Origin of the sequence: Knoellia sp. 3-2P3 (assembly GCF_029223115.1) — a bacterium.
Classification (GTDB): Bacteria; Actinomycetota; Actinomycetes; order Actinomycetales; family Dermatophilaceae; genus Pedococcus_A.
In genome coordinates this window covers 1-112218 of record NZ_JARGZE010000001.1, presented here as the reverse complement: position 1 = coordinate 112218, position 112218 = coordinate 1, and the positions used below count along the sequence as shown (strand labels likewise).

Genomic DNA, 112218 nt, shown 5'->3' with positions numbered 1-112218 from the left:
GCTCAAGCTGGCCGCGGCTGCCGCCGCCCCCGTGGAGCAGGCTGCGACGGGCGGGCCCGAGCCGGTGCGGCACATCGCGCCCGAGCGCCCGGCCCTCGACGAGGACGTCGACATCCCCGTGGCCGGCACGGCGCTCCCGGGCCATGTCACCCTCCCGGCCGGGGCGGGCGCCATCGTCCTGTTCGCCCACGGCAGCGGCAGCAGCAGGCACAGCCCGCGCAACCGCTACGTCGCCACGGTGCTGCAGGAGGGTGGGCTCGGAACGCTGCTGTTCGACCTGCTCACACCAGCCGAGGAGGCGCACCGCTCCAACGTCTTCGACATCGACCTGCTCGCCGAGCGGCTGGTGACGGTCACCGACTGGGTGGTGCGCCAGCCCTGGGGAGCTCCGCTGCAGGTGGGCTATTTCGGCGCCAGCACGGGAGCGGCCGCCGCGCTTGCCGCGGCAGCCGTCCGGACCCGGCAGATCGCGGCGGTGGTCTCACGCGGGGGCCGCCCCGACCTGGCGATCCCGGTGCTCGACCGGGTCACCGCGCCGACGCTGCTGATCGTCGGCAGCCACGACGAGATGGTCCTGGAGCTCAACCGCAGGGCCCAGCGGCACCTGACGTGCGAGTGCGACCTGGCCGTGGTGCCCGGCGCGACCCACCTGTTCGAGGAGCCGGGCACGCTGGCCCAGGCGGCCCGGCTGGCCCGCGACTGGTTCCTGGGCCACCTCGCGGTACGGGGGTCCATGACGGCGTGAGCCGCGGCGTGGCTCACGGACCGAGCGGTGGCAACGCCCCCGGCTCCCGTGCGCGACAATTGAAGGGTGAATGACCCCACCCGCCGCACGCACCCCCTGGGCGGGCGGCGGGCCTGGTCGGTGTACGTCGCGGCGGTGGCGGTCTACGTCCTCGCGGTGTTCCACCGCAGCTCCCTCGGGGTCGCGGGGCTGCTGGCGGCCGACCGCTTCGAGATCGCCGCCACCGAGCTGTCGATCTTCACGATGGTGCAGCTGTTCGTCTACGCGGCGATGCAGATCCCCGTCGGCGCCCTGCTCGACCGGTTCGGGCCCAAGCGGCTCCTCATGACGGGCGTGGCGACGATGACGGTCGCCCAGTTCGCCTTCGCGTTCGCCGACACCTTCGGCATGGGCATCCTCGCCAGGGTGGCGGTGGGGGTCGGCGACGCGATGGTCTTCGTGCCGCTGCTGCGCCTGGTCGCCCTGTGGTTCCCGCCGGTGCGCATCCCCATGGTCACCCAGCTCACCGGGTTGCTCGGCCAGATGGGCGCCCTCGTGGCCGCCTCCCCGCTCGTGGCTGCGCTGCACCACTGGGGGTGGACCCCGTCGTTCGCCAGGGCGGCGGCGGTCGGGGTGCTGCTCGGCATCCTCCTCGTGCTGGTCGTGCGCGACTCGCCCCACCCCGACCACGAGCTCGACCAGATCAAGGTGCGCGCCCTGGCCCGTGCCCTGCGCGCGGCCTGGTCGACCCCCGGCACCCGGCTGGGCCTGTGGTCGCACTTCACGGTGCAGTTCGGCGCCACCGTGTTCGCGCTGCTGTGGGGCTACCCGTTCCTCGTGGCGGGGCAGGGCCTGGAGCCGGGCGCTGCCGGGTTCCTGCTCATCCTCATGACGCTCACCGCCGTGGTCTGCGGCCCTGCCATCGGCACCTTCGTCACGCGCTACCCGTTCTCGCGGTCCACCCTCATGCTGGGCATCGTCGGCGCCATCGCCGGCGTCTGGGCGATTGTGCTGCTCTGGCCGGGTCGGGCGCCCCTGTGGCTGCTCGTGGTGCTGGTCGTCGTCACCGCGGTGGGCGGCCCCGGGTCGATGGTCGGCTTCGACCTGGCCCGCACCTTCAACCCTCCGACCCGGGTCGGCAGTGCCACCGGGATCGTCAACGTCGGCGGGTTCGTGGCCTCGCTGTCCACGGTGATGCTGATCGGCGCCGTGCTCGACCGGGTGGCCCCTGGTGGGCCGGCGACCTACACCGTCGACTCGTTCCGGGTCGCCATGTCGGTGCAGTACCTCGTCTGGGTGGTCGGCGTCGTGCAGATCCTCCGCTACCGCCGGCTGGTGCGCCGCGACCTGCGCGAGAACCGGCCCGAAGTGTATGCCGCGCTGCGCGCCGGCGAGGTGCGGCTCCCCTCCTGAGGTGGCGCCTTCTGTGGCAACTGTGAATCTGTGACCGATTCGCAACCTTTCCCGCCCCCTGGTGCCCCGCGGATCCCCTACCTGCTGAAAGACATTCGTGTCATTCACGAAGGCCGCGGATGTCGTCTTGCGTCGGGGCTCGGTGACGGCCGAAATGCTGTGACGGCTGGGGTCCCTGTGAAAACCCGGCTCTACGCTCGTGCGGCTGACACCGACCTGGAGGTCCCGCCGTGCCGAGCACCCGACCTGCCCGCCGCGCCCTGCGGCTGGTCGTCACGACGTCGCTGTGCGCCTCGCTCTCCCTGGCCACCGCCGTGGCGGCCGCGGGGGAGCCCGAGCCCGTGTACCCCTCCAAGGAGCAGGTCGACGCCGCGAGGGCGGCCACCAGCAGCACCGCCGCGAAGGTGGCCTCGCTCGACGCCCGGTTCGCCGCCGCCTCGGCCCGACTGGCGCAGGTGCGGGTTCGCGCCGCTGCCGCCGCCGAGGCCTGGAACGGTGCGCGACTGGAGCTGCAGCGCAGGCAGAGGGAGGCCGAGGCGGCCCGCAGTCGCGCAGCCTCGGCCCAGGAGCAGGCCGACTCCGCCTCCCTGGCCGTGCGGCGCTACGCCGCCGCCGTCTACCAGCAGGGCGGCAGCCTCGGTGACCTCGAGGCCTTCCTCAGCAGCCGGGGGCCCCAGGACCTGCTCGACCGGGCCGCGGCGCTCGAGGCCGTGGGCGCGGCGCGCAACCGCACCCTGCAGCGCGCCTCGGCCACCTCGGTGGTGGCAAACACCATGCGCCGCCAGGCCGCGCAGGCGCAGGCCCAGCAGCTCGCCGCGGCGCAGCGTGCCGAAGACGCACGCGCAGCCGCGCAGGCGCAGGCCGACGCGGCCGTGGAGACCGCTGCGCAGATCCAGCGCGACCAGCAGGCGATGGCCACCGAGCTGGCCGAGCTGAGGAACACCTCCGTGGCGCTCGAGCGCCGGCGCCAGGACGGACTGCGCGCCGCGGCAGAGGCGCGCGCCGCCGCAGCGGCCGCGGCCGAGCAGGCCCGCCTCGCCGCGGCCCGGGCCCAGGCCGCGCGCGACGCCGCTGCCAGGAAGGCTGCGGAGCGGGCCGCCCAACGCGCCCGCGAGGAGGCCGCCCGCCAGGCCGCCGCCGCGCGCGCTGCAGAGGACGCAGCGCGAAGGGCTGCTGAGGAGCGCGCTGCCGAGGATCGCGAGGAGGCGGCCCCGCAGCAGCCGGCCCCCGAACCTGCCCCGCGCCCCACCCCCCGGCCCCCGGACCAGCGCGGAGGGGTCTCGGCGGTGCTCGCCTACGCCCGGGCCCAGATCGGCAAGCCCTACCAGTGGGGCGGGGAGGGACCGGACAGTTTCGACTGCTCGGGGCTGACCATGATGGCGTGGCGACAGGCCGGGGTGCCGCTCTCGCACTACACCGGCGCGCAGTGGCGCGAGACCGCCCGCGTCGCGATCAGCGACCTGCGCCCGGGGGACCTCGTGTTCTTCGGTTCCTCGGGTGAGACCAGCCACCACATGGGTCTCTACCTCGGCGGAGGCCGGATGATCGAGGCCCCCTACACCGGCGCCCACGTCCGCGAGGCCACCATCTACCGCTCCGACCTGCTGCCGTACGGCGGCCGGGTGGGCTGACCGCTCCCGCAGGTCACACGTCGTGGAGCGGCCTCTCCTTGGTCGCCAGCTCCTCGGACGCCTTGGCGCTCGCGCGCTGGGTCTCCTGCTCGGTGTGCGCGACCGGCGGCTTGGCCTCGTGCTGGTTGGCCAGGGTCCAGCGGGCGGTGGTCATCCCCGCGTCCTTGGCGCGCTGCAGCGCCTCGGTGACGCACTGCTCGGCCTCGGTGCGACCGACCCAGTGGGCGCCCTCGACGGACTTGCCCGGCTCGAGGTCCTTGTAGGTCTCGAAGAAGTGCTGGATCTCGAGGCGGTCGAACTCGCTGATGTCGTCGAGCTCCTTGATGTGCGCCTGGCGCGGGTCGCCGGCCGGGATGCACAGGATCTTGTCGTCGCCACCGGCCTCGTCGCGCATGTGGAACATGCCGATCGGGCGAGCGCGCACGATGCAGCCCGGGAAGGTCGGCTCCTGCAGCAGCACGAGCGCGTCGAGCGGGTCGCCGTCCTCGCCGAGGCTGTCCTCGACGTAGCCGTAGTCGGACGGGTAGCTCATCGCCGTGAAGAGCAGCCGGTCGAGGCGGATGCGTCCCGTCTCGTGGTCGACCTCGTACTTGTTGCGGTGACCCTTGGGGATCTCGATGGTGACGTCGAACTCCACGACGGCTGCCCCTTACTCTCGGTGGTGCACTGGTGTCTCTAGGTGGTGCGTGACCTAGGCTCGCGGGCAAGTGTCCCGTATCCACGGTCGATGAGCATGAGGGGGTCGTGTGCGCCGACTGGTCGCGGCCCTGCTCGCCCTCGTGCTGCTGCTGGTCGGATACGGCGCCCTCGACGTCCTCGACCTCGCCCCGGGCATCCTCACGCGCGATGCCGCGACCGGCCCGCTGCCGGAGCCGGAACCGACGGGGACCCAGACCGCCGGGCCGGCGCCCACCCTCCCGCGGCCCGACGACACGGCGACCCCGCTCCAGGCGGCTGCGCTCTCGGCGCCGGTGCCCGCCCCCACCGTGCTGCGCCGCGAGCTCGCCGACGAGCTGGCCGCTCCGGCCCTCGGTCCCTCCATCGGGGTGACGGTGCGCGACGCGTTCACCGGCGACCACCTCCTCGACATCGACGCCGAGCGGCCGCGCGTGCCGGCCTCGACCGCCAAGATCCTCACCGCGCTCGCGGTCGGGGTGACCCTGGACCCGGCCACCACCCTGCCCACCCGGGTCGTGCACGGCCGCAGCCCCTCCGAGATCGTGCTCGTCGCGGGCGGCGACTCGCTCCTGGCACGGGGGAAGGGGAGCGCCACGGGGGTCGCCGGCCGCGCCGGCCTCGGCGACCTGGCGGGCCAGGTGGCCACCGCCCTGCAGGCCGCAGGGACCGGGGCGGTGACGGTGCGGCTCGACATGACGTATGCCGCCGGGCCCCGGTACGCGCCGGGCTGGACCGCCGCTGACGTGGACGCCGGCTTCACCCAGGGCGTCTCCATGCTGGGGCTGGCGTCGCAGCGGCCACGCCCCGGCAGGCCATCGCCGTCGGTCTCGGAGGACGCCGTGCTGGAGGCGTTCCTCGCGGCCCTCGGCAAGGCGGGCATCACGGCCAAGGCCGCCCCCGACGGCACTCGCGCCCTGGCCGCGGCAGCCGACGCCGCCGAGCTCGGTCGGGTGGAGTCTGCACCGGTCGGCGACATCCTCGCCCTGGCCCTCGACGACAGCGACAACGCCCTGACCGAGTCGCTGGCCCGGCAGGCCAGCGTGCAGGCCGGGGGCGGAGCCAGCTTCGAGGCCGCGACAGCCCTGGTGCGGCGCACCGTCGCCGGTCTCGGGGTCGACCTCACCGGCGTGCGCCTGAAGGACACCAGCGGCCTCACCTCCGGCCAGACGATCCCGGCACGGGTGCTCGGCGACGTGCTCGCCCTCGGCGCCAGCGGCACGGTGCCGGCCATGCGCGACACGCTGTCCCAGCTGCCCGTCGCGGGCCTCGACGGCACTCTGTACGACCGTTTCGACGAGCCGGGCAGCCGCTCCGCCGCTGGCCTCGCCCGGGCCAAGACCGGCACCCTGACCGGCGCCAGCAGCCTGGCGGGCACGGTGGTCGACCGCGACGGCCGGGTGCTGACCTTCGCCGTCGTCGCCGACCGGGTGCCCGGGGGCTTCCCGGGCACCGTCGCCGCGCGGGCGGCGCTGGACCGGTTCGTGGCGGCCCTCGCGTCCTGCGGCTGCCGCTGACCTACGGTGGGGAGATGAGCATGAGCGACACGAGCGACCCCGGCCCCGCCGGGGCGGGTCCCGGTCCCGTCGACTGGGAGTTCGCCAAGCAGGCGGGGGCGCGCATCGTGCCGGCCGGCCCCAAGGTGAGCGCCGACGAGGCGGCCGGGGTGGTGGCGTCCATCCACCGGGCCGCCGCCCGGGCCCAGCAGCCGGTGGCCGAGACCGCCCGGCTGCACGCCCCGGGGGAGGCTCCGGCGCCCCTGGTCGTCGACCGGCCGACCTGGATCGGCCTCAACGCCGACTCCATGTCCGCGATGGTCGACCCGGTGTTCGCCCAGATCGTCGGGCGCCGCAAGCAGCAGCCCTCTGCGGCCGTGGCCGCGGTCGGCGGCAAGGTGACCGGCGGCGAGGCGGGGGCGCTGCTGGCCTTCATGGCGAGCAAGGTGCTGGGGCAGTACGACCTCGCACCGGGTGGCACCCCGCGCCTGCTGCTCGTGGCCCCCAATGTGGTCCACGTCGAGCGCGAGCTCGGCGTCGACCCCGACGACTTCCGCCTGTGGGTCTGCATGCACGAGGAGACCCACCGGGTGCAGTTCACCGCGGTGCCGTGGCTGCGGGAGCACATGATCGAGCGGGCCCGCTCCCTCGCCAGCGAGATGGCCCCCGACCCGGACAAGCTCCAGGACGTCCTCAGCCGCCTGTCCCGCCAGCTGCCGGAGGCCTTCAAGAGCGGCGGCACCGGCATCACCGAGCTCATCGCGACACCCGAGCAGCGCGAGCGCCTCGCCCAGATGACGGCCGTCATGTCCCTGCTCGAGGGGCACGCCGACGTGGTGATGGACGAGGTCGGCCCCCAGGTGATCCCGTCGGTCGCCGAGATCCGGGCCAAGTTCAACGAGCGGCGCAAGGGCGTGGGCGCCTTCGACCGCCTGCTGCGCCGGTTGCTGGGCCTCGAGGCCAAGATGCGCCAGTACCGCGACGGCGCGGTCTTCGTGCGCTCGGTCATCGACGAGGTGGGCGTGGACGGCTTCAACCGTGTGTGGACCTCCCCGGAGACGCTGCCGCTGCCCCGGGAGATCGAGGAGCCGTCGGCGTGGGTGGCCCGCGTCCACGGGTGACGTCGCGGTGACCCCGTGACCGGCCCGCACCCGGTGGTGGCGGCGGTGCGCCTCGCCGTCCGCTCCCTGCTCTGCGACCTCGATCCCGGCTCCACGGTCCTGGTGGCCTGCAGCGGTGGGGCCGACTCGCTGGCGCTGGCCTCGGCGGTGGCCTTCGAGGCGCCCAAGCTGGCCGTCCGGGCCGGCGCCGTGGTGGTCGACCACGGGCTCCAGGCCGGCTCGGCCGACATCGCCCGGCGCGCCTCGCAGCAGTGCCGTGCCCTGGGCCTCGACCCGGTCGAGGTGGTGCCCGTGTCGGTCGACCCCGGCGTGGGCGGACCGGAGGCGGCGGCCCGGTCCGCTCGCTACGCCGCCCTCGACGAGGCCGCCGGGCGGCTCGGGGCCGAGCTGGTGCTGCTGGGCCACACCCGCGACGACCAGGCCGAGCAGGTGCTCCTGGGCCTGGCGCGCGGCTCCGGCGCCCGCTCCCTGTCCGGTATGCCGGCGCGGCGCGGCCGCTACGCCCGTCCCCTCCTTCACCTCTCCCGCGCGCAGACGGCCGCCGCGTGCGCGGCGAGCGGGCTGGAAGCCTGGGAGGACCCGCACAACGCCGACCCGGCATACGCGCGGGTCCGCGCCCGGTCGGTGATGCCGGCGCTCGAGGCGGCGCTCGGGCCGGGGGTCGCCGCCGCCCTGGCCCGCACGGCGGACCGGCTGCGCGAGGACGCCGATCACCTCGATGCGCTGGCCGGGGCGGCAGCCACAGCCCTGGGCGAGGGACCGTTCGCGGTGTCCGACCTCCACGCGGTGCCGCGGGCGGTGCGCACCCGTGCCTGGCGCCTGCTCCTCGTCGCCGCGGGGGCTCCCGCCGGCCAGCTCGCGTTCTCGCACGTCGAGGCGTGCGACGCCCTGCTGACCCGCTGGCACGGCCAGGGGCCGATCAGCGTCCCCGGCCCGGTCGCGGTCACCCGCTCGGGCGGCCGGGTGTCCATCGCCGCCCGCTCTCGGGTTGAATAGGCAGGGCCGACCGGCCCGACACTTCAGGAGTTGAACGTGGACGCTGCCCACATGGGAGCCGATCTCGAGAAGGTGCTCATCACCGAGGAGGAGATCCTCGCCAAGCTGGAGGAGCTCGCCAAGGAGATCTGGGCCGAGTACGAGGGCAAGGACCTGCTCCTGGTCGGCGTGCTCAAGGGCGCCGTGATGGTCATGGCCGACCTGTCCCGCGCCCTGCCCGGCACGGCCCCCGTCGACTGGATGGCGGTGTCGTCCTACGGGTCGGGCACCAAGTCCTCCGGCGTCGTGCGCATCCTCAAGGACCTCGACACCGACATCACCGGCAAGCACGTGCTGATCGTCGAGGACATCGTCGACTCCGGCCTGACCCTGTCGTGGATCAAGGCCAACCTCGAGTCGCGCTCGCCGGCGTCGGTCGAGATCTGCACGCTGCTTCGCAAGCCCGAGGCGGCCAAGGTCGACATCGAAGTGCGCTGGGTCGGCTTCGACATCCCCAACGAGTTCGTCGTCGGCTACGGCCTCGACTACGCCGAGCGCTACCGCAACCTGCGGGTCGTGGGAACCCTCGCGCCGCACGTCTACTCCTAGGGCCCCACCCGAAGGGATCCAACCCGTCGGTTTCGGTGGCGGAACACCCGTGCGGGCTGCATCGTTGACCCCCACAGGCGGCGGTCACGCCGGTGTACCGTCGTCACTACGTCGTGTCCCGTCGGGGCGTCGGCGCGTTCGCTGATCGAGCAGGAGGCACGGGGTGGCAGCACCCCGCACACACATGGATTTCAAGCGCATTCTCCGGACCCCGCTGTTCTGGGTCATCGTGGTGGTCGCCACCACCCTCATGGTGTTCTCCTTCAGCGACAGCGGCGGCTACACGCGCATCGACACCTCGGCGGCCGAGCAGCTGATCGCCGACAAGAAGGTCGAGCGCATCCAGATCACCAACAACGAGGTCGTCGACCTCGACCTCAAGTCCGGTGAGAAGTACTCCGACGGCGAGAACATCAAGGACGCCACCAAGGTCCGCACGCAGTACGTCGAGGCGGCCGGGCCCGAGTTCGTGAAGCTGGTGCAGGCCAACGAGCCTCCCGGTGGCTACAACATGGAGGTCAAGGACACCAACCCGCTGCTGGCCCTGCTCGGGTCGCTGCTGCCGATCATCATCCTGCTCGGCCTCTTCTGGTTCCTCATGTCGCAGATGCAGGGCGGCGGCTCGCGCGTCATGCAGTTCGGCAAGTCCAAGGCCAAGCTCGCCACCAAGGACACCCCGAAGGTCACCTTCGCCGACGTCGCCGGTGCTGACGAGGCGGTCGAGGAGCTCCACGAGATCAAGGAGTTCCTGGCCGAGCCCGCGAAGTTCCTCGCGGTCGGCGCCAAGATCCCCAAGGGCGTGCTGCTCTACGGCCCTCCCGGCACCGGCAAGACCCTGCTCGCGCGCTCCGTCGCGGGCGAGGCGGGAGTGCCGTTCTACTCGATCTCCGGTTCGGACTTCGTCGAGATGTTCGTCGGTGTCGGCGCCTCGCGCGTGCGTGACCTGTTCGAGCAGGCCAAGGCCAACGCCCCGGCGATCATCTTCGTCGACGAGATCGACGCGGTCGGCCGCCACCGCGGCGCCGGCCTCGGCGGCGGTCACGACGAGCGCGAGCAGACGCTGAACCAGCTGCTCGTCGAGATGGACGGCTTCGACGTCAAGACCAACGTCATCCTCATCGCGGCCACCAACCGCCCCGACATCCTCGACCCGGCGCTGCTGCGCCCGGGCCGCTTCGACCGCCAGATCGCCGTCGAGGCCCCCGACATGATCGGCCGCCACCGCATCCTCGAGGTGCACTCCCAGGGCAAGCCGATGGCCACCGGCGTCGACCTGCTCGCCGTGGCGCGTCGCACCCCGGGCTTCACCGGCGCCGACCTGGCCAACGTGCTCAACGAGGCCGCCCTGCTCACGGCGCGTGGCGACCAGAAGCTCATCGACAACGCGGCCCTGGACGAGGCCATCGACCGCGTCATCGCCGGCCCGCAGAAGCGCACCCGGATCATGTCTGCCAAGGAGCGCAAGATCACGGCCTACCACGAGGGCGGCCACGCCCTGGTGGCGGCGGCCATGAACCACACCGACCCGGTCACCAAGGTGACCATCCTGCCGCGCGGCCGGGCCCTCGGCTACACGATGGTCATGCCGACCGACGACAAGTACTCGACCACGCGCAACGAGATCCTCGACCAGCTCTCCTACGCCCTCGGCGGCCGCGTCGCGGAGGAGGTCGTCTTCCACGACCCCACCACCGGCGCCGCCAACGACATCGAGAAGGCCACCGCGATGGCCCGCAAGATGGTCACCGAGTACGGCATGAGCGAGCGGGTCGGCGCGATCAAGCTCGGCCAGAGCCAGGGCGAGGTCTTCCTCGGCCGCGACATGGGCCACCAGCGCGACTACAGCGAGGACGTCGCCAGCGTCGTCGACGAGGAGGTCCGCCGCCTCATCGACGCCGCCCACGACGAGGCCTGGCACGTCATCAACGACAACCGTGCGGTGCTCGACCACCTCGTGCTCGAGCTGCTCGAGAAGGAGACCCTCAACGCGGCCGAGCTCGCGGAGATCTTCTCGTCGGTCAAGAAGCGCCCCCTGCGCCCCACCTGGCTCTCGAGCGAGACCCGTCTGCTGTCCGACCAGCCGCCCGTGCTGACTCCGGCCGAGCGGGCCGCCCAGAACGGTGGCCAGAACGGGACCGCCCAGAGCGCCGACGGCTCACAGTCCACGGCCGACGCCATCGACGAGGCGGCCCAGGCGGGGGCCTACCCGCACAAGGAAGAGCACCCCCCGGCGAAGGTCATCGAGGTCCCCGAGGGCGGCCATGTCGACCCCAACTCGCACTGAGGCCGAGGGCGACGCCGTCGGGGCGCGCAACGCGATCGACTTCGAGCGGGCCGAGGCCGCCGTCCGTGAGCTGCTCATCGCGGTCGGGGAGGACCCCGACCGCGAGGGCCTGCTCGAGACCCCCGCCCGGGTGGCCCGCGCCTACGCCGAGACCTTCGCCGGCCTGCGGATGACGCCGGAGGAGGTGCTGTCGGCGACCTTCTCGATCGAGCACGAGGAGATGATCATCGTGCGCGACATCGAGGTCTACAGCACCTGCGAGCACCACCTCGTGCCCTTCCACGGTGTCGCGCACGTCGGCTACATCCCGGCCCGTGACGGCCGGGTCACCGGGCTGTCGAAGATCGCCCGGCTCGTCGAGGTCTTCGCCCGCCGGCCGCAGGTGCAGGAGCGGATGACCACGCAGATCGCCGACGCCCTCGTCGAGCACCTCGGCGCCCAGGGCGTGATCGTCGTCGTGGAGTGCGAGCACCTGTGCATGTCGATGCGCGGGGTCCGCAAGCCGGGCTCGCGCACGATCACCTCGGCGGTTCGCGGCCAGCTCCGCGACCCGGCGACCCGCGCCGAGGCGATGGCGCTGCTGCAGGGCGGCCAGCGCTGACATGATCCCTCAGCGCCCCAGCGGGATGCCGCTGGTGATGGGCGTCGTCAACGTCACGCCCGACTCCTTCAGCGACGGCGGGCAGTGGTTCGAGCCCGAGGCGGCCGTGGCGCACGGGCGCGACCTGCTCGCCCAGGGCGCCGACCTCCTCGACGTGGGCGGTGAGTCCACCCGTCCGGGGGCCGAGCGGCCCTCGCTGGAGGAGGAGCTGCGACGCGTGCTCCCGGTGGTGGCCGAGCTCGCCGGGCTCGGTGCGACCGTCTCCGTCGACACCATGCGCGCCGAGGTCGCCGCCCGCGCGGTGGAGGCCGGCGCCGCGATCATCAACGACGTCAGCGGCGGCCTCGCCGACCCCGAGATGGCGTCGGTGGCTGCGTCGGCAGCGGTGCCGTTCATCGCGATGCACTGGCGCGGGCACAGCCGCGACATGCAGGACAAGGCCGTGTATGCCGACGTGGCCGCCGAGGTCTGCGCCGAGCTGACCGTGCGCGCCGAGCAGCTGCGCGGGCATGGCATCGCCGAGGAGAACCTCGTGCTCGACCCGGGCTTCGGCTTCTCCAAGCTGGCTGCCCACAACTGGAGCCTGCTGCGCCACCTCGACCAGGTCGTCGGCCTTGGGTACCCCGTCCTGGTGGGCACCTCCCGCAAGACCTTCCTCGGCCGGCTCGGCGTGCCGGGAGGTGGCCAGCCGAGGCCCCCGCTGGATCGCGACGCGGCCACCGCGGCGACGTCGCTGGTCGCGGCCCGGGCCGGGGTCTGGTGCGTGCGGGTGCACGACGTCCCGTCCACCCTCGACGCCCTGCGCGTCGCCGCCGCCCTGGAGGAGGCGCCGTGACCGACCAGATCATCCTGAAGGGCATCTCCGCCAAGGGTTTCCACGGCGTCCTGGACTTCGAGAAGCGCGACGGCCAGACCTTCGTCGTCGACGTCGTCATGGACGTCGACCTCGCCCCGGCGGGAGCCAGTGACGACCTCGCCGACACGGTCAACTACGCCGAGGTGGCGGGCGACGTGGTCGGGATCATCGAGGGTGAGCCGCTCGACCTCATCGAGGCCGTCGCCGAGCGCATCGCCACCGCCGTGCTGACCCGACCGCTGGTCGAGGCCGTCGAGGTGGTCGTGCACAAGCCGGAGGCGCCGGTCGGCCACCAGTTCACCGACGTGCAGGTGCGGCTGCGCCGCGAGCGCGAGACCCCGGTGGTGATCGCCCTCGGATCCAACGTCGGCGAGTCGCTCGAGACGCTGCGCGACGCCGTGGTCGCTCTGCTTGGGGCGGTCGACGTCGACGGGGTGTCCCCCGTCGTGGAGACCGACCCCGTCGGCGGACCGGACCAGCCGGCATACCTCAACGCGGTGGTGGTGGGCACCACCTCGGCCTCGCCGCGAGCGCTGCTGCGCTTCCTGCACGACGTCGAGCGCGCACACGGCCGCACCCGTGAGGTGCGGTGGGGGCCGCGCACGCTCGACCTCGACCTCATCCAGTACGGCGACCCGGCGTTCAACACCGACGTGCAGCTCGACGACCCGGCGCTGACGCTGCCGCACCCCCGGGCGCACGAGCGGGCCTTCGTGCTGGTGCCCTGGCTGCAGGCCGACCCCGAGGCCACCCTGCGGGTCGAGGGAGCGGCGCGACGGGTGGCCGACCTCGTCGCGGCGATGGACACCTCCGGGGTGCGGCCGGGCCCGGAGGGCGACCTGCTGGACGACCCATGGTGAACGAGGGACGTGGGCTGAGGGTCTCGCACCTGGTCGGGGTCGCCCTCGTCGTGGGCGCGCTGTCGTGGATGGGCTGGAGCGTCTACCTCTCCCGGGGCAACCTGCTGCCGCCGTCGACGTGGATCTCGTCGATCATCCTGGTCGTCACCGCGGCGCTGGTCTTCGCGGCCGGGCTGCCGGTGCGGCGCTTCCTCCAGGGACGGGCCACCCGCCCGCTCAGCCCGCTCCGCGCCGCACGCACCCTCGTGCTCGCCCAGGCGGCTGCGCTCACGGGCGCCGGCGTCCTCGGCTTCTACGCCGCCCAAGTGGTGCTGCTCGTGCCCGACATCGACCTGCTGTCCTACCGCACGCTGTTCTGGCGGCTGCTCGCGCTGTGCGCCGGTGCGCTGCTGCTGGCGGCCGCCGGCATGGCGACCCAGCGGATGTGCCGGATCGAGCCCAGCGACGAGGACCGTGAGGGGTGGGACGAGGACAACGGTCGCCAGGACGAGCACAGGCACTGATCGACAGAGTCGCCGATCGACGGGCTACTTGTCGACGTCGCCGACGACGAAGAACATCGAGCCGAGGATGGCGACCATGTCGGCGATGAGGTTGCCCGGCAGCACCTCGCCGAGCACCGCGATGTTGTTGAACGACGCCGAGCGCAGCTTGAGCCGCCACGGCGTCTTCTCGCCGCGCGAGACGAGGTAGTAGCCGTTGAGCCCCAACGGGTTCTCGGTCGCGGTGTAGAGTTCGCCCTCGGGCACCTTGAGCACCTTCGGCAGCCGCACGTTGACCGGGCCCTGCGGCAGCGAGCGCAGTCGGTCGAGGCAGGCGTCGGCGAGGTCGAGGCTGACGTGCACCTGCTCGAGCAGCACCTCGAGGCGGGCGAGGCAGTCGCCGGCCGTGCGGGTCACGACGCGGCCGGGTCCGCCCGCCGCGAACAGCTCGGCGTAGGCGAGGTAGGGCTCGTCACGCCTGAGGTCGAGGTCGACGCCGGAGGCCCTGGCGATCGGACCCGAAACCCCATACGCCGCAATCATCTCCGGTGCCAGGACGCCCACGCCGCGCGTGCGCGCCTCGAGGATCTCGTTGCCCACGATCAGTGACTCGAGCTCGGGCAGCCGCGTGCGGACGGCACGCACGGCATACGAGACGCGCTCGAGCCAGCCCGCCGGGAGGTCCTCCTTGAGGCCGCCGACCCGGTTGAACATGTAGTGCATCCGGCCGCCGGAGGCCTCCTCCATCACCGCCTGGAGCTCCTCGCGCTCGCGGAACGCGTAGAACACCGGCGTGATGGCACCGAGCTCGAGCGGGTAGGAGCCCAGGAACATCAGGTGGTTGAGCACCCGGTTGAGCTCGGCGAGCAGGGTGCGCGCCCACACCGCCCGCTCGGGCACCTCCATGCCGAGCATCCGCTCGACGCCGAGCACCACCCCGAGCTCGTTGGAGAACGCCGAGAGCCAGTCGTGCCGGTTGGCCAACACGATGATCTGCCGGTAGTCGCGCACCTCGAAGAGCTTCTCGGCGCCGCGGTGCATGTAGCCGACAATCGGTTCGGCCGAGACGATGCGCTCGCCGTCGACGACGATCCGCAGCCGGAGCACGCCGTGGGTGGCTGGGTGCTGCGGCCCGATGTTGAGCACCATGTCGGCGGTGGCGAGGCCGCCGGCGCCCATGCCGACGGTGAGCTCCCGCTGTCCGGCCGACGAGGTCATGGCGGCCAGTCTGCCCCATCCGGTGGTGAGGGCGCGGGTATGCCGCGTGGCCGGCTCAGGCGGGGCAGCCGGGCAGGTTGTCGACCGCGACCGCGCGGCCCCGGTCGTCGAGGCGCACCAGCACGAGGTTCTCGCCCTCGGCGAGGTCGGCCATCTCCTTCACCGTGGCCGACCTGGTCTGCTGCGGCTCACCCGCCTTCACGCAGTGGTGGTAGAGCACCCGCGCGTCCTCGGCCACCGGGATGTCGTAGGTGAGCCGGTCGTTCTGGTTCGTGTAGGGCCTGCCCTTGAACGGAGCGAGGGGCACCCCGGCGCGGGCCAGCTTCGCGTCGTCGAGCCCCTTCCAGGTCCAGCGGTCGAGCGTGAGCACATGCGTGCCGGCCACCGTCCTCAGCCTCGTCACGGTGCCGAAGTCGTAGCCGCGGCCCACGACGTCGCTCTTGGGCGGTGCGGGTGCGGCGGTGCTCGTCTTCTTCGGCGCCGCCTTGGGGGAGGCGGTCACGGTCGGGGTGACCGTCACGGTCACGGGGCCGCCGGCGCTGCCGCCCGAGTCGCCGCACGCCACGGGGAGGAGCGCCAGCGGCACGGCGGGGAGGGCTCGGCGCCAGGTCTGCGTTCTCATGCGGGCGGGTCCTTTCCGAGGTGCGGCGGCCGTCCAGTCTGCCGGTGCGGGCGAGCTGCGACAAAACCAGCGCGGGTGCGGCAGGCTGCCCCTGTGGCCCCAGCAGCCCTCGACGCCGCCGATGTCCTCGACCTGACCGACCCGTCGGTCGTCGCCGACCCCTACCCGCACCTGGCGCGGCTGCGCGCGCTCGCCCCGGTGGCCTGGCACAGCGGCCTCGGCACCTGGCTCGCGACGAGCCACGAGGCCTGCGGTGCCGTGCTGCGCGACCGCCGGCTGGGGCGGGTGTTCCGTCCCAGGACGCCGGAGCCGGCGTGGGAGACATTCAACTGGCTGCACGCCGACTCGATCCTCGACAGCGAGCCGCCCAAGCACACCCGCCTGCGCAGGCTCGTCTCCGGCGCCTTCGGCCGCGGCCACGTGGCCCGCCTGGCGCCGCGCATCGAGGAGCTGGCCGGCCAGCTGCTCGACGAGGCGGCGCCGGCGGGGAGCAGCGAGTCCTTCGACGTCCTCGCCGGCTACGCCGAGCCGCTGCCGGTGCTGGTGATCGCCGAGCTGCTCGGGGTGCCCGGGCCCGACCGTGAGCTGTTGCGCCCGTGGTCGCAGGCGATCGTGAGGATGTACGAGGTCGACCGCACCGCCGAGCAGGAGGCCGAGGCACGCCGGGCCAGCGCCGAGTTCTCCGGCTACGTCGAGCAGCTCGCCGCCGACCGCGCCCGGCACCCGGGCGACGACCTGCTCACCGACCTCGTGCAGGCGCGCGACGGCAGCGACCGGCTCTCGGCCCACGAGCTGGTGGCCACCGCCGTGCTGCTGCTCAACGCCGGCCACGAGGCCAGCGTCAACGGGTTCGGCAACGGCTTGCACTCCCTCCTCACCGCGCAGCCGCGGCCCGAGTTGGACGTCGACGACCCCGCCGCGGTCGAGCGGCTGGCGGAGGAGTTCCTGCGCCACGACTCGCCGCTGCACCTGTTCGAGCGCACCGCCAAGGAGCCCGCCGACGTGGCCGGCATCCACCTCGAGCCGGGCCAGAAGGTCGCGGCCCTCCTCGGTGCCGCCAACCGCGACCCCGCCGTCTTCGCCGACCCCGACCGGTTCGACCCCACCCGCGACCCCAACCCGCACCTGGCCTTCGGCGCCGGCATCCACTTCTGCATCGGCGCACCACTGGCCCGGCTCGAGCTGCAGGTCTCGCTGCGCGCCCTGCTGCGCCGCTTCCCACGCCTGGAGGTGGTCGAGGCCGAGCGCCGACCCACCTTCGTGCTGCGCGGGTTCGAGCGGCTGGTGCTCAGCCCACGCGCTTGACGGCCCACCAGAAGTCGCCGAAGCCGCCCCTCGCGGTCAGAGACGCCGCGGCTGACGCGTACGAGAGTGCCCGCAGGTAGGCCGCAGGGTCGTCGGCGGCGAGCTGGCGCGGCGGCGGGGCGCCCTGCACGCCGAGCCCCCGCAGCGCCGTGCGCTGGTCGACGAGCTCGTCGTGGTCGAGGCTGTCCATGGCCACGTGAGCGGTCAGGTCGCAGGTGCCGTCCGGCACCGGGTCGACGACCGTGCCCTCCCGGTATGCCGTGAGGCTGCCCCCCGCGGGCCGCTCGCCGCCGCGGTGGCCGTAGTCCACCGCCACCGCGATACCCGAGCGCAGCCGGCGCGCGAGGTCGGACCAGGCGTCGTCACGGCTGGTGCCGATCTCCACCCGGTCGCCGGGCGCGGTGGGCGGCCAGTGGCTCTCGGCCCACTCCCGCTCGGCGTCGGTGACCTCGCCGCCGACCGACTCCTCACCCGTGGAGGGGTCGACCAGCACCTCGCGGAGCCTGCCGTCGCCGTCGACCTGGGCGATCGTGCAGGGCACGACGTCGAGCCACTCGTGGGCCACGACCAGGGTGGCCTCGAGCCCGTCGAGCGCGTCGGGAAGGGACGCGCCTCCCGGTGACACCAGCCAGCCGATGTCGCGGGCCAGGCCGGTCGGCCGCGACACGACGTCCACCCCGGTGAGCGCCACCCCGCCGTCGAGGTGGCGCAGCCGGGTGAGCAGCTCGCCCCGGCCGCACCCCACGTCGACGATGCGGTCGCAGCCCTCGTCGGCGGCGAGCTGCAGCAGCGCCCCGGCGAGCACCGGGCCGAGGGGGCCGTGGGTGGCGGTGGTGAAGTGCCCGACGGGTCCGGCAGTGGCGCGGTAGAAGCCCTCCGGGCCGTAGAGGGCACGCTGCCACGCCTCTCGCCACGGCACCCCCGCCGTCCTCGCGCCCACGGCGTCACCGTAGTCGGCGCGCGCAGGGCCGTGCACCCTCTGGGCGGCGCAGATCCGCGGCCCACGCGGGCGCGGTACGGTGCCGCCGTGACTTCCGCCGACGAGCGTCCCGCACGCCTGCAGGTCGGGGTCGTCGGGGCGGGCCGCGTCGGCGCGGTGCTCGGCGCCGCGCTGCAGCAGGCCGGTCACCACGTCGTCGCGGTGTCCGGCGTCAGCGACGCCTCCCGGCGCCGGGCCGCGGAGCTGCTGCCCGGCATACCCCTGCTGCCGGTCGAGGACGTGGTCGCGCGCGCCGAGCTGCTCGTGCTGGCGGTGCCCGACGACGCGCTTGCCGGCCTCGTCGCGGGGCTGAGCGCCACCCGGGCCTGGCAGGCGGGCCAGCTGGTGGCGCACACCTCGGGCCGGCACGGGCTCGCCGTCTTCGAGCCTGCCCTGCCGTTCCACGTGCTGGGGCTGGCGATCCACCCGGCGATGACGTTCACGGGCACCGCGATGGACCTGACCCGGCTGGCCGACTGCTGCTTCGGGGTCACCGCGCCCGAGCCGCTGCGACCCGTGGCCGAGGCGCTCGTGCTCGAGATCGGCGGCGAGCCGGTGTGGATCGAGGAGCAGCACCGGGCGCTCTACCACGCGGCCCTGGCGCACGGCGCCAACCACCTCGTCACGCTCATCGCCCAGTCGATGGAGGCGCTCGCGGCGGCCGGCGTGCCCGACCCGCACCGGATGCTCGAGCCCCTCGTCTCCGCAGCCCTCGACAACAGCCTGCGCGCGGGTGACGCCGCTCTCACCGGGCCCGTGGCGCGCGGCGACGTCGGTACCGTTGCCGAGCACCTGCGCCAGCTCGAGGCGCTCTCCCCGGACATCCGGCCCACCTACGTGGCCCTCGCCCGGGCCACGGCCGAGCGGGCGCTGGCGAGTGGGAGGCTGCGGCCGATGGCGGCCGAACCCCTGCTGGACATCCTTGCGAGCGATCAGGAGCGATAGGTGACCGACCTGAGCACGAGGACCCCTGTGGTGGCGCGCACCCGCGACGAGCTGCAGGTCGCCCGGGCCGCCCTCGGCGACGGTGACGTCGCGGTCGTCATGACCATGGGCGCCCTGCACGAGGGGCACGCGACGCTGATCCGCACCGCCCGCCGGCGGGCCCGGCACGTCGTCGTCACGATCTTCCTCAACCCGCTGCAGTTCGGGCCCCGCGAGGACCTGTCGCGCTACCCCCGGACCTTCGACGCCGACATGGAGATCTGCCGGAGCGCGGGGGTCGACCTCGTCTTCGCGCCGACCCCCGACGTCGTCTACCAGGACGGGGACCCGGGCGTGCGCATCTCCGCCGGGCCGCTCGGCGACGTGCTCGAGGGGCAGGCCCGACCCGGCCACTTCGACGGCATGCTCACCGTCGTGGCGAAGCTGCTGCACCTGACCCGGGCCGACAGCGCCTACTTCGGGCAGAAGGACGCCCAGCAGCTGCTGCTCATCCGTCGCATGGTGCGCGACCTCGACTTCCCGGTCGACGTGGTCTCCGTGCCGACCGTGCGCGAGGCCGACGGGCTCGCCATGAGCTCGCGCAACACCTATCTCACGCAGTCGGACCGCGAGGTGGCGCTGTGCCTCTCGCGGGCGCTGAAGGCCGGGGCCGAGGCAGCCCCCGAGGGCCCCTCGGCCATCCGGCGTGCGGCCCGGGGGGTGCTCGTCGCCGAGCCGCTGGCCCTCATCGACTACCTCGTGCTGGTGCACCCGACGACCCTTGAGGACGTCCCGGAGTGGTACCGCGGTGAGGCGCTGCTCGCGGTGGCCGGCCGCGTCGGCACGACCCGGCTCATCGACAACCTGCCCATCAGGGTCGGGCCCGGAGGTGGGGCGCTCGAGGTCTTCTCGGACGTGCACGCCGAGCCGCCGGCGCAGGACTGAGGCCGTCGTGCAGCGCTTCATGCTCTACGCCAAGATCCACCGCGCCACCGTCACCCAGGCCGACCTGCACTACGTCGGGTCGCTCACCGTCGACACCGACCTCCTCGACGCGGCCGGGCTGCTGCCGGGGGAGCAGGTCGACGTGGTCGACATCGACAACGGCAGCCGGCTCACGACGTACGTCATCGAGGGGGAGCGGGGGTCGGGGACCATCTGCATCAACGGCGCGGCCGCGCGCCTGGTCTCCCCGGGCGACAAGGTCATCATCATCGCGTATGCCGCGATGGACGACGCCGAGGCGAGGACGTTCGAGCCGCACGTGGTCTTCGTCGACGACGACAACCGCGTCGTCGAGGTCGGCCACGACGCCGGTGACGTGCCCGCCGGGTTCGGCCTGCGCACCTCCGCGGTCCGCCGCGGCCCGGTCGAGCACGACGAGGTGGGAGCAGCCCGTGGCTGACGACGCGTCCCACGCCTTCGGCCTGCCCCGCGAGCGGGCCCAGCGCCACGACCTGCGCCTGCCCGCGCGTCTCGTGGCGCCCGAGCCGGGCTGGACCGTCTCGGCCGACGCCATCGTCGTCGGGTCCGGCATCGCCGGACTGACCTGCGCCCTGCGGCTGCGCCAGCGCGTCGAACGCGTGCTCCTGGTGACCAAGACGGTGCTCAGCGCCGGCTCGACGCTGTGGGCGCAGGGCGGGATCGCGGCGGCGCTCGCGCCGGAGGACACCCCGGAGGAGCACCTGCGCGACACCCTCGTCGCCGGGGTCGGCATCTGCGACGTCGACGCGGTGACCGCGCTCGTCAACGAGGGCCCGCGCCGGGTGCGCGAGCTGGTCGGCATCGGCGCCGAGTTCGACCTCGACGCCGCGGGCGCCCTCAAGCTGACCCGCGAGGGCGGCCACGGCCGCGACCGCATCGCCCACGCCGGCGGGGACGCCACCGGCCGTGAGATCTCGAGGGCGCTCATCGCGGCGCTCGACGCCGTGCGGGAGGACCCCGGCATCGAGGTCATCGAGCACGCCCTGGTGGTCGACCTGCTCAAGGACGCCGACGGCCGTGTCTGCGGGACCACCCTGCACGTCATCGGCGAGGGCCAGATCGACGGGGTCGGTGCGGCCCACGCCCGGGCCGTGGTGCTGGCGACCGGTGGCCTCGGCCAGGTCTACTCCTCGACCACCAACCCCTCCGTCGCGACCGGCGACGGCATGGCGGCGGCTTTGCGGGCCGGTGCGCTCATGGCCGACCTCGAGTTCGTGCAGTTCCACCCGACGGTGCTGTGGCTCGGCGAGGGCAGCACCGGCCAGCAACCGCTCATCTCCGAGGCGGTGCGCGGCGAGGGCGCCTTCCTCGTCGACCGCGACGGCGTGCGGTTCATGGAGGGCCGCCACCCGATGGCCGACCTGGCGCCGCGCGACGTGGTGGCCCGCGCCATCGTCGACCGTATGCAGCTGACGGGGGAGGACCACGTCTTCCTCGACGCCCGGCATCTCGGCCGCGAGTTCCTCGAGCAGCGGTTCCCCTCGATCGTGGCGCGCTGCCGCGAGCTCGGCTTCGACCCGGCCACGGACCTGCTGCCCGTGGCGCCCGCCCAGCACTACGCCTCCGGCGGGATCCGCACCGACCTCGTGGGCCGCGCCTCGCTCCCCGGCCTCTACGCGTGCGGCGAGGTGGCCTGCAGCGGGGTGCACGGAGCCAACCGGCTGGCCTCGAACTCGCTGCTCGAGGGCCTGGTCTTCGCCAGCCGAATCGCCGACGACATCACCGACCGCATCGCGGCAGGGGAGCTGCCGCAGACCGCCCCGGTCGCTCCGTCCGGGCCGGCCGCGCTGCTCGACGCCTCCCAGCGGGTCGCGGTGCAGCACGCCATGACGGCAGGAGCGGGGGCGGTGCGGACCGCCGGGTCGCTCGCCTCCACGGCGCGCGCCCTGGCCGAGCTGGCCCTGTCCGCGCGGGCTGCCGTGCCGGGCCCAGAGGGCTGGGAGACCACCAACCTGCTGCACGTCGGGCAGCTGCTCACGCTGCTGGCCGCGCTGCGGGAGGAGACCCGCGGCGGACACGTGCGCGCCGACCTCCCCGACCGCGATGACGAGCACTGGCGCGGCCACAGCTGTGCCGAGCGCCAGGCCGACGGCAGCGTCACCACCGCGTTCCAGCCCGTGCCGGCCCAGGACCTGACATGAGCGACCTGCGCTTCCCGGAGCCCGCCGCCCTCGACCTCGTCCGGGGCGCCCTCGACGAGGACCTCGGGCCCGACAGCCTCGACGTGACGACCCTGGCGACGTTCGAGCCGGGTGCCACGTGCCGGGCGCAGGTCGTCGCCCGGGTCGACGGCGTGGTCGCCGGGCTGCCCGTGGTCGACCTCGTGTTCGCCGAGGTCTCCTTCCGGCTCGGCCTCCCGATCCCCCGGGTGGAGGTCGCGGCGCACGATGGCGACCAGGTCCGTCGCGGGCAGGTGCTGGCCACCGTCGACGGGTCCACGCAGGTCGTGCTCATCGGCGAACGGACCATGCTGAACATCCTGTCCCGGCTCTCGGGGGTGGCCACCCACACCCGGCGCTGGGCCGACGCCCTCGCGGGCACGGGCTGCACCGTGCTCGACACCCGCAAGACCACGCCCGGCATGCGCGCCCTCCAGAAGTACGCGGTCCGCGCCGGCGGCGGCACCAACAAGCGCATGGGCCTCTACGACACCGCCATGATCAAGGACAACCACAAGCTGGCCGCGGGCGGCCTCACGGCGGCATACCGAGCCATCCGCGAGCGCTTCCCCGACGTGCCCGTGCAGGTCGAGGTGACCACGGTGGCCGAGGCGCTGGAGGCCGTGCAGATGGGTGCGCGGTTCATCATGTGCGACAACATGCCGGTCGACCTGCTGCGCGCGACGGTGCAGGCCGTGCGCGGCACCGGTGAGCAGGTGGAGATCGAGGCCACCGGCGGCCTCACGCTCGACGTCGCCCGCGACTACGCCGACACCGGCATCGACTACCTCTCCGTCGGCGGACTCACCCACTCCTCGCCGATCGTCGACATCGCCCTCGACTTCGTTGGCTGAGCGACCTCAGTCGAGAACGAGGCAGCGGAGCCAGTCGGCGGAGTCCGGGTTGTCCGACAGGGGACCCACGCCGGAGAGGAGGCGCCAGATGCGCTCGCCGCGGTAGGCCGCGAGCGCTGCCAAGCCGGCCGCGGTGGCATGCGGGGTGAGGCGGGAGGAGTTCAGCAGCCATGCCGTACGAGCGCGCAGCTCCTCGTCGGGGCTGTCCATCGAGGGCAGGCGCATCCCGAGGACCGTGCCGCCGAGCTCCCACCTGCCCTCTATGAGGTCCGCGCGCCGCGTGTGGGCAACGACCTGCTCGAGGGTGAGTGACAGCCGCACCGCCGTGAGCAGAACATTGGTACCCCGCTCGGTCGGGGAGTCGAAACGCGCCAGCCCCAACGTGTTGATGTCCTCCACTTGGAGGTCGAGGCCGAGCTCCTCCCTCGCCTCACGTGCCAGAGCCCTCAACGGGTCAGGCAGCCCGAACTCATCCGCGTCCGCGCGGACACCCTGCCTGGGCTGCAGCTCCAGGTTGCCGTTGACGCCGGGCCCGAACAGTCCCTGATGCGACCCTGCAACAAGACCTCTCTCCGTGAACACCACGAAGTCATCGGCGGTGATGGGAAGCAGCGCCAAGGTCAGCACCCCCACCTGGGCTCCGCTCACCGGCTCCTGTCTCACGCCCTGCGCCTTGGGAGTTCTGCCAACCAGCGGCTGGGCCAGCTCTGCAAGCTGGCGCTCACCCGGATAGTGGTCGGTGACCACAGAGAAGTACGTGCAGCCCGCGAGCGAGAGGGCCAGGCGGGCTCGACCGCTGGAGTGGTCACGCACCGCCTGCGCGTGGGTCAACCGGGGCAGGACGCCGTCGAAGAAGTGGCCCTCGTCCCGCCGAGCCAACAGGGCCGACCGTTCCACCTCGGTGACTGGCAGGCTGCTGACCACGAAGTTCTCGTTGCTCCTCCACGGGGAGCCGTCGTAGTCGACGGCGCGGAGGTGATTGCGGTACGCAATGCTCAGGTCAAACGCCATGTGGCCCCTGAAAGACCCAGGGAACGCGAGGAACTGCCACTGCGTGGCGCGATGCGGGACGTCGAGCTCGAGGCTCGCGGCGGCCTCGCCGTTCCCGGTTGCGATGTGGTGCTCGATCGCGTGGGCCGTCACTGACGCGAGGTCCCGCTGTTGCGCGATCGCATCGACCCTCGAGGAGAGCAGAAGTCGTCCGTCCAGCTCCGCGGCGAGGCGTCGGTAGGCCCTGGCGGCTCCGTGCAGCTCTGCAGGACTGAGCTGCTGGGTCAGTGCGGCGTCATCGGGGCCGAGGAGCCCGGAACACAGCCAGTTCAGCTCGTCCGCAGCCGTCGCGCTCGCTGCTCCTGTGGTCAGGGCTCTCACCCGTGATGAGTGAAGTTTCCGAGCGATCCTGGGGGCGTGGGGCGACCGCCGAAAGGCCCGGCGCCTTGCGCGGACGAGGTTGCCCCTGACCCAGGGGCGGCGGGTCACCACGAACCCGGCCACGATCGCCACGGCGGTCAGGGCGTTGGCGAGAGGATCGATCGAGTCGATCATCGTCGTAGAGGCTGAAGCGATGCCTTCGATGAGAAGTTGCTCGAGCAGGTGGTCCGCACCCATCAGCGCGTGCGTTGGCGAGGCTGGGGTCACGGTGGGACTGTAGCGACCTGTGCTGCTCGCACCGGGGCTGACCGACCTCTGTCGGGTGGGCGGAACCTGCCCACACCAGGCGGTATGCCGCGCTGGGTACCCTTTGGGGGTGAGCGAGACCCCCACCCACCACCACGACCACGACCTTCCCGAGCAGATGCAGGTGCGCCACGAGAAGCGCCAGCGCCTGCTCGAGTCCGGCAGGCAGGCCTACCCGGTCGCGGTCGAGCGCACCCACACGCTGGAGCAGGTGCGCGAGCAGTGGGGCCACCTCGAGACCGGCGAGGAGACCCAGGACGTCGTCGGCGTCGCGGGTCGCGTGATCTTCATCCGCAACACCGGCAAGCTCTGCTTCGCCACCCTCCAGGAGGGCATCGGCACCCGCCTGCAGGTCATGCTCAGCCTGGCCGAGGTCGGCGAGGAGGCGCTCGCCGACTGGAAGGCGCACGTCGACCTCGGTGACCACGTGTTCGTGCGGGGTCGGGTGATCTCGTCCAAGCGCGGCGAGCTGTCGGTCATGGCGAGCGAGTGGCAGATGGCGTCGAAGGCGCTGCGCCCGCTGCCGGTGCTGCACAAGGAGCTCTCCGAGGAGTCGCGGGTGCGCCAGCGCTACGCCGACCTCATCGTGCGCCAGGAGGCCCGCGACATGGTGCGCACCCGCGCCGCCATCGTGAAGGCGGTGCGCACCACGCTCGAGGAGCGCGGCTACCTCGAGATCGAGACGCCCGTGCTGCAGCTCATCCACGGTGGCGCGACGGCCCGGCCGTTCCACACCCACATCAACGCGTTCGACCAGGCGATGACCCTGCGCATCGCGCTCGAGCTCAACCTGAAGAAGGCCGTCGTCGGTGGGGTCGAGAAGGTCTTCGAGATCGGCCGCATCTTCCGCAACGAGGGCGTCGACTCCACCCACAGCCCCGAGTTCACGATGCTCGAGGCCTATGAGGCCTACGGCGACCAGCACACCATGGCCGAGCTGATGCGCGAGATGTTCCTCGCCGCCGCCGATGCCGTCGGCACCCGGCAGATCGAGACCCCCAAGGGGGTCGTCGACCTCGACGGCGAGTGGCGCTGGCTGCCCGTCTACCAGGGCGTCAGCGAGGCGGTCGGCGAGGAGGTCACCCCCGAGACCGACGTCGAGACCCTGCGCGGCATCGCCAAGCGCCACGACGTCGAGGTCGACCCGAAGTGGGAGGCCTCCAAGATCGTCACCGAGCTGCTCGGTGAGCTCGTGGAGCCGCACCTGCTCCAGCCGACCTTCCTGTGCGACTACCCGCCGCACGCCCAGCCGCTGGCCCGCCCCCACCGCGAGGACCCCGACAACCTCATCGAGGCCTGGGACCTCATCATCGCCGGCGTCGAGCGCGGCACGGCCTTCTCCGAGCTCGTCGACCCGGTGATCCAGCGCCGCGTCCTCGAGGAGCAGTCCCTCAAGGCCGCCGGCGGCGACCCCGAGGCGATGCAGCTCGACGAGGACTTCCTGCGCGCGCTCGAGTACGGCGCCCCGCCGATGGGCGGCCTCGGGCTCGGCATCGACCGGCTCATCATGCTCTTCACCGGCGCCAACATCCGCGAGACGATCCTCTTCCCGCACCTGAAGCCCGAGGCGCATTCGTGAGCGACATCTGGCCCTACCTGGCGGCGATCATTCCTTCGGTCGGCGTCGGAATCCTTTTCTACATCGTCATCAAGAACATGATCGAGGGCGACCGAAAGGAAAGGCTCGCGCACTCCCAGTGGGAGGCCGAGGAGAAAAGGAAAGCGGAGGCCCAGAAGAAGCAGGACGGCAATTCCTGAAAGCGGCTTTCTCCTGACGTTGAATCGGTAGTACTTTGTGCGCGTCCAATTCAGCTGAAAGGGAAAACCCCATGGCGCAGCGCGTGAAGATCATTCTCGAGGACGACCTCGACGGCAGCCCTGCCGAGGAGACCGTGACCTTCGGCCTCGACGGCGTGACCTACGAGATCGACCTCAGCTCGGACAATGCCGCGAAGCTGCGCGACGAGCTCGCCCCTTGGGTCGGGCACGCCCGTCGTTCCGGCGGCCGGAAGACCTCTGGCGCGGGCCGCGGATCGGCGGCGGCGACCAAGCGCACCGACCTCGCGGCGGTCCGTGAGTGGGCGCGCAAGAACGGCTACGAGGTGAGCGACCGCGGCCGCATTTCGGCCGAGATCCAGGCCGCCTACGACAAGGCGCACTGACCTCACGATTTTCCCCCGAGGAGGGCGTATTTCCGGCATTTCACCGAAGACGGCCGGAAATGCGCCCTCCTTCGCATTCGGCGGGGCCGCCTCCCTCGCAGACCTGGTCGACCGCCACCTTCCCTGGCTCCGGGTGTCGGCTGCCGGCGGTGACGAGCCGCGCCTGACGTGGCGGTGGGACGAGCTGGCCGCGGCGCAGGCGGCGGGTGGCGACCCCACGGGTCCGTGGCGCGAGGCCTTGGCCGCGTCCACCGCCCGGCAGCACGGCCGGCCGGCGCCACCGGCCATGCCGGCCGCCTTCGTGCTCCAGTGGGTCCTCGAGGTGCCGGCCACCGTGGCCGCGTATGCCGTGGTGCTCGGCCCGTGGGACCCCGAGCTCTCGGGAGCGTCCCTCAGCTTCGACCTCTCGCCGCAGCTCTTCCCCGCCCACCTCCAGATCCGGGCCGCCCGGCCCGGATCGGGCGAAGGCGAGGCGCGGCTGGCCGCCGCCCGCTCGGCATACGAGGGGCTGGCCCGGCCGTTCGCCGCGACCTATGAGCCGGGCGTGCGGCTCGGGCCGCACCAGCGACAGGCGATGGTCGACGACGTCTGGGCGATGGCCCTGCACCGGGCGCACCAGGCAGTCGCCGAGCGCCCCGGGCGGCCGCCGCAGCGGCAGTCGTGCTGCTTCATCTACGCGCTGCCCGGCGCCCATGAGTGCACCGGCTGCCCCCGGCTCAGTCGCTGAGCAGTCCCTCGAGCAGGTCGCCGTCCTTGGCGACGCGCTCGAGCACCTCGTCGAACATCAGGTGCTGCAGCGCGTCGGGGTCCTGCGCGCCGGCCTCCACCTCGTCCCACGTCCGGGGCGCGGCACACGTGGGGGTCTCGCGCCCGCGCAGCGAGTAGGGGGCCACGGTCGTCTTGGCGGCGACGTTCTGGCTCCAGTCGAGGAAGACCTTGCCCGGGCGCAGCGACCTGGTCATCTTCCACAGGATGAGGTCGGGGTGCTTCTTCGTGAGCTCCTGCGCGAGCTGCTGCGCGAGGTCGCGCACCTGGTCGGAGGTGAGGTCGCCGCCGAGCGCGGCGTAGAGCTGCATCCCCTTGCTGCCGCTGGTCACCGGGTAGAGGTCGAGGCCGAGGGCGCCGAGCCGCTCGCGCACCATCAGCGCGACCGTCGCGCACTCGTGCAGCCCCGCGCCGGTGCCGGGGTCGAGGTCGATGACGAGCCGGTTCGGGTTCTGCGGCACGCCGGCGTCGTCGACCGTCCACTGCGGCACGTGGAACTCGATGGAGTTGAGGTTGACGAGGTAGGTCAGCGCCGCCAGGTCGTCGACCATCGGGTAGGTGACGTCGTCGACCCTGACGTGCGGCAGCCACGAGGGCGCCCCGCTGGGCAGGTTCTTCTCGAAGAAGCTCTGGTCGCCGACCCCGTGCGGCCAGCGCACCCGGGTGACCGGGCGGTGGGCGAGGTGCGGCAGCATCACGTCGGCCACCTGGGCGTAGTAGCTGAGCACCTCGCCCTTGGTGGTCTCGGTCGCGGGGTAGAGCAGCTTGTCGAGGCTGGTGAGCTTCAGCTTCCGCCCCGCCACGTGCACCGCCGTCGCCTCGGTCACGGCTCGCCTCCCTCCGCGTCGGCGAGCAGGTCCTCGGGGGTCACGTCCGTGCGCACCCCCAGGTATGCCGGCTGGCGCAGCCTGCCCTCGCGGGTCCACCCCAGCACGCGCGCCTCCACGACCACCTCGGGGCGCACCCAGGTGGCGCCGCGGGCGTCGAGGGCCGGCACGGCGTCGCAGAAGGGCGGGCCCTCTGAGCGCAGCGGTGCCAGCAGGTCGGTGAGCCTGCGCTGGGCCAGGCCGGCGATGCCGCTGCCCATCTTCCCGGCATACCGCCAGCCCTGCGGGCTCGGGACGCCGAGCAGCACGGCACCGAGGCGACCGGCGTCGTTGGTCTGCTCCGGCCGCCAGCCGCCGACGACGGCCGAGATGGTGCGGCGGTGGGGGACCTTCACCCAGTCGGCCGAGCGGCGTCCCGCGAGGTAGGCAGAGGTGCGGCGCTTGCTGACGACGCCCTCCAGCCCCTGGTCCCGCGTCGCCTGGAACAGCTCCTCACCGTCGTCGTAGACCGGTGGCACCTGCCAGTGCGGCCCCCTGAGGTCCAGGCTCTCGAGCAGCCCGCGGCGGGCCGCCAGCGGCTGGGCGGTCAGGTCCTGGCCGAAGAGGCGCAGCAGGTCGAACACCATGAACGTCACCGGGTTCGTGGCCGCGAGGCGCTCCGCCCGGCGCCGGTCCGACACGTGCATCCGCTCGGCGAGCGCAGCGAAGGAGGGCTTCCCGGCGTCGAACGCGACGACCTCGCCGTCGAGGAGCAGGTCGTCGTAGGTCTCCTTCAACCCGTCGAGCTCGGGGAAGCTCGCCGTGGCGTCGTTGCCGTTGCGCGAGGTGAGCGCCAGCCGGCCGTCGTGCACGTCCGCCAGCACCCGCATGCCGTCCCACTTGACCTCGTGCAGCCACTCCGCCCCCCGGGGCACGGAGGTGGTCGGCGAGGCCAGCATCGGGCGCATGGACCCATCCTGTCGCGACGGCGAGGTCGCTGCGCTGTTTATCTGTGGTCGGCGCCCGGCGGCGACCGTAGGCTCTAGGCGGGGCTCACGGCATACGAAAGGACTGGTCATGCGGGCGATCTGGAAGGGCGCGGTCTCCTTCGGTCTCGTGAACGTGCCGGTGCGGCTCTACTCCGCCACCGAGAACCACGACGTCTCGTTCCGCCAGGTGCACCGCGAGGACGGTGGGCGCATCAGGTACCAGCGGATCTGCAGCATCGACGGCGAGCCGGTGTCCTACGACGACATCGCCAAGGGCTACGAGACCGAGGACGGCGACATGGTCGTGCTCACCGACGAGGACTTCAAGGACCTCCCGGCGGCGAGCTCGAAGGAGATCGCCGTGCAGAAGTTCGTGCCGGCTGACCAGATCGACCCGATGCTGCTCGACCGCTCCTACTACCTCGAGCCCGACAAGGCGGCGACGAAGCCGTACATCCTGCTGCGCGACGCCCTCGAGCACGCCGACCGGATGGCGGTCGTCACCGTCTCGATCCGCACCCGCATGACCATGGCGGTGCTGCGGGTCAAGGACGGCGTCATCGTCATGCAGACCATGCTGTGGCCCGACGAGATCCGCGCCGCCGACTTCGCCACGCTCGACGAGGACGCGCACGCCACGGCCAAGGAGCTCGAGATGGCCAACATGCTCATCGAGTCCCTCGCCGGTGACTACGACCCGGACGAGTACGAGGACGACTACGCGATCGCGCTCGAGGCCCTGGTGAAGGCCAAGCTCGAGGGCGGCGAGGTGCGCCAGGCGCCCGAGCGCAAGGAGGAGGAGGGCGAGGTGGTCGACCTGCTCGCCGCCCTCGCCAAGAGCGTGGAGAAGGCCAAGGCGGCGCGCGGCGAGGCTCCCTCTGCGGCCGGGGGCGAGAAGCCGGTGAAGAAGGCGGCCGCGAAGAAGGCCACCGGCTCGGGCACGGCGAAGAAGGCCGCGGCGAAGGCCCCCGCCAAGAAGGCTCCGGCCAAGAAGACCGCTGCCAAGAAGACGGCCAAGAAGACCGCCGCCAAGAAGGCCAGCTGAGTGGCGCACCTGCCCACCGACGACGACCTCGCCGTCGTGCAGGACTGCGAACGCGCCCTGCTGACCGGGGCCGTACGCGGCGACCGCATGAGTGCCGGCCTGCTCATCCACCAGGACTTCCGGGAGGTCGGCGCCTCCGGGCGCGTCTGGGACCGCGAGAGCATCCTGACCATGATGGAGAAGGAGGCAGCGGCCGGGCCCTTCCGTGCCGACGCCACCGACATGGCCGCCGTGGGGTTGGCGCCCGACGTCGTGTTCGTGACCTATGAGACCCACAGCGAGGCGGGCCACGCGCGCCGCTCGTCGGTGTGGCTGCGCGAGCGCGGCAGGTGGCAGCTGCGCCATCACCAGGGCACTCCCGTGCCGAGCGGTGGGGCGGGGAGCGCCGGTGCCTGAGGGCCACACACTCCACGGCCTCGCCCGTGACCTGAACGCCGCGTTCGCCGGTGCCAACCCCCACGTGTCCAGCCCGCAGGGGAAGTTCGCCGAGGGTGCCGCACTGCTCGACGGACGCAAGGTGCTCGAGGCCTCCGCCTGGGGCAAGCACCTCTTCGTGGAGTTCGAGGCCGAGGCGTGGCTGCACGTGCACCTCGGGCTGATCGGCAAGTTCTCGATCCTGCCGCGGACCTCGGAGGCCGTGCCGCCGGTGCAGGGCCAGGTGCGCCTTCGGTTGCTCACCGACGACCACGTCGGCGACCTGCGCGGCCCCAACCTGTGCGCGGTCGTCACCCCCGAGCACGTCGAGGGCGTGACGGCCAGGCTGGGCCCCGACCCGCTGCGCCCCGACCCCGACGCGGAGACGGCCTGGCGGAAGGTCAGCCGCAGCAGCCGCAGCATCGCCGAGCTGCTCATGGACCAGTCGGTCGTCGCGGGAATCGGCAACGTCTACCGCTGCGAGCTGCTGTTCCGGCACCGGGTCGACCCGTTCCGCCCCGGTCGCGAGATCCGGCCCGCCACCTGGGACGCGATGTGGCAGGACATCTGCGAGCTCATGCCCCTGGGCCTGGCCGCCGGGCAGATCCTCACCATGCCCGACCAGGTCGAGGACGCGCGGGTGGCGCTGGCCGCGGGCGAGCCGGTGGTCCCGGGCGAGCGCCGTTACCTCGTCTACCGGCGGGCGCAGGAGCCGTGCCGGGTCTGCGGGTCGAAGGTGCGCACGCGGGTCGTCGCGGGACGAAACCTGTTCTGGTGCGGTCGCTGCCAGCGCCGCCGCTGAGGCAGGGGCCTAGGGAAAGACCCGCCACCGGGCCGAGAGCCCCACGGCGGCGAGCGCGGCGAACAGGCCGGCAGCGGTGAGCGCCGCGCTGAGCTCGACCTGGCGGCGCTGCTGCTGCACCGGTCTGGGCAGGTCCTCGAGCACGCCCTGGAGCTGGTCGGCGCTGCTCGCCCGGAAGTAGGCACCGCCCGTGGTCCGGGCGACCTGCTGGAGGGCCGGCTCGTCGATCACCAGGAAGTTGCGGCCGTCGCGTCCCCGCGTGCCGGGGCCTCCCCAGCGGGGCAGTCCCTGCTCGGTGCCACCGAGCTGCTCGCGGGTGCACACCAGGCTCACGGGCTGGGTCGTGCCGAAGCCGATGGGGTAGATGCGCACGCCACGGGCGGCCGCCGCCTCGGCCGCCTCCTCCGGGGTGACCCCGCGCGTGTTGGCGCCGTCGGTGAGCAGCACCACGATCTCCGGGGCGAATGCCGACCTCCCCGGCGCCGGGATGCCCGGAGTGGGTCCGGGCCCGGGGGCGTCGAAGCCGTCGGTCGAGGCGGGCGGCACGTCGGGGTTGATCTCGGCGATCGCGTCGATCGACTTCAGGATCGCCGCCCCGATCACCGTGCCCCGCCCGGTGGTGAGCGTGTCCACGGCGTCCAGGACCGCCCTCCGGTCGGTGGTCGGCGAGACGGACACCTGGGCGAAGCCGGAGAACAGCACGAGCCCGATGCGGGTGTCCTCGTCCTGGTTCGAGACGAACTCGCGCACGGCCTCCTGGGCGGCGCCGAGCCGGTTGGGGTCGACGTCGGTGGCGCACATCGAGCCCGACACGTCGACCGCCATGATGACCGCACCGGCGCGCACCGGCACCTGGGCCTCGACCTGCGGGCGGGTCGCGGCCAGCCCGAGGAACGACAGCGCGAGCAGCACGAGGGCGAAGGGCGCGTGCCGCCGCCACCGCCTCGACGGCGGCGCGGCAGCGCGCACCAGGGCGACGCTCGGGTGGCGCACCGCCTCCCGGCGGCGCCGCCGCAACTGCCAGAGGTATGCCGCCGCGAGGGCCGGCACGGCCAGCAGCGCCGGAAGGGCCCAGGGCCAGGCGAGGGACACGGCTACACCACCCGCCCCGAACGCCTGACCGACAGGAGCGAGGCCCCGAGGACCAGCAGCGCGGCACCGGCGGCGAACAGGGCGGTGACCTCGCGCCGCTGGGCCTGGACTGTCCACCCGGGCCGGATCGAGGCGTAGACCTCGTCCAGCGACCGCTCGTCACGAGCCGGGTAGTAGGTGCCGTCGGTCGTGTCGGCGACCGCCCGCAGCAGCTCCTCGTCCAGGGCCGTCGCGACCTGGAAGCCGTCCACCTCGAGCACCGCCCCCTCCGGGCTGCCGATGCCGACGGGGTGGATGCGCACCCCCGCCACGGACGCGAGCTCGGCCAGGGGGAGCGGGGCCAGGTCGGAGGTGTCCTCCCCGTCGGAGAGCAGGACGATGGCGGCCGACCCGAAGTAGCCGATGTCGGCGCCCTCGAGCGCGTCCTCGGTCGGGGACTCGTCGGCGAGCACGGGCCGGCCGGCGATCGCCGACAGCGAGGCGAGGATGCCGCGGCCCACGGCCGTGCCGCCCTGTGGCGCCAGCCGGTCCACGGCGGCCAGCACCTCCGCGCGGCTGGTCGTGGGTCGCTGGGCCACCACCCCGCTCTCGCCGAAGGCAACGACGCCGATGCGGATGGTGGACGGCTGCTTCTCCACGAAGCGTCGTGCGGCCGCCTTCGCTGCCTCCATGCGGGTGGGGCGCAGGTCGGTGGCAGCCATGCTCGTCGACACGTCGAAGGCGAGGATGACGGTCCCCTCGCGGCGCGGTTCGGCGACGGTGGCCTGCGGCCGGGCGAGCGAGACGAGCATCAGCGCGAGGGCGGCCAGGAGCAGGACCGGGGCCAGGTGGCGCGCCCGACCGGCCCGGTGGGCCCCGTCCCCCACGACCAGGCCGAGCGCGGCCAGCTCCTCGCGCCGGGTCGCCTGGCGCTCGGAGAGCCGCCGGTACCCCAGCACGAGGAGCACCAGCCCGGCCAGGGCCGGCAGGAGCATCCAGGGCCACATGAAGCTCATCGGCGGGCCCGGCGCCGCAGCTCGGAGATCCGTGCGAGCGCTCGAACGAGGTCCTCGTCGGTGCCCACCGTGTGCAGCTCGGTGCCCGCCGAGCGGACCGCTGCGGCCAGCTCCTCCTGGCGCTGCTGCACGACCTCGCGCATCCGGCGCTGGAAGCCGGGGTCGTCGGTGTCGACGAAGATCTGTTCGCCTGTCTCGGCGTCCTCGACGTAGACCATGCCGGCCGCGGGCAGCTCCGACTCCCGGGGGTCGAGCACCTGCACCGCCACGACGTCGTGCCGGCGGGCCAGCAGGGCGAGGGCGGGCGCCCAGCCCGGGACGCTGATGAAGTCGGAGAGCACGACCACGAGCGAGCGGCGCCGGGCCACCCCGGAGGCCGCCCGCAGCAGCACGGCGAGGTCGGTGGCGCCGTTGCCCCGGCGCGGCGGCTGGAGCAGGTGGTGGGCGATGCGCAGCACCTGCCGGCGGCCCTGCCCGGGCGGGACGGTCCGCTCGACCTCGTTGTCGAAGAGCAGCGCGCCCACCCGGTTGCCTCCCCGGGCGAGCACCTGCGCGAGGGTGAGGGCCACCTCGACCAGCACGAGGTCCTTCTGCCGGTCCACGGGGCCGAAGGCCATCGAGGCCGAGCGGTCGAGCAGCAGCCAGGCGGTCGCCTCGCGGTCCTCGGTGTACTGCCGCACGAAGGGGGTGTCCATGCGCGCCGTCACGTTCCAGTCGACGTGGCGCAGGTCGTCGCCGGGCTCGTACTCGCGCAGGTCGTGGAAGTCGACGCCCTCGCCGCGGAAGAGCGTGCGGTAGTCGCCCTGGAGGCGGCCGTCCAGCCTGCGGACGACGCGCCACTCCAGGCGGCGCAGGACCCGCTCCGCGGTCAGCGGGGGTGCGTGGTCCATGTCCGGTCAGGTCCGGGCTGCGCGCCGCCGGTGTGCTCGCGCAGCGGGACCTCGGGGAGGGGTACGGCGGAGAGGATCGGCTGCAGCAGCGCGTCGGCGCCGAGGCCGTCGGCGAGGGCCTCGTAGGAGAGCACCACCCGGTGCCGCAGCACATCCAGCGCCAGCTCGCGGGCGTCCTGGGGCAGCACGTAGTCCCGGCCGCGCAGGAAGGCCAGCGCCTTAGCCGCCCGGACGAGGTTGATCGAGGCGCGGGGGCTGGCCCCGAAGGACAGGTACCGGGCCAGGTCGGGGAGACCCGCCTCGGCCGGGGCGCGGGTGGCGCCGGCGAGCCGCACGGCGTACTCGATGACCGCCGGGTCGACGTAGACGGCGTCGGCCTGGCGCTGGAAGACCAGGAGCTCGTCGGTGGTCACGACCTGTTGGGGCGGGTCGAGCCGGCCCGTCATGCGCTCGACGACGACGAACTCCTCGCCCGGGCTGGGGTAGCCGACCAGCACCTTGAGCATGAACCGGTCGACCTGCGCCTCGGGGAGCTCGTAGGTCCCCTCCGACTCGATCGGGTTCTGGGTCGCCATGACGAGGAACGGGTCGGGTGCCGGGTAGGTCTCGCGGCCGATGGTCACCTGCCGCTCCTGCATCACCTCCAGGAGCGCGCTCTGCACCTTCGCCGGGGCCCGGTTGATCTCGTCGGCCAGCAGCAGGTTGGCGAAGACGGGCCCGAGGGACACCTGGAACTCGCCTTCCTGCTGGTTGTAGATGCGGGTTCCGACGACGTCGGCGGGCACGAGGTCGGGGGTGAATTGGATCCGCTGGAACTGGCCGCCCATGGCCTGCGCGAGCGTCTTGACCGCCATCGTCTTCGCCAGGCCGGGCACGCCCTCGACGAGCAGGTGCCCGCGGGCGAGGAGCGCCACGAGCATCCGCTCCAGCAGCTGGTCCTGCCCGACGATCGTCTTCTTGACCTGGTAGAGCAGCTGCTCCAGCGGGTGCTGGTCGGCCTCGCTGCCGGTGCGGTGTGGGTCCATGGCTCTCCTGCTTCGTTCTCGTGCGGTCGGCGGCTAGACGGGCGGCGCGCCCACGGCCCCACCCGCGGTCTGGATGGGCACCGCGAAGCCGATGCCGACGAAGAAGGCCTGGTCGGCGGGGTTGGCGAGGCCGGTGACGATGCCGATGACCTGGCCCGCCTCGTTGAGCAACGGGCCGCCGGAGTTGCCGGGGTTGACCGCGGCGTCGAACTGGATGAGGCCGTCCAGCTCCCCGCCGTCGTCCAGCCGCACCGAGCGGTCGAGCCCGGAGACCACGCCGGACGTGAGGGTGCGGCTCAGCCCGAAGGGATGCCCCACGGCGATGACGTCCTGCCCCACCTGGGCGCCGCCCCCGAGCACCGCCGGCACGACGACCTCCGGCAGCTGGTCCACCGCGAGGACGGCGATGTCGTCCTCGACGCGGCGCGTGCGGACCTCGGCGTCGGCGCGGGTGCCGTCCGAGAAGCGCACCTGCACGCCCTCGGCCCCGTCCACCACGTGCAAGGCCGTGAGAACCGCCCCGGAGGCGTTGACGACGACCCCCGCCCCGGTGCCGATCGAGGCACCCGAGGCGTCCTGCGTGACGACCTGCACCAGCGAGGGCAGGACGGCCTGGTAGACGACCGAGGCGACCGGTGGCGCGTTCTGCTGCTCCTCGAGGGCCTTGGAGACCCGCTCGTCCACGGCGCGGTCGACGTCGCGCTGGGTCGGTGCGGGTGTGCCCGGGCGGCTCTGGAGCAGCACCACGGCCGCAGCGACGACGACCACGAGGAGGGCCAGGAGCACCCACCGCCGGCGTCCCGCCCGCGCCGGCTCCGCCGGGGGGCCGGCATCCGCTTCCCCCGCGGCCCTCGGCGGCAAGATCCCGGCCACCTTTTCGAGGGTACGTCGCACCACGGCCGGAGGATAGGTTCGGCGACATGGACAACGTCGTCGACACCTCTCGGACCCCTTCGCTCCTCCGCCCGCCCTCGGTGCCGGCGGACCTCGAGTCGCTGCGCGCCCTGCAGCTCGACCGGCTGCGCTGGAGCCTCGGCCACGCCTACGAGAACGTGCCCCACTACCGGAAGGCGTTCGACGAGGCCGGTGTGCGGCCCGACGACCTGCGCGAGCTCGCCGACCTGGCCCGGTTCCCCTTCACCGCCAAGGCCGACCTGCGCGAGAACTACCCCTTCAAGATGTTCGCCGTCCCGCGCGAGCAGGTCGCCCGCATCCACGCCTCGAGCGGCACCACCGGGCGGCCCACCGTGGTCGGGTACACGAAGGGCGACATCGACACCTGGGCCGAGGTCATGGCCCGCTCCATCGCGGCGGCCGGGGGTCGCGCGGGCGACATGGTGCACGTCGCCTACGGCTACGGGTTGTTCACCGGCGGCATCGGGGCCCACTACGGCGCCGAGCGGCTCGGCTGCACCGTCGTCCCCGTCTCGGGCGGCATGACCGAGCGCCAGGTCCAGCTCATCGCGGACTTCCGGCCCCGGATCATCATGGTGACGCCCTCGTACTTCCTCGCCATCCTCGACGAGATGGAGGCTCAGGGGATCGACCCCAAGGAGACCTCCCTCGAGATCGGCATCTTCGGCGCCGAGCCGTGGACGGAGCAGATGCGCGAGGAGGTCCAGCGGCGCACCAACATCCGCGCCGTCGACATCTACGGCCTCTCCGAGGTGATGGGTCCGGGGGTCAGCCAGGAGGCGGGCGCGACCCAGGACGGCCTGCACATCTGGGAGGACCACTTCTACCCCGAGATCGTCGACCCCGTCACCGGCGAGGTGCTGCCGGACGGCGCGGAGGGGGAACTGGTCTTCACGTCGCTGACCAAGCAGGCGATGCCCGTGGTGCGCTACCGCACCCGCGACCTGACCACGTTGCTGCCGGGCACGGCATACCCGCAGTTCCGGCGGATGGCCAAGATCACGGGTCGCACCGACGACATGATGATCGTGCGGGGCGTGAACGTCTTCCCGTCGCAGGTGGAGGAGCTCATCCTCCGGGTGGAGGGGCTCGCACCGCACTACCTCTGCGTGCTCACCCGGCCCGGCCGGATGGACGAGCTGACCGTGCGGGTCGAGGCCTCCGCCGCGGACGTCGACGAGGCGCGGCGCACCGCCATGGCACGCGAGCTGCAGACCTTGGTGAAGCACCGGATCGGGGTCACCGTCGCCGTCGAGGTGGTGGAGCCCCACACCCTCGAGCGCTCGCTCGGCAAGGCCAGGAGGATCGACGACCAGCGGCACCTGCGCTGAGGGCGGCTACGCCGGCACGGCGAACACCACGACGTTGCGCTCGTAGTGCCCTGTGCGGCGGTCGAACTCGCCACCGCAGGTGACCAGCAGCAGGCGTGCCCGCACGTCCTGGCGGAAGAGGTCGCGCCACGGCAGGGTCGCCTTGGGGTAGGAGCGCCGGGCGACGACGCGATAGGTGGCCGAGCTGCCGCCGGCGCCGCGCACCGTGACGGTCGCGCCGACCGGCGTGCGGCTGAGGTCGACCAGGCTGCCGAGCCCCTCCTCGGCGGAGTCGACGTGGCCGGCCATGAGGATGGTCCCGTAGGGGGCGCCCGGTGCGGCGCCGCCGGACCACCAGCCCACCTCGCGCGGGCTCTCGGGCACCACCAGCGCGCCCGTTGCGTCCACGCGGGTCGACACGACGGGAGCGTCGACGTCGATCGCGGGCACTCGCAGGACGGTGGGCCTGAACGAGAGGTCGGGCGCCACCGTCAGGGACCCGCGGGTCGGGGGCGGCGACGCCGACGGGGCGGCCGGGCCGCCCGTAGAGGTCGTGGGGCGTTCTGCCACAACGGCCGCGGGCACGTCACCGGCGTCCGTTCCGGGCTGCGGTCCGACGCCGCGAACCGCCCCCACCCCGGCAGCGGCGAGCAGCAGGGCACCGGCGACCAGGTCCGTCATGCCTGGTCGCCGGTGCCTGCCGTCTCGCACGGGATGTGCCCTGGTGTTCCCGGTCAGCGCTTCGCGGACGCGCCGGCAAGGCGGCGCGACCCGGCCACGACGAGGGCAGCCCCGGCCAGGGCCGTGAGCACGACCAGCGGAGCGGAGGGGCCGCCGTCAGCCTGGCCACCGGTGCCGGCGTTGACGGTGCTCGGGGCGGCGCTGCCACCGCTGCCGTAGGCCTGGGTCACCGCGGTCAGGGTGTCGCCCTCGAGGCTGCCGATCGCGTAGACGACCAGGGTCTGGCCCGACTGCACGGGCAGGTCGACCGGCCCGATCACCGGGTCGGTCGTCCCGGCGGCGGCCACCGAGGCCGAGACGGTGCCCTCGGGCACCATCAGCATCTTCTCGTCGGGGTTGCTCAGGTCGCTGATGACCGCCTCCCCGCCGGCGAGCACGTCGACGGCCGGCGCAGCGGCGGTGTGGCGCACCACCAGGCGCCCCATGCCGTCCGGCACGGCCTCCGTGGGGTTGATGAACGGCTTGATCGCGGGCTCACCCTCGGCCGTCAGATGGGCCACCACGGTCGCGTTGGCTCCCGCGGGCAGGTCCGGCGACAGCTCGAGGATGGGGTCGGAGCTGGCGGCCGCCCCGGCGGGACGCACCTCGATCTCGTGCGACCCGGCCGGAAGGCTGATGGGGTCGGTGACGGTCTCGAACTCGAAGTTCGACAGCGCGCGGTTGCCGTCGACGTAGACGTCGACCGCGGTGTCGGGTATGCCGTGCACCACCGTGACCGTGGCGTCACCAGTGGCGGCCTGCGCCGGCAGCGCGGCCAGCCCAGCCGCGGCGAGCACGCCGGCAGCCGCGAGTGTGGCGCGCAGTCCGTGGGTTGTCTGATTCTTCATGGGTGTGCCCTTCTCGACCTGTGCGCCCCCTGGATGGGCGCCCTGACACCACCGGTTCGGTCCAGCGGGGGCGGCGGATGGGGAACTTCTTCATTTAGTTTCTCTGTTGCGCAAGTTCGCTGTGGGCTGACAGCGCGCTCTGGCGTCACCGCGATCCACTTGTAATCATGATTACATGACTACACGAACAACAACCGCAGAGGCGTGGCTGGCCGGCCGCCTCCCGGAGGACTGGTTCACCGGCCCGGTCGAGGTCCGCCGCGACCGCGACGAGATCATCGTCATCGGCACCCTGCGCGAGCCGCAGCTGCCCGAGGACGCGGATGACTCCGACCGCGAGGTCGCCGCCCGCGCCCGCATCAAGTCCTTCCGCGAGGAGACCCGCGAGCGGCGCATCGAGATCGCCCGCGAGCTCGAGCACCTGAGCGGCCGGAAGGTCTCCTGGGGTGTCCGGGTGGGCGACCGCGAGGCCCTGTTCACCCACCTCGCCGCCCCCGTGATGACGCGGCTGCGCCAACCGGAGCGACACGTGCTCGACACGCTCGTCGACGCCGGCGTGGCCCGGTCGCGGGCCGAGGCCCTGGCCTGGTGCGTGCGTCTGGTCGGCGAGCGGTCCGAGACCTGGCTCGCCGAGCTGCGCACCGCGATGGAGCAGGTCGAGGAGGTGCGCAGGAAGGGGCCGGACAGCTGATGTCCGCCCACGGCGAACAGGCAGGCCAGGGGGCCGAGAAGGGGAACACCCCGGCATACCGCCGCGTTTGCCCCCATGTATGAAGCCGTGCGAGGCGACACCACCGGTCCGCCGAACGGTCCCGATCCCGCATCGACCCCTTCGACCCGTTACCCGGGGTCGGTCCGCACGGATAGCATCGAGGTGATCTCGATTAGGCAGGAGCAGAGAGATGTTTGAACGGTTCACCGACCGTGCCCGCCGCGTGGTGGTGCTCGCGCAGGAAGAGGCGCGCATGCTCAACCACAACTACATCGGCACGGAGCACATCCTGCTCGGCCTCATCCACGAGGGTGAAGGCGTCGCCTCCAAGGCTCTGGAGAGCCTCGGCATCTCGCTGGAGTCGGTCCGCGAGCAGGTCCAGGAGATCATCGGCCAGGGTCAGCAGGCTCCCTCCGGCCACATCCCCTTCACGCCGCGTGCGAAGAAGGTGCTCGAGCTCAGCCTCCGCGAGGCCCTGCAGCTCGGCCACAACTACATCGGCACCGAGCACATCCTGCTCGGCCTGATCCGTGAGGGCGAGGGCGTCGCTGCGCAGGTCCTCGTCAAGCTCGGCGCCGACCTCAACCGGGTGCGCCAGCAGGTGATCCAGCTGATCTCCGGCTACCAGGGCAAGGAGGGTGCCGGAGCCGGTGTCGGCGCCGGCGTGCAGCAGGAGGGCACTCCCGCAGGCTCGCTCGTGCTCGACCAGTTCGGCCGCAACCTCACCCAGGCCGCCCGCGAGGGCAAGCTCGACCCGGTCATCGGGCGCGAGAAGGAGATCGAGCGGGTCATGCAGGTGCTGTCCCGCCGCACCAAGAACAACCCGGTCCTCATCGGTGAGCCCGGCGTCGGCAAGACCGCCGTCGTCGAGGGCCTGGCGCAGGACATCGTCAAGGGCGAGGTGCCCGAGACCCTCAAGGACAAGCAGCTCTACACCCTCGACCTCGGCGCGCTCGTCGCCGGCAGCCGCTACCGCGGTGACTTCGAGGAGCGGCTGAAGAAGGTCCTCAAGGAGATCCGCACCCGCGGCGACATCATCCTGTTCATCGACGAGATCCACACCCTCGTCGGTGCGGGCGCCGCCGAGGGCGCCATCGACGCGGCGAGCATCCTCAAGCCGATGCTGGCCCGCGGCGAGCTGCAGACCATCGGCGCGACCACGCTCGACGAGTACCGCAAGCACATCGAGAAGGACTCGGCCCTCGAGCGCCGGTTCCAGCCGATCCAGGTGGCCGAGCCGACGCTGTCGCACGCCATCGAGATCCTCAAGGGCCTGCGCGACCGCTACGAGGCGCACCACCGCGTCTCCATCACCGACGCGGCGCTGGTGGCGGCGGCCAACCTGGCCGACCGCTACATCAACGACCGGTTCCTCCCGGACAAGGCGATCGACCTCATCGACGAGGCCGGCGCGCGACTGCGCATCCGCCGCATGACCGCTCCGCCGGACCTGCGCGAGTTCGACGAGCGCATCGCCTCGGTGCGCCTCGAGAAGGAGTCGGCCATCGACGGCCAGGACTTCGAGAAGGCCGCCCGCCTGCGCGACGACGAGAAGAAGCTGCTGGCCCAGAAGGCCGAGCGCGAGTCGCAGTGGAAGTCCGGCGACATGGACGTCGTGGCCGAGGTCGACGAGGAGCTCATCGCCGAGGTCCTCGCCGCGAGCACCGGCATCCCCGTGTTCAAGCTGACCGAGGAGGAGTCCTCGCGGCTGCTGCACATGGAGGACGAGCTGCACAAGCGCATCGTCGGCATGGACGACGCCATCAAGGCGCTGTCCCAGGCGATCCGCCGCACCCGCGCTGGCCTGAAGGACCCGCGCCGCCCGGGTGGGTCGTTCATCTTCGCCGGCCCCACCGGCGTCGGCAAGACCGAGCTGGCCAAGACGCTGGCCGAGTTCCTCTTCGGCGACGAGGACAGCCTCATCCAGCTCGACATGTCGGAGTTCTCCGAGAAGCACACCGTCTCGCGGCTGTTCGGCTCGCCCCCCGGCTACGTCGGCTACGAGGAGGGCGGCCAGCTCACCGAGAAGGTGCGCCGCAAGCCGTTCTCGGTCGTGCTGTTCGACGAGGTCGAGAAGGCCCACCCGGACATCTTCAACAGCCTGCTGCAGGTGCTCGAGGACGGCCGCCTCACCGACTCCCAGGGTCGGATGGTCGACTTCAAGAACACCGTCATCATCATGACGACCAACCTCGGCACCCGTGACATCGCCAAGGGCGTCTCGCTCGGCTTCTCGGCCGGTCCGGACTCCCGCAGCGACTACGAGCGGATGAAGAACAAGGTCGTCGACGAGCTGAAGCAGCACTTCCGCCCCGAGTTCCTCAACCGTGTCGACGACACGATCGTCTTCCCGCAGCTCACGCAGGCGGAGATCGTCGCCATCGTCGACCTCGAGATCGCCAAGCTCGACAAGCGGCTCAAGGACAAGGACATGGGCCTCGAGCTCACCATGGAGGCCAAGGCGCTGCTGGCGAAGAAGGGCTACGACCCCGTGCTCGGCGCCCGGCCGCTGCGCCGGACGATCCAGCGCGAGATCGAGGACGTGCTGTCCGAGAAGATCCTCTACGGCGAGCTCAAGGCCGGCGAGATCGTCGCGGTCGGCACCGAGGGTGAAGGCAAGGCCGAGACCTTCACCTTCACCGGCAACCCGCACCCCAGTGCCCTCGACCTGCCGGTCGTGGAGACGGTGGGCGACACCAGCGACTGACACACACAGCCGCACAAGAAGAGGCCCGGGACCAGCTGGTCCCGGGCCTCCTCGTTCCCCCTCGCCCCCGCTAGGCGAGCCTGTCGAGCATCCGCTGCATGTGGTTGATCTGGGCGAGCTGGGTCACGTGGACCTCGTCGCCGAGCTGGGTGACGACCTCGTCGCGGCCGCTGCGGTGCTGGTCGAGAACCATCTCGAGCGCCCCCTGGTGGTGGGCGGTCATGAGCCGAAGCCACATCCGGTCGGCCTCGACCCCCCGGGCGGCGGCGAGCTGGTCGAGCTGCTGGGGCGTCGCCATGCCCGGCATCGCGCCGTGGCTGCCGTGGCTGCGCACCCCGAACAGGGGGTTCTCCGCCTGGGGCGGCACCTCCTGCCCACGTTCGCGCAGGAGCCGGGCCATGTAGTCGATCTCCGGTTCCTGCTCGTCGGCGATGCGGCTGGCGAGCGCCTTCACCTGGGCGTCGGTCAGGTGCTCCAGCGCGATGTCGACCATCACGACCGCCTGCGCATGGTGGACCACCATGTCCTGGAGGAACCGCACGTCGTCGGGGTCGACCGGCGCAGCGGGACGGGGAGCAGCGGCGGTCCCGGTGAGCGACACGTTCGGCTCGCCCGGCCGCCCCGGCTGGAGGACCGGCGCCGTCGGCGACGTGACCACCGGCGCGGTCGTGGTCAGCTCGGAGCGGGTCGTGCAGCCCGAGAGGAGCGCGGACGCCGCGGCGAGACCGACGGAGGCGGCGACGACTCGGGGGAGGACTCTCACGGCCCTGAGCCTAGGTGCAAGTTTTTACCCAATACAGAGGTCTTCGGTCTTGTTTGCGTAAAGCCTGCAGGGGAGGGTGAGCCCAACCTTCGAGACCGAGGAGATACCCGGATGAGAGTTCGTCGACTGGTCGCCAGCGTGTTCGCTGCGGCTGTGGCGGTGGGCGGCGTCAGCGCCGCCAGTGCCAGTGCAGGGGATGGCGTCGGCAAGTCGGGCACCGAGCTGGGGCCGTACGAGATCGGCCGCAGCGCCAACGTCGAGCACCTCAAGAACATCCCGCACTCGGGGCCGCTGGCCGGTGCCACCGGTTCGGACCTGGCCTTCCAGGACGGCAAGGCGTTCGTCGGCAACTACAACGGCTTCGTCATCTACGACGTGACGACCCCGTCGGAGCCGAAGATGCTCGCCCAGGTGAGCTGCCCGGGCGCGCAGAACGACATCAGCGTGTACGGCAACCTGCTGTTCCTCTCGACCGACGCGTCGCGCAGCAACGACTCGTGCTCGTCGATCGCGCAGTCGGCGGCGGTCAAGGAGTCGTGGGAGGGCATCAAGATCTTCGACATCTCCGACGCGACGAACCCGAGCTACCTCGCGTCCGTCGAGACCGCCTGCGGCTCGCACACCCACACCGTGGTGCCCGGCGGTGACAGCGTCTACCTCTACGTCTCGAGCTACTCGCCCCGCGCCGAGTTCCCGGACTGCCAGCCGCCGCACGACTCGATCTCCATCATCGACGTGCCGCTCGCGGACCCGCTCACGGCCAAGGTCGTGGCCACGCCCAACCTGTTCCCCGACGGCGGCTACACCAACACCAGCGGCTGCCACGACATCACCGCGTTCCCGGCCAAGAAGATCGCCGCGGGCGCCTGCATGGGCGACGGCATCATCATGGACATCTCCGACCCGGTCGCGCCCAAGGTCGTCGAGCGCGTGACCGACACCGTGAACTTCGCGTTCTGGCACTCGGCGACGTTCAACGCCAAGGGCACCAAGGTCGTCTTCACCGACGAGCTCGGTGGCGGCGGTGCGGCCACCTGCAACGCCAAGGTCGGCCCGACCCGCGGCGCCAACGGCATCTACGACCTGAGCGCGGACAACCAGCTGACCTTCCGGTCGTACTACAAGATCCCGCGCCACCAGAACGACACCGAGAACTGCGTCGCCCACAACGGGTCGCTGATCCCGGTGCAGGGCCGCGACGTCATGGTGCAGTCCTGGTACATGGGCGGCACGAGCTTCTGGGAGTTCACCGACTCGGACAACCCGCGTGAGATCGGCTACTTCGAGCGCGGGCCGGCCCCCTCGGGCGGCGGTGGCGGCACCTGGTCGTCGTACTTCTACCGCGGTCACGTGTACTCCTCCGACATCGGCCAGGGCTTCGACGTCCTCGACATCACCGACAAGAGCCTGATGAAGGCCGACCTGGTGCCGATGGACGAGCTCAACGTGCAGTCCCAGCCCGTCTACCAGCTGCGCTGAGGCGTGCCGGTGACGACGCGCTGACCAGTGCGATTACCAGATCCAGCCACGCGTCCCCTTACTGTGGGGCGCGTGGCTGATCTGCATGTCCCCCGCCGTTCCCTCGTGGCGTCCCTCCTCGCCGCTCCGTTCCTCGTCGCCTCGTGCTCCAAGGACGACAAGCCCGCGCCGCGGGCGAGCAGCACCACGACGACGACCACCACGACGACCACCGCCGCCCCGCCGAAGCCGAAGGTGACCGGCAAGGGCCTGCCTGCCGACCTGCTTGCCGTCACCCAGGCGCTCTACCTCGGGGGCAAGGTCCCTGCACTCGCGTCGGTGGGCAAGGTCCTCGGCAAGCGGAAGGTGCGCGCCAAGAGCATCGCGGTGGCCGGGTCGACCGGCGCCTGGAAGGGCACCCCGGTCGCCGTGGTCACCTACGGCAAGGACGTGACGCTCCTCGTCAAGGACAAGCGCTGGACGGTGGTGGGCGGCTGGTGGCCCTCGCTCGGCGTCGCGCGCGTGCCCATGAAGCCCATGCGCGTGCTGGCGATCGGCTCGGACGCGCGCAACCACCAGAGGGTGGAGGCCTGTCGGGCCGACGCCCTCCAGCTCATCGGCGTGGACAACCAGGGGGTCGGCGGCATCGTCGGAATCCCCAGGGACTCCTACGTGCCGATCTCCGGCGGGGGCACCGACAAGATCAACGCCGCGCTGGTGCTGCGGGGGGTGAGGGGCCAGGTGAGGACCGTCGAGCAGGCCACCGGCCTCACGGTCGACGGCTACGTGATGACGGGGTTCAAGGGTTTCCGCGCCATGGTCAAGGCCCTCGGGGGAATCACCTTCGTGGCGGCCTCCAGCCTGCGGTCGGTCGACAACTACCAGATCGTCAAGGCGGGCCGGAACACCCTGAACTCCAAGACGGCGCTCGGCCTCGCCCGCGAGCGCAAGCACCTCCCGAACGGTGACTTCGGACGGTCGACGAACCAGGGCCTGATCATCAAGGCCGGCATCGCCATGGCGCAGGCGCGCGGGCCCGCGCACCTGCCCAAGTACCTCACGGCCATGGGTCCCCACCTGCAGACGGACCTGAACGCGGCACAGGTGCTGACCCTGTGCTCCGCCGTGTACATCGGGAAGAAGGCGTCCTCGATCCGCACCGGAGCGGTCCCGGGCGGGGTCGGCATGCGGGCCGGGCAGTCGGTCGTGCTGCTCGGCAGCCGGGCGCGGAGCATCTTCGCGGACCTGCGGGACGGGCGGCTTGGCGCCTGACCCGGGCTCGGCCCGCTCGCCCCTGGTGCGCCGTGCGCGCACGGCCGACGTCAAGGCGATCCGGGCCATCGTCGCCCCCATGGCGCAGTCCCGGGTGCTCATCGCCAAGGAGGCGGTGACCTACTACGAGGCGGTGCAGCAGTTCCGCGTCGCCGAGGTGGGTGGCAGGGTCGTCGGCTGCGGTGCCCTGCACGTCATGTGGGAGGACCTCGCCGAGATCCGCACCCTGGCGGTGCTCCCGGAGGCCAAGGGCACCGGCGTCGGCTCGGCCCTGCTCGACTCCCTCGTGGAGGACGCCCGCGAGCTCGGCGTGCAGCGGCTGTTCTGCCTCACCTTCGAGGTGGACTTCTTCGCCCGGCACGGCTTCGAGCCCATCGAGGGCCGGGCTGTCGACCCCGAGGTCTACGCCGAGCTCTTGCGCTCCTACGACGAGGGTGTCGCCGAGTTCCTCGACCTGGAGCGGGTCAAGCCCAACACCTTGGGCAACACCCGGATGCTTCGTCAGCTCTGAGCCGGCCGGCTCGCCCGCACGCGCACCCGCACCGAGACGAGCAGGCACACCGCCAGCAGTCCGGCGGCGACGCCGAACCCGAGCTCGGGCACGAGCGGCAGCGCGATACCGACGGCCCCGCCCACGACCCACGCCATCTGCAGCGCCGTCTCGCACCACGCGAACGCCCGGGTGCGCATCGCGTCGGGGATGTCGCGCTGCACGATCGCGTCGGTGCCCAACCGCGCCAGCTGCACGCCCAGGCCGGTCACGAGCCCGAGGGCGACCAGGGTCCACAGCGAGTAGAACGCGGCGGTGAGCACGGCCAGGGCCAGGTCGGCGATGAGCGCTGCCGAGACGATCGCCTCCGGCCGGCGGGTGCTGAGGAAGCGACCGAGCAGGGTGGCCGCTGCGTTGCCGAGTCCGGCGGCGCCGAGCACCAGGCCCAGGACCAGGGTCTCGGGGACGCCGGGCAGCGGGTGCTCGCGCATGAGGAAGGTCAGGAACAGGGTGAGGAAGCCGACGAGCATCCTCGTGCCGACCGAGGCGACCAGCGCGGCACGCAGGGTGGCCGGCAGCGCGCCCACCTGGGCGCGCAGCCGCTGCCAGACCGTGCGGTCGCCTGCGGCCCCACCCCCGACGGGCAGCGGCACGGTGTCGTCGAGGTCCCGCTCGCCGACCGAGGAGTCCACCCGTGCGGGCAGCCGGATGGCCAGCACGGTGCCCACGACGTAGATGGCGAAGGCCATCCGCAGCGACCACTGCGGGCCGATCCTGGCCACGGCCCCTGCCAGGCCACCGCCGACCGCCATGCCCAGGACACCGGCGAAGGCGTTGCGCGAGTTGGCCTGCACCAACGTGTAGTGCGGCGGCAGCAGTCGCGGCACCGCAGACGCGCGGGTGATGCTGTAGGCCTTGGAGGCGACGAGGCAGCCGAGCGCCGCTGGGAACAGCCACGCCGAGTCGTCGACGACGGCGTCCGCGAGCACCCAGCAGAGGAAGGCGCGCGCCGCGAGCGTCGTGCCGATCGCCCACCGGCGGCCGTGGCGGAACCGGTCGAGCAGCGGCCCCACGAACGGCGCGAGCAGCACGAACGGCGCCAGGGTCAGGAGCAGGAACCTGGCGACCTCGCCACGGGCCTCGCCGGTCGGCATGGCGAAGACGGTCCCGGCGAGCGAGACCGTCACCGCCGCGTCTCCGGCGAGGTTGACGAAGTGCAGCTCGATGGCCTTTGACAGGCCGCTCTCCCCGGCGCCGCCCCACGTCGTCCAGGCCCGGGCCCTGCGCGCCCCGGAGGTGGTGGCGCGCCGCACCGCGTGACCCGCGCGCGAGGCCCCGCGTCTCACCGCGGGGGCGCGCCGACCGCGCTGCGGCTCACCCGGCATACCGCTCACTCGTCGTGCTGCCCGGCAGCCGGAACCGGCCGCGGGCCAGCGGTTCCACGAGGCCGTCGGCCACCAGGCCGTCGAGGCACCGCTCGCGGCGGGCCTGCTCGGGCACGGCGGCGGCCAGCGCGGCCCGGCCGACCGGTGCGTCGCTCTCGCGCAGCACCGCCAGGAGGGCGCCTCGTGCCTGGCGGTCGGTGCCGTGCCAGGACTGGCCGCGTCGCGGCGGTCCGTCGTGTGCCGGGTGGCCGGCCAGCCGCCAGGCGCACAGGGAGGCGATGGGGCACGACCCGCACCGGGGCGTCCGGGCCGTGCAGACGAGGGCCCCGAGCTCCATCACCGCGACGTTCCACGTGGCGGCGTCCTCGTGGTCCTCGGGCACGAGGGTGGCAGCCAGCTCGTACTCGGCACGGGTCAGCGCCGGCGCGGGGTACTGCTGCGCGCTCGAGACCCGGGCGAGCACCCGGCGGATGTTGGTGTCGACCACCGTCGTGCGCTCGCCGAAGGCGAACGCCGCGACTGCGGCAGCGGTGTAGACCCCCACCCCCGGCAGGGTGAGCAGCGCCGCCTCCGTGGCCGGCACCTCGCCGTCGTGCTCGTCGCGCATGGCGGTCGCCGCCGCGTGCAGGCGCAGCGCACGGCGGGGGTAGCCGAGGCGTCCCCAGGCCCGCACCGCCTCGCCCGGTGGCTCGGCCGCCAGGTCGGCGGGGGAGGGCCAGCGCCGCATCCACTCGTGCCAGACCGGCTCAACCCGGGCGACGGGCGTCTGCTGGAGCATGACCTCGGAGACGAAGACGCCCCAGGGGGAAGCCGCGCCGCGCCACGGCAGGTCACGGGCGGCCCCGGCATACCAGTCGAGGAGCCGGGCGTGCAGCTCCTGCTCCGGGGCCGAGGCGCTCACACGTAGCGTTCGAGGATGCTCGACTCGGCGAGGCGGGACAGGCCCTCGCGGACCGCCCGCGCCCGGCCCTCGCCGACGCCCTCGACGTCCATGAGCTCCTCGAGGTTGGCGGCGAGCAGCTTCTGCAGGCTGCCGAAGTGCTCGACGAGGCGGTCGACGATGGCGCCGGGCAGGCGAGGGACCTTGCTCAGCAGCCGGTAGCCGCACGGGCTCACAGCGGAGTCGAGGGCGTCGCCGACGATGGTGAAGCCGAGAGCCTTGGCGCCGGCCGACAGGTCGAGCAGCTCGGTGGAGGTCAGCTGCTCCAGCGCCGTCAGCGCCTCCTCGACCGACAGGCCACCGCGCGCCTCGGGGAGGTAGTCGCGGATGACGAGCTCGCGGTCGTTGCCCAGGCCGCCGGTGAGCTCTTCGAGCTGGAGGGTGAGCAGCCGGCCGTCGACGCCGAGCTCGACGACGTAGCCCGCGATCTCGTCGCTGATCCGCCGCACCATCTCGAGGCGCTGGAGCACGCTGGCCACGTCGCGCACGGTGACGAGGTCCTCGATCTCGAGGGCGGAGAGGGTGCCGGTCACCTCGTCGAGCCGGGACTTGTAGCGCTCGAGCGTCTGCAGGGCCTGGTTGGCGCGGGAGAGGATGGCGCTGGAGTCCTCGAGCACGTGCCGACGGCCGGCGACGTAGAGGGCGACGATGCGCATGGACTGGCTCACCGAGACCACGGGGTAGCCCGTCTGCTTGGCGACGCGCTCGGCGGTGCGGTGGCGGGTGCCGGACTCGCTGGTCTCGATCGAGGAGTCCGGCAGCAGCTGGGTGGCGGCCCGCAGGATGCGGGAGACCTCGCGGTCGACCACGATGGCGCCGTCCATCTTGGCGAGCTCGCGCAGGCGGGTGGCCGAGAACTCGACGTCGAGAGGGAAGCCGCCGGTCGAGATCTGCTCGACGAGCTTGTCGTGGCCGAGCACGATCAGGGCGCCGGTGCGACCGCGCAGGATGCGCTCGAGGCCGTCGCGCAGCTCGGTGCCGGGGGCCACGGCGGCCAGGGTGGCGAGCAGCAGCTCGTCATCGCGTTGTTCCACTCGCTGGACCCCTGTGTTCACTGCTCCCGGCACTGCCGCCGGCTGGTCTGGCCGAAGTCTATCCGCGAGCCGCCGGCAGTGCTGCCACCACGGCCCGACTGATGTCGGCGCACTCCACCACCTCGATGCCCTCCGGGGTGGGTCCGGAGCCCAGCACGCCGGGGGGTACGAACGCTCTCCGGAAGCCCAGGCGCGCAGCCTCGGCCAGACGCCGGGGGATGCCGGTCACCGGGCGCAGCTCGCCGGCGAGGCCGATCTCCCCGAACGCGATCGAGCCCGGCTCCAGCGGCTGCTCGCGGATGGCGCTGGCGACGGCCAGGGCCACCGCGAGGTCGGAGGCCGGCTCGCTCAGCCGCGCCCCACCGACGGTGGACAGGTAGACGTCGGCCTTGCCCAGCGGCGCCTTCGCCCGCCGGTCGAGCACGGCGAGAATCATGGCCACGCGCGAGGAGTCCAGCCCGCTGGTGGCCCGCCGTGGGGTGGGGATCTCCGTCTTCGCCACGAGCGCCTGCACCTCCGTCATCAGCGGCCGCTTGCCCTCGAGGGTTGCGGTGACGCAGGTGCCCGGCACCGTGACGGTGCCGTGCGAGAGGAAGAGCCCGCTGGGGTCGGGGAGGCCGACGATGCCGACGTCGGAGAGGTCGAAGCAGCCGACCTCGTCGGTGGGGCCGTAGCGGTTCTTCACCGCGCGCACCATGCGCAGGCGGGAGTGCCGGTCGCCCTCGAACTGCACCACCACGTCGACGAGGTGCTCGAGCACCCGGGGGCCGGCGATGGACCCGTCCTTGGTCACGTGGCCGACCACGAGCGTCGCCATGCCGCGCGACTTCGCGGCCTGGATCAGGGAGGCCGCGACCTCGCGCACCTGCGAGACGTTGCCCGCCGACCCCTCGACCTCGCCGCTGGAGATGGTCTGCACCGAGTCGACGACGAGCAGGTCGGGGCTGATCGCCTCGACCTGGCCCAGCACGGTGGCCAGGTCGGTCTCGGCGGCGAGGTAGAGGGACTTGGCCATCGCCTCGATGCGCTCGGCGCGCAGCCGCACCTGGGCCGCGGACTCCTCGCCGCTCACGTAGAGGACCGTGCGGCCCTCCCCGGAGCGGGCCGCCCGGGCAGCGACGTCGAGCAGCAGGGTGGACTTGCCGATGCCGGGCTCGCCGGCCACGAGGACCACCGCGCCGGGCACCAGGCCGCCGCCGAGCACGCGGTCGAACTCGCCCACGCCGGTGCTGCGGGCCTCGGCACGGCGGGCGTCGACCTCACCGATCGGCAGTGCCGGGCGCTCGACGCGACCCGCCGCCGTGGTGCGCACGGTGACCGCGCCGATCTCGCTGACGCTTCCCCAGGCCTGGCACTCGCCGCAGCGGCCGACCCACTTCACCGTGGACCAGCCGCACTCCGAGCAGCGGTAGCCGCTCGCCTTCGTCGATGCCTTCGAAGCCATGGCGCACAACCTACGGTGCGCCGCCGACAGCCAGGGTGCGGCAGGGCCGGGGGAGGCAGGTCAGCCCTGGAGCGGCCTCAGCGGCCAGAAGACGACGGTGCGGGTCTCCTCGGGTGGCGCCTCGGGGCCGCTCCAGTACTCCTCCCACATGACCCCGGACTCCTCGACCTGCCGACCCTGCGCGACGACGCCCTTCTGGAGGGCCTCGTAGGCCTCGCCGAGCCGCTCGTACGGGCCGATGTGGACGGTCGTGGCGACCTCGCAGGCGGGCAGCTGCAGGGGCTCCACCCCCTCGCCGGGCTCGAACGGAGCCTCCACGACGAAGCCCGCGGCGACGTGGAAGAGGTTGCCCTCCATCTCGTAGACGGAGATGGCGGGGCCCGCGACGGGCACCCCGATCCTGGCCAGGTAGCCCGCCACGCCGCCGAAGGCCGCTGACGACTTCTGCCCCATGTCGTCGACCTCCGGCCGCGCGTCGAACCGCTTCACCGCCAGGTGCCGGCCCTTCTCGGTGGTGGTGCTGACGTCGTAGCTCATGTCGTCCTCCTCGGCTGGTCTGTCCACGCTAGGAGCGTCGAGGCCGGGGTGACAGGGACCAATGGACCTTCAGAAGCGGCGCCACCAGAGGTTGACCGCGTAGTCGACGCCGGTGCCGGCGTGCTCGGCGAGGATGCCCTCGGCCACGGTCTCGGGGAACTCGATGCGCACGACCGACTCGAAGTCCTCGCGCGAGTCGAAGTCCCACCGGATCACGAGCCGCTCGCGTGACCAGCCCTGGCGGGCCCAGAACCGCTCGACGGCCAGCGGGTCGTACGCAGGGTGGGCGCGCCGGAACCAGCCGCCGAAGGTCGAGCGGGTGGCGTCGTTGTCGATGACGAAGGCCGTTCCGCCCGGGCGCAGCACCCGGGCGAGCTCGGTGAGGCCCGGCTCGCACCCGGCGCCGAAGAAGTACGCCCAGCGGGCGTGCGCCACGTCCATGGACGCGTCCGGCAGCGGCAGCGCCTGGGCCGTGCCGTCGAGGACCTGTATGCCGTGCTGGCCGGCCACCCGCGCCTGCGCCAGCTCCAGGAGCGGGGGGTGGGGCTCGACCCCGACGACGCTGCGGGCGCCGAGGTCGGCGAACCGGGGCAGGTGGAAGCCGCTGCCGCAGCCGATGTCGACCAGGTCGGCACCCTGGAGCGGGTGGATGCGGCTCATGGCCGCCTCGATGAGCCCGGCCCGGTCGACGCCCAGGTTCTCGACCTCGTAGACGTCGGGCGAGCCCCAGATGTTCGGGCTCGGCGTGGGGTGCGCGGGGTCACGAGGACCGGTGGGCATCAGGCTCGCCTGCGGGCGGCTGCCTCGGTCTGGGCGGCCAGCGTCGCGGGGTGGACCATCAGCGGCAGCAGCTTGTGCGAGCCGCTGGCCCGCACCGCCTTCACGCTGGCGAGGTGGGCCTCGCAGCGCACCTCGAGCTCGGCATACGCGGCCTCGCCCATGAGCTCGACCAGCTCGGCCCGGTTGCTGCGGAAGACCGGCTCGCGCCCCACGTGCGCCTCGGGGTTGGCCGAGCAGTACCAGTCGAGGTCGTGCCCGCCCGGTCCCCAGCCGCGCCGGTCGTACTCGGTGATGGTCGTCTCGAGCCAGGAGGTGCCGTCGGGCAGCTCGACGCGGCGGTAGGTGCGCCGGATGGGCAGCTGCCAGCAGACGTCGGGCTTGACCGTGTGCGGCTCCTTGCCAGTGAAGACCGCGTGCTGGTGCAGGGCGCAGCCGGCGCCGGCGGGGAAGCCCGGGCGGTTGAGGAAGATGCAGGCGCCGTCGACGACCCTGGTCTTCAGGGCGTCGTCCTCCTTCTCGGTCCAGGCGGAGAGACGCGTCGTGCCCGGGTGGTGTTGCCACTCGTCCTCGCCGAGCTCGCGCACCGCCTCCTTGACCCGCTGCACGTCGTCCTTGTCGGTGAAGTGCGCCCCGAGCGTGCAGCACCCATCGTCGGGCCGGTCGGCGTAGATGCCGTGGCAGCCGCTGCCGAAGATGCACGTCCAGCTCGACGTGAGCCAGGTCAGGTCGCAGCGGAAGCGCTGGTCGCTGTCGGCGGGATCGGTGAACTCGACCCAGAGGCGGGCGGTCTCGAGCGGGGTCTCAGCCACGCAGCCCACCCTACGTCCACCGCGTCAGCCGCTACGGTGAACGCCATGCGCCTAGGGGTCATCGACGTCGGCTCGAACACCGTGCACCTGCTCGTGGTCGACGCCCACCACGGCGCCCAGCCGCTGCCCGCCACCTCGCACAAGATCGAGCTGCGGCTGTCCGAGCACGTCACCGACGACGGCCACATCGACGACGCGGGCGCCGCCAACCTCGCGCGCTTCGTCCTCGAGTGCCTCGACGTCGCCGAGGACCAGGGTGTCGAGGACCTGATCGCCTTCGCCACCAGTGCGATTCGTGAGGCGCCCAACGGTGACGCGGTGCTCGCCATGGTGCGCGCCCGCACGGGCGTCGACCTGCAGGTGCTCAGCGGGGTGGACGAGGCGCGGCTCACCTTCCTCGCCGCACGACGCTGGTTCGGGTGGTCGAGCGGCACCCTCCTCGTCGTCGACATCGGTGGCGGCTCCCTCGAGCTGGCGGCCGGCATGGACGAGGAGCCCGATGCCGCGATCAGCCTGCCGCTGGGGGCCGGTCGCCTCACGCGCGACCTGCTGCCCGGTGACCCTCCTGACGTCGAGACGGTGCGCGCGGCCCGCAAGGCGATCCGGGCGCGGATCGCCGGCGACCTGCGGCCGCTCACCAAGGTCGGCCGGGTCGACCGTGCCGTGGGCACCTCCAAGACCATGCGCTCGCTGGCCCGCATCGCGGGCGCCGCCCCGAGCAGCGAGGGCCCGTATGCCGCGCGCAGCCTCGCGCGCTCCGACCTCGGTGACGTGGTGGCCCTGCTGGCGAGGACCACGGCGGCCCAGCGCGCCGAGCTGCCCGGGGTGTCGCCGTCGCGGGCCCGACAGCTGCTCGCCGGGGCCCTGGTCGGCGAGGCGGCGATGGACCTGCTCCAGGTCGAGCGGCTGGACATCTGTCCCTGGGCGCTGCGCGAGGGCATCATCCTCGGACGCCTCGACAGCATGGGCTGAGGCCCGAGCCCGCTCGATACGCTCGTGCCATGTCCGCCGCTGTCTCCATCCCCGGTGCGCAGGTCGCGCTGTCGACGGCATCGGTCTACCCGGAGAGCTGTGCGGCGGCCTTCGCCACCGCCCGGCGGCTCGGCTACGACGGGGTCGAGGTCATGGTCTGGACCGACCCGGTCTCCCAGGAGCCCGGCGCCATCAAGGCGCTCTCCGAGCTGCACGGCATACCGGTGCTGTCGGTGCACGCGCCCACCCTCCTCCTCACGCAGCGGGTGTGGAGCACCGACCCGTGGACGAAGGTCGACAAGTCCATCGAGCTCGCCCAGGAGGTCGGCGCGCAGACCGTGGTGCTCCACCCGCCCTTCCGCTGGCAGCGTGACTACGCCCGGGAGTTCCTCGACGGGGTGGCGCTGCGCGAGCACGAGACCGGCATCCGGCTCGCGGTGGAGAACATGTTCCCGTGGCGGGCGCGCAACCGTGAGTACCAGGCGTACCTGCCCGGCTGGGACCCGGTTCCGCTGCCCTACGACAACGTGACGGTCGACCTCTCGCACACGGCGACGGCTGGGTCGGACGCGCTGCAGATGGCCGCCGACCTCGGCTCGCGGCTGGCCCACGTGCATCTCGCCGACGGGACGGGCACGGCCCTCGACGAGCACCTGGTGCCGGGCAGGGGCACCCAGCCGTGTGCCGCGTTCCTGGAAGTCCTTGCGGAGCAAGGTTTCTCGGGTGCCGTCGTGGTCGAGGTGGGCACGCGCAAGCTCACCGAGGAGCAGCGCGAGCTCGACCTCAGCGAGGCGCTGGCGTTCGCCCGGCTGCACCTCGCCACCGCCTCCACCGTGAAGACCTCATGAGCCCGCGCGGGCGCCGGCCCGGGGGCGAGGACACCCGCGCGACCATCCTTCAGGCGGCGCGGTCGGAGTTCGCCGAGCAGGGCTACGACGCCACCTCCCTGCGCGGCATCGCGCGGCGGGCGGGCGTGGACCCTGCCCTGGTGCACCACTACTTCGAGGGCAAGCCGGCCCTCTTCGCCGAGGTCATGGACCTCCCCGTCGACCCCTCCGTGCTCATCGACAAGGTGATCGCCGGGCCGCGTGAACGGGTGGGCGCCGCGCTCGTCGAGACGTTCCTCGACGTCTGGGACTCGCCGGCGGGCCGCCAGCGCTTCCAGGCAGTGGTGCGCTCGGCGTCCTCGCACGACGAGGCGGGCCGGATGCTGCGCGAGTTCCTGACCCGCGAGATCTTCGGCCGTGTCGCGACCGAGCTGACGCCGGCCGCCGGCGTCGACGCGCTCGCGACCGCGCAGCTGCGGGCGGGCCTCGCCGCAGGCCAGATGCTGGGGATGGCGATGATGCGCTACGTCGTCCACTTCCCCGAGGTGGTGCAGGCCAGCCGCGAGGAGCTGGTCGCCCTCGTGGGGCCGTCGATCCAGCGCTACCTGGCGCCCTGAACACCCTTGTCGGGCGGCCCCGGTGGGCGTAGATTTCATCACATGATGAATCACGCTGTGGAGGTCGACGACCTCCGCGTGGTACGGGGAGGGCGCGAGGTGCTGCCAGGCCTGAGCATGCGCATCCCGAGCGGCACCCTCGTCGGACTGCTCGGCCCCAGCGGTGGCGGGAAGTCGACGCTGATGCGCGCGATCGTCGGTGTCCAGGTGGTGCACGGCGGCACGGTCACCGTGCTCGGCGAGCCGGCCGGGTCGCCGGTGCTGCGGGACCGCGTCGGCTACCTCACCCAGTCGCCGAGCATCTACGACGACCTCACGGTGCGCGAGAACGTGCGCTTCTTCGCCCGCATGCTGGGGGCGGGGCAGGACTCGGCCGAGCGGGCCATCGCCGCCGTCGACCTCGAGAGCCACGCCGGAGTGCTGGCCGGGCGGCTCTCCGGGGGCCAGCGGTCACGGGTGTCGCTCGCCTCGGCCCTCGTGGGCGAGCCCGAGCTGCTGGTGCTGGACGAGCCCACCGTCGGCCTCGACCCGGTGCTGCGGCGCGACCTGTGGCGGCTGTTCCACCAGCTCGCCGACGCGGGCACCTCGATGGTGGTGTCCAGCCACGTCATGGACGAGGCCACCCGGTGCGACCGGCTGCTGCTCCTGCGCGAGGGCAGGCTGCTCGCCGACGAGCCGCTGCCGGCGCTGCTCGAGCGCACCGGCACCACCGACGCCGAGACTGCCTTCCTCGCCCTCATCGACGCCGCCGAGGAGGTGGCGCCGTGAGCCCGCACCGCACGCTCGTGATGACCGGCCGCGTGCTGCGCCAGCTGCGCACCGACCACCGCACCATCGCCCTCATGCTGCTCGTGCCCTGCGTCCTGCTGGGGCTGCTGGCCTGGATCTACAACGGCACACCGGTGTTCGACAGGATCGGCCCGGCGCTGCTCGGTGTCTTCCCGTTCGTCGTCATGTTCATCGTGACCAGCGTGGCCACCCTGCGGGAGCGCACCTCCGGGACGCTCGAGCGCCTCATGACCACACCGATGGCCAAGACCGACCTCATGGTCGGCTACGCGCTGGCCTTCGGGCTGATGGCGGTGCTGCAGGCCCTGGTGGCCTCGACGTTCGCGATCTACGTGGCGGGCCTCGACCTCGTGGGCCCGGTCTGGGTGCTCGTCGTCGTGGCCGTCGCCGACGCCGTGCTCGGCACCGCGCTGGGCCTGCTCGCCAGCGGGTTCGCGCGCACGGAGTTCCAGGCGGTGCAGTTCATGCCCGCGTTCGTGCTGCCGCAGTTCCTCCTGTGCGGCCTGCTCGTCGCCCGCGACCAGCTCCCGCAGGCGCTGCAGCCCATCTCCGACGTGCTCCCGCTGTCGTATGCCGTGGACGCCATGAACGCGGTCGCCGCCACCGCCGAGCCGCTCTCCGAGGTGGCCCCGGACCTGCTCGTCATCGCGGCGTGGGTGCTCGCCTCGCTGCTCCTGGGGTCGCTCACCCTCCGCCGCCGCACCCCCTGACGGTCGGGGATAGCCTTGGCGGCGGTCGCGACAGCCGTGGCCGGACGTCGGAAGGACCCTTCGTGGACGCAGGTGACCTGCTGCGCGGCGCACTGCTGCAACTCTCCAAGAGCGACACGGTGCGACGGACCGTCGAGACGGCCCCCGTCAGCCGGCAGGTGGTGCGGCGCTTCGTCCCCGGGGCCACCACCGAGGACGCGGTCGCGGCCACGGCCGCGCTGCGCATGACCAACCGGCTCGCGACCATCGACTACCTCGGCGAGGACACCCTCGACCTCGCGCAGGCGATCCGCACCCGCGACGCCTACCTGCACCTGCTGCGCGAGCTCGAGCGCGCCGACCTGAGCCAGATGGGCATGGGCGAGGTGAGCCTCAAGCTCAGTGCCCTCGGCCAGGCCCTGCCGGGCGACGGGAAGAAGATCGCCCTCGAGCACGCGCGCGAGATCTGCGAGGCCGCGGCCGCCGCCGGCACGACCGTCACCCTCGACATGGAGGACCACACCACGACCGACGCCACCCTGGAGGCCCTGCGCGAGCTGCGCCAGGACTTCCCATGGGTCGGCGCGGTCATCCAGTCCTACCTGCGCCGCAGCGAGGCCGACTGCCGCGACCTCGCCCACGAGGGCAGCCGGGTGCGGCTGTGCAAGGGTGCCTACAAGGAGCCGGAGTCGGTGGCCTTCCAGTCCTCCGACGAGGTCGACACGGCCTACGTGCGGTGCCTGAAGATCCTCATGGCGGGCGACGGCTACCCCATGGTCGCCAGCCACGACCCGCGCCTGGTCGAGATCGCCGGCGCGCTCGCCGCCCACAACGGCCGCGACCCGCAGACCTACGAGTACCAGATGCTCTACGGCGTCAGGCCCGAGGAGCAGAAGCGGATCGCCGACCGCGGCAACCAGATGCGCGTCTACATCCCCTACGGCGAGGAGTGGTACGGCTACCTCATGCGCCGCATGGCCGAGCGCCCGGCCAACACCATGTTCTTCCTGCGCGGCCTGGCCACGCGGGGCTGAGAGAAGGAGGCACCGATGGGCACCGTGGCGATCTTCGGCGCCGGCGTGATGGGCGAGACCCTGCTCTCGGGACTCATCCGGGCCGGCCGCAGCGCGGACGACATCATCATCACCGACCGCCGCCCCGAGCACCTGGCCCAGCTGCACGACCGCTACGGCGTGCGCACCATGGCCAACGCCGAGGCAGCGTCCGCCGCCGACACCCTCGTCCTCGTGGTCAAGCCGCAGGACATGGACGCCCTGCTCGAGGAGATCAGCGACCACGTCGCCGAGCACAACCTCGTCGTCAGCCTGGCCGCCGGCATCACCACCGAGTTCCTCGAGTCCCGGCTGCCCGGCGGCAGCTCCGTCGTGCGGGTGATGCCCAACACCCCCGCCCTGGTCGACCAGGGCATGGCCGCGATCAGCGCCGGGAAGCACTGCGACGCCTCGCACCTCGCCGAGGCGGCCGACCTGATGCGCTCGTGCGGCAAGGTGCTCGAGGTGGCCGAGAAGCACCAGGACGCCGTCACCGCGATCTCCGGCTCCGGCCCGGCCTACATCTTCTACGTCGTGGAGGCCATGATCGAGGCCGGCGTCGTGCTCGGCCTGCCCCGCGCGACCGCGACCGAGCTGGTGGTCCAGACGCTCTTCGGGGCGGCGACCATGATCAAGGAGACGGGGCAGCACCCGACGGTCCTGCGCGAGCAGGTGACCTCGCCCGGCGGCACCACGGCCGCGGCGCTGCGCCAGCTCGACGACCACAAGGTGCGCGCCGCGTTCATCACCGCGATGGAGGCAGCGGCCGAGCGGTCGCACCAGCTCGCCTCCGGCAATGGCTGAGCAGCCGACCAGCCTCTGCCGCGTCGACGAGTCCAACTGGCGCACCTACCGCGACGTGCGGCTCGCCTCGTTGCTCGACACGCCCTCGGCCTTCGGCAGCACGTATGCCGCCGAGTCCGCCTTCACCGACGAGCGCTGGCTGGCGCGCGTGCACGGCGGGTCGTCCACGTGGCTGGCGATGTGGGGCGAGCTGCCCGTGGGCACCGCGACGTCGGTCCGGTTCCTCGAGCAGGGCGAGCACGAGACCTGCCTGGTGGGCATGTGGGTGGCCGGGCACGCGCGGGGCAGGGGAGTGGGCGAGGCCCTGGTCGGGCAGGTCATCGCAGACGCGCGCTCCCGGCGCCTCGCCAGGGTCACGCTCGATGTCGCCGAGACCAACCACCCCGCGCGAAACCTCTACGAACGCAGCGGCTTTCGCCCTACCGGCCGCCGCGGTGTGCTCCCTCACGACGAGCGGATCGTGGAGCTGGAGATGGCCCTGGAGCTGTGAACTCCGGGTGAACCCGGTGAGCCGGGCGGTCGCCACCGGACCCGCTCGTGCGACAGTGGGGACATGAGCGAGATCTCCGTGCGCGAGCTGACCGAGGACGAGTGGGAGACCTACCGCGAGGTGCGCCTGGCGGCGCTCGAGGAGTCGCCCGAGGCCTTCGTGGCCTCCCTCAGCGAGGAGCAGGCCTACGACGAGGCCTTCTGGCGCACGCGGATGCGGCGCTCGCGCCGGCTGCTCGCCGAGGTGGACGGCCGCTCGGTGGGCGTGGCCAGCGTCGGCGAGGCCGGACCGGACAACCCCACCGTGGCCGAGCTGTTCGGGCTCTGGGTCGCCCCCGACTTCCGCGGCGCCGGGGTGGCGACGCAGCTCGTCCAGGCGGGGGCCGACACGGCCCGCAGGCAGGGCCGCACGCACATCGCGTACTGGGTGGGCACCGACAACGGGCCGGCTGTCGCCTTCGCCAGCGGCTTCGGCTTCCGCCCCACCGACAGCCGGCGCCCCATGCGCGTGGCCTCCGGGGCCGGCGACGAGGAGATCGCCATGGTGCTCGCGCTCGGGCAGGACCGCGGCGTCCCGACGCTGTAGGAACTACGGGCGGGAGGCGAGCCGTTCGAGCAGGTCGGTCGGGCCGCTCACGATGAGCGTGTCGTGCGCGCTCACCTTGGTGTCGGCCTGGGCGTAGGTGAAGTCCTCGCCGGGCGACTTCACGCCCACGACCGTGACGCCGTACTTGCTGCGGACCTGGCTCTGCGCCAGCGTGAACCCGATGGTCTCCTGCGGCGGTCGCATCTTGACGATCGCGAAGCCGTCGTCGAACTCGATGTAGTCCATCAGCTTCCCGTTGACCAGGTGCGCGACCCGGCGGCCGGTCTCGGCCTCCGGGAAGATCACGTGGTGCACGCCGATGCGGGTGAGGATCCGGCCGTGCTCGGGGGAGAGGGCCTTGGCCCAGATCGAGGGGATGCCGGCGTCGACCAGGTTGAGCGCCGCCAGCACCGAGGCCTCCACCGAGGAGCCGATGCCGACCACGGCGAGCTGGAAGTCGCGTGCCTTGATCGCCGCGATGGCTGAGGGCTGGCTGGCGTCGGCCTGCACGATCTTGGTGATCTTGCCGAGGAAGGTCTCGGCGAGGGAGGCGTCCTGCTCGATGGCGACGACGTGGTGGCCGAGTCGCTGGAGCTCCAGCGCCGCGGCGCCGCCGAAGCGCCCGAGGCCGATGACCAGCACGTCCTCCTCGAAGAGCCGGTTCCTGGCCAAGGGATTCCTCCATGGTTGTGGTGAACGTGGGCCGTCCTGTCCACGGACAGTACCCGCCCGGTAGCGTGCACGACATGCCCACTCAGGCGCGCGTGATCTGGGACCCCAGCTTCACGGCATACAACTTCGGTCCGGGCCACCCGATGGCCCCCGTGCGCCTGGACCTGACTGCGCGCCTGTGCGAGGCCTTCGGGCTCTTCGAGCACGTCGACGTGGAGCTGTTCAACCCGGCCGTCGCCGACGACGCACTGCTCGCGACGGTGCACGACCCTGCCTACATCGAGGCCGTCAAGGCCGCCTCGCTGGACCCCTCGGGCGCCGACGGCAGCCACGGCCTGGGCACCGAGGACGACCCCGCGTTCGCGGGCATGCACGAGGCGAGCGCCCGCATCGCCGAGGGGACCCGGCAGGTGTGCGAGGACGTCTGGACGGGCAGGTCGAGCCACGGGGTCAACTTCTGCGGCGGCCTCCACCACGCCATGCCGGGCAACGCCTCCGGCTTCTGCATCTACAACGACATCGCCGTCGGCATCCAGTGGCTGCTCGACAACGGCGCGCAGCGGGTCGCCTACGTCGACGTCGACGTGCACCACGGCGACGGCGTCGAGCGGATCTTCTGGGACGACCCGCGCGTCCTGACCATCTCGCTGCACGAGTCGGGCCGGGCCCTCTTCCCCGGCACGGGCTGGCCCGGCGACACCGGCGGCCCCAACGCCCCGGGGTCGGCTGTCAACGTCGCGCTCCCGCCGGGCACGGGCGACTCCGCCTGGCTGCGGGCGCTGCACGCCACGGCCCTGCCGATCGTGCGTGCCTTCAAGCCCGAGGTCATGGTGACCCAGCACGGCTGCGACACCCACGCCCAGGACCCGCTCGCTCACCTGGCCCTGTCGGTCGACGCCCAGCGCGCGGCGACCGAGGCGCTGCACCGGCTGGCCCACGACGTGTGCGAGGGCCGCTGGGTCGCCCTCGGTGGCGGCGGCTACGAGCTCGTCGACGTGGTGCCGCGGGCCTGGACCCACCTGACCGGGATCGCCTCGCACCGGCCGATCCCGCTCACCGCGCCGGTGCCCGAGGGCTGGCTCGAGCACGTCCGCATGGAGCTCGGCCGCCAGGGCCCGCGCCGCATGGGCGACCTCGACCCGGCCGACGGGCCGATCTGGCACCAGCCGTGGGACATGGGCTACAATCCGCACTCCGAGGTCGACCGGGCCATCATGGCGACCCGACAGGCCACCTTCGAGCACTTCGGGCTCGACCTCTGGTTCGACTAGGTCCGGTTCGAGGTGATCGTCACTGCCCGGACGGCGTGTCGTCTGGACAGGCGGCGGTCGGACCACTTTCTTTTCCCCATCCGCTTCCCCAGTGGTCACATCAGCCCCTATCGTTGCGAAGAGCACGAGCGTAGGAGTCCGCCGGAGGGGAAGCCGGCGATGCGCACGTGGAGAAGATCGAGGTAGCTATGTCCAACGAGCGCCAGCTCGCCGAGGTGCGGTTCCTGACCGTTGCCGAGGTCGCCTCGATCATGCGCGTGTCGAAGATGACCGTGTACCGCATGGTGCACGCCGGAGAGCTCCCCGCCATCCGTGTGGGCCGCTCGTTCCGTGTTCCCGAGGACGCCGTGCACAAGTACCTGCGCACGTCCTACGTCGACACCGCGTGATTGGCCGCTGAGAAACAGGTGAGGGCGGGCCGGGGGATCTCCCCGGCCCGCCCTCTCTGTCGGTGCACCTGTCGGCCCCCGCCTCAGCGGTTGTCGACGGCCCGCACCTCGACCGCCACCTCGGCGCCGGTGTAGAGCTGGGTCACCAGGTAGACCGAGCCCGGCGGGATGACCGCCGACTCGTCCGCCGCCGAGGAGGCCGCGGCCCCGGTCAGCTGGCACTCGCTGTCGAGGAAGTACAGGTCGAGGTCGTGCCCGAGGCTGTCGTCCGCGTCGCTCGTGCCCTTCACCGTCACCGAGTGCAGCCCGTCGGAGAAGCCGAGCGGGAACTTGGTCACCCAGGCGTCCGCGCCCTGGGAGGCGGGCGGGAAGGTGCACGCCGTGTTCATCTCCGTGCCGGTCACGCCGAAGACGTTCGCCAGCCCGGTCGGGTCACCCGCGGCGGGGTTGGGGGCGGTGATGGTGCCGGCGTCGGTGTAGTCCGGGTCGGGCGTCACGGAGCCGTTGGCCACCGAGGCGCCCGAACCGAACACCTGGATGTCGGCCACCTGCGCGTAGGTCGTCGTGTCGCCCTGCACCGAGTCGACGAAGAAGCGCACGTACGAGGCCTGGACCGGCTTGTCGAGCGCGAAGGTGCGGTAGTTCAGGTCCGCCGCCGTGGGCCGCGGCGCCTCGTAGCCGAAGCCGCCCTTCTTCACCGTCGTCCAGGTGACGCCGTCGGTCGAGGTCTGGAAGGTGAAGTCCCGCAGCGCCGCGAAGCGCGAGGCGTTGGTGGCCTTGAAGGCGCTGACCCGCAGCGACGACACCGTGGCCGGCGCGGCCAGCTTGACCGTCACCCGCTGGTCGGGGCCGGCGTTGTAGGCCGCGTCCCCCGCCTTCGTCGACCACACCGACGCCGCCGTGTCGTCGAAGGCGAACTTCGCCGGCGACCCGTCGTCCTGGCTGGAGGCCGACACGATGCTCGCCCCCGCGGCCGTCGAGGCGAGGTTCGGGGCGAGGGAGACCGTCCGGGCCGCGTTCCTGCCGGCCGCCACGGAGAAGCCCTCGATCGTCTGGGTGCCGAAGCCGGGCGCCTGGATCGTCAGCGGGTAGGTGCCCGCCACCGCCTTGACCGAGTACCCGCCGGTCGACCCGGTCCTGCCCAGCGGGCTGACCCGGGCCTCGAAGCGGCCGAGGATGACCTTGGCGTTCGGGATCTTCTGGCCGGTGCTGGCGTTGACCAGGGTCAGCGCGACGGTGCCGTTCTTCGCCGCTGCGGGGTGGTCGAACGCCGGGGTCGGGTCGGTGTCGTCGCCGGTGGCCGAGACCGCTGAGGCGCCGGCGCCGCGCTTGGCGAACACCGACCACATCAGGTCGGTGTTGTCACCGTGGTAGCGGTCGAGGTCGGCGGTCAGCATGGCGTCGCGGGCGTCGAGGAAGGACGGGTCCGGGGCCATGAGCGGCATGGCGTCGGTGACGAGCCGCGCCGCGACCTCGGCACCCTCGGCCAGGCCGTGGCGCGCGACGAGGGCCTTGTGCAGGTCCCACAGGATCGCGGTCCAGATCTCGCCGTCCGCGTGCACCTCCGGGCCGGTCAGGTCGTAGCCCATGTCGCCGAAGGTGTTGGGGTTCTTGTTGAAGTCGTAGTTGCGGATGCCGCGGTTGTCGTTGCCCGTGGCGTACGCCCCGACGACCGCCCGCGTGAGCTCCAGGCCGGTCTTCTGGGCGTGGTTGAGGGCGTACCAGTCGCCCCAGCCCTCACCCATCGAGCCCGCCTGGTGCGAGCCGAGCGCGCTGCCGCCCGCGACGTAGCGGTTCGACAGGCCGTGGCTGTACTCGTGCTGGATGACGCTCATGTCCATGGAGCCGTCGCGGTGGGGCCCCTCGAAGGCGTCGTTGATCGGCTCCCACAGGAACATGCCGCTCCACGGCGGGATGCCGTCATCGAGGGTGAGCATGTAGGCGTTGTCGCGCCCGGTGTAGGTGGGCGAGCCGCCGGATGCTGCCCCCGCCTGCACGAGGCCCTTGATCGGGTCGCCGCCCAGACCGCCCTTGCCGCCGTTGTCGACCTGGAAGTTGCCGCCGGTCTCGGTGAAGCCGAGCGCGTAGTAGTCGTCGTGGATCCGGTTGTGCTGGAAGAAGAGGTTGGTCGCCGCCGGCTCGAGGTCCTCGGCGTAGGACGGCGGCACGGTGGCGCCCTCCTTCTGCTGCCAGGCGTCCTTGAAGACGTAGGAGAAGTTGCCGGTGGGCGAGACGGGCCGCGGCGCGCTGTCGACGGGGCCGATGAAGTTCGACCAGTTGGCGTGGGTGTCGGCGTTGTTGCCGAACGTCGTCACACCGGTGCCGACGATCCCGGTCGGGTCGACCCAGCCCTTCGGCGACTGCGCGGTCTGCCCGAAGGACTGCTGGCGGGGCGTGCCGCCCTTCGCCGCCCCCGGGTAGTTGTCGTACACGGTGCCCTGCGGGTCGTCCTCGTGCTGCACGACCGATGCCCGGTAGAGCACCCTGCCGGTGGTCCCGTCGAGGATGACCTCCCAGGCCTCCGTCGGGCTCTTGATGAAGTACACCCGGTATGCCGCGACCGCACCGGCCTTCGTCCCGAAGGTCACCTTCTTCGCGTACGACGGGCCACCGAAGGGTCCCTTGGCGAAGGTGGTGTAGCCGGCCTGCGTGCCGTCCGCCTTGGGCGCGTAGGCCACTCCGGGCGCCAGGGTTCCGGCGGCCTTGAGCACCGCCCCGGCCTCGCCGATCACCCAGCCGCCGGTGAGGCCGTCGCCGGGCGTCGGGTCACCGGCATACGACAGCACCCGGCCGTCCTTGGTGACGGCGACGTTGAGGCGCCCGCCCCGCGCGGCGGCGACGCCGCCGGCGGTCTGCACCAGGCTGACGACATGGGTCCCCGTGCCGGGCAGGGTGTGGTCACGGACCACCTTCAGCGCCCCGACCGACGTGGCGCCGAGCCCGAAGGCGGCGGCGTTGTCGGCGACCCAGGCGCGCGCGATGTCGGCTGCCGAGCCCTCCCGCGCCGCGGTCAGCGGAGCCGGGCCGCGCAGCGAGCGCAGCGTGCCGAACCGCTCGTCCCAGGTCGCCCGGGCTCCCTTGCCCGAGTCGGCGAGGAGGGACGTGAGCGCCTTCGTGGTGGCGGCGCTGGGGACGACCGCCTCCTCGACCGCCCTGGTGTCCAGCGTCCGGGCCAGCTCGGACACCGAGTCGCCGAGCCCGGCGAGCACCGGGTCTGCGTCCGGGGTGGCCGACGAGGCCGTGGCCGTGGCGACGGGGGTGGCCAGCAGTGCCCCCGAGAGCAGGCACACCCCCAGTGCGGTCAGCTGCGTGCGCGATCTGTTCACCGCTGCTCCTGTCGTGGTGCGGGCACCGTCGGCCCGATGCCCGGAAAACGACGTGGGCGGCCGTTGGTTATGCCTGCGGCGCCGGCCCGGTTTGGGCTGGGCGACGGGAGGCCGGTAGAGTGACCCGCACTGTTCGGCGTGGTGCGTAGCTCGTTGCCCCGTCCGGCAACACGACACCACACACACGCGAGGACGACTATGGGCTCTGTCATCAAGAAGCGCCGCAAGCGCATGGCGAAGAAGAAGCACCGCAAGCTCCTTCGCAAGACGCGCCACCAGCGTCGCAACAAGAAGTAGGACCTGAAGGTCCCGGCCAAGGCCCCCGCCCTCAACGGCGGGGGCCTTGTCGTCGTGCCCGTTGTCCTGGTGCCACCGTCGTCGCGGTGTGAGCCTGCCTACCTCTGGTGCCGCCACGGTGCTGGCCTCGCTAGGCTGGCACGGACCTGACCGGCAGTTCCGACCAACATGGCGAGAGGGGTGAGCGGTGGCCGATGTCGTCCTGGTGACCGGCGTCTCCCGCTACCTCGGCGGCCACTTCGCCCGACGCCTCACTGCCGACCCCTCGGTCAGCCGCGTCATCGGCGTCGACGTCATCCCGCCTCCCCACGACATCGGACGCGCGGAGTTCGTGCGCGCCGACATCCGCAACCCCATGATCGGCAAGATCATCGCCCAGGCCGAGGTCGACACCGTCGTGCACATGAACGTGATCGCGACGCCCACCCACGCCGGCGGCCGCAGCTCCCAGAAGGAGATCAACGTCATCGGCACCATGCAGCTGCTCGCTGCGTGCCAGAAGGCCCCCAGCGTGCGCCGGCTCGTGGTGAAGTCCTCCGCGGCCGTCTACGGGTCGAGCCCGCGAGACCCCGCGATGTTCACCGAGGACATGGGGCCGAAGTCCCTGCCCCGCGCGGGTTTCGGCAAGGACTCGGTGGAGGTGGAGGGCTACGTGCGCGGGTTCTCCCGGCGCCGGCCCGACACCGAGATCACGATGCTGCGCTTCGCCAACATCATCGGCCCCGGCATCCGCACGTCGCTCACCGACTACTTCAGCCTGCCGGTGATCCCCGTCCCGTTCGGCTACGACGCCCGGCTCCAGTTCGTGCACGAGGAGGACGCCATCAGCGCGCTGCTGCGCGCCACCACCGGCCCCAGCGTGGGCATCACCAACATCGCCGGAGACGGCGTCCTGACGGTCGCCCAGGCGGCCGGCATCGCCGGTAGGCCCCTCCTGCCCGTGCCGCGGCTGGCCGCAGGGATGCTGGGCAACACCCTCAAGCGCTCGGGGCTCGCCGACTTCTCGGCCGACCAGCTGCAGTTCCTCGCCTTCGGCCGGGGCCTCGACACCACGCGCATGCGCGAGGTGCTCGGCTTCGAGCCGCGCTTCACGACCCGGGCGGCCTTCGAGGACTTCGCGCGCGGGGTCGGGCCGGTGCTGCCGGGAGTCAGCGCGGTCGGCTCGCTGGTGGGGTCCGCGGTCACGGGCGTGGCGGGCACCGCCGTCCACGCGATCGGGCACGTGCGTGCCCCGGGGAGGAATGACTGATGGCGTCGACCGGCGGTGCCGGGGCCAAGCGCCCGGCCAGGAAGTCGGCGGTGAAGTCCGCGAAGTCCGCGAAAGCGGCGGGCGCGTCGGCCACGTCCCGCAAGGCCGCGGGTGGCGCCCTGGCAGCCGGGGCGGCGCGCGCCAGCGGCGAGCGGGCCAAGCGGCGCCGCACGCCGCTGCTGCCACCGGCGCCCGAGCGTCCGGCGCTCGGCGTCGTGCCGCCCGCTGCGGAGCCTGACCCGGCGGCACCGGCAGCGCCCGCCGCGAGGGCCCCGAAGGCATCACCCGCGGCGGCCCGGCAGCGCAAGCCGCACCGGCCGCATCCCGTGGCCAAGGCCGTGCCCAGCAAGAAGGCCGTGGCCAAGTCGGGTACCCGCACCGCGAGCTCGAAGCGAGGCAGCGCGGGCGGCCGGCGGCCGGGGACGCGTCCGGTCGCAGCGGTCCCGCCGACGCGCCCACCGCTGACGGCCGTGCCCGACGAGACGGTTCACCTCGAGACGCCGACGCCGCGCTCGAGCCATGTCGCGCTCGCCCCCGGCGTCGAGGAGCTCCTGCGGGCGGGTGTCGCCGCGATGCGGGTGGCTGCCGAGGCCACCGGCCTGTCGCCCGAGGACGTGGAGCGTCGCGTCGCCGAGACGCTGTCGTTCCTGCGTCGCCGCCTGACCGGCGACTACCGGGTCGACGAGTTCGGCTTCGACGAGGACTTCACCGAGCACGCCTACCTGCCCCTGCTGCGTCCGCTGTACCGGAAGTGGTTCCGGGTCGAGGTGCGCGGCATCGACAACATCCCGGCCGAGGGCGGCGCGCTGGTCGTCGCCAACCACTCGGGCACCGTCGCCATGGACTCGCTCATGACCCAGGTGGCGGTGCACGACGAGCACCCGGCCCACCGCCACCTGCGCATGCTGGGCGCCGACCTGGTGTTCCAGACCCCGGTGATCGGGCAGATGGCGCGCCGCTCGGGCTCCACCCTGGCCGCCAACCCCGATGCGGAGCGGCTGCTGTCGCAGGGGGAGCTGGCCGGCGTCTGGCCCGAGGGGTTCAAGGGCGTCGGCAAGCCGTTCAGCGAGCGCTACAAGCTCCAGCGCTTCGGCCGCGGCGGCTTCGTCTCGGCTGCCCTGCGCACCGGCGTGCCGATCATCCCCTGCTCGATCGTCGGCGCCGAGGAGATCTACCCGATCATCGGCAACATGAAGACCGTCGCCCGGCTCATCGGTGCCCCCTACGCCCCGGTCACCCCGACGTGGCCGCTGCTCGGCCCCCTCGGGCTCGTGCCGCTGCCGAGCAAGTGGATCATCGAGTTCGGCTCGCCTGTCGAGACCGCCGACCTCGGAGCGGCCGCCGCCGACGACCCCATGCTGGTGTTCGACCTCACCGACCAGGTCCGCGAGACGATCCAGCAGACCCTCTACTCGCTGCTCATGCAGCGCCGGTCGGTCTTCTTCTAGGTCCTCTTCTCGGCCGTCCGGCCGGGGGCGCCCTCGCGGCTCGTCGCGCCTAGGGGAGCGGCACGGTCGCGGTCAGCCCCGGCAGGGTCACGCTGCCCAGCGTGGTGTCGGGCACGGTCGCCCCGGCGCCGTCGCTGGTGACGCCGACCGAGGGGAGGGTCGCGCTCACGCCGGGCAGGCGCGTGGCGGAGGCGGACAGCGTCGGCCCGTTGATGCCGGCCCCATCCGTGGAGAGCGTGGCGCCGCCGCCGCCGTCACCGATGGTGACGCCATCCGACCCTGCTGTGACGCCCGGGGCCGGCTGGACGCCGTCGGGGTCGGCGGTGATCGCGGTGCCCGGCACGGTGATGCCGCCAACGACCCGCGAGGGCGTCGGCGACCCGATGGCCGGGGCGCCCAGCGAGGGCAGGTCGGAGGGGCTCACGCCGATCTCCTGGAGCGTCACGCAGGTGGGTGCGCAGGCCGCCAGTCGGCGCAGGGCGGCCTGCTCGGTGTCGGTCAGCAGGGACTCGAGCTCCCCGAGCACGGGAAGCGCCTCGGCGGGCACCTCGGGCCGCAGCGCCTCCACCTGCGGCTTGGCCCGGGAGGTGAAGTCGCGCAGCGCGATGAGCGCCTGCGGGTTGCCGGTCTCGTCGTATGCCCGGCCGAGCTCGCGCTGCGCGGCGCGGACGGCCAGCACGGCCTGCTGCAGCGCCTCGATGTAGGGGTCGGCGTCCTCGACGCGGCGGTCGGTGAGCTCGCGGGTGTCGGCGATGTGCTCCTCCGCCTGGGCCAGGTGGGTCCGGCCCCGGTCGAGCTCGGAGCCGGCCATCTGCACGGCCACCGAGTCGAGCCAGCCCTTGACGGGGTAGAGCGCCGAGCCGGGGATCGCGCTGCGGGAGGCCACGCCCACGACGGCGCCGACCACGAGCGCCGAGGCGGCAGCGCCGGCCAGGGCGCGGGGCAGCCCGCGCCCGACCACCACGACGACGGGTCCGCCGCGGCGGCCAGGGGACTCGGTGCGTCGCGCCCCGGTGGACCGGGCGGCGACCGGAAGCGTCGCGGCCTCGGCCATCAGGCGCTCCCGCAGCTGCTCGACGAACTCCGGCCGGGGGGCGCCCGCGCCCACGGGTACGGAGGCCAGGGCCTGCGCGGTGCGGGTCAGGCGGGCGGCCTCGGCATCGGTGGCCTGCCCGCCCTCGAGGGCGCGCTGGAGCCGGTCCGCCGCGCGACGGTTCACGAGCATGCCGATGTCTCCTCCCCCGGCTCTGTGGACGTGTGACGCCATGAGAACGACGCACCCGCACGGAGGTTACGCTCCGGCTCGTAGCGGAACCGGGCGGCGGTTCGGGCGCCCACGACCGGCCTAGAGGTCCACATCGGCGAGCTCCCGGTGCAGGGCGCGCACGGCGCGCAGCTGGAGCTGCTTGACGGCGCCCTCGGTCTTGTCGAGGACCTTCGCCGTCTCGGCCAGCGTCAGGCCCTGGAGGAAGCGCAGGACCACGCACTCGGCCTGCTCCGGCTTGAGGTTCTTGACCGCCTCGATGAGCCGGGTGTCGCGCAGGCGCTGGAGGACCTCGGACTCGGGGGCGTCGACCTGCTCGTCGGCGTCGAGCATGTCGGCGGTGGTGACCTCGAGGCGGAACCGGGCGGACTTGGCGTTGTCGGTGATGAGGTTGCGCGCGATGGTGATGAACCACGCCGCGATGTCACGTCCCTGCCAGGAGAAGGAGTCCATCCGGCGCAGCGCGCGCAGGAACGTCTCGGAGGTCAGGTCCTCGGCCAGGTGGGCGCTGCCCACGCGCACGTAGATGTAGCGGTAGACGACGTCGACGTAGCGCTCGTAGAGCAGTCCGAAGGCCTCGGCGTCACCGCCCTGGGCCAGCTCGACCAGCGCCGAGACCCGCTCGAAGTCCTGCGGGGCGGTGCCCGGTGCGAAGCCCGCACGGGAGGCGCCGTCGCCGGGACCGCGGCCGGCGCCGGCACCCTCGGCGACGCTGAGGAGCTGGCGCAGCGAGCCCAGCATCTGGGCAGTGGCCTCGGGCAGGCCGTGGCGGCTCCCACGGGGGCCGGCGGCAGGGCCGTAACCGAGGGGCGAAGGGATCGTTGACCCAGCAGGCAGGGGTGCCAGCGTCCCCAGGGCAGCACGGCATGCCGCGACAGCACTCGCGGCATGACGGCTCTTTGGCATGCGGATACGGCCCACCTCCGCCGGCCAGTTTCCACGAAATCTCCGGAAATGTCAGGAGACCCCGGTCACATCAGTGGCCGGCGCGGCGACGAGAGGCTGCGGCCGCGAGGGCGCCGGCCAGCGCGGTCGCCCCCGCTGCGGGGATGCCGACCTTCGCCGCCTTGCGACCGTTGCGGAAGTCGCGCACCTGCCAGCCGTGGGCCTTGGCGTGGTGCCGCAGCCGCGCGTCCGGGTTGACCGCGCACGGATGGCCCACCAGCGACAGCAGCGGGATGTCGTTGGCCGAGTCGGAGTAGGCCGAGCACTCGGACAGCTCGTAGCCGCGCTCGGCGGCCAGGGCACGGACGGCCACGGCCTTGGCGGGACCGTGCAGCGGCTCACCCACGAGGCGCCCGGTGTAGACGCCGTCGAGGCTCTCGGCCACCGTGCCGAGGGCCCCGGTGAGGCCGAGCTGGTCGGCGATGACGGTCGCCACCTCGACGGGGGTGGCCGTCACCAGCCAGACGTCGTGGCCGGACTCGACGTGGCGGTGGGCCAGGGCCCGGGTGCCCGGCCAGATCTTGTCGGCCATGACCTCGTCGTAGACCTCGCGGCCGATGCGCCCGATCTCCTCGACCGAGTGCCCGGCGATGAAGCCGAGGGCCTGCTCGCGGATCTGGGCCACGTGCGCGAGGTTCTCGCCGACGAGGGTGAAGCTGGCCTGCTTCCACAGCATCGCGGCGATGTCGCGGGTCGTGAAGAAGTCGCGCCGGTAGAGCCCCCGGGCGAGGTGGAAGATGCTCGCCCCCTGCAGGACGGTGTTGTCGAGGTCGAAGAAGGCGGCCGTGCTGGTGCGAGCCGGCAGGGAGGCGGGCGGCTCGGAGGGCACGGTGGCCGCCTCGGCCACCACCTCCCCGTCCGGGCCGTACTCGATCATGGGCACAACCCTAGGCCCCTGCTGCGCGGCATACAGTGCGGGTGTGGCAGCCAACGACGGACCCGCGCCCCGCGCGCGCATCACCCTCATCGGCAAACCCGGCTGCCACCTCTGCGACGAGGCCCGCTCGGTCATCGCCCGGGTGGCCGCGGATCTCGGTGTCGGCTGGGAGGAGCGGTCCATCACCGACGACCCGGCGCTCGCCGAGGAGTACTGGGAGCAGATCCCGGTCACGCTCGTCGACGGCCGCCAGCACGACTACTGGAGGGTGGACGAGACCCGGCTGAGGGCAGCCCTGGCCCGCCGCCAGTGACCTGGCTCACCCCGCTGGTGGCCGGGTGCTTGTGACTTTGTGCATCGGTTCACAACCGCGTAACCTGACGGTGCTCCCGTCCGCTCCAGCCAGGCGCGGGCTCTTTCGCATGAGAGGAGCCGGAGAACCCCCTTGTCTGCCGACCCCAGCGCCCGTCGCGGCATCCCTGACGCCACGGTTGCGCGGCTGCCCGAGTACCTCCGTGCACTGACCGGTCTCGCAGAGCGAGGCATCACCTCCGTCTCCTCCGAGGAGCTCGCGGCCGCCGCCGGGGTCCGCTCGGCCAAGCTCCGCAAGGACCTCTCCTACCTCGGCTCCTACGGTGTGCGCGGCGTCGGCTACGAGGTCGACCACCTCGCCTACCAGATCTCCCGCGAGCTCGGCCTCACCCAGGACTGGCCCGTGGCCATCATCGGCATGGGAAACCTCGGCCACGCGCTCGCGGCCTACAGCGGCTTCGCCACCCGGGGCTTCCGGGTCGTCGCGCTGCTCGACCAGGACCCCGGCATCGTCGGCCAGGAGATCGCCGGCCTCGTCGTGCAGCCCATGACGGAGCTCGGCGCCCTCGTGGCGGAGCAGGGCCTGGCCATCGGCGTCATCGCCACGCCGGCGGCCTCCGCCCAGGCCGTGTGCGACGCCCTCGTCGAGGCCGGGGTGCGCTCGATCCTCAACTTCGCGCCCTGCGTGCTCGTGGTGCCCGACGGTGTCGACGTGCGCAAGGTCGACCTGTCGACCGAGCTGCAGATCCTCGCCTTCCACGAGCAGCGCAAGGCGCTCGCCGAGCCCGCCGCCCTGCGCAAGGCGGTGGTCCCGTGAGCCTCGTCGTCCTCGGCCTCTCGCACCACACCGCGCCGCTGCCCCTCCTCGAGGCGGTCTCGCTCGGCGACTCCGCCCGCGCCGACCTCGCGTCGCGGATCGTGGGGCGCGACAACGTCTCGGAGGCCATCGTCGTCTCCACGTGCAACCGCACCGAGGTGTATGCCGAGGCGCACACCTTCCACGGCGCCGTCACCGACATCACCGACAGCCTCGTCGACGCCTGCGGCGTCGACCGCGAGGACCTGCGCGAGCACCTCTACGTGCACTACGAGGACCGCGCCATCGCCCACGCCTTCACGGTCGCCTGCGGCCTTGACTCCATGGCCGTCGGCGAGGCGCAGATCCTCGGGCAGATGCGCTCGGCCCTGCGGGCCGCCCAGCGGGCCGGGCACGCCGGCACCTCGCTCAACGGCCTGTTCCAGCAGGCGTTGCGGGTCGGCAAGCGCGCCCACGCCGAGACGGGCATCGACTCGGTGAGCGTCTCGCTGGTCGAGGCCGGCATCGCCCGCGTCGAGCGCGAGCTCGGGCCGCTGCCGGAGCAGCAGGTCCTCGTGGTGGGCGCCGGCGGCATGAGCTCGCTGGCGGCCACCACCGTGGCGCGCTACGGCTGCGCCGCCCTGGTGGTCACCAACCGCACTGCCAGCAAGGCGCAGCGGCTGGCCGAGCGCATCGGCGGCACGGCACGTCCCCTCTCGCAGCTGCGCGAGGCGGTCGCCGCCGCCGACGTCGTGATCTCCTGCACCGGCTCCACCGGAGTCGTGGTCGACCTCGGCCTGGCCGGCGACGCCCAGGTGGCCCGCGGCGGCCGTCCGCAGGTCTACATCGACCTCGCGCTGCCGCACGACGTGGCCCCCGAGGTCGACTCGCTCAGCAACGTCAGCGTCGCCGGGCTGGCCGTCCTCGGCGAGGAGCTCAGCGCCGGCGAGACCTCGCCGCAGGTGCAGGAGGTGGCCGACCTCGTCATCGCCGAGGTCGCGGCCTACCTCACCACCCGGGCTGGCGAGTCGGTCGCGCCGACCGTCGCCGCCCTGCGCTCTCGTGCCGCCGAGGTCGTCGAGCGAGAGCTCGGCCGCCTCGACCAGCGGCTGCCCGCGATGGACGACGCCACGCGCCACGAGGTGCAGCGCGCGGTGCACCGCATCGTCGAGAAGCTGCTGCACACGCCGACGGTGCGCATGAAGGAGCGTGCGACCCGCGGCCACGGCGACGACTACGCCCAGGCCCTGCGCGAGCTGTTCGACCTCGCCCCCCACGAGACGGCCGCCGTGTCGGTGCCGCCGCCCGAGCGAGGTGGCCTGCCGTGACCGCCCCCACGACGACGCGCACGCTGCGCCTCGGCACCCGTCGCAGCGCTCTCGCCACCACCCAGAGCGGGTGGGTGGCCGACCTCCTGCGCGCCCGGGGCCACCAGGTCGAGCTCGTCGAGATCGTCACCGAGGGCGACGTCAACGCCGCACCCCTGACGACCCTGGGCGGCACCGGTGTCTTCGCCGCCGCGATCCGCAAGGCCCTGCTGGCCGGCGAGGTCGACCTCGCCGTCCACTCGCTCAAGGACCTGCCCACCGCCCCGGAGCCCGGCCTCGTCGTGGTCGCGATCCCGCCGCGGGAGGACCCGCGCGACGCGCTGGTCGCCCGTGACGGCCTGACCCTGGGCGAGCTGCCCGCGGGCTCGGTGGTCGGCACCGGGTCGCCGCGCCGCGTGGCCCAGCTCGCGGCCCTCGGCCTGGGGCTGGAGTTCAAGGACGTCCGCGGCAACGTCGACACCCGGATCGGCCTGACGCGCTCGGGTGCCTGCGACGCCGTGGTGCTCGCCCGCGCTGGCCTGGCCCGGCTCGGTCGCCTCGACGTCGTCACCGAGACCCTCGACCCGCTGCAGATGCTGCCCGCCCCCGGGCAGGGTGCCCTGGCCGTGGAGTGCCGAGCCGACGACGACGCCCTGGTGGCGCTGCTCCGCGGCATCGACGACGCCGACACCCGGGCCTGCGTCACCGCCGAGCGCACCGTGCTGGCCGCACTCGAGGCAGGCTGCTCGGCCCCGGTGGGTGCGCTCGCCGAGGTCGTGGAGGGCGAGGACGGGCTGGAGCTGTCGCTCCGGGCGTTCGTCGGGTCGATCGACGGCGCCACCGAGCTGCGCCGCTCCCTCGTCGGGCCGGTCGAGGAGCCCGAGCGCCTCGGGACGAGGCTCGCGGCAGTCCTCCTCGAGGACGGCGCCGAACACCTGACAGGTCCCGAGGAGCGGCCCCCAGCGGCCACGCACAGCCACTGGGACCCAGACCCAGCCGAGGCGACCGGAGCCACACCTCCGCTCGCCGCCCCCGAAGACTCCCGTCCAGAACCAACCGCCACGGAGCGTGCAACGTGAGCCCCACGCGCTCGAAGTCCGCCACCACCACCCAGACCGCCAAGCCCGCCGGCCGCCAGCCGGGCCGGGTCGCCTTCGTCGGCGCGGGACCCGGCGACGCCGGGCTGATGACCGTGCGCGCGGTCGACTACCTCGCCGCCGCCGACGTCGTCGTCATCGACCAGCTCAGCCGCGAGGACGTCGTGGCCCGACACTGCCGCGCGGGTGTCGAGGTCGTCGACGCCGGCCACGGCGACCACGGCCAGCCGCTCACCCACGCGATGCGGGCCAAGCTCGTCGTCAAGGCCGCCAAGGCTGCCAAGGGTGGCCTCGTCGTCCGCCTGATGGACGGTGACCCAGCGACGTTCAACGGCCTGGCCGAGGAGGCCCTGGCCCTGCACAAGGCGGGCATCGGCTTCGACGTCGTGCCGGGCGTGAGCGCGGTGTCCGCTGTTCCGGCCTACGCGGGCGTGCCGCTGACCTCGAGCACGTCGCAGGCCGTGCACGTCATCGCGGCCAACGACCGCAAGGTCGACTGGGCGGCATCGGTGTCCGACCACGTCACCGTCGTCCTGCTGGGCGCCCCCGACGACCTGGCCGAGGCTCTCGGCAAGCTGCTCCACGCGGGCCGCGCGGCCGAGACGCCGGTGGCGCTCACCGAGCGCGGCACCACGATCCGCCAGGTCACGCACGCCACCACCCTCGGCGACGTCGCCACGGTCATGAAGAGCGTCGAGTTCCCGGCCCTCGCCGTCGTGGGGCCGACCGTGGCCCTGCGCGAGCAGCTGTCGTGGTTCGAGACCAAGCCGCTCTTCGGCTGGAACATCCTCGTGCCCCGCACCAAGGAGCAGTCGGGCTCGACCATCACGCGCCTGGCGTCCTACGGCGCCACCGCCGAGGTCGTGCCGACCATCAGCGTCGAGCCGCCGCGCACGCCGCAGCAGATGGAGCGGGCCGTGAAGGGCCTGGTGACGGGTCGCTACGAGTGGGTCGGGTTCACGTCCGTCAACGCGGTCAAGGCCGTGCGCGAGAAGTTCGCCGAGTTCGGCCTCGACGCCCGGGCCTTCGCCGGCCTGAAGATCGCCGCTGTGGGCGGCGTGACGGCGCGTGCGCTGCGCGAGTGGGGCCTCGAGCCCGACCTGGTGCCCACCGGCGAGCAGTCGGCCCAGGGCCTGCTCGAGGCGTGGCCGCCCTTCGACGAGGTGCTCGACCCGATCAACCGCGTCTTCCTGCCGCGGGCCGACATCGCCACCGACACCCTCGTCGCGGGCCTGCAGGACATGGGCTGGGAGGTCGACGACGTGACGGCCTACCGCACCGTGCGCGCCGCCCCGCCGCCCGCGCCCGTGCGCGAGGCCATCAAGGGCGGCCAGTTCGACGCGGTGGTCTTCACCTCGTCGTCCACCGTGCGCAACCTCGTCGGCATCGCCGGCAAGCCGCACCCCTCGACGGTCATCGCCTGCATCGGCCCGGCCACGGCCAAGACCGCCGAGGAGCACGGCCTGCGGGTCGACGTCCTCGCGCCGGAGGCCTCGGCCGAGTCGCTGGTCGACGCGCTCGCCGACTACGGCCTCGGCCTGGCGGCCGCGGCCGCCGAGGCGGGCGAGCCGGTCGTGCGCCCGAGCGCGAAGCGGGCCGCCTCGCGGCGCCGGGCCAAGTAGTGTCACCGCGCCCCGGCGTGCCCGGGCCGGTCGTCCGTCCGCGCAGGCTGCGCCAGTCGGCGGCGGTGCGGCGCCTGGTCGCCGAGACCCGGCTGCACCCGGCCGAGCTGGTGCTGCCCGTCTTCGTCAAGGAGGGGGCCCGCGAGCAGGTGGCCATCGGCGCCATGCCCGGGGTCGTCCAGCACTCCCTCGAGTCACTGGTCGACGTCGCGCGCGAGGTGGTCGAGGCCGGCATCGGCGGCATCATGCTCTTCGGCGTGCCCGAGGAGAAGGACGCCACGGGTTCCGGTGCCGACGATCCCGAGGGCATCCTCAACCTCGCCATCGAGGCCGTGGTCGAGGCGGTCGGTGACCAGACCGTCGTCATGGCCGACCTGTGCCTCGACGAGTTCACCGACCACGGCCACTGCGGCGTGCTCGACCGTGAGGGTCGCGTCGACAACGACGCGACGCTGGAGCGGTATGCCGCGATGGCCCTCGCGCAGGCCCGTGCCGGCGCGCACGTGCTCGGCCTCTCCGGGATGATGGACGGCCAGGTCGGCCACGTCCGCGAGGCGCTCGACGCCGCCGGCTTCACCGACACCATCGTCCTGGCGTATGCCGCGAAGTACACCTCGGGCCTGTACGGCCCGTTCCGCGAGGCCGTGGAGTCCTCCCTCGAGGGGGACCGCACGACCTACCAGCAGGACCCGGCCAACGCGACCGAGGCCGTCCGCGAGATCGAGCTCGACATCGCCGAGGGCGCCGACATCGTCATGGTGAAGCCGGCGACACCGCACCTCGACATCATCCGCACGGCCGCCGACATGTCGCCGGTTCCCGTCGCGGCGTACCAGATCTCGGGGGAGTACGCGCAGATCGAGGCGGCGGCGGCCAACGGCTGGATCGACCGCGAGCGGGCCATCCTGGAGTCGCTGCTCGGCATCAGGCGTGCGGGCGCGCAGATCATCCTCACCTACTACGCGCTCGAGGCGGCCGCGCTGCTCCGCTGAGCGGGCGGCATACCGGGTCTGCGCGTCAGCGCCGGAAGACCCTGTCGACCAAGGGAATCCGCGCGCGGTAACCGCGCAGCAGGTCTCGGGCGACGGTGACCGAGTCGACGAGCGGGTGGAGGGCGAAGGCCTGCACGGCGCGGCGCTCCGAGCCCGTTGTGGCCGCCTCGATGACGAGCCGGTCGACGGCCTTGACCTGCTGCACCAGCCCGAGGGGATGCCCCGTGAGCGGGCTGATCGGCAGCGGGCGGGGGCCGTCGGCGTCGACCGTGCACGGAACCTCCACCACGGCGTCGTCCGGCAGGCCCGGGACCGTGGAGCCGTTGCGCACGTTGAGGATGAGCGTGGCCGGTTCCCCGCGCGAGATGGCCGCCATGATGGCCAGGGCCACCCCCTCGTAGCCGCCGCCCTGGACGTCCTGCTCGTCGCGCTCCTCGCCCTCCGCGCGGGCCTCGCGCATGTAGGTCGCGTTGCGCTCCATGCGCACCCGGTCCCACTGGCGCAGGGCATCGGCGGGCCGCGTGGCGAGGGTGTCGTAGAACGCGTGCTGCTGCTCCACGAGGTACTCGCCACGGGTCTGCGGGCTGCCGCCGATCGAGGCGACCGCGTCGCGGGTGAAGTAGTAGTAGTAGAGGTACTCGTTGGGGAGGGCACCGAGCGTGCGCAGCCACTCGGCCCCGAAGAGCTGGCCCTCCTCGGTGGTGGCCAGGCGCCGGTCGTCCTCGAGCAGGGCCGGCACCAGGTTGCGGCCCTGGTGGTGAACCCCCCGCAGCCAGCCGAGGTGGTTGAGGCCGACGTAGTCGACCGTGGTCGCCGCCGGGTCGACGCCCATGGTCGTGGCCACCCGCCGGGCGGCCCCGATGGGGGAGTCGCAGATGCCGACCACCCGGTCGCCGAGCACCGACTGCATCGCCTCGGTGATCATCCCGGCCGGGTTGGTGAAGTTGATGACCCAGGCGTCGGGGGCGAGCGCGCGCACCCTGTCGGCCACGTGCAGCGCGACCGGCACCGTGCGCAGGCCGTAGGAGATCCCGCCCGGGCCGGTCGTCTCCTGGCCGAGCAGCCCGAGGTCGAGGGCCACCCGCTCGTCGGCCGTCCGTCCCTCGAGCCCACCCACCCGGATGGCGGAGAACACGAAGTCGCTGCCGGCGAGCGCCTCGTCGAGGTCGGTCGTCGTGTGGACGGCCGGGGCGTCGTCCGCACCGGCCGCCATCTCGGCGAGCACCCGGGCGATGGCGTCGAGCCGGGAGGCGTCGACGTCGTGGAGCCAGACCTCGCGGACCCGGCGGTCGTGCCGGTCGGTGAGGAGGGCGCCGTAGACGAGGGGCGTGCGGAACCCGCCGCCGCCCAGCATGGCCAGCCTCATGCGTACAGCACCTCCGTGCCCGCCTCCCGGCAGACGGTGATCGTGTCGGGGTCGGCGCCCCGGTTGGTGATGATGGTGTCGACCTCTCCGGCACCGCACACGCGCAGCGAGCCCGTGCCCGGGAACTTGTGCCGGTCGACGAGCAGGACCGAGCGGTCGGCCGCCCGCAACAGGGCGCGCTTCACCGGCACCTCGACCATGGTGGTGTCGAGCACGGTGCCGTCACCCCGCACGCCGCTGGCGCCGAGGAAGACGTGGCGGCCGCGCACCTGGCGCAGCGCGTCCTCGGTCAGCGCGCCGACGAGCGAGTGGTAGGTCCGGCGCACCATGCCGCCGAGGAGGACGAGCTCGACCGCGGGGTCGTCGCGCAGCACGTCGAGGACGGCCAGGCTCGCGGTGACCACCGTGACCGGGCGACCCCGGAGGGCGCTGGCCAGCATCATCGTCGTCGTGCCGATGTCGAGGATCACGCAGTCGCCGTCCTCGACGAGCGCGGCGGCGCGCGCGGCGACCGCCTGCTTGTCGACCGCGTCGCTTGCCGCCACCTCCGCGAAGCCGCGGGCGGTGTCGGCGTCGGGGCCGTCGACGGCGACGGCGCCCCCGTGCACGCGGCGCAGGGCGCCTGCGCGCTCGAGCTCGATGAGGTCGCGGCGCACCGTCGCCGCGCTGACCCCGCAGAGACCGGCCAGCTCCTCGGTGGTGGCCATCCCCTGCGAGGTGAGCCGGCCCAGGATGGACCGCTGCCGGGGTACCCGCATGGGAGGCAACCTAACGCGCAATCGTGCGCACTGCACGCACAATCTTGCGCATTTGTGTGCGCTTCTGCTTGTCAGGCGCGCGCCAGCGGTGCATTCTGGGCCCGCAGAGGCGTAACGACAGGGGAGACGAGTGGCCGAGCAGGTGTACGACCCGCTGGCGTCCCTGCGCGCCCCGGGTGAGCCTGACTTCGACGTCTTCGTGTGGGGCACCGTCTTCCTCGACATCATCTTCACCGGCCTCGAGCGGCTGCCCGAGGGCGGCGAGGAGATCTGGGCCGACGGGATGGGCTCCTGCCCCGGCGGGATCGCCAACCTGGCCGTGGCCGCCCGGCGGCTCGGCCTGCGCACGTCCCTTGCGGCCGCCTTCGGCGACGACGCCTACGGCGACTTCTGCTGGGAGACCCTGAGCGACTCCGAGCGCATCGACCTCAGCCGCTCCCGCCGCTTCGACGGCTGGCACTCGCCGGTGACCGTCTCGATGGCGGTGCACCGCGACCGGGGGATGGTCAGCCACGGGCACCCCGCCCCGATGGGGGCCACCGAGCTGATCGGCCGGCCCCCTCGTGCGCGTGCCGTCATGGCCTCCCTCGGGGAGCCCGACGGGCTGGTCGGCGACGACGAGCCGACCTGGGTGCAGATGGCGCGCGACGACGGGGCCCTGGTGTTCGCCGACGTCGGCTGGGACCCCACGGGCAGGTGGCCGCGCGAGGTGCTCGACCAGCTGCAGGTGTGCCACGCCTTCCTCCCGAACGCCGGGGAGGCCATGGCCTACACCCGCTCGGGCACCCCCACCGAGGCGCTCTACGCCCTGGCCGACCTGGTGCCGCTGGCCATCGTGACCAACGGCGAGAACGGCGCCATGGCGATCGACTCCTCGACGGGCGAGGAGGCCGTGGTGCCCGCCCTGCGGGTCTCGGCGCTCGACCCCACCGGCGCAGGCGACGTCTTCGGCGCCTCCATCGTGCTCGGGACCATCGCCGGCTGGCCCCTGCAGCAGCGCCTGGCCTTCGCCGCCCTCTGCTCCTCGCTGGCCGTCCAGCAGTTCGGCGGCTCGCTCGCCGCCCCGGGGTGGGGCGACCTCGCCGACTGGTGGGCCCAGCAGCGGGCCAGGGCCGACTCGAGCTCCTACCACCGGTCGATGCTGCGTCGCTACGCCTTCCTCGACGACCTCGTCCCGGCCGTCCCCCTGGGTGTGGGGCGACGGGCGAGTGCGACGATTGCCCGCCATGCTGACGTCGGGGAGACCTGATGAACGACACCTGCCTGTTGGACCGACCCGAGGAGCTGTCATGAGGAGCCGACCCACCACCCTGCTGGCCGCAGCCGGCCTGATCGGCGCCGTCGCGCTCGCCGCCTGCACGCCGGGCTCCGACTCCGACAGCGGCCAGTCCGCCGCGCCCACCGGCCAGGTCACCACCGACCCCGCGAAGCTGGGCGATGTGACCCTCACCGTTTGGGACCAGGAGATCCGCGGCGGGCAGAAGGCACAGATCGAGGAGCTGAACCAGCAGTTCCAGCAGAAGTACCCGAACATCAAGCTCAAGCGGGTCTCGCGCTCGACCGACGACCTCAACACGACTCTCAAGCTGGCCCTGTCGGGCAACGAGCCCCCGGACCTGTTCCAGGCCAACAACGGCCGCCCCCAGATGGGCTCGTTCGTCCAGGCCGGTCAGCTGCTCCCGCTCGACCGGTATGCCGACGCGTACGGCTGGAAGGACCGCTACCCCGAGTCGGTGCGCAAGTACTCGTCGTACTCCCCGGACGGCAAGACCTTCGGCACCGGAAGCCTGTACGGCCTGCCCCAGGTCGGGGAGGTCGTCGGCATCTTCGTCAACAAGGCCAAGCTCGAGAAGGCCGGCGTGACCATGCCGCAGACCTGGGACGAGTTCGAGAAGAGCCTGGCGACCCTCAAGGGCAAGGGCGAGCTGCCGCTGGTGCTGGGCAACCTCGACAAGTGGCCGGCCATCCACGTCTTCGGCACGGTGCAGGCGCAGAACGTGCAGCCGGACGCCATCCGCACCCTCGGCTTCGGCCAGAAGGGCGGCTCGTGGAAGAGCCCCGAGAACACCAAGGCCGCGCAGACCCTGGTCGACTGGGTCGACAAGGGCTACTTCTCCAAGGACGTCAACGGCCAGGGCTACGACCCGGCCTGGCAGGCGTTCTCGAAGGGCACCGGTGCCTACCTCATCGCCGGCACCTGGCTCCAGGCCGACCTGGGCAAGGCCATGGGTGACGACGTGACGTTCGTGCTTCCCCCGTCGGCCTCCGGCAGCCCGGCCGCGACCGGCGGTACCGGCATCCCGTGGGCGGTCTCGAGCAAGAGCAAGCACCCCGACGCCGCGGCGGCCTACATCAACTTCATCACGAGCCCTGATGCCATGGGGGTGCTGGCGAAGAACGACAACCTGCCCATCGCCGACACGGCGGAGCAGGAGGCGCCGAACGCGCTTGCCAAGGACGTCTTCGGCGCCTTCGGGACCGCCGTGGAGAAGGACGCCCTCGTGCCCTACCTCGACTACGCGACGCCGACGATGGCCGACACCATCGGGGCGGCGCTGCAGGACCTCCTCGCGAAGAAGGCCACGCCCGAAGAGTTCCTCGACACCCTCGAGAAGGACTACAGCGGGTTCGTGTCGTCGAACCAGTGAGCCGACCTGTGAGTGGCGCGCGGGCGAAGAGCACCGGGCCGCCGGGTGAGCCGCGCAGGATCGCCTACCTCTACCTGCTGCCGGCGTTCCTGGTGTACGCGGCGTTCCTGCTCTACCCGCTCGGCCGCGCGGTCCAGATCTCGTTCTACGACTGGAACGGCAACACGCTCGCCACCTGGGCGGGGCTGGACAACTACGCCGAGGTCGTCACCGACCCGGCGCTGCGGGCGGCCTTCGGCCACGCGCTGGTGCTCGTGTTCTTCTACGCCGTCCTGCCCCTGGTCGTCGGTCTCGGCCTGGCCTCCATCCTCAACCGGGCGCGGGTGCGCGGGCTGCCGTTCTTCCGCACGGTCGTCTTCCTGCCCCAGGTCGTCGCCATGGTGGTGGTCGGTGTGGCCTGGCGGCGGCTGTACGCCCCCGACGGCAGCGTCAACGACCTCTTGAGCGCGGTCGGCCTCGACTCCCTGGCCCGCGGCTGGCTCGGCGACTACACCGCGGCGCTGCCCGCCGTCGGGTTCATCGGCACGTGGTTCGAGATCGGCCTGGTGACCGTGCTGCTGCTCGCCGGGATGGGGCGCATCCCCGGCGAGCTCTACGAGGCGGCCCGGCTCGACGGCGCCGGTCCGGTGCGGGAGTTCCTCGCCGTCACCCTGCCCTCGGTGCGCGGCGAGATCGCGGTCGCCCTGACGCTGACGGTCATCGCCGCGCTGCGCACCTTCGACCTCGTCTACATCACCACCCGGGGCGGGCCGGGCACCTCCACGTCGGTGCCGTCCTTCGAGGTCTACAACCGGGCCTTCCAGCAGGGCCGGGTCGGGTCGGCTGCTGCCGTCGCGGTCGTGCTGACCCTGGTGATCTTCGCGATCTCCTTCGGGATCACCCGCATCGCCGAGCGGGAGCGCTGATGAGGGTCAGCAGGGGTGAGCGGCTCGCCAACTACGCCATCCTCATCGCTTTCGCCGTGTTCGCGCTCTACCCGATCCTCACGATCGTCGCGGCGGCCCTGGGCCCGGACGACGCGGCGGGCGGCCAGGTGGGACCGGGGGTCCTGGGGCTGCACCCGGAGAACTTCGCCAGGGCCTGGGAGGACGGCCGGTTCGGCTCCTACCTGCGCACGAGCCTGCTCGTCTCCTCGGTGGTCGTCGTGGTCAGCGTGACGCTGTCGATCCTGAGCGGCTTCGCGTTCGGCACCATGCGCTTCCCCGGCTCGGGCGTGCTGTTCTACGTCTTCCTGCTCGGGATCATGATGCCGAGCGAGGCGGTGGTCGTGCCGCTGTACTTCGACCTGCGCACCCTCGGCCTGACCGACACCCTGTGGGCCGTGGTGCTGCCACAGGTGGCCCAGTCGGTGGCCTTCGGCACGTTCTGGATGCGCGCCTACTTCCGCACCAGCAGCCGCTCGCTCGTCGAGGCGGCCCGGCTCGACGGCGCCTCGACCCGGCGCATCCTCTGGAGCGTCCTGGTGCCGCTGGCCCGACCCGCCATCGTGACCCTGACGGTGCTGGTCTTCATGTGGACGTGGAACGAGTTCCTCATCCCGCTGGTCATGGTCACCTCGGAGTCGCTGCGCACCGCGCCGCTCGGGCTCGCCTTCTTCCAGGGCCAGTACACCCAGGGGTTCACCCTGCTCGCCGCCGGCGCGTGCATCGTCGCCACGCCGGTCGTGCTGCTCTACCTGTTCCTGCAGCGGCACTTCATCGCCGGGATGCTCGAGGGGGCAGTCCGGGAGTAATCGCACCACCACACCACCACGGGAGGTCAACGATGATCCGGCTGGCACGTACGACTGAGAGGGGTCGACGCCTCGCCGTCGCGGCAGTGGCCGCGGCAGCGGCGCTCGGCCTCGCCGGGGCAGGGCAGGCAGCTGCCCACCCGGCAGCAGGGGGCTCAGGCGGTGGGGCCGCTCCGCCGGACGCCACGACCTCGGCGGGCACGCCGGTCGACCTCGGCGCCCTCTTCATCGGCGCCCACCCCGACGACGAGGCCGGCCTGCTGTCGGCCTTCGGCGAGTGGGGCGAGGAGAACGGCCTGCGCACCGGGGTGGTCACGGTCACCCGTGGCGAGGGCGGCGGCAACGCCGTCGGGCCGGAGGAGGGGCCCGCGCTCGGCCTGCTCCGGGAGAAGGAGGAGCGTGCTGCCGTCGCCAAGGCCGGCATCACCGACGTCTTCAACCTCGACAAGGTCGACTTCTACTACACCGTGAGCAACCCGCTCACCCAGCAGGTCTGGGACCACGAGGACACCCTCGCCAGGGTCGTGCGGGTCATCCGCCAGACCAGGCCCGAGGTGCTCACGACGATGAACCCGGCGCCGTCGCCGGGCAACCACGGCAACCACCAGGAGGCGGCCCGCCTCGCCGTCGAGGCCTATGCGGCGGCCGGTGACCCGGACCGCTTCCCGGAGCAGATCACGCAGGAGGGGCTGCGTCCCTGGGCGCCGGCGAAGGTGCTCATGCGCGGCTCGGCCGCGTCGGCGCCGACCGGCCCGTCGTGCTCCAGCGACTTCACCCGCCGTGACCCCACGGCCAACCTGTATGGCGTGTGGGCCGGTGACCGTGCCGAGTCCGGGCAGACCTGGGCGGCGGTCGAGCGGGAGGCCCAGCGCGTCTACGCCTCGCAGGGCTGGGCGGGGTTCCCGGACGTCCCGTCCGACCCGAATGCGATCGGCTGCGACTTCCTCCAGCAGATCGACGCCCGGGTGCCGTTCGCGGCGCCCGGCTCGCAGGCGGCGGCCGAGGCGTCGGCCTCGCTCGCGGGGGCGACCACCCGTCCTGCTGGAGCCGTCCCGCTCGGGACCGGGCTGCGGGTCAGCACGTCGGGGTTCGGCGTGCTGGGCGGCGAGCCGTTCACGGCGGTGGTGGAGGTCACCGCCCCGGAGGGCGAGTCCCTCACCGGCGTGGGGCTCGACGTCTCGGTGCCCAGCGGCTGGGCCGTCACGGGCAGCGGTGCGGTCGGCACGCTCGGGGAGGGTGACACGGTGCGCCGCACGTTCACCGTCACGCCGCCGGTCGGCGCCACCGTCGGCGACCGCGTCCGGGTCGCCGTCTCGCTCGCCACGGAGCAGGGCAGCGGCTACGCCGACCGGGCCGTCGAGGTCGTGGCTCCCGTCACGGCCAACCAGCAGCTGCTGCCGCAGGTCGCCGACTTCGAGGCCTGGGCGGCGAAGGCGGGTCAGCCCCAGCTCGGCGGGTCGGTCACGCCGGTGCTCACACTGGCCTCCGGCCAGAGCCGAGAGGTCCGGGTCGACCTGCGCAACAACGGCAGCGCCCCCCAGTCGGGTGCCGTCTCGCTGGAGCTCCCGGCGGGCTTCGCCGCGCAGCCGGCGTCCGCGGCATACGGGCCACTGGCCCCGGGGGCGAAGGGCGCGGTGACGTTCACGGTGACGAACACCGACGCGTCGCTGAAGACGTCGAACCAGGGCGGCACGCCGGGTGCGGCGGCCGGGGACTACGCCTACACGATCAGGACGACCTCGGCGTCGGGCACGTCGACCAGCAGGGCGGCCCTCGAGCTCGTGCCGCGCACCACCATCGAGCAGGCCGCTGCCGCCCCGACGGTCGACGGCGTCGACAGCGCGGGGGAGTACCCCGGTGAGGCGCTCGACATCTCGCGCCGATGGGAGGGCAGCGACTGCACCTCGGCGGCCGACTGCTCCGCCACGGCGAAGCTGGCGTGGCGCGACGACACCCTCTTCGTGCTCGTCAGCGTCACGGACGACACCCTCGGCACGAGGCTCGACGCCGCCGACTGCAAGCGGCACTGGAGGACCGACTCCGTGGAGCTCGCGTTCGACCCGCGCGGGGCGTCGGAGAACACCTCGACGACCTTCAAGGCCGCGATCCTGCCCGTGACGGCTGAGGGCGGGCCCTGCCACCTGCGCGACGCCGACAACCACCAGGGCCCGGGCGGGGAGACGGCGCCGGGGATGCGGATCGCCTCGAAGGTCACCGAGGGCGAGGGCTACACCGTGGAGACGGCGATCCCCATGGCCCTGCTGCCCGGCGCGGTCGACCCGCAGCGACTCGGGGTCAACCTGTTCGTCTACGACTCCGACACCCAGGACAAGACCGGCCAGACACGGATCGGCTGGTCGACGTGGGGCGGAGTCCAGGGCGACCCCTACCGCTGGGGACAGGCCGAGGTCGAGGGCTACACGCCCCCGGCCGGCCGGCCCACCACCGCGCCGGAGCCGGTGGTGCCGCTCTCGGGGCTCAGCTCGCTCGACTCGCCGCCCAGCCTCGAGCAGGCCGTGGACATCAACGTCTCGCTGGCCGGCGGACCGGCGAGCGAGCGTGGTGAAAGCGGCTGGGTGCGCCAGGCGATCGACCGCGACGGCGCGGTGAGCGTGCGGCTGCACGCCAACGCGGCCGGCACGGCCCACGTCTTCGTCGTCGACGAGGACGGCACCGCGGGGGCGCGGGAGGTCGCGGTCAGCAGCGGCACCGACGTCGTCTCGGTGCCACTCGAGCGTGCCCTGTCCGGCAGCGCCGAGGTGCTCGTCGGCTGGGAGGACGGCTCGGGCGGCACCCTCGCGTCGCGGGTCCCGCTGCGCTGACCTCGCGGCGACCACCGCACACACGCAGGGGGCGGTTCCCCACTCGGGGAACCGCCCCCTGGCGCTGTGCTGCCGGGCTCAGGCCGCCTTGAGCAGCTGCACGTCGAGCTTGATCTTGATCTTCTCGGAGACGAGCACGCCGCCACCCTCGAGGGCGACGTTCCACTCAAGGCCGAAGTCCTTGCGGTTGATCTCGGCCTCGGCCTCGAAGCCGGCCTTGGTGTTGCCCCACGGGTCGGTGGCGACGCCGCCGAACTCGAGGTCGAACACGACCGGGCGGGTGACGCCCTTGATGGTCAGGTCTCCCTTGAGGGTGTCCTCGGTGACCTCGGTGGAGACGAAGGTCATCTCCGGGTTGTTCTCCACGTCGAAGAAGTCGGCGCTCTTGAGGTGGGCGTCGCGGTCGGCGGAGCCGGTGTCGACGGAGGCGAGCTTGACGGCGGCGCGCACCGAGGAGGCGGAGAAGGGCTCGGCCACGGTGACGGTGCCCTCGACGTCGCTGAACGAGCCGCGGACCTTGCTGACCATGAGGTGGCGGGCGGTGAAGCCGACCTCGGTGTGCGAGGCGTCGACGGTCCAGGTGCCGGTGGGGAGCTGCGTGGTGATGGCGGTGGCGGTCATGGGGTTCTCCTGTGTTGAGAGGTCGTGGTGAAGGAGGGGCTCCTTCGCTGTCACGGGGTACAACATAGCAAGGGTCGTTTATATTTCAACTATGCGTTCGACATGGGATACTGACCTCATGGCCGACACCGTCGACTCCCCCGTGGCCGAGCTGGCCGAGCTGGCCGAGCCCCGCTGGCTCACCACCGAGGAGCAGCACGCCTGGCGTTCCTACCTGCGCGGGAGCCGCCTGCTCGAGGCGGCCCTCGACAAGGACCTGCAGTCCCACGGGGTGCAGCTGTCCGAGTACGAGATCATCTCGATGCTCTCCGAGGCGCCGGGGCGTCGGCTGCGGATGTCGGGCCTCGCCGACCTCGTCGTGCAGTCCCGCAGCCGGCTGACCCACACTGCGGCCCGCCTCGAACGACGCGGCTGGGTGCGCCGCGAGTCGTGCCTGGAGGACCGCCGCGGCGTCGAGCTCGTCCTCACCGACGAGGGCTGGGCCGCGGTCCAGGACATGGCCCGCGTGCACGTCGACAGCGTGCGCCGACACCTCGTCGACACCATGTCGCCCGAGCTGTTCGCCGCCCTCGGCGCCGCGATGGACGCCATCTCCTCGGCGATCCTCAGCAGCGGGGCAGCCCAGGAAGCGGACGGCGGCACCGTGGACTCGACGCTGCGCTGAGAGGCGCCTGAGGGCGCGGGCCGACCGCACAGGTGCGGCTGAGACAATGCCGGGCATGACGGCATACCCCATGGAGGCCCCTGCCTCGCAGGCACTGCTCGAGCGGGCGCTCGCGGTGACCCCCGGAGGCGTGAACTCCCCGGTGCGCGCCTTCCGCGCGGTCGGCGGCACCCCCCGCTTCATGGTCAGCGGCGAGGGCCCCTACCTGCGCGACGCGGACGGCCGCGAGTACGTCGACCTGGTCTGCTCGTGGGGCCCGATGATCCTCGGCCACGCCCACCCGGCCGTGCTCGAGGCCGTCACCGGCGCCGCGATGCGCGGGTTCTCGTTCGGCACCCCCAGCGAGAACGAGGTCGCCCTCGCCGAGGAGATCGTCGCCCGGGTCGAGCCCGTCGAGCAGGTGCGCCTGGTCTCCAGCGGCACCGAGGCCACCATGAGCGCCATCCGCCTCGCCCGCGGGTTCACCGGCCGCTCGGTCGTCGTGAAGTTCGCCGGTTGCTACCACGGGCACGTCGACTCGCTGCTCGCCTCAGCGGGGTCGGGCCTGGCCACCTTCGCGCTGCCCGACTCCGCGGGCGTGCCCAAGGAGATGGCCGCCGAGACCATCGTGCTGCCCTACAACGACCTCGCCGCGGTCGAGACGGCGTTCGCCGAGCGGGGCACCGAGATCGCCGCCGTCATCACGGAGGCCTCCCCGGGCAACATGGGCGTGGTGCCACCCACCCCCGGCTTCACCGAGGGCCTGCGCCGCATCACCGCCGCCCACGGCGCGCTGCTCATCTCCGACGAGGTCATGACCGGGTTCCGCTGCTCCGCGGCCGGGTGGTTCGGCCTCGAGGGCCCGTATGCCGCGGGGGCGCCCGACCTGTTCACCTTCGGCAAGGTCATGGGTGGTGGCTTCCCGGCCGCCGCCTTCGGCGGGCGCGCCGACGTCATGGCGATGCTCGCGCCGCTCGGCCCGGTCTACCAGGCCGGCACCCTGTCCGGGAACCCGGTGGCCACGGCCGCGGGACTCGCGACGCTGCAGAACTGCACCCCCGACGTCTACGACCGCCTCACCACTGTGGCCGACACCCTCACCGCCGCCGTGGGTGAGGAGCTCGGCAGGGCCGGCGTCCCGCACGTGATCCAGAGGGCCGGCAGCATGTTCAGCGTCTTCTTCCGCGAGGCACCGGTCGCGAACTACGACGACGCCAAGGACCAGCACGTGCCGGCCTTCGCGGCGTTCTTCCACTCGATGCTCAGCCAGGGCGTCCACCTGCCGCCCAGCGCGTTCGAGTCGTGGTTCCTCAGCGCCGCCCACGACGACCGGGCCGTCGACCGGGTGCTCGCCGCCCTTCCGGCGGCGGCGTCGGAGGCCGCCGCCGCGTTTGCGAGAATCGACGCATGAGCGAGCCCGTACGGACCGTCGTCCACCTCCTGCGCCACGGTGAGGTCCACAACCCTGCCGGCGTGCTCTACGGCCGCCTCGACGGCTACCCCCTCTCCGACCTCGGCCGGCAGATGGCCGAGATGGTCGCCAGCCACCTCGCCGACCACGACATCACGCTGGTGGTCGCGTCGTCGCTCACCCGGGCCCAGGAGACGGCCGCGCCCATCGCGTCCTCCCACGGCCTCGAGATCACCGTCGACGACCGGGTGCTCGAGGCGGAGAACCGCTTCGAGGGTGAGCAGGTCAACGCCGGACCGGCGGCCTTCACGCACCCGAAGCACTGGGGCAAGCTGCTCAACCCGTTCAAGCCGTCGTGGGGCGAGGCCTACACCGTCATCGCCTACCGGATGCTCGAGGCGATCGACGCCGCCCGCGAGGCCGCGGCCGGCCACGAGGCCGTCATCGTGTCTCACCAGCTGCCGATCTGGACGGCGCGGAACCGGCTCATGGGCCGCCGCCTGTGGCACGACCCGCGCAACCGGCAGTGCTCGCTGGCGTCGCTGACGACCCTGACCTACACCGGCGGCGAGCTCGAGTCGGTGACCTACAGCGAGCCGGCCGGCTCGCTGCTGCCCAAGGCCCACCAGGGGGCCGGCGCGTGAGGTCTGCCGCGCTGGTGCTCGCCGGTGCGCTCGCCCTGTCGGTGGCGGGCTGCTCCGACGACCCCAACAGCCTCGCCTCCCAGGCGAAGGCCGGCGACCGCAAGGGCTACGTCTCCGGCGACGGCAGCGTCGAGAAGATCGCCGCCGACAAGCGCCAGGGGCCGGTGGAGCTGAAGGGCACGACGCTCGACGGCAAGGACTGGGCGGTGGCCGACGCCAAGGGAGACGTCGTCGTCGTCAACGTCTGGGGCTCCTGGTGCGGGCCCTGCGTGGCCGAGGCCCCGGACCTGCAGAAAGCCTGGGACGGCCTGTCCAAGGCCGGCAAGCCCGTGCAGTTCATGGGCATCGACTTCCGCGAGGCGCCCGAGCGCGGCGCGGCCTTCGCCAAGGCCAACAACATCACCTACCCGTCGCTGAGCGACGAGTCCGGGGTGCTGATCCTCGCCCTGCAGGGCAAGGCGCCCACCGTGCCGACGACCCTGGTGCTCGACAAGACCGGGCGGATCGCGGCCCGGGTCAACGGCGAGGTCACGGCCTCGACCCTGACCGGGCTGGTCGACGACGTGCTGGCCGAGTCCTAGGCGGTCCCACCCAGCATGCTGCTCCTCCCCTCAGATGTCGTGGACACGGTCACCGCCGGCGCCCTGCCGGTGGCCGTCGCAGTGGCGCTCCTCGCCGGCCTGGTGTCCTTCGCCTCGCCGTGCGTCCTGCCGCTCGTGCCGGGGTTCCTCGGCTACGTCACCGGCCTGGGCGACGTGGCGCTCGCGAAGCGGGCCAGGGGGCGGATGGTGCTCGGGGCGCTGCTGTTCGTCGCCGGCTTCAGTGCGGTGTTCATCGCCACCACCGCCTTCCTCGCCTCCGTGGGTGCGGCGCTGGTCGAGCACCGCACCCTGCTCATGCGGGTCGGTGGCGTGCTGGTCATCCTCATGGCCCTGGTGTTCCTCGGGGCAGGCAGCCAGCGCGAGCTGAAGCTGAGGTTCAAGCCCGCCGCCGGGCTGGCCGGTGCACCGCTGCTCGGCGCCGTCTTCGGCATCGGGTGGGCGCCGTGCACGGGCCCGACGCTCGGCGCCGTGATGCTCCTCGCGACGACGACGGGGGACGAGCAGGCGGTGACCCGCGGCGTGGTGCTCGCGGCGGCATACTGCCTGGGTCTCGGCCTGCCGTTCCTGCTCATCGCCGCCGGCTTCCAGCGGTGGGGCCGGGTCTCGGCCGCGCTGCGGAAGCGGCAGCGGCTGATCCAGCTGCTCGGCGGCGCGATGCTCCTCGCGGTCGGGGTGCTGCTCGTCACGGGGGTCTGGGAGGACTGGACCCGCGCCCTGCAGACCCAGCTCGTCAACGGCTTCGTGACGGTGATCTGATGGCCACCGAGACCCCCCTGAGCACCCAGCCGGCCCCGCCCGACGAGCCGGTGAACCAGCCGCAGCTCGGCCTGCGCGGGTGGCTGCGCTTCGCCTGGCGCCAGCTGACGAGCATGCGCACGGCGCTGTTCCTGCTGCTCCTGCTCGCCGTCGGCGCGGTGCCGGGCTCGATCTGGCCGCAGCGCAGCATCGACGCCGCCCGCACGGCCGACTACATCGCCCAGCACCCGAAGCTGGGGCCGGTGCTCGACCGGCTCGGCTTCTTCGAGGTCTACGCCTCCCCGTGGTTCGCGGCGATCTACCTGCTGCTGTTCATCTCCCTCGTCGGCTGCGTCCTGCCGCGCACGAAGGTCCACTGGAAGGCGATGCGCTCGCGCCCGCCGCGCACGCCCAGCCGCCTCGAGCGCCTCGCGGCGCACGCGAGCGCAGAGGTCGAGGCGACGCCCGAGGAGGCGCTCGCGGCCGCCGAGGCCGAGCTGCGCCGGCGGCGCTTCCGGGTGCACCGGCACGACGGCGCCTCGGTCAGCTCCGAGCGCGGCTACCTCAAGGAGACCGGCAACCTCGTCTTCCACCTCGCGCTGATCCTGGTCATCATCGGCGTCGCCATCGGGCACCTGTTCGGGTGGAAGGGCGACGTGATCGTTCCCGTGGGACAGGGCTTCGCCAACACGCTCTCCCGCTACGACACCTACAGCCCGGGCCCGTGGGTGGACCCCGAGGACCTCTCGCCCTTCTCCCTCACCCTCGAGCGGCTCGACGCCACCTTCGAGGAGAACGTGACCGGCCGCGGCCAGTTCGGCCAGCCGCGCGACTTCACGGCCCACGTCTCCGTCACCGACGAGCCGGGCGCCACCCCGCGGGAGGAGACGATCAAGGTCAACCACCCGCTCGAGATGGACGGCGCCTCGGTCTTCCTCCTCGGCAACGGCTACGCCCCGGTCATCACGGTGCGCGACAAGGACGGCAACGTCACCTACCGTGACGCGACCCCGTTCCTCGCCCAGGACAACAACTACAAGTCGGTCGGCGCGGTGAAGGTCACCGGCGCGGCGCCGAAGCAGCTCGGCTTCTTCGGCCTGTTCCTGCCCACTGCCGTGATCACCGAGGAGAGCGGCCCGAGCTCGATCTTCCCCGACGCCAAGAAGCCGGCCCTCGCGCTCGGCCTCTACGAGGGCGAGCTGTTCCCGGAGGGGCGGCCGCAGTCGGTCTACACCCTCGACACGCAGAAGCTCACCCAGATCACGAACGACAAGGGCACCGACGCGCTGCGCATCTGGCTCGAGCCCGGCCAGACCTTCGAGCTGCCCGGCGACCGGGGCAGCATCACCTTCGAAGGGGTGCAGCGCTTCGCCGGCCTGTCGATCCGCTCCGACCCGGGCAAGTGGCTCACCCTCACCGCCTCGCTGCTCGCGTTGGGCGGGCTCATCGCCAGCCTGGTCGTGCGCCGGCGCCGGGTCTTCGTGCGGGTTTCCCCCGGTGGTGAGGCTGGACGTACCGTGGTCTCCGTCGGCGGCATGGCCAAGGACGACGACGACACACTCACCGAGGCGGTCGAGGAGATCCTCGACGCCGTGCAACGACGGATGGGCACCTCTCGATGACCAACCAGACCCTGGCCCAGTACTCCAACCTGAGCCTGTACTCCGCCATGGCCGTGCTGACCCTCGCCATGGTCGGCTACGCGCTCTACCTCGCCGGGCTCGTGCCGCACCGCGACCAGCGGGCCACCCGCGCGCGCGAGGAGGCGCTGGTGGGCTCGGGCAGCGGCACGGGGGCGGCGCAGGGTCCGGTCCCCGGCCCCGCAGCGTCGGGCTCCGACGACCTCGCCGCCGACGACGTGCCCCTGCGGGCGCGCAAGGCCGCAGGCATAGCCGGCACCATGACCTGGCTGGCCGGCTTCCTGCTGGTCGTGTCGGTCGTGCTGCGCGGGGCGTCGGTGCACCGCTGGCCGCTGGGCAACATGTTCGAGTTCGCGGTGTTCGGCGCCATGTGCACGGTCCTCGCCTACCTCGCGTGGTCGACCCGGCGTGACCTGCGCTGGCTCGGCCTGTTCGTCACCGCCCCCGTGCTGCTCACGCTGGGCCTGGCCATCACGGTCTGGTACACCGAGGCCGCCGAGCTGCTGCCCTCGCTGAAGAGCTACTGGCTCGTCATCCACGTCACCGTGGCCACCCTGTCCGTGGCCGTGTTCGCCATCGGGGCCTCTGCGTCGGGTCTCTACCTCGCCAAGGACGCGTTCCAGCGCGCCGGCAGGGCCTCGGTGCTCGACCGCTTCCCGCCGGCGAAGAGCATCGAGCGGCTGTCCTACGGCCTGCACGTCGTGGCCTTCCCGCTGTGGACGTTCACGCTGATCGCCGGCGCCATCTGGGCGCGCCAGGCGTGGGGCGCCTACTGGAACTGGGACCCCAAGGAGGTGTGGACCTTCGTCATCTGGGTGGTCTACGCGGCCTACCTCCACGCGCGCGCCACCAGCGGCTGGAGCCGCCAGGCCGCCAACTACATCGCGCTGGCCGGTTGGGCCTGCATCATCATCAACTACACGGTGGTCAACGTGTTCTTCGTCAGCCAGCACTCCTACTCGGGACTCTGAACCGATGGTCCGCTACTCGCTCCTGCGCATCCTGATCTTCTTCGGCGTCATGGCGGCCCTGTGGCTGCTCGGCCTGCGCGACCGCGACGAGCAGCTGCTGCTGCTCGTGCTGTCGGCGCTCATCTCCATGGCGATCTCGGTTGTGGTCCTCAAGCGCTTCCGTGAGGACTACAGCCAGCAGCTCGCCGAGCGGCTCGAGCGCCGGGCGCAGGCCAAGCAGGAGCAGCGCAGCGCCCGCCCCGTCGGCTCCGACGAGCAGGCCGAGGACGCCGAGGACGAGACCCACGACAACGGTCCCGTCGAGTACCGCTAGGCGAGAGCCAGCCCCGCGGCCAGCAGCACGGCATACGCGACCTCGAAGAGGCCGGTGGCCGCGAGCACGGCGACGAGGTCGCGGCCCGTGGCGCCCGAGCGCACGACCTGCAAGGGGCGCCACGCGAGGCCGAACGCCGGCAGCGCGATGAGCGCCAGCGGGTGGGTGAAGGCGATGCCCACCAGGGCCAGCAGCGCCACGAGGAGCAGCGCGGCATACAGGAGGCGGGTGCCACGGTCGCCGAGCCGGACTGCGAGGGTGTTCTTGCCGGTCGCGCGGTCGGTGGGGATGTCGCGCAGGTTGTTGGCCACGAGGATGGCCGAGGCGATGGCGCCCACCCCGACGGCGCCGAGCACGCCGACGCCGGTGACCTCGCCGGCCTGGGTGTAGAGGGTGCCGAGGGTGGCCATCAGCCCGAAGAACACGAAGACGTAGACCTCGCCGAGGCCGCGGTAGCCGTAGGGGTTGTCGCCACCGGTGTACTTCCACGCGGCGAGGATGGCCAGCGCGCCGAGCGGGATCATGATCCACGCGGCGCTCAGGGCGACCAGGGCGAGTCCGACCAGCGCGGCGAACCCGAAGAACGAGAACGCCATGAGCTTGACGTTCTCGGGGTCGGCCTTGTGCTGGCCGACCAGCCGCACCGGCCCGACGCGGTCGGCGTCGGTGCCGCGGATGCCGTCGGAGTAGTCGTTGGCGTAGTTGACCCCGACCTGGAGGCACACCGAGACGACGAGGGCCAGCAGGGCGAGGGCGAGATCGGCCTGGTCGACGGCGGCTGCGGCGCCGGTGCCGACGACGACGGGGGCGATGGCGGCGGGAAGGGTGCGGGGGCGGGCGCCCTCGATCCACTGGGCGATGGTGGCCATGGGTGTGCTGGTCTCACTCGGGTTGTGCGAAGGGTGGGCGACGCCACGACGCTGTGACGGGGGTGCCCTGCTGGTGGCAGGTGCTGGTTACAGGTTACGGAGGAAGTCGGGATCGTCGTCGGGGCCACGCGGGGCGGAGGGGCGCTGACCTGGCCCGCGGGTCGGCCGCTGCCGGCGAGGCCGGCCGGCGAGGAACCACGCGAGGGGCCCGGCGATCGCGAACAGCAGGATGAGGAAGACCCAGATGAGCTTGGGGAGGTTGCGCACGCGGCTCTCGTCGGTCTGGATGCAGTCGACCACCGCGTAGACCGTCAGGGCGATGCCGAGGAGCCAGGGCAGCACGCGCAGCATGAGCCAATCGTGTCACGAACCGCTGGCGAGCAGGGCACGCAGGGTGGACCTGTCCGGCTTGCCGGGACCACGCAGCGGCAGGGTGTCGACGACGGCCACACGTCGGGGCAGGGCGTGACCCGGCAGGACCTCGCGCACGCCGTCGCGGACCTCCTCCAGCGTCGGGGCCGCGGCGCCGTCGGCGAGCACCAGGGCGGCCGCGACGGCCTCACCCCACTCGGGGTCGGGCACCCCGACGACGGCGCACTCGGCCACTTCGGGCAGGTGCTCGACCAGCGCCTCCTCCACGAGCCGGGGGGCCACCTTGAGCCCGCCGGTGTTGACGAGGTCGTCGAGCCGGCCGTCGACGTGCCAGCGGCCGTCGCCGTCCTGGTGGCCGACGTCGTCGGTGGCGAACCAGCGGGTGCCGTCGGCGTCATGGGTGAAGGCGGCGGCCGTCAGGTCGGGGCGGCCCAGGTAGCCGACAGCGAGGGTCGTGCCGCCGAGGTGGAGACGGTCCTCGGCGTCGACGCGCACCCGGGTGCAGTCGAGGGGGTGCCCGTCGTAGACGCAGCCGCCGGCGGTCTCGCTCATCCCGTAGGTCGTGGTGACGCGTACCCCGGCCTCGGCCGCCCGGGCCAGGAGCGCTGGCGGACTGGCGGCGCCACCGAGCAGCACGGCGTCGAACCGCCGCAGGGCCTCGGACCCGTCCTCGTCGGCAAGGAGACGGACCAGCTGGGTCGGGACGAGCGAGGTGTAGCAGCGCTCGCCGTCGAGGGCCCTGGAGGCCTCGGCGAACGCCTGCGTGGTGAAGCCGTCGGCGAGGTCGACCGCCACCGGCGTCGTGCCCGCCACCAGTGACCGCACCAGCACCTGGAGGCCGGCCACGTGGTGGGCCGGCATGGGCAGCAGCCACTGGCCGGGTCCGCCCAGGCGCTCGTGGGTGGCGGTGGCGCTCGCGGCCAGGGCTGCGGACGTGAGCATCGCGAGCTTGGGGTTGCCGGTTGAGCCCGAGGTGCCGACGACCACGGCGAGTCCCTCGGGCAGGTCCCCAGCCTCGCCGGGCACGGCAGGCGGGCGGGTGCCCGCGGCATACGGCAGCACGGCAGGCCCAGCCGCCAGAGCCGCGCGCAGGGACGGCACCACCTGCAGCGCCGCGGTCCCGGAGGGCACCTCGAGCAGGTGCAGGCGCTTCACGGGGTCAGGGTATGCCGCAGAGCCGTGCATCTGGACGCCGCCCGGCGCGGGGGCCACCATGGGGTTCGTGGACCTGGAGTTCGCCGACTACCTCAAGCGGGTGCGGGCGCACCGCGCGGAGCTGCGGGACTCGGTGGCGGCCGTCGATGAGGCGCTCGCTGCCCCTGTCGCTCGGCAGGACGCGTGGCTCGACCGGGTGCGGACCGCGCTCGGTGAGCTCGCCCACGACTTCCGCGTCCACATCGACCTCACCGAGGGGGAGGGCGGACTCTACGCGGACGTGCGCCGCACGTCGCCACGCCTCTCCGGCCAGGTGCGACGGCTCACCGACGAGCACATGCGGTATGCCGCGCACCTCGACAGCCTCCTCGCGCGGCTCGACGGGGCCGGGCCGGTCGGAGACCTGCTCGCCTTCCGCGAGGAGGTCACGGCCCTGATGGGCCAGCTCGTGCGGCACCGGCAGGCGGGGGCCGATGTGGTGTTCGAGGCCTACGAGGTCGACATCGGCGGGTCCGAGTAGTGCGGGGCCGGGGGCTCAGGCCACCGCGAGCAACGCGGTGACCGCCACGGCGGCGGTCGCCACGATCTCGCCGATGCCGGCCTGCTTGGGGGACAGGCCGAACGCCGGGGCGACGGCGGCGCGCACCGTGAGCAGGGCGAAGACCGCGACCATGGCCCCTCCCACCGGGATGAGGGCGAGGGTGGCCAGTGAGTGGAAGCCCACCGACAGCCAGTAGTGCCGCTCGCTGCCGCGCTCGCGGATCAGGGTCTTGACGTAGAGGACGGTGCCCGCGAAGTAGCCCGCGAGGACGGCGGTGAGGAGCCAGGCCGCGGCCCAGTCGGTGCCACCGCCGGCGTCGTAGGCGACGAGCGTCATGAGGCACGAGCCGGTGGCGGTCGCCAGGCCGCTGATCAGGGCGCGCTCGTGACGGGTGGCGGAGGCGGTGAGCCCGATTCCCAGCGGCGGCACGAACAGCGGCGCCCAGAGCGCCAGGCCGGGGTCCATGACGAGCGCCAGTGCGCCGAGCAGGGCGCTCGCGACGCCGTAGACGCGCACCGGCGGCAGGTAGCGCCGCTTGCGCCGCGACTTCAGCCACAGGCCGGTGGCGAAGAAGGCGAAGTACCCGACGAACCAGAACGCCGTCAGGGGCAGGTGCACCCAGCGCGGCTCGCTGGCGATGATCCCGACCAGCAGTGGGGTGGCGAGCATCGCCCAGGCGCCGTGCTGGTTCGGCACCCAGCCCGGCGACCGCTTCCTGGGCCGGCGGGTCGGCCGGGCGGGTGCGCCGGTCCTGCCATCCGGCTGCCTCGTGGCTGCTCGAGGACTCACGGGGGAATATTAACCCGGGATTGACCGTGGAAAATCAGGCGGCCAGGTCGAGGAGGTGCTGGTACTCCGCCTCCAGCAGGCTGGCGGGCGGGCCGCTCGGCGCCCGGGCGAAGGTCTCGAGCACCGGTGGCGCCGAGTCGGAGTAGGCGTGGTCCGTCGGGGTGGTGACCCGGACGGTATGGGGATGTCGCTCCTCGGGCGGCGGGCCGGCTGCTGCGCTGCGCCAGCCCGGGCCTTCCTTGGTGAGGTTGCAGGCGGCGCACAGGCCCTGACCGTTCTCGGCGGAGGTGTCGCCGCCGGACGCGCTGGGCCGGACGTGGTCCGCGTGACGGATGGGCGCGCCGCACCAAGGGGTGCGGCAGGACTGGTCACGGTGGACCAGGAAGCGACGAAGCTGCCCGTCGAAGAGCCGACGGTGCGAGTCCATCGCGACCAGCGTCCCGTCGCAGGGAGGGCTGTAGAGCCGGCGGAGCCAGGTCTTCGCCCTGAGGGTGCACCCCTCTTCGGTGTCGCTGCGCAGGAGGTCTCGGGCGAACGCCGCTGGCACGACAGCTCCCGGCAGGCCAGGGGTGTGGAGGTGAGCGGGCGTGGAGGCGCCGGTGAGGAGCGCGGCGTCGGTCATGACGAGCCCGACCTCGATGCCGACGTCGTCGGGCCGGACCTGACCGGTCGGCCGCTCCACGAAGGTGTCGGCCCTGGCCTGGTCGCGCGAGCGCTCGTCCCCTGAGGCGTTCGCCTCACCCGCGGCAGCCTGCAGGGCCTGCCCACACCGCCACCCCCTGGGCCACGGGCACGAAGCCGGTGACCCGCGCCATCGCGTCCGGCGCCGGGCGGATGCTGACACGCCGGTCGCTCTCCGCGCCCCGGATCCGACGCAGGGGCGACTCGGGGTCGAGCTCGTAGGCCAGCGCTCGGGCCGCCTGCTCGACCTCTCGGTCGCCCATGGTGGGTAGCCGGTGGGCGAGGCGGGTGTCGACGGCGGACCGGTGCTCGGCCGACAGGGTGGCCGTCTCGCGGGCGAGGATGGTCGCGTGCCACTCGGTGGTCTCGCCGCGGGCCAACACCTCGAGCGCGTGCGGCATCTCGCACGAGTGCCTTCGCCAGGCCGAGGTGGCGACCTCCCCGCGCCGGGGAGTTCCGTCGGGCCAAGGCGATCTGCGCACCGACCCCTGCGTCCCGCTTGCGGGCCGGCGCCCCGGCCGCGGTCTGGGCCTCCCGCTGCGAGGCGTCGAAGTCGACGCTCACGCGCGCCCGGGCCGCTGCGGCCGCCCCCTTGAGTCGTTCGAGGACGGCGATCTGGCCGATGCGCCCGGTGTCGTCGACGTCGCGGTCCATGGCAGCGAGCCGCGAGACCCACGTCTCGACCTCCGCTGCCGTAACCGACGACTCCGACACTTCGAACATGTGTACGACACTAGCGCCGGGGTGCGATAGTCCTCCCGCGTCGTCCACAGCGCCGGCGGCCGCGAGCCGGGAGCGGGCCGCGCGGCATACGGGGTCCTCAGAAGTACCAGGGGAAGGGTGACCAGTTGGGGTCGCGCTTCTCGAGGAACTGGTCGCGGCCCTCGACGGCCTCGTCGGTCATGTAGGCGAGCCGGGTCGCCTCCCCGGCGAACACCTGCTGGCCCATGAGCCCGTCGTCGGTGAGGTTGAAGGCGAACTTCAGCATCCGCTGGGCCTGCGGGCTCTTGCCCATGATCTCGCGCGCGACCTGCAGCGCCTCGTCCTCGAGCGAGGCGTGGTCGGCGACGATGTTGACCGCGCCCATCCGGTGCATGTCCTCGGCCGAGTAGGTGCGGCCGAGGAAGAAGATCTCTCGGGCGAACTTCTGGCCGACCATCTTGGCGAGGTAGGCCGAGCCGTAGCCGCCGTCGAAGGAGCCCACGTCGGCGTCGGTCTGCTTGAACCGGGCGTGCTCGCGCGAGGCGATGGTCAGGTCGCAGACGACGTGCAGGCTGTGCCCGCCGCCGGCGGCCCAGCCGTTCACGACGGCGACGACGATCTTGGGCATCGTGCGGATGAGCCGCTGCACCTCGAGGATGTGCAGCCGTCCGCCCATCGCCTTCACCCGCGCCTGGTCCACCGTGTCGGCGGTCTCGCCGGAGGCGTACTGGTAGCCGGAGCGGCCCCGGATCCGCTGGTCGCCACCGGAGCAGAAGGCCCACTTGCCCTCCGACCCCGTGCCCGCCGGACCGGGGCCGTTGCCGGTGAGGAGGACGCAGCCGACGTCGGGCGTCATGCGGGCGTGGTCGAGGGCGCGGTAGAGCTCGTCGACGGTGTGCGGGCGGAACGCGTTGAGCACCTCGGGCCGGTTGAACGCGATGCGGACGGCGCCGACCTCCCGTGCACGGTGGTAGGTGATGTCGGTGAAGTCGAAGCCCGGCACCTGCTCCCACGCCGCCGGGTCGAACGTCTCGCTCACGCTGCTCTGCTCACTCACCCGCGCGAGCCTAGCCGGGCGCTGAGACGGGTATGCCGCGTGGCTGCGTCCCAGCCGCCCCTGCGAAACGAGACACCGCTGTGGATATCTCGGCGGCGAGGTCGGGCCCTCCTGTGACAGTTGGTTGGACCGAGCGACGAGGGCGTCGCCGAGGCGAGAGGGGTGGAGCTGATGGAGTACAGGGAGTCGCAGGGTGCTGGGGCGACGGGCCGTCCGGTGTCGCATCTGGCGGACTGGCGGGGCAGGCCGCCGCGGGAGATGGGCCACGACGACGAGGTTTTCTACGGCCGGCTCCACGGTGGCGACTACGACGACAGGTATGACGCCGAGTGCGACGACAGGTACGACGAGTACGGGCGGCGCGTCGGCACGAGCACCCTCGGAAGGATGACGGTGCTCGTGATGATGGACGACCAGGTCGTCGACGTCATGAAGCGCTCGGTGCAGGGCAGCGGTTACGAGTGCGCGGCGCTCGAGCTCGGGCGGGGGAAACCGGAGCCGGTCGAGGTTGCTCCACCGCCGCCGGAGCAGCCCCGCCACGAGCGCGAGCTGGGCTGGCTGGCGCGCCTGGTCGGAAGCCACGAGGTGTTGGACGGGCTGTCGGTCGAACCACTGCCCGGCGACGAACCGCTCGAGCTGTCGGCGGTGCCGGTCCGCCTTCGCGAACGGGTGCAGGTCATCAGCGAGCAGGTCGACGACGTGGCGGCGCGGCTGTTCGACGACGAGGTGCGCACGGCCTGCCGGCGACTGCTGGTGCGCGCCGTTGCGGCCGAGCCCGGCCTGCTCCGTGAACCGTCCCGCGACGAGGTGGTCCCCGCTGCAGTGCTCTGGGCGGTGGGCAAGGCCAACGACCTGCTTGGACCGGGCCGGGTGATGCCCGTCTCCGCCATCACTGCGTTGTGCGGGCTGAAGTCGGCGCCCACCGAGCGCGGCAAGGCGTTCGCCCACGCGGTCGCGGGCCCGCGAGGTGTGCGCTTCGGGCGGTACGGCTACGGGGCCGACCCGGACGTGCTCGAGCTCGGGTCCGCCGACCTGCTCGTCTCCCGTTTCCGCCGCCAGCTCGTGGGGCTGCGGGACCTCGCCCTCGCGGAGCAGCAACGACTGCGAGCGGGATGACCGACTGGGACGGCTGACCGGTGGCGGGTCTCACCGCGGCGTCATAGCGTCCGGTCATGGCTCTGCGCTGGTACTCCGTCGTCGTCGACTCCCACGACATCGCCGCTCAGGCTCGCTGGTGGGCGGAGGTGCTCGACTTCGTGATCGTCTACGAGGACGAGCACGAGGTCGCCGTCATCCCCAAGCACCTGAGCGTCGACCCCATCACCGACGCGAAGGAGTGGATGCACCAGCCGCAGGGCCTGGTCTTCGTGCCGGTGCCCGAGGGCAAGACGGTGAAGAACCGCCTGCACATCGACCTCGCGCCCCACACCAGCCAGGACCGCGACGCCGAGATCGCCCGGCTGCTCGAGATGGGCGCGACGAGGGTCGACGTGGGCCAGAGCGCCGACGTCACGTGGACGGTGCTCGCCGACCCGGAGGGCAACGAGTTCTGCGTGCTCTCCTCGCGCGACCGCTGACCCGGCAACGCGAGACCCGGCCACGCCGGACCCTGCCGCGCCCGACACAGGCGCCACACCCGGCCACAGCGGTCTCTGTGGTTGTGCCCGAGATGAGGGGTATGCCCCGAGTCGGTAGCGTGACCCGGAATGTCAGCGCCGACTGGAGGAGACCCAATGGCCACGCAGACCTCGACGCCTCAGGACGAGGCGACCAGACCCACCTGGAAGCTCGTCGGCCCCGGACTGGTGGTCGCGGCCACCGGTGTCGGCGCGGCCGACCTCGTGGCCACCCTCATCGCCGGCAGCAAGTTCGGCTACGCCCTGCTCTGGACGGTCGTCGTCGGCGTCGTCATGAAGATCGTGCTGGTCGAGGGTGCCGGGCGGTACTCGCTCGCCACGGGCGACACCATCTACGAGGGGTGGACCCGGCTCGGGAAGTGGACTCACTGGTACTTCGGTCCCTACATCGTCATCTGGGGCTTCGTCTACGGGGCCGCAGCGATGGCGGGCACCGGGTTGCCGCTGCACGCCCTGCTGCCCTTCCTCCCGGTCGAGGCCTGGGGCATCCTGTCCGGCCTCGTCGGCCTGGCGCTGGTGTGGTGGGGCCGCTACTCGCACTTCGAGATGGTCTGTGCCGCCCTGGTCGGTGTCATGTTCGTGACGATGGTCGGTGCCGCCCTGCTCACGCTGCCCAACCTCCCGGAGCTCCTCAAGGGGCTGGTGCCGATGATCCCGGACGGCGGCCTGGTCAACGTGCTGTCGCTGGCCGGCGGCGTCGGCGGCACCATCACGCTGGCGGCCTACGGCTACTGGATCCGTGAGAAGGGCTGGACCACCCCGGGCCACATGCGGGTGATGCGCATCGACAACACCGTCGCCTACGTCGTCACCGGCATCTTCGTGCTCGCCACCCTCATCGTCGGTGCCGAGCTGCTCTACTCCGCCAAGATCGCCGTGGCGACCGGCGACAAGGGCCTGCTCGACCTCGGCAACGTGCTCGGCGACCGCTACGGGGTCTGGGCCGGCAAGGTCTTCCTCGTCGGCTTCTGGGCCGCGGCGATGTCCTCGCTCGTCGGCGTCTGGAACGGCGTCTCGATGATGTTCGCCGACTTCGTCGGCCACATCCGCGGCCACGGCGCCGACCACCCCGACAGCCGGCTCGGCGGCAGGTACTACAAGGCCTACATCCTGTGGCTGACCTTCCCGCCGATGGTCATGATGTTCCTCGGCAAGCCGGTCTACCTGATCCTGGCCTACGGCGTGCTCGGCGCGTTCTTCATGCCGTTCCTGTCCGTCACGCTGCTGTGGCTGCTCAACAAGAAGCACGTGCCGGCGCAGTGGCGCAACAAGGTCGCGTCGAACGCCGTCATGGTGGTCATCGCCGCAGCCTTCATCGCCCTCGCCGTCAACGAGCTGCAGAAGGCCGTGCGCGGCGCCTGACGTGGTTGGCTGGCGCCCATGAGCACTGACCCGCAGCCCGGCCCGGACACCGTCGACCTCGACGCCGTCCTGGCCGGGCTGCGGGCTGTCGCCATCCCGATGCGGGTGCGCTTCCGCGGCGTCACGGTCCGCGAGGCCGCCCTGGTCCGGGGTCCGTTCGGCTGGGGCGAGTTCTCGCCCTTCCTCGAGTACGAGCCGCCGGAGGCCTCGCGCTGGCTCGCCTCCGCGGTCGAGTCCGCCTGGCACGGCTGGCCCGAGCCACGGCGCGACACCGTCCCGGTCAACGCGACGGTGCCCGCGGTACCGGCCGAGCAGGTGCCGACGGTGCTGGCCCGCTTCGACGGATGCCGCACCGCCAAGGTCAAGGTGGCAGAGCGCGGCCAGGTCCTGGCCGACGACGTGCGCCGCGTGGCCGCCGTGCGCGACACGATGGGGCTCGAGGCGCGTATCCGGGTGGACGCCAACGGCGCGTGGGACGTCGAGCAGGCCCGCGACGCGCTCGGCGCGCTCGCGGCATACGGCATCGAGTACGCCGAGCAGCCCTGTGCCACCGTGCCCGAGCTCAAACGGCTGCGGGTCGCCCTGGCCCGGGCAGGGATCGACGTGCCCGTCGCCGCGGACGAGTCGATCCGCAAGGCCGAGGACCCGCTGCTGGTGGCCCGCGAGGAGGCCGCCGACCTCGTCGTGGTCAAGGTCGCCCCGCTCGGCGGCGTGCGGCGGGCGCTCGAGGTCGTGCAGGAGTGCGGCCTACCCGCCGTGGTGTCGTCCGCGCTGGACACCTCGGTCGGAATGGCAGCAGGTCTCGCCCTCGCCGCCGCGCTTCCCGAGCTGCCCCACGCCTGCGGGCTCGGCACCGTCGCGCTGCTGGAGGGCGACGTCACCGCCGACCCGCTGACACCGCGCAGCGGGGAGCTGGCGGTGCGGCGCGTCGACGCCGACCCCGACCTGCTCGAGCGCTGGGCCGTCCCCGAGGACCGGCAGGTCTGGTGGCGTGATCGGGTGCGCGCCTGCTGGGCCGAGCTGCAGCGCTCCCGCGGAAGCGCGTGACGACAGGACGGGTCCGCCTCCCGGCAATACAGTCGGGGTCGTGAACATCGTCTTCGTCGAGCCCGGCTTCCCGGCGAACCAGCGACGCTTCGTGCACGCGCTCGCCTCGGTGGGAGCCAACGTCATCGGCGTCGGCGAGTCCGACGAGGGGGCGCTCGGCGACGAGCTGCGCGGTGCGATGGGCGGCTACTACAAGGTCGGCTCGGTCACCAACGTCGACGAGATGACCGAGGCCGTGCGCTTCATCCAGTCCCGTCTCTGGGTCGACCGGCTCGAGGCCACCGTCGAGGCGCACACGATGCCCGCCGCCCAGGTGCGCGAGGCCACCGGCATCCCCGGCACCAGCGTGCGCACGACCTGGCTCTGCCGCGACAAGCCCTCGATGAAGGAGGCGCTGCGCCAGGCCGGCGTGCCGACCGCGGCGTCGGCCGCCGTCGACTCGGCCGCACAGGCACACGACTTCGCCGAGCGGGTGGGCTACCCGCTGATCCTCAAGCCCCGGGCCGGCGCCGGCGCCCAGGGCACGACCCGCGTCGACTCGCCGCAGGAGCTCGACCAGGCCCTCGGCGTCTTCGGAGGGGAGGGGGCCGCCTCCATCGCGATCGAGGAGTTCGTCGAGGGCCACGAGGGCTTCTACGACACCATCGCCATCGACGGCCACGTCGCCCACGACTGGGTCACCCACTACTACCCCAACGTCCTCGAGGCGATGCGCCACCGCTGGATCTCGCCGCAGTTCGTCACCACCAACCGCATCGACGACTCGCCCTTCTACGGCGAGGTGCGCGCCCTCGGCCAGCGCGTCATCGAGGCGCTCGGCATCGGCACCTCCGCCACGCACATGGAGTGGTTCCACGGCCCCAAGGGGCTGCGCTTCTCCGAGATCGGCGCCCGCCCGCCCGGCGTCGGCTGCTGGGACCTGTACTCGGCGAGCAACGACGTCGACGTCTACCGCGAGTGGGCGCACGTCATCACCCACGGCACCACCGACCAGCCCATGCGGCGCCCCTACTCGGCCGGCATCGTCGCGCTGCGGCCGGACGCCGACGGGCAGATCCGCGGCTACAGCGGCATCGAGGAGATCCAGGCCCGCTACCGCGACTGGATCATCGACGGGCACTTCCCGCCCGAGGGGCACCCGACGCAGCCCGTCGAGGCCGGGTACATGGCCAACGCCTGGGTGCGGATGCGCCACCCCGACTACGACACGCTGAGGGGCATGCTCGACGACGCCGGCCGGACGATCCACGTCTACGCCGGCTGACCCTGTGGCGACCACCGTCCTGCTGGGCCCGCAGCGGTTCATGACGACCGCGGGCTCGACGCTGCGGGCGCTCGAGGTGCAGGGCCCCGTTGCCACCATCACGGCCGGCTGGGAGGAGCGCGAGGACCAGGACGACGAGCTGAACCAGGTGCTCAACGGCCGGAGCCGCAACCTGCGCCTCTACCACCGCATGTTCGACGTGCTCGGCAAGGACGAGCCGTTCGCGGCGGCCGCGCTGGCGTTCCGCGACCGCCACGACGAGCTCCAGTCCTTCTACCGGCTGCGCCTCGAGATCGCGATGCAGGGCGTGTATGCCGTGCAGCGCCGGACCTCCTCGCACGGCACCGGTGCGGTGGCGCTCGCCGACGCCGTCGAGGCGGTGCGCCGGCTCGACGAGTGGTACTCGGCACGGCTGAAGTACCTCTACCGGGAGCTCGACGCCCAGACGTCCGCCGCCGAGAGCGAGGTCATCTCCTGGCACCGGGGGGAGCTGGCCGGGATGCTCGCCGACTGCGCCGCGCTGGTCATCACCGGCGGGCACGTCGGCACCCTGTTGCGGGCGCTGCGGCTGTTCGCCCTGCCGATCGGCGAGGACCTGCCGGTCATCGCCTGGTCGGCCGGCGCGATGGCCCTCACCGACAGGGTGGTGCTCTTCCACGACCACGCACCGCAGGGTTCCCACGAGGCCGAGGTCTACGACCGGGGCCTGGGACGGGTGCCCGCGGTCATCGCGCTGCCGCACGCCCGCCGTCGCCTGCGGCTCGACGACCGCTCCCGCTGCGCGGTGCTGGCCAGGCGCTTCCCGCACCACCGGCTGGTGCTGCTCGACGACGGCACCTCGGTGGTCTTCGACGGCGGTGGGGCGGGCGCGGACGGCGGGCACGCGGCATACGGCCCCCTCCCGCACGGCGTGCGGGTGCTGACCGCCGACGGCGTGGTGCAGGAGGTGGTGGCGCCGTGAGCGAGCGGCGGATGGCGATCAACCGGCTGCGCGAGCGGCTGCCGGTCGACGGCGCGGCGGTCGACCGCTTCGTCAGCCGGCACGGCTCGCCCATCGTCGAGGGGGAGCGGGCGACGTTCCTCTTCCGCGGCGAGGTCGACGGCGTGTACGTGCGGCACCGCGTCGTCGGGCTGCCGGACCCGCTGGAGATGCGCCGGCTCGAGGGCACCGACCTGTGGGCGGCCAGCACCGTGCTGCCCGAGGGGTCGCGCGTGGAGTACCAGCTCGAGACCCGCCGTGGCGAGCACCACGAGCGCTTCAACGACCCGCTCAACCCTCGGGTGGCCCACAGCCCCATGGGGTCGAGCTCGGTGTGCGCCGCGGTCGGCTACGAGGTGCCCGAGTGGGTGCACCACGACCCCGAGGCCCGGCCGGGCGACCTGCACGAGGAGGTGCTGCGCAGCAAGGCGTTGCGCCGCGACCAGTCCGTGCACCTCTACCTGCCGGCGCGGTTCAACCGGGCGATGCGCTACCCGCTGCTGGTGGTGCACGACGGCACCGACTACCTGAACTTCGCGGCGATGAGGACGGTGCTCGACAACCTCATCCACCGGCTCGACATCGCGCCGATGGTGGTCGCGTTCGTGCCGCCGCGCGACCGGCTCAAGGAGTACCCCAACCACGCGCCGCACGCGCGCTTCATCGCCCGTGAGCTCGTGCCGCGGCTCACCGAGCAGCTCCCGCTGCTCGACGCCCCCGAGGGGCGGTGCCTCATGGGCAGCAGCTTCGGCGGGATCGCGTCGCTGTCGACGGCGGTGCGCTACCCGGGCCTGTTCGGCTCCCTGCTGCTGCAGTCGGCGTCGCTCGTCTTCACCGACATCGGCTTCGAGCACGGCGGCGGCCCCTACTTCGACCCGGTGGTCAAGTTCGTCAACCGCTACCGGGCCCGCCCGACCCGGCCGGTGGAGCGGATGTTCATGAGCTGCGGCACCTACGAGCCGCTCATCACGCCGAACCGCTCGATGGTGTCGGTGTTCCGCTCGGCGGGGGTCACCGTCAACTACACCGAGGCTCGCGACGGCCACAACTGGGAGAACTGGCGCGACCGGCTGCGGGACGGCCTGTCGTGGGTGTTCCCAGGACCGCAGAAGTACGTGTACGAGTAGTCAATGGCCCCTGCAGGAGGGAACGCACGTGAAGGTCACCGAGCGCTGGTACTCGCACCGCATGCACCGCGACATCACCCTGACGCGGTGGGGCCACTACGGCGTGCCGGTGCTGCTGTTCCCGACCGCAGGGGGCGACGCCGAGGAGGTCGAGCGCAACCAGCTGGTCGCCCACGTGTGGCCGCTGGTCGAGGCCGGCCGCGTGAAGGTCTACTCGTGTGACAGCGTCGCCGGCATGGCGCTGGTCCGCCGGGAGGGCTCGCCCGAGCACCGGATGTGGCTGTTCAACCAGTTCCACGACGCGGTGGCCCACGAGGTGGTGCCGGCGATCCACGCCGACGCACGCGGCCCGCACCCGATCGTCGCGGCCGGCTCCTCCATCGGCGCCTTCAACTCGCTCGCCATGATCTGCCGCTACCCGCACCTGTTCGGCGCCGCCGTCTGCATGAGCGGCACCTACCGGCTCGACGCCCTCATCGGGGGTCCCGTCACCGAGGACCTCTACTACGCCTCACCGCTGCACTTCCTGCCCGGCCTGGAAGGGCCACTGCTAGAGGAGCTGCAGCGCCGCTTCGTCGTGCTCGCCACCGGCACCGGCGAGTGGGAGGACATCGGGGAGTCGTGGGCGGTGGCGCACGTGCTCGGCTCCAAGCAGGTGCCCAACCGCGTCGACGACTGGGGACCGCAGTACCCGCACGACTGGCACACCTGGTGGCAGATGCTGCCGGTCTACCTCGACGAGCTGGTGCCGTGACGGCTGGCCCGGCCACCGACCTGCGCGAGCGGCTCGCCCACGCGGTGGACCACGGTATGCCGCGGGCGCGCGCCGACCTCGAGGACCTCGTCGCGTTCCGCTCGGTTGCCAACCCCGACATCGAGCCCGCCGACGAGTGCCACCACGCGGCAGCCCTCGTGGCCTCGCTGCTGGTGGAGGAGGGGTTCGACGAGGTCGACCAGCTGCCCGCGCCGGACGGCTCGACAGCGGTGGTGGCCCGCAGCCGGGGTCCTGAGGGTGCTCCCACTGTGCTGATGTACTCGCACTACGACGTCGTGCCCGCGGGGGATCTGGCCGCCTGGCACACCCCGCCGTGGGAGCTCACCGAGCGCGACGGGCGGTGGTACGCCCGGGGAGCCGCCGACTGCAAGGGCAACCTCGTCGCGAGCCTGCTCGCGCTGCGGGCGGTGGCGTCGGTCTGCGGCGAGTGGCCGGTGGGGGTGGCCGTGCTGTGCGAGGGCTCCGAGGAGCAGTCGAGCGGTGGCATGGAGGCGCTGGCGCGCGAGCGCCCCGAGCTGGTGCAGTGCGACGCGTTGCTGCTGGCCGACACCGGCAACGTCGAGCTCGGGGTGCCCACCGTCACGACGTCGCTGCGCGGCACGGGCAGCGTCCTGGTCACGGTGCGCACCATGGCCAGACCGGCCCACTCGGGCATGTACGGGGGAGCCGTGCCCGACGCGCTCCAGGCACTGCTCATGGCGCTCGCGAGCCTGCGCGACGAGACCGGTGAGACGACCGTCGACGGGCTCGTGCACGACGGCACGTGGCAGGGGGCGCCCCTCGACCCCGAGCGCCTGCGCGCCGACGCCGCACTGCTCGACGGGGTCGACCCCCTCACCGGTCGAGGCGCCACGGCTGCCGACCTGCTGTGGGCGCGGCCCGCCGCCACGGTGCTGGCCATCGACTGCCCGCCGGTGTCGCAGGTGACCGCCGCCGTGCAGGGCGAGGCGCGGGCCGTGGTGAACCTGCGGGTGCCGCCGGGCACCGACGCGGCGCACGCGCAACAGCTCCTCATCGACCACCTGGTGCGGCACACGCCGTTCGGGGCGCACGTCGACGTCCGTCCGGTCTCGCTCGGCCAGCCGTTCGCGGCACGCACCGACGGGCCGGCATACCGGGCCCTGGCTCGCTCGATGAAGGCGGCGTTCGGCCGTGACACGGTCACCACGGGTCAGGGCGGGTCCATCCCACTGGCCACGGCCCTCGCCGAGCTGGTGCCCGACACCGAGATCCTGCTGGTCGGGGTGGAGGAACCGGGCTGCCACATCCACGGCCCCAACGAGAGCGTCCACCCCGACGAGCTGCGGCGCACCGCCATCGCGCAGGCGCTGTTCCTCGCCGACCTCGGCGGGCTGCTGGAGGAGGGCGAGCGGTGAGCGTGCGGTGGGTGTGGCTCTTCCTCGACCTGCCCGAGCAGTGCTTCGAGACGGCGCTCGCCTTCTGGCAGCAGGTGGCCCGCAGCGGGCTGTCCCCCTGGCGCGGGGAGCACCGGGAGTTCGCCACGCTGCTCCCGGCCGACGGTGACCCGTGGCTGAAGTTGCAGCGGGTCGGCGGCGACGGCGGCATCCACCTCGACCTCGACGTCGAGCAACCGCTGCCGGAGGCCGCCGAGCGGGCAGTGGGCCTCGGCGCCGCTGTCGTCGGGGACTTCGGCGACGTCATCGTCTGCCGGTCGCCGGGCGGCTTCGTCTTCTGCCTCACCCGCTGGCCTGCGGAGGAGTCCGCGCGCGGCCAGGCCCGCGCCGGCGCCGAGAGCCTGATCGACCAGGTCTGCCTCGACGTGCCGTCGAGTGGGTATGCCGCCGAGCTCGCCTTCTGGTCGCAGCTCACCGGTTGGGCCGTTGACGACCCCGACCCCGACGACGAGTTCGCGCGGCTGGCCTGGCCGAGCGGCATGCCCGTGCGGTTCCTGCTCCAGCGGCTCGACGAGCCCCAGGGGACCGTGCGCGGGCACGTCGACCTCTGCGCCGTCGACCGTGCGGCCGAGGTCGAGCGCCACCGCGCGCTCGGGGCCCGGGTGGAGGGCGAGGGGCGCGGCTGGACGGTCATGCAGGGCCCGGCGGGACACCGGTACTGCGTCACCGACCGGGATCCGCGCCGGGGGCCGTGACGGGCTGCTGCGGACCAGCGGTGCCTGGGAGCCGTATGCCGTGCGCGCGAGCCGGACGCGGGACATGCCCGCGGCCTGAATCTGGACATGTCTGCGGCCCCGCCGGGGTTGGCGGGGTGTGGGGCGGGGTCACGCTGGCTCCTGCGCGGCGCATCTCGCGAGGAGCTCGTCGTAGGAGCCTCGGGTGAGGTCCCACTCGACCCGTTCGCCGTGCGCGTCGCGGACGACCCGGCCGGCGTAGCGGCGGGTGTGCACGATGGTGTGGTGCCGCTCGCACAGCAGGGCGGCGTTGCCCAGGTCCGAGGGGCCGAGGTCTGCCCAGTGGACAAGATGATGAGCGTCCGCCCACTGCGGCGGGGCATCGCAGCCGGGGTAGGTGCAGCCGCCGTCGCGGAGCCAGAGCCGTTTGGTCTGGGCGTCGGTGAAGTACCGCTTCTCCAGGCCCCAGTCCATGACCTCACCCTTGCCGTTCAGGACGATGGGGATGACGGAGCCGTCGCAGCACAGCCGCCGCACGGTCTCCGGGGCCAGGTGGGTGCCGGCGTCCAACCCGCCCAGGGTGGTGGCCGCCCCGAGCCCGTCGCGCAAGGACTCCCAG

The 112218-nt window shown here is 72.7% G+C and carries 113 protein-coding genes (1 of these 113 only partly in view); 75 read left to right on the top strand and 38 right to left on the bottom strand.

Annotated elements, in window-relative coordinates; all coding sequences use genetic code 11:
• The 3 genes from P0Y31_RS00565 to P0Y31_RS00555 form a co-directional block, all read left to right on the top strand.
• Positions 1–745, top strand: partial view of a phosphoribosyltransferase family protein gene (locus P0Y31_RS00565; protein ID WP_275866143.1) — the 3' portion only. Its footprint begins 611 nt before the window's first position; only the last 745 of its 1356 coding nucleotides appear in the window; its start codon lies beyond the left edge, outside the window; its stop codon occupies positions 743–745.
• Between the two features lie 66 nt (positions 746–811).
• Positions 812–2137, top strand: coding sequence for an MFS transporter (locus P0Y31_RS00560; protein ID WP_275866142.1), 1326 nt, complete (start codon positions 812–814; stop codon positions 2135–2137).
• A gap of 230 nt (positions 2138–2367) precedes the next feature.
• Entirely contained in the window at positions 2368–3768 is a 1401-nt protein-coding gene (locus P0Y31_RS00555; protein WP_275866141.1) for a C40 family peptidase, read from the top strand.
• Between the two features lie 13 nt (positions 3769–3781).
• Here P0Y31_RS00555 and P0Y31_RS00550 read toward each other — a convergent pair whose 3' ends face one another.
• Complete coding sequence (locus P0Y31_RS00550) at positions 3782–4405, bottom strand: inorganic diphosphatase (protein WP_275866140.1); 624 nt, start codon at positions 4403–4405, stop codon at positions 3782–3784.
• A gap of 109 nt (positions 4406–4514) precedes the next feature.
• Here P0Y31_RS00550 and P0Y31_RS00545 point away from each other — a divergent pair, with 109 nt between their 5' ends.
• The 9 genes from P0Y31_RS00545 (at position 4515) to P0Y31_RS00505 (ending at position 13748) form a co-directional block, all read left to right on the top strand.
• Positions 4515–5960 carry a D-alanyl-D-alanine carboxypeptidase gene (locus tag P0Y31_RS00545; protein ID WP_275866139.1) on the top strand — a complete coding sequence of 482 codons (1446 nt, stop codon included), beginning with the start codon at positions 4515–4517 and terminating at the stop codon, positions 5958–5960.
• A gap of 20 nt (positions 5961–5980) precedes the next feature.
• Positions 5981–7060 carry a zinc-dependent metalloprotease gene (locus P0Y31_RS00540; protein ID WP_275867046.1) on the top strand — a complete coding sequence of 360 codons (1080 nt, stop codon included), beginning with the start codon at positions 5981–5983 and terminating at the stop codon, positions 7058–7060.
• Between the two features lie 15 nt (positions 7061–7075).
• Positions 7076–8056: a tRNA lysidine(34) synthetase TilS gene (gene tilS / locus P0Y31_RS00535; RefSeq protein WP_275866138.1), complete on the top strand. Its 981-nt coding sequence runs from the start codon at positions 7076–7078 to the stop codon at positions 8054–8056.
• A gap of 36 nt (positions 8057–8092) precedes the next feature.
• On the top strand, positions 8093–8644 hold the full coding sequence (gene hpt / locus P0Y31_RS00530) for a hypoxanthine phosphoribosyltransferase (protein ID WP_275866137.1): 552 nt from the start codon (positions 8093–8095) through the stop codon (positions 8642–8644).
• 184 nt (positions 8645–8828) lie between these two features.
• Positions 8829–10928, top strand: coding sequence for an ATP-dependent zinc metalloprotease FtsH (ftsH, locus tag P0Y31_RS00525; RefSeq protein ID WP_275866136.1), 2100 nt, complete (start codon positions 8829–8831; stop codon positions 10926–10928).
• Positions 10906–11529, top strand: a complete 624-nt coding sequence (gene folE / locus P0Y31_RS00520) for a GTP cyclohydrolase I FolE (RefSeq protein WP_275866135.1) — start codon at positions 10906–10908, stop codon at positions 11527–11529. The genes ftsH and folE overlap by 23 nt, the downstream gene beginning before the upstream one ends.
• Before the next feature lies 1 nt (position 11530).
• Entirely contained in the window at positions 11531–12364 is an 834-nt protein-coding gene (gene folP / locus P0Y31_RS00515) for a dihydropteroate synthase (protein WP_275866134.1), read from the top strand.
• The gene (folK, locus tag P0Y31_RS00510; RefSeq protein WP_275866133.1) at positions 12361–13245 is read left to right on the top strand and encodes a 2-amino-4-hydroxy-6-hydroxymethyldihydropteridine diphosphokinase; all 885 of its coding nucleotides are present in this window, start codon (positions 12361–12363) and stop codon (positions 13243–13245) included. The genes folP and folK overlap by 4 nt, the downstream gene beginning before the upstream one ends.
• Positions 13242–13748, top strand: coding sequence for a DUF3180 domain-containing protein (locus P0Y31_RS00505; RefSeq protein WP_275866132.1), 507 nt, complete (start codon positions 13242–13244; stop codon positions 13746–13748). The genes folK and P0Y31_RS00505 overlap by 4 nt, the downstream gene beginning before the upstream one ends.
• Before the next feature lie 24 nt (positions 13749–13772).
• Here the strand turns inward: P0Y31_RS00505 and P0Y31_RS00500 are convergent, their stop codons facing one another.
• Complete coding sequence (locus P0Y31_RS00500) at positions 13773–14945, bottom strand: NADH-quinone oxidoreductase subunit D (RefSeq protein WP_275866131.1); 1173 nt, start codon at positions 14943–14945, stop codon at positions 13773–13775.
• 55 nt (positions 14946–15000) lie between these two features.
• On the bottom strand, positions 15001–15567 hold the full coding sequence (locus P0Y31_RS00495) for a hypothetical protein (RefSeq protein WP_275866130.1): 567 nt from the start codon (positions 15565–15567) through the stop codon (positions 15001–15003).
• Between the two features lie 93 nt (positions 15568–15660).
• On the opposite strand from P0Y31_RS00495, the gene P0Y31_RS00490 reads away from it, so the two are divergent.
• The gene (locus P0Y31_RS00490) at positions 15661–16872 is read left to right on the top strand and encodes a cytochrome P450 (RefSeq protein ID WP_275866129.1); all 1212 of its coding nucleotides are present in this window, start codon (positions 15661–15663) and stop codon (positions 16870–16872) included.
• On the opposite strand, the gene P0Y31_RS00485 is transcribed toward P0Y31_RS00490, so the two are convergent.
• Positions 16856–17812 carry an SAM-dependent methyltransferase gene (locus tag P0Y31_RS00485; protein ID WP_275866128.1) on the bottom strand — a complete coding sequence of 319 codons (957 nt, stop codon included), beginning with the start codon at positions 17810–17812 and terminating at the stop codon, positions 16856–16858. The two genes, P0Y31_RS00490 and P0Y31_RS00485, sit on opposite strands and share 17 nt — an antisense overlap.
• An 87-nt stretch (positions 17813–17899) precedes the next feature.
• Here P0Y31_RS00485 and P0Y31_RS00480 point away from each other — a divergent pair, with 87 nt between their 5' ends.
• From P0Y31_RS00480 to nadC, 5 genes are read left to right on the top strand one after another with little or no spacing between them, the layout of a single operon-like run.
• Positions 17900–18796: a DUF2520 domain-containing protein gene (locus tag P0Y31_RS00480; RefSeq protein WP_275805281.1), complete on the top strand. Its 897-nt coding sequence runs from the start codon at positions 17900–17902 to the stop codon at positions 18794–18796.
• A gap of 9 nt (positions 18797–18805) precedes the next feature.
• Complete coding sequence (panC, locus tag P0Y31_RS00475; protein WP_275867045.1) at positions 18806–19720, top strand: pantoate--beta-alanine ligase; 915 nt, start codon at positions 18806–18808, stop codon at positions 19718–19720.
• 7 nt (positions 19721–19727) lie between these two features.
• Positions 19728–20180 (top strand): aspartate 1-decarboxylase, encoded by a 453-nt coding sequence (panD, locus tag P0Y31_RS00470; protein ID WP_275866127.1) that lies wholly within the window; start codon positions 19728–19730, stop codon positions 20178–20180.
• The gene (locus P0Y31_RS00465) at positions 20173–21900 is read left to right on the top strand and encodes an L-aspartate oxidase (RefSeq protein ID WP_275866126.1); all 1728 of its coding nucleotides are present in this window, start codon (positions 20173–20175) and stop codon (positions 21898–21900) included. Before panD ends, P0Y31_RS00465 begins: the two co-directional genes overlap by 8 nt.
• A complete protein-coding gene (gene nadC / locus P0Y31_RS00460) occupies positions 21897–22772 on the top strand; it encodes a carboxylating nicotinate-nucleotide diphosphorylase (RefSeq protein WP_275866125.1) in 876 nt (291 codons plus the stop codon). Before P0Y31_RS00465 ends, nadC begins: the two co-directional genes overlap by 4 nt.
• Positions 22773–22778: 6 nt before the next feature.
• Here nadC and P0Y31_RS00455 read toward each other — a convergent pair whose 3' ends face one another.
• Positions 22779–24410: a hypothetical protein gene (locus tag P0Y31_RS00455; RefSeq protein WP_275866124.1), complete on the bottom strand. Its 1632-nt coding sequence runs from the start codon at positions 24408–24410 to the stop codon at positions 22779–22781.
• Positions 24411–24567: 157 nt separating this feature from the next.
• Between P0Y31_RS00455 and lysS the strand changes: the two genes are divergently transcribed.
• From lysS to P0Y31_RS00435, 4 genes are all read left to right on the top strand, one after another.
• Positions 24568–26028, top strand: coding sequence for a lysine--tRNA ligase (gene lysS / locus P0Y31_RS00450; RefSeq protein WP_275867043.1), 1461 nt, complete (start codon positions 24568–24570; stop codon positions 26026–26028).
• The gene (locus P0Y31_RS00445; RefSeq protein ID WP_275866123.1) at positions 26025–26207 is read left to right on the top strand and encodes a lysyl-tRNA synthetase; all 183 of its coding nucleotides are present in this window, start codon (positions 26025–26027) and stop codon (positions 26205–26207) included. The genes lysS and P0Y31_RS00445 overlap by 4 nt, the downstream gene beginning before the upstream one ends.
• Positions 26208–26278: 71 nt before the next feature.
• Complete coding sequence (locus P0Y31_RS00440) at positions 26279–26611, top strand: Lsr2 family protein (protein WP_275805272.1); 333 nt, start codon at positions 26279–26281, stop codon at positions 26609–26611.
• Between the two features lie 133 nt (positions 26612–26744).
• On the top strand, positions 26745–27338 hold the full coding sequence (locus tag P0Y31_RS00435) for a (2Fe-2S)-binding protein (protein WP_275866122.1): 594 nt from the start codon (positions 26745–26747) through the stop codon (positions 27336–27338).
• On the opposite strand, the gene ligD (P0Y31_RS00430) is transcribed toward P0Y31_RS00435, so the two are convergent.
• Complete coding sequence (ligD, locus tag P0Y31_RS00430) at positions 27328–28203, bottom strand: non-homologous end-joining DNA ligase (RefSeq protein WP_275866121.1); 876 nt, start codon at positions 28201–28203, stop codon at positions 27328–27330. The two genes, P0Y31_RS00435 and ligD (P0Y31_RS00430), sit on opposite strands and share 11 nt — an antisense overlap.
• Positions 28200–29150 (bottom strand): non-homologous end-joining DNA ligase, encoded by a 951-nt coding sequence (gene ligD / locus P0Y31_RS00425; protein ID WP_275866120.1) that lies wholly within the window; start codon positions 29148–29150, stop codon positions 28200–28202. The genes ligD (P0Y31_RS00430) and ligD (P0Y31_RS00425) overlap by 4 nt, the downstream gene beginning before the upstream one ends.
• Before the next feature lie 109 nt (positions 29151–29259).
• Here ligD (P0Y31_RS00425) and P0Y31_RS00420 point away from each other — a divergent pair, with 109 nt between their 5' ends.
• From P0Y31_RS00420 to P0Y31_RS00410, 3 genes are read left to right on the top strand one after another with little or no spacing between them, the layout of a single operon-like run.
• The gene (locus tag P0Y31_RS00420; protein WP_275866119.1) at positions 29260–30216 is read left to right on the top strand and encodes a Ku protein; all 957 of its coding nucleotides are present in this window, start codon (positions 29260–29262) and stop codon (positions 30214–30216) included.
• Entirely contained in the window at positions 30217–30612 is a 396-nt protein-coding gene (locus P0Y31_RS00415) for a nuclear transport factor 2 family protein (protein ID WP_275866118.1), read from the top strand.
• Positions 30605–31432, top strand: a complete 828-nt coding sequence (locus P0Y31_RS00410) for a DNA-formamidopyrimidine glycosylase family protein (RefSeq protein ID WP_275866117.1) — start codon at positions 30605–30607, stop codon at positions 31430–31432. Before P0Y31_RS00415 ends, P0Y31_RS00410 begins: the two co-directional genes overlap by 8 nt.
• 9 nt (positions 31433–31441) lie before the next feature.
• Here the strand turns inward: P0Y31_RS00410 and P0Y31_RS00405 are convergent, their stop codons facing one another.
• The 5 genes from P0Y31_RS00405 to P0Y31_RS00385 are packed head-to-tail and all read right to left on the bottom strand — an operon-like array spanning position 31442 to position 36307.
• Entirely contained in the window at positions 31442–32524 is a 1083-nt protein-coding gene (locus P0Y31_RS00405) for a VWA domain-containing protein (protein WP_275866116.1), read from the bottom strand.
• Between the two features lie 2 nt (positions 32525–32526).
• Positions 32527–33519: a VWA domain-containing protein gene (locus tag P0Y31_RS00400; RefSeq protein WP_275866115.1), complete on the bottom strand. Its 993-nt coding sequence runs from the start codon at positions 33517–33519 to the stop codon at positions 32527–32529.
• Positions 33516–34409, bottom strand: a complete 894-nt coding sequence (locus tag P0Y31_RS00395; protein WP_275866114.1) for a DUF58 domain-containing protein — start codon at positions 34407–34409, stop codon at positions 33516–33518. The genes P0Y31_RS00400 and P0Y31_RS00395 overlap by 4 nt, the downstream gene beginning before the upstream one ends.
• The gene (locus P0Y31_RS00390) at positions 34388–35434 is read right to left on the bottom strand and encodes a MoxR family ATPase (RefSeq protein ID WP_275866113.1); all 1047 of its coding nucleotides are present in this window, start codon (positions 35432–35434) and stop codon (positions 34388–34390) included. The genes P0Y31_RS00395 and P0Y31_RS00390 overlap by 22 nt, the downstream gene beginning before the upstream one ends.
• A 33-nt stretch (positions 35435–35467) precedes the next feature.
• Positions 35468–36307 (bottom strand): trypsin-like peptidase domain-containing protein, encoded by an 840-nt coding sequence (locus tag P0Y31_RS00385; RefSeq protein WP_275866112.1) that lies wholly within the window; start codon positions 36305–36307, stop codon positions 35468–35470.
• A 47-nt stretch (positions 36308–36354) separates the two neighbouring features.
• Between P0Y31_RS00385 and paaK the strand changes: the two genes are divergently transcribed.
• Positions 36355–37680: a phenylacetate--CoA ligase PaaK gene (gene paaK / locus P0Y31_RS00380; RefSeq protein ID WP_275866111.1), complete on the top strand. Its 1326-nt coding sequence runs from the start codon at positions 36355–36357 to the stop codon at positions 37678–37680.
• 6 nt (positions 37681–37686) lie between these two features.
• Here paaK and P0Y31_RS00375 read toward each other — a convergent pair whose 3' ends face one another.
• Positions 37687–38340 carry a class F sortase gene (locus P0Y31_RS00375; protein WP_275866110.1) on the bottom strand — a complete coding sequence of 218 codons (654 nt, stop codon included), beginning with the start codon at positions 38338–38340 and terminating at the stop codon, positions 37687–37689.
• A 53-nt stretch (positions 38341–38393) separates the two neighbouring features.
• Positions 38394–39227, bottom strand: coding sequence for a DUF4397 domain-containing protein (locus tag P0Y31_RS00370; RefSeq protein WP_275866109.1), 834 nt, complete (start codon positions 39225–39227; stop codon positions 38394–38396).
• 175 nt (positions 39228–39402) lie between these two features.
• On the opposite strand from P0Y31_RS00370, the gene P0Y31_RS00365 reads away from it, so the two are divergent.
• Together P0Y31_RS00365 and P0Y31_RS00360 are read left to right on the top strand one after the other, a co-directional pair.
• Positions 39403–39918 (top strand): hypothetical protein, encoded by a 516-nt coding sequence (locus tag P0Y31_RS00365; RefSeq protein WP_275866108.1) that lies wholly within the window; start codon positions 39403–39405, stop codon positions 39916–39918.
• A gap of 211 nt (positions 39919–40129) precedes the next feature.
• The gene (locus tag P0Y31_RS00360; RefSeq protein ID WP_275866107.1) at positions 40130–42646 is read left to right on the top strand and encodes an ATP-dependent Clp protease ATP-binding subunit; all 2517 of its coding nucleotides are present in this window, start codon (positions 40130–40132) and stop codon (positions 42644–42646) included.
• A 70-nt stretch (positions 42647–42716) separates the two neighbouring features.
• On the opposite strand, the gene P0Y31_RS00355 is transcribed toward P0Y31_RS00360, so the two are convergent.
• Complete coding sequence (locus tag P0Y31_RS00355) at positions 42717–43409, bottom strand: DUF305 domain-containing protein (protein WP_275866106.1); 693 nt, start codon at positions 43407–43409, stop codon at positions 42717–42719.
• A gap of 111 nt (positions 43410–43520) precedes the next feature.
• Between P0Y31_RS00355 and P0Y31_RS00350 the strand changes: the two genes are divergently transcribed.
• From P0Y31_RS00350 to P0Y31_RS00340, 3 genes are all read left to right on the top strand, one after another.
• Positions 43521–44888 (top strand): hypothetical protein, encoded by a 1368-nt coding sequence (locus tag P0Y31_RS00350; RefSeq protein WP_275866105.1) that lies wholly within the window; start codon positions 43521–43523, stop codon positions 44886–44888.
• Positions 44889–44960: 72 nt separating this feature from the next.
• Positions 44961–46139, top strand: coding sequence for an LCP family protein (locus tag P0Y31_RS00345; protein WP_275866104.1), 1179 nt, complete (start codon positions 44961–44963; stop codon positions 46137–46139).
• On the top strand, positions 46129–46650 hold the full coding sequence (locus P0Y31_RS00340; protein WP_275866103.1) for an amino-acid N-acetyltransferase: 522 nt from the start codon (positions 46129–46131) through the stop codon (positions 46648–46650). Before P0Y31_RS00345 ends, P0Y31_RS00340 begins: the two co-directional genes overlap by 11 nt.
• Here P0Y31_RS00340 and P0Y31_RS00335 read toward each other — a convergent pair.
• The 7 genes from P0Y31_RS00335 to P0Y31_RS00305 form a co-directional block, all read right to left on the bottom strand.
• Positions 46641–47942 (bottom strand): MFS transporter, encoded by a 1302-nt coding sequence (locus P0Y31_RS00335; RefSeq protein ID WP_275866102.1) that lies wholly within the window; start codon positions 47940–47942, stop codon positions 46641–46643. The genes P0Y31_RS00340 and P0Y31_RS00335 overlap by 10 nt on opposite strands.
• A 61-nt stretch (positions 47943–48003) precedes the next feature.
• Entirely contained in the window at positions 48004–48915 is a 912-nt protein-coding gene (locus P0Y31_RS00330) for an A/G-specific adenine glycosylase (protein WP_275866101.1), read from the bottom strand.
• On the bottom strand, positions 48912–49988 hold the full coding sequence (disA, locus tag P0Y31_RS00325) for a DNA integrity scanning diadenylate cyclase DisA (RefSeq protein ID WP_275805227.1): 1077 nt from the start codon (positions 49986–49988) through the stop codon (positions 48912–48914). The genes P0Y31_RS00330 and disA overlap by 4 nt, the downstream gene beginning before the upstream one ends.
• 58 nt (positions 49989–50046) lie before the next feature.
• On the bottom strand, positions 50047–51432 hold the full coding sequence (gene radA / locus P0Y31_RS00320; RefSeq protein WP_275866100.1) for a DNA repair protein RadA: 1386 nt from the start codon (positions 51430–51432) through the stop codon (positions 50047–50049).
• Between the two features lie 60 nt (positions 51433–51492).
• Positions 51493–51996, bottom strand: a complete 504-nt coding sequence (locus P0Y31_RS00315) for a GyrI-like domain-containing protein (protein WP_275866099.1) — start codon at positions 51994–51996, stop codon at positions 51493–51495.
• A 42-nt stretch (positions 51997–52038) separates the two neighbouring features.
• The gene (locus P0Y31_RS00310) at positions 52039–52749 is read right to left on the bottom strand and encodes a class I SAM-dependent methyltransferase (protein ID WP_275866098.1); all 711 of its coding nucleotides are present in this window, start codon (positions 52747–52749) and stop codon (positions 52039–52041) included.
• Positions 52749–53558, bottom strand: a complete 810-nt coding sequence (locus tag P0Y31_RS00305; protein WP_275866097.1) for a hypothetical protein — start codon at positions 53556–53558, stop codon at positions 52749–52751. Before P0Y31_RS00305 ends, P0Y31_RS00310 begins: the two co-directional genes overlap by 1 nt.
• 45 nt (positions 53559–53603) lie before the next feature.
• Here P0Y31_RS00305 and P0Y31_RS00300 point away from each other — a divergent pair, with 45 nt between their 5' ends.
• The 9 genes from P0Y31_RS00300 (at position 53604) to P0Y31_RS00260 (ending at position 60383) form a co-directional block, all read left to right on the top strand.
• Entirely contained in the window at positions 53604–54530 is a 927-nt protein-coding gene (locus P0Y31_RS00300; RefSeq protein ID WP_275866096.1) for a Ppx/GppA phosphatase family protein, read from the top strand.
• Positions 54531–54559: 29 nt separating this feature from the next.
• Positions 54560–55378: a sugar phosphate isomerase/epimerase gene (locus tag P0Y31_RS00295; protein ID WP_275866095.1), complete on the top strand. Its 819-nt coding sequence runs from the start codon at positions 54560–54562 to the stop codon at positions 55376–55378.
• Positions 55375–55974: a TetR family transcriptional regulator gene (locus tag P0Y31_RS00290; protein ID WP_275866094.1), complete on the top strand. Its 600-nt coding sequence runs from the start codon at positions 55375–55377 to the stop codon at positions 55972–55974. The genes P0Y31_RS00295 and P0Y31_RS00290 overlap by 4 nt, the downstream gene beginning before the upstream one ends.
• 42 nt (positions 55975–56016) lie before the next feature.
• Entirely contained in the window at positions 56017–56742 is a 726-nt protein-coding gene (locus P0Y31_RS00285) for an ABC transporter ATP-binding protein (RefSeq protein ID WP_275866093.1), read from the top strand.
• Positions 56739–57473: an ABC transporter permease gene (locus tag P0Y31_RS00280; protein WP_275805209.1), complete on the top strand. Its 735-nt coding sequence runs from the start codon at positions 56739–56741 to the stop codon at positions 57471–57473. Before P0Y31_RS00285 ends, P0Y31_RS00280 begins: the two co-directional genes overlap by 4 nt.
• A 62-nt stretch (positions 57474–57535) precedes the next feature.
• Entirely contained in the window at positions 57536–58486 is a 951-nt protein-coding gene (locus P0Y31_RS00275; RefSeq protein ID WP_275866092.1) for a proline dehydrogenase family protein, read from the top strand.
• A gap of 15 nt (positions 58487–58501) precedes the next feature.
• Entirely contained in the window at positions 58502–59308 is an 807-nt protein-coding gene (gene proC, locus P0Y31_RS00270; RefSeq protein WP_275866091.1) for a pyrroline-5-carboxylate reductase, read from the top strand.
• Entirely contained in the window at positions 59301–59798 is a 498-nt protein-coding gene (locus tag P0Y31_RS00265; RefSeq protein ID WP_275866090.1) for a GNAT family N-acetyltransferase, read from the top strand. The genes proC and P0Y31_RS00265 overlap by 8 nt, the downstream gene beginning before the upstream one ends.
• A gap of 63 nt (positions 59799–59861) precedes the next feature.
• Entirely contained in the window at positions 59862–60383 is a 522-nt protein-coding gene (locus P0Y31_RS00260; protein WP_275866089.1) for a GNAT family N-acetyltransferase, read from the top strand.
• Positions 60384–60386: 3 nt separating this feature from the next.
• Here the strand turns inward: P0Y31_RS00260 and P0Y31_RS00255 are convergent, their stop codons facing one another.
• On the bottom strand, positions 60387–61055 hold the full coding sequence (locus P0Y31_RS00255; protein ID WP_275866088.1) for a TrkA family potassium uptake protein: 669 nt from the start codon (positions 61053–61055) through the stop codon (positions 60387–60389).
• Positions 61056–61129: 74 nt separating this feature from the next.
• Between P0Y31_RS00255 and P0Y31_RS00250 the strand changes: the two genes are divergently transcribed.
• A complete protein-coding gene (locus tag P0Y31_RS00250; RefSeq protein ID WP_275866087.1) occupies positions 61130–62326 on the top strand; it encodes an acetoin utilization protein AcuC in 1197 nt (398 codons plus the stop codon).
• Positions 62327–62514: 188 nt separating this feature from the next.
• Positions 62515–62715 carry a helix-turn-helix domain-containing protein gene (locus P0Y31_RS00245; RefSeq protein ID WP_056915613.1) on the top strand — a complete coding sequence of 67 codons (201 nt, stop codon included), beginning with the start codon at positions 62515–62517 and terminating at the stop codon, positions 62713–62715.
• Between the two features lie 83 nt (positions 62716–62798).
• Here the strand turns inward: P0Y31_RS00245 and P0Y31_RS00240 are convergent, their stop codons facing one another.
• Positions 62799–66041 (bottom strand): M36 family metallopeptidase, encoded by a 3243-nt coding sequence (locus tag P0Y31_RS00240; protein WP_275866086.1) that lies wholly within the window; start codon positions 66039–66041, stop codon positions 62799–62801.
• A 198-nt stretch (positions 66042–66239) separates the two neighbouring features.
• Between P0Y31_RS00240 and P0Y31_RS00235 the strand changes: the two genes are divergently transcribed.
• The 3 genes from P0Y31_RS00235 (at position 66240) to P0Y31_RS00225 (ending at position 69035) form a co-directional block, all read left to right on the top strand.
• On the top strand, positions 66240–66338 hold the full coding sequence (locus P0Y31_RS00235; RefSeq protein WP_003792170.1) for an AURKAIP1/COX24 domain-containing protein: 99 nt from the start codon (positions 66240–66242) through the stop codon (positions 66336–66338).
• 187 nt (positions 66339–66525) lie between these two features.
• Entirely contained in the window at positions 66526–67587 is a 1062-nt protein-coding gene (locus P0Y31_RS00230) for an SDR family oxidoreductase (protein WP_275805194.1), read from the top strand.
• On the top strand, positions 67587–69035 hold the full coding sequence (locus P0Y31_RS00225) for a 1-acyl-sn-glycerol-3-phosphate acyltransferase (RefSeq protein ID WP_275866085.1): 1449 nt from the start codon (positions 67587–67589) through the stop codon (positions 69033–69035). The genes P0Y31_RS00230 and P0Y31_RS00225 overlap by 1 nt, the downstream gene beginning before the upstream one ends.
• A gap of 49 nt (positions 69036–69084) precedes the next feature.
• On the opposite strand, the gene P0Y31_RS00220 is transcribed toward P0Y31_RS00225, so the two are convergent.
• From P0Y31_RS00220 to P0Y31_RS00210, 3 genes are all read right to left on the bottom strand, one after another.
• Positions 69085–70260, bottom strand: coding sequence for a DUF5667 domain-containing protein (locus P0Y31_RS00220; protein WP_275866084.1), 1176 nt, complete (start codon positions 70258–70260; stop codon positions 69085–69087).
• Positions 70261–70380: 120 nt separating this feature from the next.
• Positions 70381–71040 carry a sigma-70 family RNA polymerase sigma factor gene (locus P0Y31_RS00215; protein ID WP_275866083.1) on the bottom strand — a complete coding sequence of 220 codons (660 nt, stop codon included), beginning with the start codon at positions 71038–71040 and terminating at the stop codon, positions 70381–70383.
• A gap of 235 nt (positions 71041–71275) precedes the next feature.
• Complete coding sequence (locus P0Y31_RS00210; RefSeq protein ID WP_275805186.1) at positions 71276–72121, bottom strand: HAD-IB family hydrolase; 846 nt, start codon at positions 72119–72121, stop codon at positions 71276–71278.
• 43 nt (positions 72122–72164) lie between these two features.
• Between P0Y31_RS00210 and P0Y31_RS00205 the strand changes: the two genes are divergently transcribed.
• From P0Y31_RS00205 to hemB, 6 genes are all read left to right on the top strand, one after another.
• On the top strand, positions 72165–72434 hold the full coding sequence (locus tag P0Y31_RS00205) for a glutaredoxin family protein (protein ID WP_275866082.1): 270 nt from the start codon (positions 72165–72167) through the stop codon (positions 72432–72434).
• 132 nt (positions 72435–72566) lie between these two features.
• Positions 72567–73250: a redox-sensing transcriptional repressor Rex gene (locus tag P0Y31_RS00200; RefSeq protein WP_275866081.1), complete on the top strand. Its 684-nt coding sequence runs from the start codon at positions 72567–72569 to the stop codon at positions 73248–73250.
• The gene (locus P0Y31_RS00195; protein ID WP_275866080.1) at positions 73247–74557 is read left to right on the top strand and encodes a glutamyl-tRNA reductase; all 1311 of its coding nucleotides are present in this window, start codon (positions 73247–73249) and stop codon (positions 74555–74557) included. Before P0Y31_RS00200 ends, P0Y31_RS00195 begins: the two co-directional genes overlap by 4 nt.
• The gene (gene hemC, locus P0Y31_RS00190; RefSeq protein ID WP_275866079.1) at positions 74554–75615 is read left to right on the top strand and encodes a hydroxymethylbilane synthase; all 1062 of its coding nucleotides are present in this window, start codon (positions 74554–74556) and stop codon (positions 75613–75615) included. Before P0Y31_RS00195 ends, hemC begins: the two co-directional genes overlap by 4 nt.
• Positions 75612–77255, top strand: a complete 1644-nt coding sequence (locus P0Y31_RS00185) for a uroporphyrinogen-III synthase (RefSeq protein ID WP_275866078.1) — start codon at positions 75612–75614, stop codon at positions 77253–77255. The genes hemC and P0Y31_RS00185 overlap by 4 nt, the downstream gene beginning before the upstream one ends.
• Before the next feature lie 17 nt (positions 77256–77272).
• Positions 77273–78247 (top strand): porphobilinogen synthase, encoded by a 975-nt coding sequence (gene hemB / locus P0Y31_RS00180; protein WP_275866077.1) that lies wholly within the window; start codon positions 77273–77275, stop codon positions 78245–78247.
• A 25-nt stretch (positions 78248–78272) separates the two neighbouring features.
• On the opposite strand, the gene P0Y31_RS00175 is transcribed toward hemB, so the two are convergent.
• The gene (locus P0Y31_RS00175; RefSeq protein ID WP_275866076.1) at positions 78273–79613 is read right to left on the bottom strand and encodes a 6-phospho-beta-glucosidase; all 1341 of its coding nucleotides are present in this window, start codon (positions 79611–79613) and stop codon (positions 78273–78275) included.
• A complete protein-coding gene (locus P0Y31_RS00170; protein ID WP_275866075.1) occupies positions 79610–80371 on the bottom strand; it encodes a DeoR/GlpR family DNA-binding transcription regulator in 762 nt (253 codons plus the stop codon). The genes P0Y31_RS00175 and P0Y31_RS00170 overlap by 4 nt, the downstream gene beginning before the upstream one ends.
• A 130-nt stretch (positions 80372–80501) precedes the next feature.
• Here P0Y31_RS00170 and P0Y31_RS00165 point away from each other — a divergent pair, with 130 nt between their 5' ends.
• Genes P0Y31_RS00165 through P0Y31_RS00145 form a run of 5 tightly spaced genes read left to right on the top strand, consistent with a single transcriptional unit; the run spans position 80502 to position 87573 of the window.
• Complete coding sequence (locus tag P0Y31_RS00165; RefSeq protein WP_275866074.1) at positions 80502–81620, top strand: PfkB family carbohydrate kinase; 1119 nt, start codon at positions 80502–80504, stop codon at positions 81618–81620.
• A gap of 40 nt (positions 81621–81660) precedes the next feature.
• Positions 81661–83019: an extracellular solute-binding protein gene (locus tag P0Y31_RS00160; protein WP_275866073.1), complete on the top strand. Its 1359-nt coding sequence runs from the start codon at positions 81661–81663 to the stop codon at positions 83017–83019.
• Between the two features lie 59 nt (positions 83020–83078).
• Entirely contained in the window at positions 83079–83924 is an 846-nt protein-coding gene (locus tag P0Y31_RS00155; RefSeq protein ID WP_275867041.1) for a sugar ABC transporter permease, read from the top strand.
• A complete protein-coding gene (locus tag P0Y31_RS00150; RefSeq protein WP_275866072.1) occupies positions 83924–84751 on the top strand; it encodes a carbohydrate ABC transporter permease in 828 nt (275 codons plus the stop codon). Before P0Y31_RS00155 ends, P0Y31_RS00150 begins: the two co-directional genes overlap by 1 nt.
• 32 nt (positions 84752–84783) lie before the next feature.
• On the top strand, positions 84784–87573 hold the full coding sequence (locus P0Y31_RS00145) for a sugar-binding protein (protein ID WP_275866071.1): 2790 nt from the start codon (positions 84784–84786) through the stop codon (positions 87571–87573).
• Positions 87574–87651: 78 nt separating this feature from the next.
• Here the strand turns inward: P0Y31_RS00145 and P0Y31_RS00140 are convergent, their stop codons facing one another.
• Positions 87652–88194 (bottom strand): YceI family protein, encoded by a 543-nt coding sequence (locus P0Y31_RS00140; protein WP_275866070.1) that lies wholly within the window; start codon positions 88192–88194, stop codon positions 87652–87654.
• A gap of 118 nt (positions 88195–88312) precedes the next feature.
• On the opposite strand from P0Y31_RS00140, the gene P0Y31_RS00135 reads away from it, so the two are divergent.
• The 8 genes from P0Y31_RS00135 to P0Y31_RS00100 are packed head-to-tail and all read left to right on the top strand — an operon-like array spanning position 88313 to position 95153.
• Complete coding sequence (locus tag P0Y31_RS00135; protein ID WP_275866069.1) at positions 88313–88858, top strand: MarR family transcriptional regulator; 546 nt, start codon at positions 88313–88315, stop codon at positions 88856–88858.
• Between the two features lie 55 nt (positions 88859–88913).
• Entirely contained in the window at positions 88914–90248 is a 1335-nt protein-coding gene (gene hemL / locus P0Y31_RS00130) for a glutamate-1-semialdehyde 2,1-aminomutase (RefSeq protein WP_275866068.1), read from the top strand.
• Positions 90245–90892, top strand: coding sequence for a histidine phosphatase family protein (locus P0Y31_RS00125; protein ID WP_275866067.1), 648 nt, complete (start codon positions 90245–90247; stop codon positions 90890–90892). Before hemL ends, P0Y31_RS00125 begins: the two co-directional genes overlap by 4 nt.
• Positions 90889–91473, top strand: a complete 585-nt coding sequence (locus tag P0Y31_RS00120; RefSeq protein ID WP_275866066.1) for a TlpA disulfide reductase family protein — start codon at positions 90889–90891, stop codon at positions 91471–91473. Before P0Y31_RS00125 ends, P0Y31_RS00120 begins: the two co-directional genes overlap by 4 nt.
• Positions 91474–91488: 15 nt before the next feature.
• Entirely contained in the window at positions 91489–92250 is a 762-nt protein-coding gene (locus P0Y31_RS00115) for a cytochrome c biogenesis protein CcdA (protein WP_275866065.1), read from the top strand.
• Positions 92250–93851 carry a cytochrome c biogenesis protein ResB gene (locus P0Y31_RS00110; protein ID WP_275866064.1) on the top strand — a complete coding sequence of 534 codons (1602 nt, stop codon included), beginning with the start codon at positions 92250–92252 and terminating at the stop codon, positions 93849–93851. Before P0Y31_RS00115 ends, P0Y31_RS00110 begins: the two co-directional genes overlap by 1 nt.
• Positions 93848–94840: a c-type cytochrome biogenesis protein CcsB gene (ccsB, locus tag P0Y31_RS00105; protein WP_275866063.1), complete on the top strand. Its 993-nt coding sequence runs from the start codon at positions 93848–93850 to the stop codon at positions 94838–94840. The genes P0Y31_RS00110 and ccsB overlap by 4 nt, the downstream gene beginning before the upstream one ends.
• A gap of 4 nt (positions 94841–94844) precedes the next feature.
• Positions 94845–95153, top strand: a complete 309-nt coding sequence (locus P0Y31_RS00100) for a DUF4229 domain-containing protein (RefSeq protein ID WP_275866062.1) — start codon at positions 94845–94847, stop codon at positions 95151–95153.
• On the opposite strand, the gene P0Y31_RS00095 is transcribed toward P0Y31_RS00100, so the two are convergent.
• The 3 genes from P0Y31_RS00095 to menE all read right to left on the bottom strand — a co-directional run bounded on the left by P0Y31_RS00095 (position 95150) and on the right by menE (position 97549).
• Positions 95150–96022: a 1,4-dihydroxy-2-naphthoate polyprenyltransferase gene (locus P0Y31_RS00095; RefSeq protein WP_275866061.1), complete on the bottom strand. Its 873-nt coding sequence runs from the start codon at positions 96020–96022 to the stop codon at positions 95150–95152. The two genes, P0Y31_RS00100 and P0Y31_RS00095, sit on opposite strands and share 4 nt — an antisense overlap.
• A gap of 87 nt (positions 96023–96109) precedes the next feature.
• A complete protein-coding gene (locus P0Y31_RS00090) occupies positions 96110–96373 on the bottom strand; it encodes a PLD nuclease N-terminal domain-containing protein (RefSeq protein WP_275805141.1) in 264 nt (87 codons plus the stop codon).
• Between the two features lie 12 nt (positions 96374–96385).
• Entirely contained in the window at positions 96386–97549 is a 1164-nt protein-coding gene (gene menE / locus P0Y31_RS00085; protein WP_275866060.1) for an o-succinylbenzoate--CoA ligase, read from the bottom strand.
• Between the two features lie 67 nt (positions 97550–97616).
• Here menE and P0Y31_RS00080 point away from each other — a divergent pair, with 67 nt between their 5' ends.
• Positions 97617–98069 carry a hemerythrin domain-containing protein gene (locus P0Y31_RS00080; protein ID WP_275866059.1) on the top strand — a complete coding sequence of 151 codons (453 nt, stop codon included), beginning with the start codon at positions 97617–97619 and terminating at the stop codon, positions 98067–98069.
• Positions 98070–98084: 15 nt separating this feature from the next.
• Here the strand turns inward: P0Y31_RS00080 and P0Y31_RS00075 are convergent, their stop codons facing one another.
• From P0Y31_RS00075 to P0Y31_RS00060, 4 genes are all read right to left on the bottom strand, one after another.
• Positions 98085–98879 (bottom strand): YwiC-like family protein, encoded by a 795-nt coding sequence (locus tag P0Y31_RS00075; protein WP_275866058.1) that lies wholly within the window; start codon positions 98877–98879, stop codon positions 98085–98087.
• Positions 98880–98913: 34 nt separating this feature from the next.
• Complete coding sequence (locus tag P0Y31_RS00070; RefSeq protein WP_275866057.1) at positions 98914–99561, bottom strand: HNH endonuclease; 648 nt, start codon at positions 99559–99561, stop codon at positions 98914–98916.
• A 55-nt stretch (positions 99562–99616) separates the two neighbouring features.
• Positions 99617–99961, bottom strand: coding sequence for a DUF222 domain-containing protein (locus P0Y31_RS00065; protein WP_275866056.1), 345 nt, complete (start codon positions 99959–99961; stop codon positions 99617–99619).
• A 419-nt stretch (positions 99962–100380) separates the two neighbouring features.
• Positions 100381–101319 (bottom strand): 1,4-dihydroxy-2-naphthoyl-CoA synthase, encoded by a 939-nt coding sequence (locus P0Y31_RS00060; RefSeq protein ID WP_275866055.1) that lies wholly within the window; start codon positions 101317–101319, stop codon positions 100381–100383.
• Positions 101320–101535: 216 nt separating this feature from the next.
• Here P0Y31_RS00060 and P0Y31_RS00055 point away from each other — a divergent pair, with 216 nt between their 5' ends.
• From P0Y31_RS00055 to P0Y31_RS00010, 10 genes are all read left to right on the top strand, one after another.
• Positions 101536–102435, top strand: a complete 900-nt coding sequence (locus tag P0Y31_RS00055) for a hypothetical protein (protein ID WP_275866054.1) — start codon at positions 101536–101538, stop codon at positions 102433–102435.
• A 56-nt stretch (positions 102436–102491) separates the two neighbouring features.
• Positions 102492–102896: a VOC family protein gene (locus P0Y31_RS00050; RefSeq protein WP_275866053.1), complete on the top strand. Its 405-nt coding sequence runs from the start codon at positions 102492–102494 to the stop codon at positions 102894–102896.
• 156 nt (positions 102897–103052) lie between these two features.
• Positions 103053–104318 (top strand): Nramp family divalent metal transporter, encoded by a 1266-nt coding sequence (locus P0Y31_RS00045; RefSeq protein ID WP_275866052.1) that lies wholly within the window; start codon positions 103053–103055, stop codon positions 104316–104318.
• Positions 104319–104336: 18 nt separating this feature from the next.
• Positions 104337–105365: an o-succinylbenzoate synthase gene (locus P0Y31_RS00040; RefSeq protein ID WP_275866051.1), complete on the top strand. Its 1029-nt coding sequence runs from the start codon at positions 104337–104339 to the stop codon at positions 105363–105365.
• 40 nt (positions 105366–105405) lie between these two features.
• A complete protein-coding gene (locus P0Y31_RS00035) occupies positions 105406–106629 on the top strand; it encodes an ATP-grasp domain-containing protein (RefSeq protein ID WP_275866050.1) in 1224 nt (407 codons plus the stop codon).
• Between the two features lie 4 nt (positions 106630–106633).
• On the top strand, positions 106634–107590 hold the full coding sequence (locus tag P0Y31_RS00030) for a Type 1 glutamine amidotransferase-like domain-containing protein (RefSeq protein WP_275866049.1): 957 nt from the start codon (positions 106634–106636) through the stop codon (positions 107588–107590).
• Complete coding sequence (locus P0Y31_RS00025) at positions 107587–108735, top strand: alpha/beta hydrolase-fold protein (protein ID WP_275866048.1); 1149 nt, start codon at positions 107587–107589, stop codon at positions 108733–108735. The genes P0Y31_RS00030 and P0Y31_RS00025 overlap by 4 nt, the downstream gene beginning before the upstream one ends.
• Positions 108736–108763: 28 nt before the next feature.
• Positions 108764–109489 (top strand): alpha/beta hydrolase-fold protein, encoded by a 726-nt coding sequence (locus P0Y31_RS00020; RefSeq protein ID WP_275866047.1) that lies wholly within the window; start codon positions 108764–108766, stop codon positions 109487–109489.
• Positions 109486–110886 carry a M20/M25/M40 family metallo-hydrolase gene (locus P0Y31_RS00015; RefSeq protein WP_275866046.1) on the top strand — a complete coding sequence of 467 codons (1401 nt, stop codon included), beginning with the start codon at positions 109486–109488 and terminating at the stop codon, positions 110884–110886. The genes P0Y31_RS00020 and P0Y31_RS00015 overlap by 4 nt, the downstream gene beginning before the upstream one ends.
• Complete coding sequence (locus P0Y31_RS00010; protein WP_275866045.1) at positions 110883–111620, top strand: VOC family protein; 738 nt, start codon at positions 110883–110885, stop codon at positions 111618–111620. The genes P0Y31_RS00015 and P0Y31_RS00010 overlap by 4 nt, the downstream gene beginning before the upstream one ends.
• A 129-nt stretch (positions 111621–111749) precedes the next feature.
• On the opposite strand, the gene P0Y31_RS00005 is transcribed toward P0Y31_RS00010, so the two are convergent.
• A partial coding sequence (locus tag P0Y31_RS00005; protein WP_275866044.1) for an HNH endonuclease signature motif containing protein occupies positions 111750–112218 on the bottom strand: 469 nt, incomplete at its 5' end.

Coding starts and splice junctions, on each gene's coding strand:
- P0Y31_RS00540 (WP_275867046.1), top strand. CDS start 5,981: ATGAGCGACACGAGCGACCCCGGCCCCGCCGGGGCGGGTCCCGGTCCC.
- ftsH (WP_275866136.1), top strand. CDS start 8,829: ATGGATTTCAAGCGCATTCTCCGGACCCCGCTGTTCTGGGTCATCGTG.
- folE (WP_275866135.1), top strand. CDS start 10,906: ATGTCGACCCCAACTCGCACTGAGGCCGAGGGCGACGCCGTCGGGGCG.
- folP (WP_275866134.1), top strand. CDS start 11,531: ATGATCCCTCAGCGCCCCAGCGGGATGCCGCTGGTGATGGGCGTCGTC.
- P0Y31_RS00500 (WP_275866131.1), bottom strand. CDS start 14,945: ATGACCTCGTCGGCCGGACAGCGGGAGCTCACCGTCGGCATGGGCGCC.
- P0Y31_RS00495 (WP_275866130.1), bottom strand. CDS start 15,567: ATGAGAACGCAGACCTGGCGCCGAGCCCTCCCCGCCGTGCCGCTGGCG.
- nadC (WP_275866125.1), top strand. CDS start 21,897: ATGAGCGACCTGCGCTTCCCGGAGCCCGCCGCCCTCGACCTCGTCCGG.
- lysS (WP_275867043.1), top strand. CDS start 24,568: ATGCAGGTGCGCCACGAGAAGCGCCAGCGCCTGCTCGAGTCCGGCAGG.
- P0Y31_RS00440 (WP_275805272.1), top strand. CDS start 26,279: ATGGCGCAGCGCGTGAAGATCATTCTCGAGGACGACCTCGACGGCAGC.
- ligD (WP_275866120.1), bottom strand. CDS start 29,150: ATGCGCCCGATGCTGGCCTCGCCGACCACCTCCGTGCCCCGGGGGGCG.
- P0Y31_RS00420 (WP_275866119.1), top strand. CDS start 29,260: ATGCGGGCGATCTGGAAGGGCGCGGTCTCCTTCGGTCTCGTGAACGTG.
- P0Y31_RS00400 (WP_275866115.1), bottom strand. CDS start 33,519: ATGAGCTTCATGTGGCCCTGGATGCTCCTGCCGGCCCTGGCCGGGCTG.
- P0Y31_RS00395 (WP_275866114.1), bottom strand. CDS start 34,409: ATGGACCACGCACCCCCGCTGACCGCGGAGCGGGTCCTGCGCCGCCTG.
- P0Y31_RS00390 (WP_275866113.1), bottom strand. CDS start 35,434: ATGGACCCACACCGCACCGGCAGCGAGGCCGACCAGCACCCGCTGGAG.
- paaK (WP_275866111.1), top strand. CDS start 36,355: ATGGACAACGTCGTCGACACCTCTCGGACCCCTTCGCTCCTCCGCCCG.
- P0Y31_RS00375 (WP_275866110.1), bottom strand. CDS start 38,340: ATGACGGACCTGGTCGCCGGTGCCCTGCTGCTCGCCGCTGCCGGGGTG.
- P0Y31_RS00370 (WP_275866109.1), bottom strand. CDS start 39,227: ATGAAGAATCAGACAACCCACGGACTGCGCGCCACACTCGCGGCTGCC.
- P0Y31_RS00365 (WP_275866108.1), top strand. CDS start 39,403: ATGACTACACGAACAACAACCGCAGAGGCGTGGCTGGCCGGCCGCCTC.
- P0Y31_RS00360 (WP_275866107.1), top strand. CDS start 40,130: ATGTTTGAACGGTTCACCGACCGTGCCCGCCGCGTGGTGGTGCTCGCG.
- P0Y31_RS00350 (WP_275866105.1), top strand. CDS start 43,521: ATGAGAGTTCGTCGACTGGTCGCCAGCGTGTTCGCTGCGGCTGTGGCG.
- radA (WP_275866100.1), bottom strand. CDS start 51,432: ATGGCTTCGAAGGCATCGACGAAGGCGAGCGGCTACCGCTGCTCGGAG.
- P0Y31_RS00310 (WP_275866098.1), bottom strand. CDS start 52,749: ATGCCCACCGGTCCTCGTGACCCCGCGCACCCCACGCCGAGCCCGAAC.
- P0Y31_RS00300 (WP_275866096.1), top strand. CDS start 53,604: ATGCGCCTAGGGGTCATCGACGTCGGCTCGAACACCGTGCACCTGCTC.
- P0Y31_RS00295 (WP_275866095.1), top strand. CDS start 54,560: ATGTCCGCCGCTGTCTCCATCCCCGGTGCGCAGGTCGCGCTGTCGACG.
- P0Y31_RS00290 (WP_275866094.1), top strand. CDS start 55,375: ATGAGCCCGCGCGGGCGCCGGCCCGGGGGCGAGGACACCCGCGCGACC.
- P0Y31_RS00285 (WP_275866093.1), top strand. CDS start 56,017: ATGATGAATCACGCTGTGGAGGTCGACGACCTCCGCGTGGTACGGGGA.
- proC (WP_275866091.1), top strand. CDS start 58,502: ATGGGCACCGTGGCGATCTTCGGCGCCGGCGTGATGGGCGAGACCCTG.
- P0Y31_RS00265 (WP_275866090.1), top strand. CDS start 59,301: ATGGCTGAGCAGCCGACCAGCCTCTGCCGCGTCGACGAGTCCAACTGG.
- P0Y31_RS00260 (WP_275866089.1), top strand. CDS start 59,862: ATGAGCGAGATCTCCGTGCGCGAGCTGACCGAGGACGAGTGGGAGACC.
- P0Y31_RS00250 (WP_275866087.1), top strand. CDS start 61,130: ATGCCCACTCAGGCGCGCGTGATCTGGGACCCCAGCTTCACGGCATAC.
- P0Y31_RS00245 (WP_056915613.1), top strand. CDS start 62,515: ATGTCCAACGAGCGCCAGCTCGCCGAGGTGCGGTTCCTGACCGTTGCC.
- P0Y31_RS00235 (WP_003792170.1), top strand. CDS start 66,240: ATGGGCTCTGTCATCAAGAAGCGCCGCAAGCGCATGGCGAAGAAGAAG.
- P0Y31_RS00225 (WP_275866085.1), top strand. CDS start 67,587: ATGGCGTCGACCGGCGGTGCCGGGGCCAAGCGCCCGGCCAGGAAGTCG.
- P0Y31_RS00220 (WP_275866084.1), bottom strand. CDS start 70,260: ATGCTCGTGAACCGTCGCGCGGCGGACCGGCTCCAGCGCGCCCTCGAG.
- P0Y31_RS00215 (WP_275866083.1), bottom strand. CDS start 71,040: ATGCTGGGCTCGCTGCGCCAGCTCCTCAGCGTCGCCGAGGGTGCCGGC.
- P0Y31_RS00210 (WP_275805186.1), bottom strand. CDS start 72,121: ATGATCGAGTACGGCCCGGACGGGGAGGTGGTGGCCGAGGCGGCCACC.
- P0Y31_RS00175 (WP_275866076.1), bottom strand. CDS start 79,613: ATGAGGCTGGCCATGCTGGGCGGCGGCGGGTTCCGCACGCCCCTCGTC.
- P0Y31_RS00170 (WP_275866075.1), bottom strand. CDS start 80,371: ATGCGGGTACCCCGGCAGCGGTCCATCCTGGGCCGGCTCACCTCGCAG.
- P0Y31_RS00160 (WP_275866073.1), top strand. CDS start 81,661: ATGAGGAGCCGACCCACCACCCTGCTGGCCGCAGCCGGCCTGATCGGC.
- P0Y31_RS00150 (WP_275866072.1), top strand. CDS start 83,924: ATGAGGGTCAGCAGGGGTGAGCGGCTCGCCAACTACGCCATCCTCATC.
- P0Y31_RS00145 (WP_275866071.1), top strand. CDS start 84,784: ATGATCCGGCTGGCACGTACGACTGAGAGGGGTCGACGCCTCGCCGTC.
- P0Y31_RS00140 (WP_275866070.1), bottom strand. CDS start 88,194: ATGACCGCCACCGCCATCACCACGCAGCTCCCCACCGGCACCTGGACC.
- P0Y31_RS00135 (WP_275866069.1), top strand. CDS start 88,313: ATGGCCGACACCGTCGACTCCCCCGTGGCCGAGCTGGCCGAGCTGGCC.
- hemL (WP_275866068.1), top strand. CDS start 88,914: ATGACGGCATACCCCATGGAGGCCCCTGCCTCGCAGGCACTGCTCGAG.
- P0Y31_RS00125 (WP_275866067.1), top strand. CDS start 90,245: ATGAGCGAGCCCGTACGGACCGTCGTCCACCTCCTGCGCCACGGTGAG.
- P0Y31_RS00115 (WP_275866065.1), top strand. CDS start 91,489: ATGCTGCTCCTCCCCTCAGATGTCGTGGACACGGTCACCGCCGGCGCC.
- P0Y31_RS00110 (WP_275866064.1), top strand. CDS start 92,250: ATGGCCACCGAGACCCCCCTGAGCACCCAGCCGGCCCCGCCCGACGAG.
- ccsB (WP_275866063.1), top strand. CDS start 93,848: ATGACCAACCAGACCCTGGCCCAGTACTCCAACCTGAGCCTGTACTCC.
- P0Y31_RS00100 (WP_275866062.1), top strand. CDS start 94,845: ATGGTCCGCTACTCGCTCCTGCGCATCCTGATCTTCTTCGGCGTCATG.
- P0Y31_RS00095 (WP_275866061.1), bottom strand. CDS start 96,022: ATGGCCACCATCGCCCAGTGGATCGAGGGCGCCCGCCCCCGCACCCTT.
- P0Y31_RS00090 (WP_275805141.1), bottom strand. CDS start 96,373: ATGCTGCGCGTGCTGCCCTGGCTCCTCGGCATCGCCCTGACGGTCTAC.
- P0Y31_RS00065 (WP_275866056.1), bottom strand. CDS start 99,961: ATGCCGCACGCGCTCGAGGTGTTGGCCCGCGGCGAGACCACCGAGTGG.
- P0Y31_RS00050 (WP_275866053.1), top strand. CDS start 102,492: ATGGCTCTGCGCTGGTACTCCGTCGTCGTCGACTCCCACGACATCGCC.
- P0Y31_RS00045 (WP_275866052.1), top strand. CDS start 103,053: ATGGCCACGCAGACCTCGACGCCTCAGGACGAGGCGACCAGACCCACC.
- P0Y31_RS00040 (WP_275866051.1), top strand. CDS start 104,337: ATGAGCACTGACCCGCAGCCCGGCCCGGACACCGTCGACCTCGACGCC.